The sequence below is a fragment of the Allofournierella massiliensis genome (assembly GCF_004345265.1).
Classification (GTDB): domain Bacteria; phylum Bacillota; class Clostridia; order Oscillospirales; family Ruminococcaceae; genus Allofournierella; species Allofournierella massiliensis.
Genome location: NZ_SLUM01000006.1, coordinates 1 through 115343, shown reverse-complemented (window position 1 = coordinate 115343; position 115343 = coordinate 1). Strand labels below are relative to the sequence as shown.

101 protein-coding genes and 1 tRNA gene (1 of these 102 running past the window's edge) are annotated in these 115343 nt (G+C 56.0%); 25 read left to right on the top strand and 77 right to left on the bottom strand.

The annotated features are described in order from the left end of the window. The 3 genes in view from EDD77_RS04855 to EDD77_RS04845 are tightly spaced (each overlapping or abutting the next) and all read right to left on the bottom strand, a layout consistent with a single transcriptional unit that may run on beyond the window. Positions 1 to 115 carry the 5' portion of a hypothetical protein gene (locus tag EDD77_RS04855; RefSeq protein WP_058966640.1) on the bottom strand. The gene continues 635 nt to the left of window position 1, outside the view, so only the first 115 of its 750 coding nucleotides appear in the window; the start codon lies at positions 113 to 115; the stop codon falls past the left edge of the window. Continuing rightward, complete coding sequence (locus EDD77_RS04850) at positions 112 to 1512, bottom strand: sensor histidine kinase (protein ID WP_058966643.1); 1401 nt, start codon at positions 1510 to 1512, stop codon at positions 112 to 114. The genes EDD77_RS04855 and EDD77_RS04850 overlap by 4 nt, the downstream gene beginning before the upstream one ends. After that, positions 1509 to 2168 carry a response regulator transcription factor gene (locus EDD77_RS04845; RefSeq protein ID WP_058966645.1) on the bottom strand — a complete coding sequence of 220 codons (660 nt, stop codon included), beginning with the start codon at positions 2166 to 2168 and terminating at the stop codon, positions 1509 to 1511. Before EDD77_RS04845 ends, EDD77_RS04850 begins: the two co-directional genes overlap by 4 nt. Positions 2169 to 2569: 401 nt before the next feature. On the opposite strand from EDD77_RS04845, the gene EDD77_RS04840 reads away from it, so the two are divergent. From EDD77_RS04840 to htpG, 4 genes are all read left to right on the top strand, one after another. After that, complete coding sequence (locus tag EDD77_RS04840) at positions 2570 to 2944, top strand: GntR family transcriptional regulator (RefSeq protein WP_058966647.1); 375 nt, start codon at positions 2570 to 2572, stop codon at positions 2942 to 2944. A gap of 4 nt (positions 2945 to 2948) precedes the next feature. Continuing rightward, positions 2949 to 3803, top strand: coding sequence for an ABC transporter ATP-binding protein (locus EDD77_RS04835; RefSeq protein ID WP_058966649.1), 855 nt, complete (start codon positions 2949 to 2951; stop codon positions 3801 to 3803). Further along, positions 3800 to 4456, top strand: coding sequence for an ABC-2 transporter permease (locus tag EDD77_RS04830; protein ID WP_058966651.1), 657 nt, complete (start codon positions 3800 to 3802; stop codon positions 4454 to 4456). The genes EDD77_RS04835 and EDD77_RS04830 overlap by 4 nt, the downstream gene beginning before the upstream one ends. 122 nt (positions 4457 to 4578) lie before the next feature. Next, positions 4579 to 6501 (top strand): molecular chaperone HtpG, encoded by a 1923-nt coding sequence (gene htpG, locus EDD77_RS04825; RefSeq protein WP_058966653.1) that lies wholly within the window; start codon positions 4579 to 4581, stop codon positions 6499 to 6501. Positions 6502 to 6762: 261 nt separating this feature from the next. On the opposite strand, the gene EDD77_RS04820 is transcribed toward htpG, so the two are convergent. The 12 genes from EDD77_RS04820 to EDD77_RS04765 form a co-directional block, all read right to left on the bottom strand. Beyond that, entirely contained in the window at positions 6763 to 8085 is a 1323-nt protein-coding gene (locus EDD77_RS04820) for a pyrimidine-nucleoside phosphorylase (protein WP_058966655.1), read from the bottom strand. Between the two features lie 18 nt (positions 8086 to 8103). Beyond that, on the bottom strand, positions 8104 to 9048 hold the full coding sequence (locus EDD77_RS04815; RefSeq protein WP_058966657.1) for an ABC transporter permease: 945 nt from the start codon (positions 9046 to 9048) through the stop codon (positions 8104 to 8106). Positions 9049 to 9051: 3 nt separating this feature from the next. Continuing rightward, complete coding sequence (locus tag EDD77_RS04810; protein ID WP_058966659.1) at positions 9052 to 10116, bottom strand: ABC transporter permease; 1065 nt, start codon at positions 10114 to 10116, stop codon at positions 9052 to 9054. After that, complete coding sequence (locus tag EDD77_RS04805; RefSeq protein ID WP_058967221.1) at positions 10109 to 11608, bottom strand: ABC transporter ATP-binding protein; 1500 nt, start codon at positions 11606 to 11608, stop codon at positions 10109 to 10111. Before EDD77_RS04805 ends, EDD77_RS04810 begins: the two co-directional genes overlap by 8 nt. Positions 11609 to 11813: 205 nt before the next feature. Continuing rightward, on the bottom strand, positions 11814 to 12656 hold the full coding sequence (locus EDD77_RS04800; protein WP_058966661.1) for a YjjW family glycine radical enzyme activase: 843 nt from the start codon (positions 12654 to 12656) through the stop codon (positions 11814 to 11816). Position 12657: 1 nt separating this feature from the next. Then, positions 12658 to 14184, bottom strand: a complete 1527-nt coding sequence (locus EDD77_RS04795; protein ID WP_341439675.1) for a YjjI family glycine radical enzyme — start codon at positions 14182 to 14184, stop codon at positions 12658 to 12660. Between the two features lie 293 nt (positions 14185 to 14477). After that, positions 14478 to 15551: a BMP family lipoprotein gene (locus EDD77_RS04790; protein ID WP_187120514.1), complete on the bottom strand. Its 1074-nt coding sequence runs from the start codon at positions 15549 to 15551 to the stop codon at positions 14478 to 14480. 192 nt (positions 15552 to 15743) lie between these two features. Then, the gene (locus EDD77_RS04785; RefSeq protein WP_058966667.1) at positions 15744 to 16157 is read right to left on the bottom strand and encodes a cytidine deaminase; all 414 of its coding nucleotides are present in this window, start codon (positions 16155 to 16157) and stop codon (positions 15744 to 15746) included. 2 nt (positions 16158 to 16159) lie between these two features. Next, on the bottom strand, positions 16160 to 16879 hold the full coding sequence (gene deoD, locus EDD77_RS04780; protein ID WP_058966669.1) for a purine-nucleoside phosphorylase: 720 nt from the start codon (positions 16877 to 16879) through the stop codon (positions 16160 to 16162). Between the two features lie 62 nt (positions 16880 to 16941). Then, entirely contained in the window at positions 16942 to 17730 is a 789-nt protein-coding gene (locus EDD77_RS04775) for a tyrosine-protein phosphatase (RefSeq protein WP_058966672.1), read from the bottom strand. Between the two features lie 33 nt (positions 17731 to 17763). After that, positions 17764 to 19746, bottom strand: coding sequence for a fructose-bisphosphatase class III (locus tag EDD77_RS04770; protein ID WP_058966674.1), 1983 nt, complete (start codon positions 19744 to 19746; stop codon positions 17764 to 17766). A 136-nt stretch (positions 19747 to 19882) separates the two neighbouring features. Next, a complete protein-coding gene (locus EDD77_RS04765; RefSeq protein WP_058966675.1) occupies positions 19883 to 20752 on the bottom strand; it encodes a DMT family transporter in 870 nt (289 codons plus the stop codon). A gap of 200 nt (positions 20753 to 20952) precedes the next feature. On the opposite strand from EDD77_RS04765, the gene EDD77_RS04760 reads away from it, so the two are divergent. Both EDD77_RS04760 and EDD77_RS04755 read left to right on the top strand, forming a co-directional pair. Further along, positions 20953 to 21846, top strand: coding sequence for a radical SAM protein (locus EDD77_RS04760; protein WP_082669681.1), 894 nt, complete (start codon positions 20953 to 20955; stop codon positions 21844 to 21846). Between the two features lies 1 nt (position 21847). After that, complete coding sequence (locus tag EDD77_RS04755; protein ID WP_058966681.1) at positions 21848 to 23758, top strand: hypothetical protein; 1911 nt, start codon at positions 21848 to 21850, stop codon at positions 23756 to 23758. 3 nt (positions 23759 to 23761) lie between these two features. Here EDD77_RS04755 and EDD77_RS04750 read toward each other — a convergent pair whose 3' ends face one another. The 37 genes from EDD77_RS04750 to spoIVB form a co-directional block, all read right to left on the bottom strand. After that, positions 23762 to 24058 carry a hypothetical protein gene (locus EDD77_RS04750; RefSeq protein ID WP_058966682.1) on the bottom strand — a complete coding sequence of 99 codons (297 nt, stop codon included), beginning with the start codon at positions 24056 to 24058 and terminating at the stop codon, positions 23762 to 23764. 105 nt (positions 24059 to 24163) lie between these two features. After that, positions 24164 to 25273, bottom strand: a complete 1110-nt coding sequence (locus EDD77_RS04745) for a THUMP domain-containing class I SAM-dependent RNA methyltransferase (protein ID WP_058966683.1) — start codon at positions 25271 to 25273, stop codon at positions 24164 to 24166. Between the two features lie 117 nt (positions 25274 to 25390). Beyond that, positions 25391 to 25870 (bottom strand): DUF1648 domain-containing protein, encoded by a 480-nt coding sequence (locus EDD77_RS04740; protein ID WP_058966685.1) that lies wholly within the window; start codon positions 25868 to 25870, stop codon positions 25391 to 25393. A gap of 1 nt (position 25871) precedes the next feature. Next, complete coding sequence (locus EDD77_RS04735) at positions 25872 to 26855, bottom strand: Gfo/Idh/MocA family protein (protein WP_197410510.1); 984 nt, start codon at positions 26853 to 26855, stop codon at positions 25872 to 25874. 193 nt (positions 26856 to 27048) lie between these two features. Then, positions 27049 to 28809 carry a DUF6020 family protein gene (locus EDD77_RS04730; protein ID WP_058966687.1) on the bottom strand — a complete coding sequence of 587 codons (1761 nt, stop codon included), beginning with the start codon at positions 28807 to 28809 and terminating at the stop codon, positions 27049 to 27051. Beyond that, positions 28799 to 29737 carry a glycosyltransferase family 2 protein gene (locus EDD77_RS04725; RefSeq protein ID WP_132587324.1) on the bottom strand — a complete coding sequence of 313 codons (939 nt, stop codon included), beginning with the start codon at positions 29735 to 29737 and terminating at the stop codon, positions 28799 to 28801. The genes EDD77_RS04730 and EDD77_RS04725 overlap by 11 nt, the downstream gene beginning before the upstream one ends. A gap of 82 nt (positions 29738 to 29819) precedes the next feature. Then, a complete protein-coding gene (locus EDD77_RS04720) occupies positions 29820 to 30572 on the bottom strand; it encodes a hypothetical protein (RefSeq protein ID WP_058966691.1) in 753 nt (250 codons plus the stop codon). Between the two features lie 26 nt (positions 30573 to 30598). Further along, a complete protein-coding gene (locus EDD77_RS04715) occupies positions 30599 to 32950 on the bottom strand; it encodes a glycosyltransferase (protein WP_058966693.1) in 2352 nt (783 codons plus the stop codon). A gap of 44 nt (positions 32951 to 32994) precedes the next feature. After that, entirely contained in the window at positions 32995 to 34185 is a 1191-nt protein-coding gene (locus tag EDD77_RS04710) for a glycosyltransferase (RefSeq protein ID WP_058966695.1), read from the bottom strand. Between the two features lie 4 nt (positions 34186 to 34189). Further along, the gene (locus tag EDD77_RS04705; RefSeq protein ID WP_058966696.1) at positions 34190 to 35329 is read right to left on the bottom strand and encodes a glycosyltransferase; all 1140 of its coding nucleotides are present in this window, start codon (positions 35327 to 35329) and stop codon (positions 34190 to 34192) included. A 15-nt stretch (positions 35330 to 35344) separates the two neighbouring features. After that, the gene (locus EDD77_RS04700) at positions 35345 to 36073 is read right to left on the bottom strand and encodes an ABC transporter ATP-binding protein (RefSeq protein ID WP_341439651.1); all 729 of its coding nucleotides are present in this window, start codon (positions 36071 to 36073) and stop codon (positions 35345 to 35347) included. A 17-nt stretch (positions 36074 to 36090) separates the two neighbouring features. Beyond that, positions 36091 to 36888 carry an ABC transporter permease gene (locus EDD77_RS04695; protein ID WP_242868478.1) on the bottom strand — a complete coding sequence of 266 codons (798 nt, stop codon included), beginning with the start codon at positions 36886 to 36888 and terminating at the stop codon, positions 36091 to 36093. Positions 36889 to 36895: 7 nt separating this feature from the next. Beyond that, positions 36896 to 38020, bottom strand: coding sequence for a glycosyltransferase family 1 protein (locus EDD77_RS04690; protein ID WP_058966698.1), 1125 nt, complete (start codon positions 38018 to 38020; stop codon positions 36896 to 36898). Positions 38021 to 38064: 44 nt separating this feature from the next. Further along, positions 38065 to 40809, bottom strand: coding sequence for an RICIN domain-containing protein (locus EDD77_RS04685; RefSeq protein ID WP_058966701.1), 2745 nt, complete (start codon positions 40807 to 40809; stop codon positions 38065 to 38067). Positions 40810 to 40856: 47 nt separating this feature from the next. Beyond that, positions 40857 to 41963, bottom strand: a complete 1107-nt coding sequence (gene glf, locus EDD77_RS04675; RefSeq protein ID WP_058966703.1) for a UDP-galactopyranose mutase — start codon at positions 41961 to 41963, stop codon at positions 40857 to 40859. Positions 41964 to 42761: 798 nt separating this feature from the next. Then, complete coding sequence (hpf, locus tag EDD77_RS04670) at positions 42762 to 43283, bottom strand: ribosome hibernation-promoting factor, HPF/YfiA family (protein ID WP_058966705.1); 522 nt, start codon at positions 43281 to 43283, stop codon at positions 42762 to 42764. A gap of 250 nt (positions 43284 to 43533) precedes the next feature. Then, positions 43534 to 44013: a S1 RNA-binding domain-containing protein gene (locus tag EDD77_RS04665; protein ID WP_058966707.1), complete on the bottom strand. Its 480-nt coding sequence runs from the start codon at positions 44011 to 44013 to the stop codon at positions 43534 to 43536. An 88-nt stretch (positions 44014 to 44101) separates the two neighbouring features. After that, complete coding sequence (locus EDD77_RS04660; RefSeq protein ID WP_058966709.1) at positions 44102 to 44401, bottom strand: FtsB family cell division protein; 300 nt, start codon at positions 44399 to 44401, stop codon at positions 44102 to 44104. Positions 44402 to 44444: 43 nt separating this feature from the next. After that, positions 44445 to 44930 carry a hypothetical protein gene (locus EDD77_RS04655; RefSeq protein ID WP_058966710.1) on the bottom strand — a complete coding sequence of 162 codons (486 nt, stop codon included), beginning with the start codon at positions 44928 to 44930 and terminating at the stop codon, positions 44445 to 44447. Between the two features lie 6 nt (positions 44931 to 44936). After that, the gene (locus tag EDD77_RS04650) at positions 44937 to 45236 is read right to left on the bottom strand and encodes a YabP/YqfC family sporulation protein (protein WP_058966712.1); all 300 of its coding nucleotides are present in this window, start codon (positions 45234 to 45236) and stop codon (positions 44937 to 44939) included. Between the two features lie 61 nt (positions 45237 to 45297). Then, positions 45298 to 45543, bottom strand: coding sequence for an RNA-binding S4 domain-containing protein (locus EDD77_RS04645; RefSeq protein WP_058966714.1), 246 nt, complete (start codon positions 45541 to 45543; stop codon positions 45298 to 45300). Positions 45544 to 45626: 83 nt separating this feature from the next. Next, the gene (locus EDD77_RS04640; protein WP_058966716.1) at positions 45627 to 45902 is read right to left on the bottom strand and encodes an HU family DNA-binding protein; all 276 of its coding nucleotides are present in this window, start codon (positions 45900 to 45902) and stop codon (positions 45627 to 45629) included. Positions 45903 to 45941: 39 nt separating this feature from the next. Then, positions 45942 to 46739, bottom strand: a complete 798-nt coding sequence (mazG, locus tag EDD77_RS04635) for a nucleoside triphosphate pyrophosphohydrolase (RefSeq protein WP_058966718.1) — start codon at positions 46737 to 46739, stop codon at positions 45942 to 45944. 308 nt (positions 46740 to 47047) lie between these two features. Continuing rightward, positions 47048 to 47449 (bottom strand): zinc ribbon domain-containing protein, encoded by a 402-nt coding sequence (locus EDD77_RS04630; protein ID WP_058966720.1) that lies wholly within the window; start codon positions 47447 to 47449, stop codon positions 47048 to 47050. Between the two features lie 96 nt (positions 47450 to 47545). Then, positions 47546 to 48472, bottom strand: a complete 927-nt coding sequence (locus EDD77_RS04625) for a uridine kinase family protein (RefSeq protein WP_058966722.1) — start codon at positions 48470 to 48472, stop codon at positions 47546 to 47548. After that, positions 48438 to 49889 carry a coproporphyrinogen dehydrogenase HemZ gene (hemZ, locus tag EDD77_RS04620; RefSeq protein WP_058966724.1) on the bottom strand — a complete coding sequence of 484 codons (1452 nt, stop codon included), beginning with the start codon at positions 49887 to 49889 and terminating at the stop codon, positions 48438 to 48440. The genes EDD77_RS04625 and hemZ overlap by 35 nt, the downstream gene beginning before the upstream one ends. 20 nt (positions 49890 to 49909) lie before the next feature. After that, the gene (locus EDD77_RS04615; protein ID WP_058966726.1) at positions 49910 to 50503 is read right to left on the bottom strand and encodes an MBL fold metallo-hydrolase; all 594 of its coding nucleotides are present in this window, start codon (positions 50501 to 50503) and stop codon (positions 49910 to 49912) included. Between the two features lie 28 nt (positions 50504 to 50531). Then, positions 50532 to 50981, bottom strand: coding sequence for a D-aminoacyl-tRNA deacylase (dtd, locus tag EDD77_RS04610; RefSeq protein WP_058966728.1), 450 nt, complete (start codon positions 50979 to 50981; stop codon positions 50532 to 50534). A gap of 25 nt (positions 50982 to 51006) precedes the next feature. After that, the gene (locus EDD77_RS04605; protein WP_058966730.1) at positions 51007 to 53181 is read right to left on the bottom strand and encodes a RelA/SpoT family protein; all 2175 of its coding nucleotides are present in this window, start codon (positions 53179 to 53181) and stop codon (positions 51007 to 51009) included. Between the two features lie 3 nt (positions 53182 to 53184). Continuing rightward, complete coding sequence (recJ, locus tag EDD77_RS04600) at positions 53185 to 55218, bottom strand: single-stranded-DNA-specific exonuclease RecJ (RefSeq protein ID WP_058966732.1); 2034 nt, start codon at positions 55216 to 55218, stop codon at positions 53185 to 53187. Beyond that, the gene (locus EDD77_RS04595) at positions 55215 to 56516 is read right to left on the bottom strand and encodes a hypothetical protein (RefSeq protein ID WP_132587323.1); all 1302 of its coding nucleotides are present in this window, start codon (positions 56514 to 56516) and stop codon (positions 55215 to 55217) included. The genes recJ and EDD77_RS04595 overlap by 4 nt, the downstream gene beginning before the upstream one ends. Positions 56517 to 56576: 60 nt before the next feature. Continuing rightward, the gene (locus EDD77_RS04590) at positions 56577 to 58169 is read right to left on the bottom strand and encodes an NAD(P)/FAD-dependent oxidoreductase (protein WP_058966736.1); all 1593 of its coding nucleotides are present in this window, start codon (positions 58167 to 58169) and stop codon (positions 56577 to 56579) included. A 9-nt stretch (positions 58170 to 58178) separates the two neighbouring features. Then, complete coding sequence (locus tag EDD77_RS04585) at positions 58179 to 59453, bottom strand: CdaR family protein (protein WP_058966738.1); 1275 nt, start codon at positions 59451 to 59453, stop codon at positions 58179 to 58181. After that, positions 59434 to 60315, bottom strand: coding sequence for a diadenylate cyclase CdaA (gene cdaA / locus EDD77_RS04580; RefSeq protein ID WP_242868479.1), 882 nt, complete (start codon positions 60313 to 60315; stop codon positions 59434 to 59436). The genes EDD77_RS04585 and cdaA overlap by 20 nt, the downstream gene beginning before the upstream one ends. A 246-nt stretch (positions 60316 to 60561) precedes the next feature. Beyond that, the gene (gene ispF, locus EDD77_RS04575) at positions 60562 to 61674 is read right to left on the bottom strand and encodes a 2-C-methyl-D-erythritol 2,4-cyclodiphosphate synthase (protein ID WP_058966740.1); all 1113 of its coding nucleotides are present in this window, start codon (positions 61672 to 61674) and stop codon (positions 60562 to 60564) included. A gap of 188 nt (positions 61675 to 61862) precedes the next feature. Further along, positions 61863 to 62612: a sporulation transcription factor Spo0A gene (gene spo0A, locus EDD77_RS04570; RefSeq protein WP_058966742.1), complete on the bottom strand. Its 750-nt coding sequence runs from the start codon at positions 62610 to 62612 to the stop codon at positions 61863 to 61865. Positions 62613 to 62817: 205 nt separating this feature from the next. Then, positions 62818 to 64047 carry a SpoIVB peptidase gene (gene spoIVB / locus EDD77_RS04565; protein ID WP_058966744.1) on the bottom strand — a complete coding sequence of 410 codons (1230 nt, stop codon included), beginning with the start codon at positions 64045 to 64047 and terminating at the stop codon, positions 62818 to 62820. Positions 64048 to 64192: 145 nt separating this feature from the next. On the opposite strand from spoIVB, the gene EDD77_RS04560 reads away from it, so the two are divergent. After that, positions 64193 to 64276: transfer RNA gene (locus tag EDD77_RS04560), tRNA-Leu, on the top strand. Positions 64277 to 64425: 149 nt separating this feature from the next. Here the strand turns inward: EDD77_RS04560 and EDD77_RS04555 are convergent. The 5 genes from EDD77_RS04555 to EDD77_RS04535 form a co-directional block, all read right to left on the bottom strand. Next, on the bottom strand, positions 64426 to 64707 hold the full coding sequence (locus tag EDD77_RS04555; RefSeq protein WP_058966745.1) for a hypothetical protein: 282 nt from the start codon (positions 64705 to 64707) through the stop codon (positions 64426 to 64428). 39 nt (positions 64708 to 64746) lie between these two features. Continuing rightward, the gene (locus tag EDD77_RS04550) at positions 64747 to 65022 is read right to left on the bottom strand and encodes a hypothetical protein (protein WP_058966748.1); all 276 of its coding nucleotides are present in this window, start codon (positions 65020 to 65022) and stop codon (positions 64747 to 64749) included. 186 nt (positions 65023 to 65208) lie between these two features. Continuing rightward, positions 65209 to 65505 carry a DUF2089 family protein gene (locus EDD77_RS04545; protein WP_058966750.1) on the bottom strand — a complete coding sequence of 99 codons (297 nt, stop codon included), beginning with the start codon at positions 65503 to 65505 and terminating at the stop codon, positions 65209 to 65211. 171 nt (positions 65506 to 65676) lie between these two features. Beyond that, the gene (locus EDD77_RS04540; protein ID WP_242868480.1) at positions 65677 to 66000 is read right to left on the bottom strand and encodes a DUF6442 family protein; all 324 of its coding nucleotides are present in this window, start codon (positions 65998 to 66000) and stop codon (positions 65677 to 65679) included. A gap of 455 nt (positions 66001 to 66455) precedes the next feature. Further along, positions 66456 to 66734, bottom strand: coding sequence for a hypothetical protein (locus EDD77_RS04535; RefSeq protein WP_058966751.1), 279 nt, complete (start codon positions 66732 to 66734; stop codon positions 66456 to 66458). A 210-nt stretch (positions 66735 to 66944) separates the two neighbouring features. Between EDD77_RS04535 and EDD77_RS04530 the strand changes: the two genes are divergently transcribed. Together EDD77_RS04530 and EDD77_RS04525 are read left to right on the top strand one after the other, a co-directional pair. Next, positions 66945 to 68327, top strand: coding sequence for a hypothetical protein (locus EDD77_RS04530; RefSeq protein ID WP_132587322.1), 1383 nt, complete (start codon positions 66945 to 66947; stop codon positions 68325 to 68327). 72 nt (positions 68328 to 68399) lie between these two features. Further along, complete coding sequence (locus EDD77_RS04525) at positions 68400 to 69674, top strand: MFS transporter (RefSeq protein WP_132587321.1); 1275 nt, start codon at positions 68400 to 68402, stop codon at positions 69672 to 69674. A gap of 68 nt (positions 69675 to 69742) precedes the next feature. On the opposite strand, the gene EDD77_RS04520 is transcribed toward EDD77_RS04525, so the two are convergent. From EDD77_RS04520 to hypB, 10 genes are all read right to left on the bottom strand, one after another. Beyond that, on the bottom strand, positions 69743 to 70606 hold the full coding sequence (locus tag EDD77_RS04520) for an HAD-IIA family hydrolase (protein WP_242868481.1): 864 nt from the start codon (positions 70604 to 70606) through the stop codon (positions 69743 to 69745). Positions 70607 to 70613: 7 nt separating this feature from the next. After that, on the bottom strand, positions 70614 to 71357 hold the full coding sequence (locus tag EDD77_RS04515; protein ID WP_058966758.1) for a glycerophosphodiester phosphodiesterase: 744 nt from the start codon (positions 71355 to 71357) through the stop codon (positions 70614 to 70616). An 89-nt stretch (positions 71358 to 71446) separates the two neighbouring features. Beyond that, positions 71447 to 72865: an ABC transporter substrate-binding protein gene (locus tag EDD77_RS04510; RefSeq protein ID WP_058966760.1), complete on the bottom strand. Its 1419-nt coding sequence runs from the start codon at positions 72863 to 72865 to the stop codon at positions 71447 to 71449. Positions 72866 to 72950: 85 nt separating this feature from the next. Further along, entirely contained in the window at positions 72951 to 73712 is a 762-nt protein-coding gene (locus EDD77_RS04505; RefSeq protein WP_455577865.1) for a carbohydrate ABC transporter permease, read from the bottom strand. 171 nt (positions 73713 to 73883) lie between these two features. Further along, positions 73884 to 74753, bottom strand: a complete 870-nt coding sequence (locus tag EDD77_RS04500; protein WP_058966762.1) for a carbohydrate ABC transporter permease — start codon at positions 74751 to 74753, stop codon at positions 73884 to 73886. Further along, a complete protein-coding gene (locus EDD77_RS04495) occupies positions 74750 to 75874 on the bottom strand; it encodes an ABC transporter ATP-binding protein (protein WP_058966764.1) in 1125 nt (374 codons plus the stop codon). The genes EDD77_RS04500 and EDD77_RS04495 overlap by 4 nt, the downstream gene beginning before the upstream one ends. A 314-nt stretch (positions 75875 to 76188) precedes the next feature. Next, positions 76189 to 77235, bottom strand: coding sequence for a DUF5692 family protein (locus EDD77_RS04490; protein ID WP_058966766.1), 1047 nt, complete (start codon positions 77233 to 77235; stop codon positions 76189 to 76191). Between the two features lie 181 nt (positions 77236 to 77416). Beyond that, positions 77417 to 77830 (bottom strand): hydrogenase maturation nickel metallochaperone HypA, encoded by a 414-nt coding sequence (locus EDD77_RS04485; protein WP_058966768.1) that lies wholly within the window; start codon positions 77828 to 77830, stop codon positions 77417 to 77419. A gap of 3 nt (positions 77831 to 77833) precedes the next feature. Beyond that, positions 77834 to 80602: an FAD-dependent oxidoreductase gene (locus EDD77_RS04480; RefSeq protein WP_082669683.1), complete on the bottom strand. Its 2769-nt coding sequence runs from the start codon at positions 80600 to 80602 to the stop codon at positions 77834 to 77836. Positions 80603 to 80627: 25 nt separating this feature from the next. Beyond that, positions 80628 to 81308 (bottom strand): hydrogenase nickel incorporation protein HypB, encoded by a 681-nt coding sequence (gene hypB / locus EDD77_RS04475; RefSeq protein WP_058966770.1) that lies wholly within the window; start codon positions 81306 to 81308, stop codon positions 80628 to 80630. A 233-nt stretch (positions 81309 to 81541) separates the two neighbouring features. On the opposite strand from hypB, the gene EDD77_RS04470 reads away from it, so the two are divergent. Continuing rightward, on the top strand, positions 81542 to 82252 hold the full coding sequence (locus EDD77_RS04470; protein WP_058966772.1) for a FadR/GntR family transcriptional regulator: 711 nt from the start codon (positions 81542 to 81544) through the stop codon (positions 82250 to 82252). Positions 82253 to 82387: 135 nt separating this feature from the next. Here EDD77_RS04470 and coaBC read toward each other — a convergent pair whose 3' ends face one another. Next, the gene (coaBC, locus tag EDD77_RS04465) at positions 82388 to 83587 is read right to left on the bottom strand and encodes a bifunctional phosphopantothenoylcysteine decarboxylase/phosphopantothenate--cysteine ligase CoaBC (RefSeq protein WP_058966774.1); all 1200 of its coding nucleotides are present in this window, start codon (positions 83585 to 83587) and stop codon (positions 82388 to 82390) included. A 211-nt stretch (positions 83588 to 83798) separates the two neighbouring features. Between coaBC and EDD77_RS04460 the strand changes: the two genes are divergently transcribed. Both EDD77_RS04460 and EDD77_RS04455 read left to right on the top strand, forming a co-directional pair. After that, complete coding sequence (locus EDD77_RS04460) at positions 83799 to 84446, top strand: ECF transporter S component (protein ID WP_058966776.1); 648 nt, start codon at positions 83799 to 83801, stop codon at positions 84444 to 84446. A gap of 29 nt (positions 84447 to 84475) precedes the next feature. After that, positions 84476 to 85249 (top strand): type III pantothenate kinase, encoded by a 774-nt coding sequence (locus tag EDD77_RS04455; protein ID WP_058966778.1) that lies wholly within the window; start codon positions 84476 to 84478, stop codon positions 85247 to 85249. 315 nt (positions 85250 to 85564) lie between these two features. Here the strand turns inward: EDD77_RS04455 and EDD77_RS04450 are convergent, their stop codons facing one another. After that, a complete protein-coding gene (locus EDD77_RS04450) occupies positions 85565 to 85885 on the bottom strand; it encodes a putative heavy metal-binding protein (protein WP_058966779.1) in 321 nt (106 codons plus the stop codon). A gap of 179 nt (positions 85886 to 86064) precedes the next feature. Here EDD77_RS04450 and EDD77_RS04445 point away from each other — a divergent pair, with 179 nt between their 5' ends. The 5 genes from EDD77_RS04445 (at position 86065) to EDD77_RS04425 (ending at position 91088) form a co-directional block, all read left to right on the top strand. Continuing rightward, positions 86065 to 86499, top strand: a complete 435-nt coding sequence (locus EDD77_RS04445) for an acyltransferase family protein (protein WP_132587320.1) — start codon at positions 86065 to 86067, stop codon at positions 86497 to 86499. Then, positions 86460 to 87071 carry a hypothetical protein gene (locus EDD77_RS04440; protein ID WP_058966783.1) on the top strand — a complete coding sequence of 204 codons (612 nt, stop codon included), beginning with the start codon at positions 86460 to 86462 and terminating at the stop codon, positions 87069 to 87071. Before EDD77_RS04445 ends, EDD77_RS04440 begins: the two co-directional genes overlap by 40 nt. Before the next feature lie 156 nt (positions 87072 to 87227). Then, the gene (locus tag EDD77_RS04435) at positions 87228 to 88208 is read left to right on the top strand and encodes a leucine-rich repeat protein (RefSeq protein WP_058966785.1); all 981 of its coding nucleotides are present in this window, start codon (positions 87228 to 87230) and stop codon (positions 88206 to 88208) included. Positions 88209 to 88216: 8 nt separating this feature from the next. Continuing rightward, positions 88217 to 89551 (top strand): vWA domain-containing protein, encoded by a 1335-nt coding sequence (locus tag EDD77_RS04430; protein ID WP_077138625.1) that lies wholly within the window; start codon positions 88217 to 88219, stop codon positions 89549 to 89551. 4 nt (positions 89552 to 89555) lie between these two features. Next, positions 89556 to 91088: an ATP-binding protein gene (locus EDD77_RS04425; protein WP_058966789.1), complete on the top strand. Its 1533-nt coding sequence runs from the start codon at positions 89556 to 89558 to the stop codon at positions 91086 to 91088. A gap of 70 nt (positions 91089 to 91158) precedes the next feature. On the opposite strand, the gene EDD77_RS04420 is transcribed toward EDD77_RS04425, so the two are convergent. Genes EDD77_RS04420 through EDD77_RS04410 form a run of 3 tightly spaced genes read right to left on the bottom strand, consistent with a single transcriptional unit; the run spans position 91159 to position 93274 of the window. Next, positions 91159 to 92556, bottom strand: a complete 1398-nt coding sequence (locus EDD77_RS04420) for an MATE family efflux transporter (RefSeq protein WP_058966791.1) — start codon at positions 92554 to 92556, stop codon at positions 91159 to 91161. Between the two features lie 4 nt (positions 92557 to 92560). Continuing rightward, positions 92561 to 93016, bottom strand: coding sequence for a MarR family winged helix-turn-helix transcriptional regulator (locus EDD77_RS04415; RefSeq protein WP_058966792.1), 456 nt, complete (start codon positions 93014 to 93016; stop codon positions 92561 to 92563). An 18-nt stretch (positions 93017 to 93034) separates the two neighbouring features. Further along, positions 93035 to 93274 (bottom strand): hypothetical protein, encoded by a 240-nt coding sequence (locus tag EDD77_RS04410; protein WP_132587319.1) that lies wholly within the window; start codon positions 93272 to 93274, stop codon positions 93035 to 93037. Between EDD77_RS04410 and EDD77_RS04405 the strand changes: the two genes are divergently transcribed. Genes EDD77_RS04405 through rlmD form a run of 3 tightly spaced genes read left to right on the top strand, consistent with a single transcriptional unit; the run spans position 93273 to position 96262 of the window. Beyond that, on the top strand, positions 93273 to 94607 hold the full coding sequence (locus EDD77_RS04405) for a sodium-dependent transporter (protein WP_058966794.1): 1335 nt from the start codon (positions 93273 to 93275) through the stop codon (positions 94605 to 94607). The genes EDD77_RS04410 and EDD77_RS04405 overlap by 2 nt on opposite strands. A gap of 30 nt (positions 94608 to 94637) precedes the next feature. Further along, the gene (locus EDD77_RS04400; protein WP_058966795.1) at positions 94638 to 95111 is read left to right on the top strand and encodes an LURP-one-related/scramblase family protein; all 474 of its coding nucleotides are present in this window, start codon (positions 94638 to 94640) and stop codon (positions 95109 to 95111) included. Between the two features lie 5 nt (positions 95112 to 95116). Beyond that, complete coding sequence (rlmD, locus tag EDD77_RS04395; protein ID WP_058966797.1) at positions 95117 to 96262, top strand: 23S rRNA (uracil(1939)-C(5))-methyltransferase RlmD; 1146 nt, start codon at positions 95117 to 95119, stop codon at positions 96260 to 96262. Positions 96263 to 96396: 134 nt separating this feature from the next. Here rlmD and EDD77_RS04390 read toward each other — a convergent pair whose 3' ends face one another. The 3 genes from EDD77_RS04390 to EDD77_RS04380 all read right to left on the bottom strand — a co-directional run bounded on the left by EDD77_RS04390 (position 96397) and on the right by EDD77_RS04380 (position 108922). Then, the gene (locus EDD77_RS04390; RefSeq protein ID WP_132587317.1) at positions 96397 to 97293 is read right to left on the bottom strand and encodes a hypothetical protein; all 897 of its coding nucleotides are present in this window, start codon (positions 97291 to 97293) and stop codon (positions 96397 to 96399) included. Between the two features lie 96 nt (positions 97294 to 97389). Then, on the bottom strand, positions 97390 to 104772 hold the full coding sequence (locus EDD77_RS04385; RefSeq protein WP_058966801.1) for a dockerin type I repeat-containing protein: 7383 nt from the start codon (positions 104770 to 104772) through the stop codon (positions 97390 to 97392). Positions 104773 to 104872: 100 nt separating this feature from the next. Beyond that, positions 104873 to 108922, bottom strand: a complete 4050-nt coding sequence (locus EDD77_RS04380) for a coiled-coil domain-containing protein (protein WP_132587316.1) — start codon at positions 108920 to 108922, stop codon at positions 104873 to 104875. A 216-nt stretch (positions 108923 to 109138) separates the two neighbouring features. On the opposite strand from EDD77_RS04380, the gene EDD77_RS04375 reads away from it, so the two are divergent. After that, positions 109139 to 110605 (top strand): helix-turn-helix domain-containing protein, encoded by a 1467-nt coding sequence (locus EDD77_RS04375; RefSeq protein ID WP_058966805.1) that lies wholly within the window; start codon positions 109139 to 109141, stop codon positions 110603 to 110605. A 91-nt stretch (positions 110606 to 110696) separates the two neighbouring features. On the opposite strand, the gene EDD77_RS04370 is transcribed toward EDD77_RS04375, so the two are convergent. After that, the gene (locus EDD77_RS04370; protein ID WP_058966807.1) at positions 110697 to 111065 is read right to left on the bottom strand and encodes a DUF2085 domain-containing protein; all 369 of its coding nucleotides are present in this window, start codon (positions 111063 to 111065) and stop codon (positions 110697 to 110699) included. Then, positions 111062 to 111355: a zinc-ribbon domain-containing protein gene (locus EDD77_RS04365; RefSeq protein ID WP_058966809.1), complete on the bottom strand. Its 294-nt coding sequence runs from the start codon at positions 111353 to 111355 to the stop codon at positions 111062 to 111064. The genes EDD77_RS04370 and EDD77_RS04365 overlap by 4 nt, the downstream gene beginning before the upstream one ends. Positions 111356 to 111606: 251 nt before the next feature. Here EDD77_RS04365 and EDD77_RS04360 point away from each other — a divergent pair, with 251 nt between their 5' ends. The 4 genes from EDD77_RS04360 to EDD77_RS04345 all read left to right on the top strand — a co-directional run bounded on the left by EDD77_RS04360 (position 111607) and on the right by EDD77_RS04345 (position 115231). Then, entirely contained in the window at positions 111607 to 112152 is a 546-nt protein-coding gene (locus EDD77_RS04360) for a cysteine hydrolase family protein (protein WP_058966810.1), read from the top strand. An 11-nt stretch (positions 112153 to 112163) separates the two neighbouring features. Continuing rightward, positions 112164 to 112877, top strand: a complete 714-nt coding sequence (gene tsaA / locus EDD77_RS04355; RefSeq protein WP_058966812.1) for a tRNA (N6-threonylcarbamoyladenosine(37)-N6)-methyltransferase TrmO — start codon at positions 112164 to 112166, stop codon at positions 112875 to 112877. 53 nt (positions 112878 to 112930) lie between these two features. Further along, on the top strand, positions 112931 to 113488 hold the full coding sequence (locus EDD77_RS04350; protein WP_058966814.1) for a DJ-1 family glyoxalase III: 558 nt from the start codon (positions 112931 to 112933) through the stop codon (positions 113486 to 113488). 150 nt (positions 113489 to 113638) lie between these two features. Then, a complete protein-coding gene (locus tag EDD77_RS04345) occupies positions 113639 to 115231 on the top strand; it encodes a potassium/proton antiporter (RefSeq protein WP_058966816.1) in 1593 nt (530 codons plus the stop codon). Positions 115232 to 115343: the final 112 nt, after the last annotated feature.

Below are 115343 nucleotides of genomic sequence, written 5' to 3'. Positions count from 1 at the left end.
GCAGCCTTCCCTGCTGCATGGCACAGAAGACAGAGGGCAGCGCCATACAGGCCAGCACCAGCAGCAATACACCGACACAGAAAAGACCCGTTTTGATTTGCTCTTTTCGTTTCATTCCCCCGCCTCCTTTATTGTAAATCGCACTGCGGTGCCTTCACCGGGCTGGCTCTCAAATTCCAGCTGTGTGCCGTGCAGCCGGGCAATGCGGTCACAGAGCGCAAGCCCGAAACCGCTGCCATTCTGAGCCCGGGCGCGGGATTTATCCACCATATAAAAGGGCTCGGTGATGCGTTCCAGCTCCGTTTGCGGGATGCCCCGGCCCCGGTCGCGCACCGTGATCTCCACCTGTCCGCTGTTTGCACAGGCGCTAATGTGCACCAGTCCGTCCTTCGGTTCGGCCCGCACGCCATTGCTGATCAGGTTTTCCAGCAGGGCGGTGAGCAGTTCCTCGTCCCCCAGAACACAGCCTGTTTCAAAGCCCTGCCAACACAGCTGCACCGGGCAGGTTTCAGGCAAAGTACGGGCAGCCTTTTCCGCCAGCACCGCCAGCGAAACCGGGCGCAGCTCCAGCGTTTTATGCTCCGGGTCCAGCGCTATAAAGGTCATCAGCTTGGCGCTCAGAGCTTCCAGCCGCTTTGTCTCGTGGTAAATGTAATTCGCCGCCCGCTGGCGTACCTCCGGTTTCACCTCAGCACTGCGCAGCAGATCCGCATAGCCCAGCATGCTGGTCATGGGGGTTTTCAGCTCATGGGTGAAGGCACTCACAAAATCCTCCCGCTGGCGCACCGCCAGATCCAGCTGCTGTGCCCGTTGCTCCACCGCCTCGGCCATGGCGTCAAAGCTGGCGGCAAGGCCCGCTACCTCATCGGTTCCGGTCATACCGGTACGCCGGTCGTATGCCCCTGCGGCAATGGCCTTGCTGGTCTCTTCCAGCGTTTTCAGCGGCCGGGTGAGGCGGCGGCTCACCGCCCATATTGCCAGCGTCACCCCGACGAAGGCGATCAGTTCCAATCGAACAAACCCGACCAGCTGCTGGTTTCGCAGCTGGAACACCTCGCTCACATCGCAGCTGCTCACCAGCCACAGGGTTCGCCCCTGCCACTGCACCGGGCTGGCGAACAGCTGCCAGACGTTTGTTCCTTCTTTGGCGTAGGTCATGCTGTCCGCCCCGGCGTCCACCGACCGCAGCACCGGCTGCCAGCCGTTTTTCATTCCGGTGCCGGAATAGAGGAAAGCGCCGTCTTCGCTGAGGATGGCCAGCCCCTCCCCCGCCTGCGCGGTACGCTGCTGCCCGTATCGGGTCACCAGAGCGGGCTGAGTCTCCAGCTCCGGGGTATCGATCATTTCTTTCTGCAGCTGATAGCACTCCGCCCGATGTGCGGCTGCGTTCTGCTGCGCCGCCGCCTGTAACTGAGCGGAAAATCCGCTGCCGATCAGCCAGGCCGCCCCCAGATTCAGCAGAAGCGCCAACAGCAGCAGGATGGCAAATGTCAACTTGGCTGCCAGTTTCACGTTTCCACCTCCAGTAAATAACCTACCTTATATACGGTTTTGATTTTCTCCGCCAGGCCCAGCTTCTTTCGAAGCCGCTGGATATGCAAATCCAGCGTACGGCTGCCCGCTTCCTCCTCGCCGCCCCATACCCGCTCGTACATCACGTCACGGTAGAGGGCAATGCCCTGGTTGCGCAAAAGCAGCACCAGCAGATCAAACTCCCGGGGCGTGAGGGCTACCGGCATGCCGTTCTTTTCCACCCGGCGGGCTGTCGGGTCCACCACCACGTCGAAGGCCCGCAACAGCCCACTGCCCCGGCCCGTCCGGCGCAGCACGCTTTCCACCCGGGCCAGCAGCTCCAGTGGCTCGAAGGGTTTTACCATGTAATCGTCCGCCCCCATGCGCAGGCCCCGCACCCGGTCCGCCAGCATGCCCTTGGCGGTCAGAAAGATCACCGGCGTTCCGGTGGGCTGAATGTATTCCATCAGCTCATAACCGCTGACGCCCGGCAGCATAATGTCCAGCAGGATCAGGTCGTAATGGCCGGCTTCGATTTTATCTGCCGCAGTATCGCCGTCCAGCGCGATTTCGCACTGGTAGCCCGCCTGCAACAGGGTCAGCTCGATCAGCTCGGCAATGAGGCGTTCATCGTCAACAATCAAAATGGGATTCATTGGGGTTCCTCTTTTCTCTGTTCCAGTGCGGATATCCGCCCTGTGATTTGATGATATCCGGGGTTCGTATCCAAATTGTATCATGTTCTTATCCAACCGGGTTGTTTTGGCGTTTTTTCAGATTTTTCTTTTCAAGCCTTGACAACCGTGTATATACGTGTATATACTGTATATGTCAGATATGTACAGTCTGGCAAAATCAAAGGGCAGCACCGCATCATTCCAGGTGGTGGAGCGCACCGGAAAATTTTTCGTGAGATGAACCAAAAAGCGCAGGCAATCCTTGGCTGGATTGGCGAGCATTTTTGGAAAATATCACGGAAAATTTTGGCGTGATACGCCGCCTGAGCCGCCAGGCGTGAATGGTACGGTGTTGCCCAAAGGGAAAGCGAGGAATACTGATGGAGATCTACATCAGCAATTCCAGCCCAAAGCCGATCTATGCCCAGATCACCGACCAGATCCGCGCCGCCATCTTCGACGGCCGGCTCAAGGAAGGCGAGGCGCTGCCCAGCATCCGGCTGCTGGCCAAGGAGCTGCGCATCAGCGTGATTACCACCAAACGAGCCTATGAAGATCTGGAAAAGGCCGGGTTCATCAACACGGTGCCCGGCAAGGGCTGCTTCGTTGCACCCCAGAATATGGAGCTGCACCGGGAGGAGACCCTGAAAAAGATGGAAGGATACCTGCAGCAGGCGGTGGACACCGCGCTGGCCGGGGGCATCAGCAAGGCGGAGGTGCTGGCAACATTGAATTTGTTGTTGGAAGGAGACTGATACTATGGAAAACGCGATCTGCATCCGCGGCTTGTGCAAGCATTACGAGGATTTTTCGCTGGAAAATCTGGACCTGACCGTGCCCACCGGCACCATCGTGGGCTTTGTGGGCGAAAACGGCGCAGGTAAAACCACCACGCTGAAGGCCATTTTCGGAGCCATCCGCACCGACGGGGGCAGCATTGAGGTGCTGGGCTGCACCGACCCCGACCGACTGGACAAATCCCAGATCGGCGTGGTGATGGAGGATTCCTTCTTTTACGAGACCCTCACCCCACGGCAGGTAAACAGCATTATGAAGAGTTTGCAGCCCGGCTGGGACAGCGCCGAATTCGCCCGTCTGCTGAACGACTACCAGCTGCCCGAGAAAAAGCTTATCAAGGATATGAGCAAGGGCATGCGGATGAAGTTCCGGCTGGCCACCGCTCTGGCGCATAAACCCAAGCTGCTGATTCTGGACGAAGCCACCAGCGGCCTGGATCCGGTGGTGCGCGGCGAGGTGCTGGACTACCTGCGGGACTACATTCAGGACGAAAGCCACAGCGTTCTGATGAGCAGCCACATCACCAGCGATCTGGAAAAGGTGGCGGATTCCATCGCCTACCTGCGCAAGGGGCGACTGCTGTTCCAGATGGATCGGGACGAGCTGCTGGAAAAGTACGGCGTTCTGCGGTGCAGCCCGGAACAGCTGGAAGTACTGGACAATCGGCTTAAAGTCGCCACACGCAAAACCGGCTTTACCTGCGAAACGCTGGTCAGCGATGCAGCGGCCGCCCGCCGGGCGCTGCCGGACGCGGTAATTGACCGGGCCAGCATCGAGGACATCATGCAGTTTTATACCGGGAGGGATGCACAATGATCGGCCTGCTGAAAAAGGACTTCTTCATTCTCTGGCACGCTTACCATAAAAATCTGGCCCTTGTTCTGGTGCTTTACAGCGTCATGGCTCTGGCGATGGATCTCACCTTTATGGTGTTCTTCTTTGCCTGGATCTCCGGCTTCTACATTCTGAGCGGGCTGACCATTGACAATTATTCCAAATGGGATCTGTACGCTGCCAGCCTGCCGGTGAGCAAGCGGCAGATCGTAGGCGCAAAGTTTATCCTCATCACCCTGGCGCTGCTCATCAGCTTTGTAATCGGAACCCTGCTGTGCGGTCTGCTGACCCTGCTGAAGGGCACTCCTTTTCTGGAAAACCTGCTGAGCCTGTTTGCGGTATCCTTTGTCTGCCTTGCCTACTTCGGCGTTTCTCTGGTGCTTTCCTATAAGTATGGCGTGGAGAAAGCCCGCACTGCGGTGCTGCTGGCCGCTGCGGCGGTGTTCGGCTGTCTGTTCGCGCTGGGCAAGCTGGATCTTTTGCAAAGCTTTGCCCTGCCCGGTCTGCTGCAAACGCTGTTTCTGGGGGATCTGGCCATTTGGGGCTGGGCTGTGGTGATGCCGGTGTGCTGCATTCTGGTGTATCTGCTCTGCTGGGCCATCGCCACCCGCATTTACAGCCGCAAGGAGTTTTAAACTTTTTGTGAACCCTCTTGCAGTTTTCTTCAAAAAGGTGTATATTAGATTAGCACTCAAACATAACGAGTGCTAATCTTTTTTGTTTTACAATACTTTTTCATAAAAGGGAGCGTTCAATCATGGCTGTAAAAGAATTTAAGGCCGAAAGCAAAAAGCTGCTGGACATGATGATCCATTCCATCTATTCCAACAAGGAGATTTTCCTGCGTGAGCTGATCTCCAACGCCAGTGACGCCATCGACAAGCTCTATTTCAAGAGCCTGACCGACCACAGCGTCACCACCAAAAAGGAGGATTATCAGATCCTGCTGGAGCTGGACAAGGAAAACCGCACCCTGACTCTGACCGATAACGGCATCGGCATGACCAGGGAAGAGCTGGAAGAGAACCTGGGCACCATCGCCCGCAGCGGCAGCTTGGACTTCAAGAAGGACAACAAAGCCGAGGACATCGACATCATCGGTCAGTTCGGCGTGGGCTTCTACTCCGCCTTCATGGTTGCCAGCCGCGTCACCGTGATCAGCCGCGCCTTCGGCAGCGACACTGCCTGGCAGTGGGAGAGCACCGGTGCTGAGGGTTACACCATCACCGAGGCTGACAAAGAGGACGTGGGCACCAAGATCATCATGGTGATCAAGGAAAACGCCGAGAACGAGAACTACGATGAGTTCCTGGACGAGTACAATCTGGTGCACATCGTGAAGAAGTACAGCGACTATGTGCGCTACCCCATCCGCATGGAGCGTGAAAAGACCCGTGCTAAGGAGCGCCCCGCCGACGCCGGTGAGGATTACAAGACCGAGTACGAGACCTACACTGAGCTGGAGACCCTGAACAGCATGGTTCCCCTGTGGAAGCGCAGCAAGAGTGACGTAACCGACGAGGAATATAATCAGTTCTACAAGGATAAGTTCTACGACTTCACCGATCCTGCCCGGGTAATTGTGAGCCGCACCGAGGGCACCGCCACCTACAATGCTCTGCTCTTCATCCCCGGCCATGCCCCCTTCAACTATTACAGCCGCGACTACGAAAAGGGCCTGCAGCTGTATGCTTCCGGCGTGCTGATCATGGACAAGTGCGCCGACCTTCTGCCCGATCATTTCAGCTTCGTGAAGGGCATTGTGGACAGCCAGGACCTGAGCCTGAACATCAGCCGTGAGATGCTGCAGAAGGACGGCCAGCTCAAGCTGATCCGCAACAGCCTGGAAAAGAAGATCAAGAACGAACTGAACGCCATGAAGAACAACGACCGTGAGAAATACGACGAGTTCTTCAAGAGCTTCGGCCGCCAGCTGAAATTCGGCTGCTACGAGAGTTACGGTGCCAACAGCGACCTGCTGAAGGATCTGCTGCTGTTCCACAGCGCCAAGGAAAACAAGCTGATCAGCCTGCAGGAATACGTGGATAAGATGCCCGAGGATCAGAAGTACATCTACTACGCTGCCGGTGATTCCACCGAGCGCCTGGCCAAACTGCCCGCCGCCGAGCTGGTGCTGGACAAGGGCTACGACCTGCTGCTGCTCACCGAGGATGTGGATGAATTCTGCCTGCAGGTGCTGCGCCACTACGGCGAGAAGGACAAGGAGAAGGAATTCAAGAACATTTCCAGCGGCGATCTGGGTCTGGAATCCGAAGAGGAAAAGAAGGCCGCCGAAGAAGCCAGCGAGGCAAACAAGGACCTGTTCGAGGCCATGAAAACCGCTCTGGACGGCAAGGTGACTGCTGTGCGCCTGTCCACCCGTTTGAAGAGCCATCCCGTTTGCATCGCCAGTGAAGGCCCCCTGAGCCTGGAGATGGAAAAAGTTTTGAATTCCATGCCCAACAGCGGCGACATGCCCGCCCCCAAGAGCGAAAAGGTTCTGGAGCTGAATGCTTCTCACCCGGTATTTGAGACTCTGAAGAAGCTTCAGGCAGACGGCGAGACCGAAAAGCTGGGCAAGTATGCGAACATCCTGTACAATCAGGCGCTGCTCATTGAGGGCATGCCCATCGAGGACCCCGTAGCTTACGCACAGGCAGTGTGCGAGCTGCTGAAATAAGCGCTCTCTGCCCTATCCCCCAAAAATGAGCAAGAACCACAAAAGCCGTCCGGCCCGCCAGCGTTTGCTGGCTAAGGCCGGGCGGCTCTTGTTTTTATTTTATGGGCCCCCATACGGTGGGCACCTCCTGCTGTTTTTCACGGCATCGGGTTCCTGTGTATGGCTTTGCAACATAGCAAGAACTGCAATTCCAAAAGACAAGGCCCGGCGGAAAATCCGCCGGGCCTTGTTTGTTGCTCTTGCTCCGAACGCGCAGAAACGTCAGAACCGCTCCACGCCTTCCTCAGTTACACGAGCCATGACCAGCGCGGGAACCGGCTCCGGAGCCGGGCCGAAGGTGAGCGCCGCACGGAACATTTCTTCCGCTGCGTCGAACTTCTCCTCATGATCCGCATACAGGGTGGCCAGGCATTCGCCCTTTTCCACCTTGTCTCCGGTCTTTTTGTGCAGCACAATGCCTGCCGCGAAGTCGATTACATCTTCCTTGGTAATACGCCCCGCACCCAGACCAACGCTGGCGTTGCCCACCATCTCGGTGTTCATGCGCACCAGATAACCGCTTTCACCGGCCAGCAGAGGACGGCTGAACTTCGCCTTCTGGAACTTGTCCGGATCGTCCAGCACAGACACATCGCCGCCCTGTGCAGCAAACATCTGCTTGAGCTTTTCGTAAGCCGCACCGCTGGCAACAGCTTCCTCCGCCATACGGCGGCACCCTTCCAGCGTGCCCTTGCCCGCCAGATACAGCATATTGGCAGCCAGCTGATAGCACACCTCGGTCAGATCTGCCGGGCCGTGGCCCTTGAGAACCTCCACCGACTCGATGACCTCCAGACTGTTGCCGATGTTATGGCCCAGCGGAGTGTCCATATCGGTAATGAGGGCAGCCACCTTGCGGCCGTTGTGCTGACCGATGCTCACCATGGCCTTGGCCAGCTCGATGGAATCGTCCAGCGTTTTCATGAAAGCACCGTTGCCGGTTTTCACATCCAGCAGGATACAGTCAGACCCGGCGGCCAGCTTCTTGCTCATGATGGAGGAAGCAATCAGAGGAACGCAGCCGATGGTGGCAGTCACATCCCGCAGGGCGTACATTTTCTTGTCCGCCGGGGCCAGATTGCCGCTCTGCCCGATCACACTGATGCCGATCTCGTTCACCTGCGCAAAGAAACGCTCCCGATCCACGGCGGTCTGGGTGCCGGGCACGGCCTCCATCTTATCCACCGTACCGCCGGTGTGGCCCAGACCTCGGCCGCTCATCTTGGCAATCTTCACGCCACAGGCAGCCACGATGGGCGCAATGACCAGAGTAGTCTTGTCGCCCACGCCGCCGGTGGAATGCTTGTCGGCCTTGATGCCGGAAATGGAGGAAAGATCCACCATATCGCCGGAATGGGCCATCACGTCGGTGAGCTGGGCAGTCTCCTTCTCGGTCATACCCTTCAGGTAGATTGCCATAAGCAGGGCGCTCATCTGGTAATCCGGTACCTGACCGTTCACAAAGCCCATCACCGCAAATTCCAGCTCTTCGCGGCTCAACACGCCGCCATCGCGCTTTTTCGCGATAATATCAAACATACGCATAGGGCCGCAGCCTCCTTGTTATTTTGCTTTCACATAGGGCTTGCCGTTGGCGGAAGGCACATGAGCCTTACCAACGAACAGGATCAGCACGATCACAGTGACCACATAGGGGATCATGGAGATCAGCTGCGCGGAAACCATCGCATTGCTGCCCACAACCACGCGGATACCGGAGCACATGCCGAACAGCAGGCAGCCGATCATGGCACCCTGCGGACGGAACTTACCGAAGATAACGGCCGCGATGGCAATGAAGCCCTGACCCACGATGGAGGTGGGGCGGAACTGGTTCATGGTGGCCATGGTCACGCAGGCGCCGCCCAGACCAGCCAGGAAACCGGAAATGCACACAGCGGAAAACCGCATGCGGATTACATTGATACCCAGGGTATCGCAGGTCTCGGGATGCTCACCACAGGCACGCAGACGCAGACCGTAACGGGTCTTGTAGAACACAAACCATACGATGATCAGCACAATGAATACCAGATAGGTGGTGGCATAGGTGGAGAATACGTTCTTCAGGAAGTTGTTCCACACGCCGCCGCCGGTAAAGGTATCGGCAAACAGGGTGGGAATCTTGCTGGTGGAATCCAGAGGCGCCGTATCGGAAGAGTTGAACAGCGCCTTGGCCATCAGCACAGCAACGCCGGGTGCCAGGAAGTTGATGGCAGTACCGGAAATGGTCTGGTCTGCGTTCAGCTTTACGGTAGCCAGTGCATGCAGCGCACCAAACAGCATACCGGCCAGACCGCCGCAGATAAAGGACAGCCAGGGATTGCCGGTATAATGGCCGGCAGCAGCGCCCACAAAGGCGCCGATGGTCATCATACCCTCAATGCCGATGTTCACCACGCCGCTCAGCTCAGAGAAGCAGGAACCCATGGCCGCGAACAGCAGCGGAGGGGTGAACAGCAGGGTGGCGTAAATAATGATGCCAAGGTTGTTGATGATCAGATCCATTGCTTATGCCTCCCCCTTCTTGCTCTTGCGTTTTTTCACAAAGCGGAACACATGGGAGATGGCGATGAAGAATACAACCGTACCCATGATGATGTTGATCACTTCGGACGGAGCACCGATCAGGTTCAGCTTGGAGCCGCCATACTTCAGTGCACCGTAGAACAGACCGGCGAAGAATACGCCGATGGGGTTGGAAGCACCGATCAGCGCAACACTGATGCCCTGGAAGCCGAAGCTCTCCTGTGCAGTAAAGATGCTGATACGGCTACCCATACCCAGCAGCTGGATGGCGCCGCCCATGCCGGCCAGCGCACCGGAGATTGCCATGGCAATGTAGATGGACTTGTTCACGCTGATGCCGCCGTATTCCGCAGCCGAACGGTTAAAGCCCACTGCCTTGAGCTGGTAGCCCAGGGTGGTCTTTTCAATGAGCACATAAATCAGAATCACAGCCAGCACAGCCAGCAGAATGCCCCAGTTGGAAGCGGGGCACAGAGCGTCCAGCCAGGCCTGGGGGAACAGGATGCGGGCAGCGTCCTGTACGTTCTTGGTGGCCTCCGCATTGCCCTCATTGTGGATCATGGGCAGATCCGCAATATAGTTGGACAGGTAGAAGGCAATCCAGTTGAACATGATCATGCTGAGCACCTCGTTGATGCCCCACTTAACCTTCAGGAACGCCACAATCAGACCCCACAGTGCGCCCACGGCCAAAGCAGCCAGGAAGCACAGCGGAACCAGAATGATGGAAGGTGCCGGCACCAGGATACCCACCACGCAGGCAGCCATGGAGCCCATGACGAACTGACCCTCAGCACCGATGTTGAACACGCCGGTACGGAACGAGAACGCCACCGCCAGACCGGTAAAGATCAGCGGAGTTGCATACACCACACTGTATGCCATGTTGCGCACGCTGCCGAACACACCATCGAACAGCTTGGCATAGGCCTCAATGGGGCTGATGCCCATGGGCAGCAGGAACAGCGCACCCACTACAAAGCCCAGCAAGATCGAGAACAGAGTTACCAGAAACTTGCTGTTCAGGAATTTTTCCAGTTTATTCATCCGCCTTACCTCCCGCCATCCACAGGCCAAGGGTATTTTCGTCCGCATCTTTTCCGGGCAGACTGCCGTTGATCCGCCCGTCAAAGATCACGTCGATCTCGTCTGAAAGGCTGATGATCTCGTCCAGCTCAAAGGACACCAGCAGCACGGCCTTTCCCTTGTTACGCTGCTCCACGATATATTTGTGCACATACTCGATGGCGCCCACGTCCAGACCGCGGGTGGGGTTCACCGCGATCAGCAGGTCCTTGTTGTTGGTGACCTCGCGGGCGATAATAACCTTCTGCTGGTTGCCGCCGGACAGAGTGCCCGCGGGCTTATTCAGACAGTCGCGGGGGCGAATGTCGAACTTTTCAATGGCTTCCTGGGTGAAGCTGTTCACGGCGTCCATATTGCGGATGCCGTGGCTGGAATATTTGTCCTCGGCAAAGTTCTGCAGGACCATGTTGTCGGCCACGCTGAACTCCAGCACCAGACCGTGCTTCTGACGGTCCGCCGGAATGCTGGACACCCCGTGCTCAAAACCGTAACGGGGCGGTTTGTTGAATACGTCGGTACCATTCACGGTGATGGCGCCCTTGGTGGCCTTGCGCAGACCGGTGATGCACTCCACCAGTTCGGTCTGGCCGTTGCCGTCGATGCCGGCAAGGCCCAGAATCTGGCCCTTGCGCACCTGCAGGTTCAGACCACGCAAAATCTCCACACCGCGGTAGTCCACTGCATGCAGATCCTTCACGTCCAGAACCACGTCGCCGGGCTCCTGCTCCTGCTTGTCCACCTTGAAGTTCACGTTGCGGCCCACCATCATGCTGGCCAGATCATCCTCGCTCACCTTGCTCACATCCACGGTGTCGATGTACTTACCCATACGAATGATGGTGCAGTAATCCGCCGAAGCCTTGATTTCCTTCAGCTTGTGGGTGATGAGAATGATGCTCTTGCCGTCCGCCGTGAGGCTGTGCATAATGTCGATCAGCTCGCTGATCTCCTGGGGGGTCAGCGAAGCAGTGGGCTCGTCCAGAATCAGGATCTCCGCGCCGCGGTACAGCGCTTTCAGAATTTCCACGCGCTGCTGCATACCCACGGAAATATCCTCGATCTTCGCGTCGGGGTCCACCGCCAGGCCGTATTTCTTGGAGATGGCTTCCACGTTTTTGCGCGCAGTGGCCATGTCCAGCATAATGCCCTTCTGAGGCTCCATGCCCAATACGATGTTCTGTGTAACGGTGAAAGGCTGCACCAGCATGAAGTGCTGGTGAACCATGCCGATGCCGGCGCTGATCGCCTTTTTGGGGCTGTCCATGTGGATCTTCTGCCCCTTGATATAAATTTCACCCGAGGTGGGCGGATACATGCCGTACAGCTGATTCATCAGCGTGCTTTTGCCGGCGCCGTTCTCGCCCAGAATGGCGTGGATCTCACCCTTGTGTACGGTGAGTTGGATGCCGTCGTTGGCGGTAAAGTCACCGAATTTTTTGGTGATGTTCCGCATGTCCACCACGACAGTGTTCAGGTCCAGATGTGGATTGTCCAAAAATAAGCCTCCTTTTCACCCTGCGCCCCACCCGCGTCATCGGCCTGCGTGCGGGGTGCAAAGCGGTTTCATATCCGGCAGGCGCTGCCCGGTCTGCGGGCAATACCCGTCGGTTCCGGGAAGCGCCTGTGCACTTCCCTGTTTTTCAGGAATACAGTGGCGATCAGGTGATCACCACATCGCGGATGCCCTGTGCGCGGGCCAGGTCGGCCAGCTGCTGCAGGTATTCCGCTGTGGGCTGCTGCAGGCGCTCTTTTTCGCTCTCCCGCACGCCCATGGGGCGGTAGCAGATAATCTTGTACCGCATGGGATGTTTGTCCTGCCAGGGGGCAGCAACGGCAGATGCCTCACGCACCGCAGTCTCGGCATCAAAGAGGCCGGGAACCACCACGGTACGCAGCTCTTCCAGCTTGCCGGCTCGGGCCAGAAATTCCAGATTGGCACGCACCTGGGTATTGTCCACCCCGGTGACGGCCTTGTGATCCTCGCTGGTCCAGGCCTTGATGTCCAGCATCACGCCATCGGTCACGGCCAGAAGTTCCGGATCCTGAGAAAAATCGTAGCTGCCGTTGCTGTCCAGCAAAGTGGACAGCCCCTCAGCCCTGGCGATGCCCAGCAGTTCCACCAGAAAATCCCTCCAGCGGGTACATTCCCCGCCGGACACCGTGATTCCCCGGATGAAGGGCACGTTTTTGCGAACCTCCACCATAACTTCCTCCGGGGTCATGGAACGAACCCGGGGTGAGGAGCTGTTGGGGCACTGCTTGAAGCAGGCATCGCAGAATACGCACTTGGTGTAGTCATAGCAGACCTTGCCGTCCTGCATGGAAAGCGCGCCCACCGGGCACACCTTCACGCACTGACCGCAATTCACGCACTGGTTGATGGTCTCCGGGTTGTGGCAGTAAAGACAGTTGAAGTTACATCCCTGAAGAAAGATCGCGGTTCGGTTGCCCGGCCCGTCCACCGAACTGAACGGGATGATCTTATTCACCAGCGCCTTCATATCAGCGCACCCGACGATCCTGAGCGTGGCAGTTGCGGGTGGCACCAAGGGCCAGGCCGGTGGTGTTCAGCAGCACGTTATGACCCTCGGCGAGCTTTTCGATCTCGGAACGCTTGGCCAGATAGCCGGTCACACGGATCACGTCGCTGTCGCTGCCGTAGAAGCTCAGGTAACGGATCTCCAGATCGAAGGAACCGCGGATCACATCCAGCAGGAACTTGTGGTTCTTGTGCACGGTCAGATCCACCGGGAAGATATCGCCGGCGCCGGAGATGAAGTACTTGTGGAACAGGTTGATGTTCTTCAGGTGGTCGATCAGCTCGGCAGGCTCCTCGCCAACAGGGATACGGGTGCCGGGGGTGCTGTTCTTATCGTAATCCATACCCACCTGCGCATGCAGCAGGTAGTGGCCACCGGTGGCCTCGCAGTAGGGGGCGGGATGCGCGTTGCAGAAGGCATTGATCTGCTCCATAATCTCCACACCCAGCTTGTCCGCAGCCTCGCTGTGGCCGAAGCGGCCTTCGATGCCTTCCTTGGCCAGCAGGTCGTTGACGCACTCGGCCATACCAACCAGGCCGAACATGGCGCTGAAACGATCGCGGCGGATCAGACCTTCCAGAGCCAGGAAATTGCTCTCGAAGAAACCGCTCTCCTCTACCAGGAAGCGAACGCGGGCATCCATGTAACGGGCCATCACGTCCATTACATGGGGAAGCTGATTTTCCTTGAAATCCTGAATGTTCTTGCTGCGCTTGGCAATGCCGGCCAGCAGCAGCCGGCACAGGGTGTAGGATCCGCCGCCCTTGTACAGGCCGTTGTAGCAGCTGGCGATGCAGTAATCATCGCCCAGCTCGCTGCGGAACATGCGATCGTTGGCGAAGCTGGGCTTCGCGCAGCGCAGCGCGCACTCGATGCCAGCCATCACGAACTCATCCGGGGTGTCCTTGCTGACACGCATGGTCAGGTTGGGTACGGCGTTCTGCAGCTCCGCTTCCACCTCCATCAGCAGCATGCCGGTACGAGTCATGGTGGGGCCGATGTTGGCATGGCAGAAGGAGTCCAGAATGGTGCGGTCCACACTGGTGAGGAACAGGCGCAGAGCCTTCTTCACGGTCTCGTCGTCAAGATCTTTCACAAAGGGCTCCAGCAGCAGATCCAGATCACCGATGTATACGGGGTAGTTGGTGATGCTGGGAACGTTGTGATACAGAATCTGCAGGTTGTTCAAAGCCTCAAACAGATCCTTCGGGGGATCCAGCTGCAGGAACGCGCTGCCCTCTTTCATGAATTTCGGATAGTCCGGGCAGATGTAACGGGGGCGATAGGGCGCATCGCCCTCAAACAGATTGCAGATGCAGCGATCCTCCTGTTCGCAGCGCATCAGCTCATCCAGACCTTCCGGCTCATCCAGCACGGTCAGGAAATTTTCCGCATGACGGGCCAGATAGGTAACTTTCTGCTCGTGGGTCGCGGTCTGATCCTTCAGAGTGGCCAGGATCTCGGCGCGCTTTGCCTCCACGGTCTCCATAGAAATGCTTCTCATAGTGAGCATACCCTCCCTTGGTTTCAGCTTTATTGCTTATCCAGAGTCGGCAAAAAAGCCAACTTTTTTTCAGTATTATTGTACCAAAAAGCCCGCCCTATTTCAACAACGATCACGTGTTTCCTACCAAACAGACTGAAATTAGCCAGTGCTTTTGTTCAAAAAACCGAAAGTAGTACTTTACACCTTTTTCAGTGCAAAGAACGCACGCAGTGTGCTCCCAAAAAAAGAGCCGCGCCTCGATTTTGAGGCGCGGCTCTTACAAGCCTGAATAATGCTTACTTCAGGGTGAACAGATCGCCGCCCAGCTCTTCGGGAGTGGAGGGAACCTGAACTTCGCCGGCAATGATCTTGGCCTTGGCATCCTCAACAGCGGTCAGCATCTCGTCGGTCAGCAGATCGCGGGTGGGAGACAGGTCAACACCGCCGTTCTCCAGGCTGTACAGGTGCACGCCGGGAGTGAAGGTGCCGTTGGCAACGGCCAGGGAGATGTCCTGAGCAGCGATGTCAACGCGCTTCATGGCAGAAGTGATCACGGTTTCGGGGGCCAGAGGAGCCTGGTCGGTGTCCACGCCGATGGCGTATACGCCGTTGGCCTTGCAGGCCTCGATCACACCGTTACCGGTAGCGCCGGCAGCGTGGAATACCACGTCAGCATCCTTGGTGATCATATCGGTAGCAGCGGTGTTACCGCCGGTGGGATCGCCGAAGTTGTTGGCGTTGAACTGCAGAACAGTGGCCTCGGGGTTCACGGACTTAACGCCGGCGATGAAGCCGCAGCCAAACTGGTTCATGGAATCGGAAACCATGCCCTGAACGTAACCAACGGTGTTGGTCTCGGTAGCCAGGCCGGCCACGATGCCCACCAGGTAGGAAGCCTCAGCCTGAGAGAACATCAGGCAGGCAACGTTGGGCAGATCGATGGAAGCGTCATCGATGATGGCGAACAGCTGATCGGGGTTGGCCTCGGCGGCAGCCTTGGTGGCCTCAGCCAGCATGTAGCCAACACAGATGATCAGGTCGGTACCCTCGCTCAGGTAGGTCTCGATGTTGGCGCTGTAGTCAGCGTCGGTCTTGGACTCCAGGTAGCTTACCTTGATGTTGGGGTTCTCCTCGGCCAGAGTCTGCAGACCCTCCCAGGAAGTCTGGTTGAAGGAACGGTCGTTTACGCCGCCCACGTCAGTGATCATACCAACGGAGATCTCCTTATCGGAGGTCGCTTCGCCGGAAGCAGCAGTGGAAGCAGCCCCGGAGGAAGCGCCGGTGGAAGTGGCAGTGGAAGAAGCACCGCCGCAGGCCACCATGGACACGGCCATGGCTGCTGCCAGTACGATCGAGATCAGTTTTTTCATGATTCAATCTCCTTTTTTCTGTTGTGGAATAACCGCGCCGCAAGCAGGCATCGGTTTCTGGGGAATTTCCCCATTAGCTATTTTATTATAGCCACCAGAGTGACAAATTTCAACCAGTTACTGCAAATACATGGCATTACAATTTGTTAACATTAACCAAAATAAGTCGTACTATACTGCCGTTTGCTCCGCTCAGGCCAGATCCCGCGGCCCGAAATTATAGGGCAGCAGCTCACCCAGCGTTACCTCGGTCCAGCTGTCCGGGCCGGTCACCAGCAAAATAGGCATCTCCAGCTCGCAGAACTCGTTCAGTGCCTGGCGGCACACCCCGCAGGGGCCGGTCACCGGGAAGGGCGGCTGCTGGCCGGCAGGCGCACCCACCACAGCCAGCATGGAAAACTCCCGTGCGCCCTCGCTCACTGCCTTGAACAGGGCGGTGCGTTCCGCACAGTTGGAGGGAGTGTAGGCAGCATTTTCAATGTTGCAGCCGGTAAACACCCGGCCATCCTTTGCCAGAAGTGCGGCGCCCACGTTGAAATGGGAGTAAGGGGTATACGCCATCTCCCGCGCCTGGATGGCCAGACGCGCCAGTTCAGCCTTTTCCATCCTTACACCTCCGCGCCCAGCGCGATCTTCATCATGTTGGTGAAGCTGAGCTGGCGCTCCTCGGCAGTGGTGGCCTCGCTGCTCACAAAGCTGTCGGAAATGGTGAGCAGGCAGGCAGCCCGCTTGCCCAGCACATTGGCATTGTGGAACAGAGCAAAGCTCTCCATCTCCACAGCTACACAGCCCTTTTCATCCCGCAGGCGCTCCCAGTATGTGGGGTTGGTGCGGTCATCGTGGCGGTAGAAAACATCGCTGGAATGGATTACGCCCTCCACCATGGGAATGCCCAGCTTGGCCGCACTGGCGCGCAGGGCATCACACAGCTCGGCGCTGGGGGTCAGGGTATCATCCTCGCAGCCATTCTGGGTGCGGGCATAACTGCTTTCGGAGTAAGCGCCGATGGCCAGAACCACGTCATAGATTTTGGCCTTGTCGGTGTAAGAGCCGGCGGATCCGATCCGGATGATGTTCTCCACACCATACTGGCTGTACAGCTCGTAGGAATAGATGCCGATGGAGGGCATGCCCATGCCGCTGCCCATCACGCTGACAGGGCGGCCCTGATAGGTGCCGGTGAAGCCCAGCATACCGCGCACGTCATTGAACAGCACCGGATTTTCCAAAAAAGTCTCTGCAATGAATTTTGCACGCAGAGGGTCACCGGGCATGAGAACAGTCTTTGCAATCTGGCCCATTTCGGCTTTGTTGTGAGGGGTAGGCATAGTGTGTCAACTCTCCTTTTGCTATTTGGTTGCTTTTTATTTGCGGCCGGGAACCCCCGGCCTTATTCCAGGCACCGGTCCCGCAGCAGCTGCAGCTGCTCGGGCCCCATGCCATATTCGGCGGCAAAAAAATCCTCCATGCAGGCATAGCGCCGGTCGATGGCATCGAATACCGCCTGCATGCTCTCCGGCCGCACCCCGCTGACCAGTTCCAGAATGGGGCGCACCTCCGGGCTCTGTTCCAGCATCTGCCGGTAAACATCCAGGCATTCCTGCACTGCACCGGGGCGGCAGGTATTGGTGGCCAGAAAATCTTCCATTACCGTTTCCCTGCTCGCGCCCAGCGCCAGCAGAATCAGGGCCGCGGCAACGCCGGTGCGGTCCTTGCCGGCGGAGCAGTGGAACAGCAGCGGCATCCGACCATCCAGCATTTCCCGGAAAATTTCCCGGTAGGCCGGGTTATCGAAAGGCAGCGCGGAATAGATATCCATCATTTCCTGCGCCAGATCCTTCAGCCCCTGCGCATCCAGATGCAGCGAATCGTTGGCATCGATGGGCTGTTCCCCGCCCTCGGCGTTTCGGATTGCTCCGATGTCATGGCGGATCACGCCGGCAAAATCCGGATCAGGTTCCCTGCCACGCTCCACCGCGGAGCGCAAATCACTCACCACACGGATTCCCAACTGTTCAAACCGCGCCTGATCGGCCGGAGTGCAGATCTGACACAGCGCACCGCTGCGCCAGATCAAACCGCGCTTTACCCTGCGGCCGTCCGCCGCAGGCCAGCCGCCCAGCTCACGGAAATTTTCCGCCGTTTCAAAGGGCGGCGGCTTGCCCGGAGTCCATTCCATAAGATTCACCTTTCCTGCAGCTGACCGGACCGGTCAGGTTTTTTCTTTGACCAGACCCATCTGGTAGGCCTGCACCAGCAGCTTCAGATCTTCCACATCGGCAGCAAGGCGCTGGCCATTGTCGGTATCGCCCACCAGGGTGCGCTTTTCACAGGTCTCGAACACCTCCACAGTGGAGGCAATATCCAGATTCTCCCGAATGGCTTTCTCGGCGCTTTCAAAGGGTTCGTGCTGCCGCAGCGACATCCCCCGGCTGTTGTATACCAGCGTATAGCCGGCAATGCCGGTTTTTTCGTGATAGGCACGGCAGAAGCCGCCATCGATTACAATCAGGCGCCCTTCCCCCTTCACCGGAGTTTCGCCCTTGGCTGCCCGCACCGGTACATGACCGTTTACAATGTGGCTGTGGGTCTGATCCAGCCCGAACTCCGCCAGAATGGCACGTGCCATCTTGGAATCGTTCACATGCCGGTAATAGGGATTCTTGGTCTCCGTATGGGTTTCCGGATCCTCCACGAAGAGGCGCTCGAAGGTGGTCATCTTATCGCGGCCATACAGCGGCGACAGTTTGCCGCACCACAGGTACCACAGGAAGTCCTCGCCGCTCTGACGCTCGGCGCTGCCTTCAGGGGCAAAATACCCCCGCCGGGCCCGCTCGTCGCAGTAGTCCATCAGCGCCCGGCCGGCATAGCCATGCTGCTCAAAGGTTTCCACCGCAAAGCTGCCGCTTTCGGTCAGGGGCACTGCACCGTGGAACATCAGGTTGCCGTTTTCAATGTGATACACACCGCCTTTGGCGAACAAAAAGCGCACATGCCGCTGCAGGCGCTCGCTTTCCATGAAGCTGCGCTGGAGAGCTTCCATGACCTCCTGCTCCTGGCGGGTGAGCCGGGCCGGGTCCGCCGGGTTCACGGTGGGGAAATCGTCATCCCGCAGAGGATAACATTTGCCCTCCACCTCCACGGTGCCCTCCCTATAATTGATGCGACGCAAAAAGTCCCGCCCTTCCAGCTCAAAATCCGGGTTGCGGTCGATGACCTGGCACTCCAGCTTGAACATGATGATGGCAATGGCCTTGTGCATCCGGGCGGTGCGAATCAGCTCGCTGCGGTGATAGGGTCCCCGGGCTTCGTCAGTGCGGGGATAGAAATGGTGCATATCGCAGTCCCGGTACTCGCTTTCCGCAAACAGAGCAAGCGGCCGCAGGTTGATGCCGTAGCCGTCCTCCAGCGCTTCCAGATTGTTGTAGGCAAGACTGGTGCGCAGCACGGTAGCGATGCAGATGGGGCTGCCGGCAGCAGCACCCATCCAGACCACGTCATGGTTGCCCCACTGGATATCCACCGAATGGTGGTTCAGCAGCTGCTCCATGATCTGATCCGGCCGGGGGCCCCGGTCGAAAATGTCGCCCACGATGTGCAGCTTGAACACCGCCAGATTCTTGATGAGCCCACACATGGCCTCGATAAAGTCGTCGGCCCGGCCCACATCAATGATGCTGGACAAAATCTGCCCGTAGTAAAACTCCTTGTCGTGATCCTCAAAATGGGCGTGGAGCAGCTCGTCCAGAATATAGGCGTAGTTCTTGGGCAGCCGCTTGCGCACAAAGCTTCGGGTATGCTTGGAGGAAACCACCCGGCACACGTCGATCAGCCGGTAGAGGGTCTGCCTGTACCAGGCGTTCAGGTCGGTCTGGCGATCCTTCAGCTCATCCAGTTTCTGGGCCGGGTAATAGATCAGGGTGGCGAACTCCGCCCGTTCCTGCTCCGGCACCCCGGGGCCCAGCACCCGGTCCACCTTTTCCTTGATGACGCCGGATGCGTTGTTCACGATATGGGTAAATGCCTCGGCTTCACCATGCAGATCGCTCATGAAATGCTCGGTGCCCTTGGGCAGTTTCAGAATGGCCTGTAAATTGATAATTTCGCTGCTGGCGGCGGCAATGTTCGGATATTCCCGGGCGAGCAGTGTGAGATATTTCAGATTTTTGCGCGCCCGGGCGGATGGATCCTGCACTGGCAGCGCCTCCTTTCAATGATGGTTTTATCCCGCCGTGCTGAAACTGCACCTGACGTGGACGATAAGTATCATCATTATAGCATGAAACACACCAAAATGGTAGGATGCAGCCAGAAAAAGCCGCCGATCTCTGTTATCGTCTGCCTGCCCGAAGAGAAGCCACAAAACTCACGCCCAGAATCAGTGTTCCGCCTGCCAGTTCCCGGCCGGTGGGCGCTTCTCCCAGCAGTACCAGCGCATACAGAATTCCATAAACTGTCTCCATACCGGACACCACCCCAGCCGCCTGGGAACTTACCCGACGCTGAGCTGCCACATACAGCGAATGGGCAAGGGCGGTACACACCACCCCCAGCACGCCGATGCTGCACAGCCCGACCATCGTCCACTCCCCGCGCCAGAGCAGAACCGCAGGCAGCAGTGCGACGGCCGCTGTGCCCTGTTCATACAGGCACACCACCCGGGCCGGATACCGGGCGGAAAGGTGCCGGTTTGCCAGCGAAAGCACCGCATAAGCCAGACCGGACAGCATGCCCCAGGCTGCCCCGGCTGCCGCACCACTGCCCAAGCCGTCGGGTGGAAGGGTGATCATTACACCTGCCAGCAACGCAATGGCCTCCAGTACACCCTCCAGCCGAAGCCGTTCCCGGAACACCAGCGGCTCCAGCACCGTAAGAAAGAGCGGAAAGGCAGAAAAAGTAATGGTTCCCATTGCCACCGAAGAAACCTGAATTGCCTGAAAAAAGGTGGTCCAGTGAAGGGCCAGTACCAGCCCCGCAAACACCGCCAGCCCCAGATCCCGTTTGTTTGCCAGCCGCAGCGACGTGCGGCTGAGCAGACTCAGCGCCAGCAGCACCGCCGCCGAGCAGATCACCCGTCCGCCCGCGATCACCACGGAAGGTGCCTGCACAAAGCGGCCGATCACCGCGGCCAGCCCAAACAGCATCACCGCAAGATTCAACGCCGCCACGCTCCGGGCCGTTCCGGTCTGTTCTGTTTTCATTCCATTTTCCCCACTCTCCCCGGCTTTGTTGTTCGGTGTGTACCGGTTTTCGTCAACTGGTTATTATACGGGAGACTGACAGGGTACGTCAACCGGAGTTTTGGTGGCACAGTGACAAGAAAATATGGTATAGTAAAGATTGTTCTATTTTACTTTATACAGGCGCGTTGAAAAGGCCGCCTGTTTTGGGAGGTTTTATCTTGCAGATTCCCGCATCCTGCACTCTCTGCCCCCGCCGCTGCAAAGCGGACCGGACCCGGCGCGCCGGGGTATGCGGTGCGGCCGACCAGCTGATGGTGGCCCGCGCAGCGCTGCATCACTGGGAAGAGCCGTGCATCAGCGGCACACAGGGCAGCGGCACCGTATTCTTCTCCGGATGCAGCCTGAAATGCTGCTATTGCCAGAACTATAAAATCAGTCAGGAAGGGCTGGGCAAAGCGATCGATGCAGCCCGTCTGGCCCAGATCTTTCTGGAGCTTCAGCAAAAAGGCGCTCACAACATCAATCTGGTCACCGCCACCCAGTGGCTGCCCTGGGTTCTGGAGGCTCTTGCGCAGGCGCGGGCACAGGGCCTGACCCTGCCCATCGTGTATAATACCGGCGGATATGAGACGCTGGAAACCGTGCAGCTTCTGGACGGCGTGGTGGACGTATGGCTGGCGGACGTGAAATATGTTTCGCCGGAGCTTTCTGCCCGCTACTCCGCTGCTCCGGATTATTTCGAGGTATGCAGCCGGGCGGTGCGGCAGATGATCCGGCAGACCGGCGCCCCCCGTTTTGACGAAAACGGTCTGCTGCAAAAGGGCGTTATTCTGCGGCATCTGGCCCTGCCCGGCGCACTGGCAGATTCCAAAGCAGTGCTGGACTTTATGGCCAGCCTTCCTACGGGCAGCTTTTTGCCCAGTCTGATGAGCCAGTATACCCCCTTCCACAAGGCGGTGCAGATGAAACCGCTGGATCGCCGCATTTCCACCTGGGAATACCGGCAGGTAGTCAATTACGCGGTCGACCTGGGATTGAGCGAGGGCTACATGCAGCAGAAGAGCAGCGCCAAAGAGGAGTATACCCCGCCTTTTGATCTGGAGGGTGTCTGATATGGGAATTTTATTCAGTATTTTATATCTGGCGGTCTTTCTGGCCGCCGGCTTTGTGCTGGCGCATCGGGTGCTGCCTGCTTCCAGGCCGGAAACGCAGCTGGTTTATACCGCTGCCTTCGGGCTGGTGCTGCTGATTGCACTGCCGGCACTGTTTGCACTGGCATTGGGTTTCACCCTGCCGGCCGCCCTGTTGGCGTTGGCCACTGCGGCAGGAATCTCACTTGCCGGATTTCTTTCCCGCCGTTCTGCTTCCGGCCGGGTATTTCGCAAGCAGAGCGCACAGGCGTCCAACGTCAGCCATTCCCCCAGCCTGATCCCAGCCTTCTGGGGCTGTGTGCTGCCGCTGCTTCTGTTTTCGATCTGGCTGCTGCACACGCACACCCTCTATTATAAGGAGGGCGCTTACTGGTGCGGACAGAGCACCTACGGCGACCTGCCCATGCACCTTTCCTTTATAAAAAGCATCGCAGAGCAGGGACTGTTTCCGCCGGAATTCCCCATGCTGGCCGGCCAGACGCTTTATGGCTATCCTTTTTTGTGTGAAAGCGTTTCCAGCGTATTTCTTCTGCTGGGCGCTCCGCTGAAATTCGCCTGCATTCTTCCCCAGGTGGTGGCGCTGGCGGCGGTGTTTGGCGGCGGCTGGCTTCTGGCCAAGCATCTGCTGCACAGCAATACCAAAGCCAGCCTTGCCTTCGTGCTGTTCTTTCTGGGCAGCGGCTTTGGGTTTGCTTACTTTCTGGAAGGCGGATTTGAAAACTTCACCCGTATTTTCACTGCCTACTATGAGACCCCCACCAATTATGTGGAGGAAAACATCCGTTGGGTAAACCCCATCGCAGATCTCCTGATTCCGCAGCGCGCCACCCTGTTCGGCTGGGCACTGCTCTTCCCCTGCCTTGCGCTTCTGGTTCGCTTTGCGCTGGAGGAAGAATACCGGCTCTGGCCTGCGCTTGTTTTACTGGCAGCATCTCTTCCACTGGTACAAACACACTCTGCTCTTGCTCTGGTGCTTATCTGCGGTGTGCTTTTCACCCGCTCTCTGGTCATGTACCGGACAAACTGGAAGGCGCTTCGCCCCTGGCTGTTGTTCGCTGCGGTAACAGCATTAATCTGGCTGCCGCTGATGCTCACGCAGATCCTGCCCCATACTCAGGAGGGCTCGGGCTTTTTGCGCTGGCATTTCAACTGGTCCAACGAGGGAGATAATTACTTCTGGTTCTATATCAAAAACATCGGCCTGGTCTATATTTTGCTGCTTCCCGCCTTCTTGTGGGCGGGCAAAAAGCTGCGCTGGGTCTATGGCGGCGGCCTGTTGATTCTGCTGCTCAGTGAATTTGTGGAGTTTCAGCCCAACGACTACGACAACAACAAGCTGCTGTTCATCTGGCACCTGCTGGGCTGCATACTGGTGGCAAATCTGATCGTGGATCTGCTGAAAAAAGTGGAGAAGCGAAGCGTGCAGACGGTGCTCTGCGCCATGCTGGTGTTCACCGGCACCTTCGGCAGCATCCTCACGCTGGGGCGCGAAGCTGTGAGCCAATACCAGCATTTTGACGCAGACGCCATCGCCGTGGCAGACTATGTGGAAGAAAACACCGATCCCATGGGTCGCTTTCTGTGCGGTACACAGCTGTTGAATCCGGTTCTCAGTCTTTCCGGGCGGCCCATCCTCTGTGCTTCCGGCACCTGGCTGTATTACCATGGCATGGATTATTCCGCGCAGGAAGCTGCGGTACGCCAGCTGCTGGAATCCCCCAGCAATGAGAGTCTGGACCAGTGGGGCATTGATTACGTGATGATCGGCCCCTCCGAGCGGGCAGATTATGCAGTGAACGAAAACTGGTTTGCCACCCACTGTACCCTGCTTTACGATCAGGGTGGATACAGCATTTATCAGGTCAACAACTGACGGTTATTGGGAGTTTGCAAACGGTATCACACTGCCCTGCACCAGTCCCACACGGGAAACGAACAGAACAAAGGCAGCAAATGCCAGCGCACATACAAGCATCGCCCATTTCCGGCTGTTCAGCACGGCGGCTGTCCTGTCGTAATAGCGCCCGATCAACCATACATTGGATGCGAAGAACAACACGAAGATCCATTCGGCGCTAAAGATCGTTGCCATGCTGCTCAGTGCATAGCTGATAATCCAGTAATTCACGGTTTCCACGCCGATTTCCACCGCCTTTGCCAGTTGCCTTTTCATAAAACCGCCCGCCTTTTTCTGTTTTTCTCATTGTAGCGTTCTTTCCAAACAAAAAGCAAGCCGTCTAATGCCGAAGCATTGGGCGGCTTGCTTTTGTTCTTCCAATCAATAGTACATGTACACCTGGCAGGGAATCATGCCATTGTACAGCTTGCGGCGGCGGCTGGCTTTTTTGCCGAAGTGCTTTTCCAGATCCGCATCCGCAGTGATGATGTAGGCACCGGTCACCGGATGCTCCTCCAGTGCCTTGCCCAGCACACCCGCCAGTCGGGCAGCGGTGGCCAGATCGCCCAGCCGCTCGCCATAGGGAGGGTTGGTCAGCACGATCATCTCCGGCCGGGGAGCAAAGTCCTTCACGTCCGCCAGCTCAAAATGACACCGGTCGCCCACGCCCGCCAGCTTGGCGTTCTGGGTGGCAAGTGCCACTGCCGCGGGGTCGATGTCATAGCCGAAGCCCTCAAAGGCCGCGTCCCGCCGAATCTCGGACAATGCTTTTTCCCGCTGCCGGGCCCAGATCTCGGGCGGGCAGAAGGTGTAGTGTTCGGCGGCAAAACGGCGGCGCAGGCCGGGGGCGATGTTCATCGCCTTCTGGGCAGCCTCGATCACCATGGTGCCGCTGCCGCAGAAGGGGTCGGCCACGATGGAATCCCTCCGTACACGGCCCAGGTCCGCGATGGCAGCCGCCAGTGTCTCCTTGATGGGGGCTCCGGTGGCGTTGCGACGGTAACCACGCTTGTGCAGACCGTCACCGGAGGTATCCAGCATCACTTCCACCACGTTTTTGCGGATGGAGAAGCGGATCTTGTACAGTGCGCCGGTCTCAGGCAGCATCAAAGTCTTGTGACCCTTCTTCAGCCGCTCCACCACCGCCTTTTTCACAATACTCTGGCAGGCGGGCACACTTGACAGAGTGCTGGACAGGCTGGAGCCCTTTACCGGGAACTGGGCGTCCGCCGGGATCAGCTCCTCCCAGGGAATGCTGGCCACACCATCAAACAGTTCGTCGAAGGTGGTGGCGGTGTAGGTTTTCAGCAGCACCAGCACCCGCTCCGCGCAGCGCAGATTCAGGTTTGCTGCGGCGATGATGTCCGCCGGCCCGGAAAAGGCGATGCGGCCGTCGGTCACCTTCACGTCCTCGGCGCCCAGGCGGCGCACCTCAAAGGCGGCAGTGCTCTCGGTGCCAAAGTAACAGGGGGCAATCAGATCAAATTTCATAATAAGGCAAACTCCTTTTGGATGCGGCCTGTTGCAGTGAATTCACAGGCCGGTGTGAATGGTCGCAGGGTCTATCATATCATGGGGAGACAGGCGGCGCAAGGCTTTTTTCTTCCATTAACGTTTCCGGTAAAGCTGAAGAAGGCAGAGTACGATGGGGCCGAACACCAGCAGCATGGTCAACGGCATAAACCAGCTTCCCAACGGCTGCGACCGGGCCGAGCAGACCGCCATCCATGCAAAAATCGCCGCAATCACAAGCCGTATGGTCACCAGCAGATTTTTCAAAATGCGGTACACCCGCACCCGGTTTTCCTCGGTCACCTGCACGCCGGTGTTCCAGATCATGGGAACCTGTTCAATTCCCCACATCATCAGCCACATCACCCCGCCGATTACCAGCAGAACCACACAGCTGCTTTTATTGCCCCATGCGTCCGGCTGGCCGCCAAACCTGTAATGGGTGGGGATTTTTTGCGGGATTGCCATCCAGTTGGCCCAGAGATAAAATGCAGCCGCTGCCAGAAATCCTCCGCTCAGCCAACCAGCCAGGCGGTCATACCGGCTTTTGGGAATGCTCCATTTGTTCTTGTTCATCTCACAGCTCCTCGCCGGGGTAACACACGCCCCATTCCTGCCGCAGAGCGGTCATGGTGCGCATCACATCCTGCGTCCAGTCCAGATGCAGAGCCGACACGTCGCCGGTACGCACTGCCTGTTCCATGGCGGCCACCTCATATTCCAGCGCCCGGGCCGTTTCACCCGCCCGGACCTCGGTCACCGCGCCGGTGGCTGCATCCACCACTCGGGCTATCTGAGCGCGGGGGTAATCATCGATCTCGATGTATGCGTTTTCACAGCCGATCACCGCCCGCTTGGGCAGCTTGGAACGCAGGCTCATGGTGATGGTGGCCATCTGGCTTTCCGGATTTTGCAGCAGGATGACCGCCTGTTCGTCCACCCCGGTAGGGGCCAGCTTTACCCGGCTGAGCACCTGATCCGGCGCGCTGGACAAAAAGCTGCGGGCGCAGCTGAGGGCATAGACCCCAATATCCAGCAAGGCGCCGCCCGCCAGTTCCGGATTAAAAAAACGGTTGGTCATGTCATAGGGCTTGAAGCTGCCAAAGTTCAGTTGCAGAAGCTGAACCCTACCCCATTCTCCCAATGTCAGCCGCTGCCGCAGTTCCTTGTACAGGGGCATGTGCCAGATGGTCATAGCTTCTGCCAGAATCCGTTTCTTTTCCCGGGCCAGTGCGACACACCGCTCCAACTCCCGACTGTTCAGGGTGATAGCTTTTTCGCACAGCACATGCTTGCCTGCGGCCAACGCCTGCTCGATCAAAGCTGCATGGGTATTGTGAGGAGTGGCGAGGTAGACAATATCTATCTCCGGGTCTGCAAAGGCCTGCTGCGTACTTTCATACAGCCTGTCCGCGCCGTACCGCTGTGCAAAAGCCCGTACCTTCTCTGGGCTGCGACCCGCTACGCCGAAGGGCCGGCGGTCCATGAATGCAAATGCCCGGGCCATCTCCTCAGCAATTCCGCCCGCACCTATGATTGCCCAGTTAAACGTTTTGTCCACTTCCAGCCCTCCTTTACCCGTCTGCCACTATTACTCCGCCCCGGCCTTTGCCCGTTGAGCAAAAGCCGGGGCGGATATGAAACTTAGTTTTTCTGAACACCCAACGGTCAGAGAACAGTACCTCGTAATGGTAGCAAATTCAACTCTTCGCTCTTTATCCCAGCACTGCACATCCAGACTCTTTTTTATTCGGTCATGTGCAATTTTTACACTTGATTGAATAAGCAACACTGGCAATCGCTATTGGCAAAACAGCCATAACCGGCAGCATATACCGAACGCAGTTGGCAACCGGCGACGCAATACATACCAGTACACTTATAAAGATTGGCGAAAGAACCACCAACTGTTCGTATTTTTTTTGAGAAAAGGCAACCCAAAGCAGCAAAACTGCGCTCCATGTGTAAGTCCCGGCCTGATATGCCAAATGAATCAACGGCACACCTTGTATATCATCTGCCCATTGCAGAATTTGTTCCCGAACAGATTCTAAGCTGCCAAATAAATACTGGTGATGAATATTCGCACTTGTATCGCTGTAAAAATAGTTCGCAAAATACGCATTATTCACACTTATCGAGTAGTAACCTGCCGAAGCATTAAAAAACGCCTGAAAATAGGTTTCCGGATGCTTGAAAAGCTGTTTTACCCAAACTTCAAAATACTCTTTCAAACTTCCATCCGCCTTGAACGTATCCTTTACCGGGTCCGATATCCAACTGGAATACCCTTCCGCCAAAGAATCATAATCCAAAACCGCATTAATTGCTTTTTGTTCTTCTTCGGTTACTTCGTCTCCGTGTTCTTTTACATACAATGCCGTTTGCTGAAATGGAATAGACAGCATTTCCCGGCTACTTCCTTTCATGACCCCCATGGCCGGCAAAACCACACTGCTGTAAATCTGCATCATCACAATCACTGCAGCCATACTGATTACCATATATTTTCGTTGTCGTTTACGCAAAACTATACAACCAGAAATCAGTACCGCAAGCGCAATGTAAACGCCATTGTTGCGAAGCAAACTCATCAAAAGCCCTGTGACGGTAAGGCGCCCCCAATTCTGCCTGCGACTAATAACAGCTTCGATCAGTTCAACCATGAAAAGTACTACCGACACCGTATAAACGCCGTCTTTAACAAGGAATTGTGCAAAACTGGGCCATACGGGGAGTAATGCAAAGTATAGCATAACCACAAAGCCAAAGCTGACCGAACAATTCCAACGCTTTATGCAACGATCGATAATCCATGCAAAGGCAAAAGCCATGGCAAAGTACTGAAAAACCGTGTACAGCCATAACCCAAACAGATCCGAACCCCAAAAGCGGCCGAAATTAAAGCATCCTCCCATCAGGAACGTTGAAAACGGCGGATGGTGACTGCTTAAATAGTACACACCAATGGTCTGTTCAATCTGATTGATTGCGTCATTGCTTAATGAACAAGGGAAGAAAATCAACCAATATGGAAGCCAGGCTACTGCAATTCCAATTGCACTGACAAGAAAAGGCTTTTCTTTGAATATCCGCGCTATCTTCGGCAATGCTTTCTCAGACCTGGAAGGGAGGCTGATATACCATGCGGCAACGCAAGAGACATGAAAAAAGGTGAGTGCCATTCCGATGGCCATGACTACTGTATGTACTTGAAAACTTTTTATCCATGGGATTTCTCGGTCCACGCCATAGCCGATTATTGAACAAACTCCAAATAACGCCGACAGCACCCCCAAAAACCAACATGCCCCGACGGACATTTTTTTCGTTTTTCCATGCCAAAGCAGCCACCCAAGCCCTAATGTCAACACAGAAACGGCAATTCCTTGCCATACCGTAAGTCCTGCATCGAAACGATAAATAACCCATGCAGTCGTCATAACAGGCAATTGAATCATCCGAATAAGGCGGTTCTTTTTTTCCATTCCAAACAGCATACGATCACTTTTCATTTTTCATGCGCCCTAACATGGAGAATACATTCAACTGCAATTCAAAATTTTGCCGATCCTTTTTAACTACAGTATCCAAAATCAGGCCACAAATCAACAGAAGCATTGCAAGAATTCCCGCCACACCAGAAACAATCAATGTGGGGAACCGCAACACTAATCCTGTCGACAAATATTCCATAAACACCGGAACAAAAAGCACTGCGGCCAACAGTAACATCACCAATGCCAGCAAGCCAAAGAACGGCAACGGCTTATAGTCCTTGTAAAGGCGGAAAATTGTTTTTAAAACCTTAAATCCATCCGAATATGTATTCAGCTTAGATTCGCTGCCTTCCGGCCGATCACGATATGTGACCGGAAGATTCTCCAACCGCAGATTTTTATCCAGTGCATGAATCGTCATCTCGGTTTCAATTTCAAACCCCTTGGAAAGCACCGGAAAGCTCTTCACAAACAGCGGGCCGAACGCGCGATAACCTGTCATAATATCCACTACATCGCCCTTAAAGAACTGGTTCACCAGGCGGCGTACCAGTACGTTGCCTAAGTTGTGGAAAGGGCGTTTATTCTCCGTGAAATAAGTGGAAGACAGGCGATCACCTACCACCATATCCGCATTTTTGTTCACAACAAGATCTACCATCTGCGGTGCAAATTCCGCCGGGTAGGTATCATCGCCATCTACCATCAAATAGCAATCCGCATCAATGTCCCTGAACATGCTCCGAATTACATTTCCCTTACCCTGGCGATATTCATAACGTACAATCGCACCTTCTGCACGAGCAATCTCGTCTGTTCCATCCTTGGAATTATTATCATATACATAGATATCCGCTTCTGGCAGCACTGCCTTAAAATCCCGGATTACCTTTGCAATGGTCTTACTTTCATTGTAGCATGGAATCAACACTGCAACCTTCATCTGCTTACTCCTCATTCCATATGGATTCCTTATCACATTCTTCGCACGAATCCGACAAGGCAAGGTTCCCCTTGCTTTTATTTTACTGGCTCTGCTTTTTCTGGCTCTTCCACCAGAACATCAGCATAAAATGAATTGTGAACTGGAGTGTGATCAGCGCTCCCACATACAGAATCGCCTTTTCCCACAGCGCCATCTGGATAAGGCCTCCCGTTCCTTCATAAATGACCCGACCCTCACTATCTGCTTTTGTGCAATCTACCTGTGCGGTAGTTCCATCTGCCCACTGGATTTCAGCCTGGCCATAGCCCTCACCACCGGCAAAAATCAACTGCGTGGAACGTGCTGCCGGCAGTTCTACCGTCAGGCGGCCAGTCTGCCCCTGTTCTGCCGCCACAAACACCATATCATCATATTCAGCATTGTAGGTCCAGTTCAGCGATTCGGTGAATCCCATGTCTGACAGCAGTTTCTCCTGACCATCCTGCACAATGCGGGCCAGGCATAAATTCTGATTTTGTCCCGCGGATTCACCCGCATAAATGGTAAGGGTTGTTTTCTGATATTCCGGAATCAGGTAATTTACAGAAAAAACTGATACAATCAGTGCCAGTGCCAGTGCCAGCAACTGATCCTTTACCGGGTTCGGGCGAACGGTTTTCTTGAACAGAATCTTTTTCAAAAAAGCCATTCCGACACACAGCGCAAGGAAATAACAGGCAACAAACACCACCTGCACGGTCGTATTCAAGGTAATTCGGTATACACTCCAGGTAAGGTATCCAGCTGCAAGCACCACTGCCAATGCACGAATCACTTGTTTGATATACTTCATTGTTTTGTTCCGTCTCGCCTTTCTTCTCAACACTCAAACAGTTCGTTGAGTTCTTTCTCTATCATTTCATTCGGATAATGATACTGCTGCAGATTTTCATGGAAGCGTTCGATTTCATTCTGGTTTTCCAAAATATGCACGATTGCATCCCGAATTCCTTTTTCGGTATTTGCTGCAAGCCAGCCATTCTTCCCCTGACTGATCTGTTCCGGAATGCCGCCCACTGCTGTAGCCAGCACAGGTACCCCCAGTACAAACGCTTCGTAGATGGTATTCGGCAAGCCTTCATAGGAAGAAAGCAGTGCAAAAACCTGCGCATTCTTCACATAGCGGAACGGGTTCCGATGCGCTCCGCGCAGTGTTACGCAATCTGTAAGATCCAGCTTTTGAATCTTTTCCACTGCATCGTTCCATTCCGGACCGTCTCCGATCCAATCCCAATGGAAACGATATCCTTCCTCCTTCAGTCCGTAGAGAATTTTTAACAGCCGCATCAGAGACTTCTCCTGACTGAGGCGCCCCACCGTGACAAAATGAACCGGCGGGAATGGTTTTTCCGAACGCATCTGCCCTTTTTGCAGAATCTCTTCCTGATCAATAAAATTGGGAAGCACCTTCGTTCGGGAGGCCAGTTGCGGATAAATCTGAATGAACCGGTTTCGGATCTGTTCGCTCAGCAATACGATCGTATCAAACTTTTGATAGATCTGCCCATCGTCCTTTGTAATATGTCTGGTCCAATCCGAAAAATTCTTCCACGCTGAATAATCTGTGTGGATCCACTGAATTTTCTTCTGCGCGCTGCAATTTGCCACATCTTCACGCCAGATCGAACCCTCTGACACAACACACACCGTTTTAAACTGGCCAAACAGCTTTTGTGCTTCGCCCATTACATATCTACGGAAAGTCTGCTGCTGTTTGTCCGCAGCAGGCCTAAAAGAACAGGTCAGCTTTTCCATTTTTTCCGTTGCAGTCCAGGAGCGATCCAGCAAAATAGCCAGAACCCGACTGTTGAACCAGCGGTTTTTCTGAATACTGTGCCACCCGTAAAAACGAACCTCGGGAAGACGCATCCGCAATTCCAGATTGGGTTCTGTGCCGGAAAAAACAGCTACCTTATGCCCGGCCCGTTGTAAGGCGTCCATTTGATGAAGTGCTGCCCCTTTGGCTCCACTGGGATAATTCACATCATCAAACACAAAAAGGATGTCCTTTTCCAAACCGGACAATTCCTCTTTACTCACCAGACGGCCAAAGCTTTCCACAATTTCTGTGGTATTGTCAAAATCGGTTAACGAATCCCGGATCTTCTGCCGCAGCTCTTCATTTGTGAGCAGAAGCTCTAGTTTGTCGGCAATATCCTCCGGAGTAAAATCCGTTAAAATACCGTTTTCCCCATGAACAATCTGCTCCAGTGCTCCGGCCGTGCGCGTTGCAATCACCGGAACCCGCAGTGTTTTCGCCTCGGTAATAACCATGGACCAGGACTCAAAATCCGACAGAACCGCCACTGCATCTGCGTAACGCATATAGCGATAGGGATTGCTCCTGCTTCCAAGCAGCAGAAAGTCCTTTTCCAGACCATACGCTTTCGCCTGTTCACGCACCTTTTCCACAAGCGGACCATACGCCAGAGAACCAATGTTCAACCAGGTAAAGTTTACTCCCCGCTGCTTCAGAATGCGCATTGCTTCCAGCTGACGCAAGTGCCCCTTTTCTGTGCGGATATTGGCAACCGTCAACACAATCGGACGCTTCGTTTCCAGCAAAACATCCTCTGTGGGCTCCTGTGCCATTTTCCGAAGTTCCGGAAGGTCCAGCGGGTTATAAATGACCGCCGCTTTTTCCTTCATAAGCGGATATGCTTCCACGCTGCTCTTCAGCGCGTTTTGGGAGACAAAAATGTAGGAATCCACTGCGTCATCATAGCGGAAATATTCCTTGGCATTAAAGTACGACGCCTTTGACAGATCGGTGTGAATCCAGGCTGCTTTGTGCACCGCGTTTACTTCACGGGCAACAAATACAGGCGTATACCACTCTCCAACATGAAACGCCCAGTCATACTGTTTGCCAAACACAAAATCCAGTGCCGGCCGGGGGAATTCGTCCTTTTGCGGAATGGTATACAAAAAGCGTCCTCGCGCACGCTTCGGCAAAGGGTAGTTCAGGTTTTCCTGGAAAACATCGCACAGACGGATCCAGGACGGTACCATGGGAATCAGCGATACCGCATTTTCTGCGGGCATCTGATTCATTACCAGGAAATCCACCTCGTATGCTTCTTTGTCCAGCAGCTTGAACAGGTTAAGCAGAGCACTCTCTGCTCCGCCTTTATAAAATTGTGAAATAACAAATAAAAGCTTCTTTTTCATGGAAACTTCCTTTCCCTCTGCAACGGCTTTTTCAAAGCTCCTTATCACACTGTCATAAACATTTGTTTAACTTCCTGAATCGCCCGGGCATACTCATCCCGTTCTGGTACCGGCTCAATTTCCAGATTATTTTCCAGAAACTCCTTAAGCACAGGAAACGCATCTTCCGCATTTCCATCAATCAGGCGGCCATTCACACCTTCTCTGATCTGTTCGGGGATTCCTCCAACCGCTGTTGCAATGACCGGGATCCCCAGAATCTTTGCTTCCTCAATCGTTACCGGCATTCCTTCATATCTGGAAAGCAGCACAAAAGCATCCGCTTTCTTCAGCAGCGGATAGGGATTTTCCATCTGACCTGTAAACAGAACCGTCTGTTCCAACCCCAATCGCCTGCATTGGCGCTCAAGCTCTTCTCTCTGCGGGCCGTCTCCAACAATAAACCAACGGAAATCGGCAATTCTTTTCAGCCTGGCACTCAGCTCCAGTAACTGATCCATCGCCTTTTCCTGCTCCAGGCGACCAATCGTAAGCAACCATTTCTGCTGCTTTGAAGGCAATTGCACCGTAAGGGGCTCCTCTGCTCGCGCTGTGATCTGTTCCACGGGCAAAACATTTTTCAGCACCACAGTTTTTCCCGCAAGCGTCGGCAGCTTGTCCACAAACCCTTTGCGGTTACACTCTGACAGGCATACGATCCGATCAAAATATGCGTACAGGTGTGCATCGTTACGAGTCACCTGACGCGTCCAGTCGCTGAACTGACTCCAAAGCGAGTAGTCCGTGTGGATCCACTGCACCTTCTTCGGGTGTTCAAGCCCCGCCACCATGGACCGCATTCTGGATGCCTCACTGACCACACAAACCACATCGAACGCTTCAAAGGACTTCGCAAACTGCACCTGAAGCGCTCTTTCCATGGCCGCGTCCTGCCGCCCGACTTTTCCCAACAGCGCAAACCAGATTCTGGCCACTTTCTGGGAAAAACTGCATTCTGGATTCTTCAGCACCTGGGAGGCAGGCGTGCCATAACAGGCAACCTTCGTTTGGGGCGGCACCGTAATCCACTCCACATTCCCAAACTGCTTTTTTGTTTCCGGCTTTGGCGAAGTCAGACTGAACACTGTAATGGAAAAATCCGATTGAATCGCCCGGATCTGCGCGGCAGTCACCATTTGTGCACCGCTGGGATAATTCACATCATCAAACACATACAGCAGACTTCGTTTTCCCATGCCATCATTCTCCTTTTAGCAGCTGCTCCAGCTCCATTAACGTGGTCTGCCGGGTCGAAAAGCCCTGCAGATTTCGGTGGATCTCCGATCTCATTTTTTCATCTTTCAGCAGTTGCTCCAATGCATCCGCAATGGCCTGCGCATCAAAATCACACAAAACGCCCGTTTCGCCATTGACGATTTGTTCCATCGCACCGGAGGTTCTGGTTGCAAGGACCGGAACCCCAAGCAATTTTGCTTCTGTAATCACCAGAGACCATGCCTCGAAGTCCGACAAAACCGCCACCAGATCTGCCCGCTTCATGTATTTATACGGATTGGGATCAGCCGGAAGCCGCAGAAAACTTGTTTCGAGGCCATATTTCTGGATTGCTTGATCCAGCTTCTGTCGAACCAGAAAATCGGCACTGCAGCCCACATTTACCCATGTAAACTCCACACCTCTGTCTCGAAGGATCTTCATCGCCTCCACCTGACGAAGGTGATTTTTTTCAGGCCGGAAATTGGCCACTGTCAGCACCACGGGGCGATCCGTTGGCCAGCTCTGCTCCAGTGGTTCCTGCGCCTGTTCACGAATCCCCTCATCCGCACACATATTATGTACCACAGCGGTGCGTCCTTTCAAAAACGGGAAACGTCTGGCCGCACTTTCCATCGACTGGCGGGAAACAAACAGGTATTTCTGATAATACGGATCAAATCCAAACAAAATCTGAGGATCCACATAAGGCGCTTTATCCACATCTGCGTGAATCCACACATATTTTTGCGCCGCATCCACCTTTTTTGCCACAAATTCCGGCGACATCCACTCTCCGTATGAAAAAGCTGCATCGTAATGTTTTCCCTTGACAAACCGATACGCTGCCGCACGATACATCTGGCGGCGGGTAAGCTTTTGCCAAACCTTAAACGCAACCTTTTTTACAATGGCAAAGCGCCCCTCCGCCTGAGCCGCATTGCATACGTTCACCCATGAGGGCAGCAGTGGCGTGAGCGATACGGCATTCGGCTGGTCGATCTGGTCAAACAGCAGAAAATCCACTTCGTATTCCTGGGGAGAAAGTGCGTGAAACAGATTCAGCAAAGCAGTTTCTGCTCCGCCTTTGTAAAACTGGTTAATCACAAACAACAGCTTTTTCACAACAACACCTGCTTTTTATTCCTGCGAGTATGCTGCGCATACTTCCTGCGCATCACCAAACATACGCACATGACCATGCTCCAGCCAAAGCGCCTTATTGCACATTTGCTGGACCTGCTGAATGGAATGGGAAACGAACAGCACCGTTGCACCGGAGTCAATGATGCTCTTCATGCGTGCAAAGCTCTTTTCCTGGAACTTAAAGTCACCCACCGCCAGCACCTCGTCGATAATAAGAATGTCCGGCACATTCATCGTGGCAATCGCAAAGCCAAGACGAGCCGTCATACCGGAAGAAAAGTTTTTCACCGGCACATCCACAAACTGTTCCAGCTCGGCAAACCGAATGATATCATCAAACCGTTCTTCCATATACTCATGGGTATATCCCAAAATCGCGCCATTCAGGAAGATATTTTCCCGTGCAGAAAGGTCTGCGTCAAAGCCTGCCCCCAGCTCGATCAGGGGTGCAACGTTTCCGTTGGTGATTACCGTTCCGCTGGTGGGCTTCAGAATACCCGACACAACCTTGAGAAGGGTGCTTTTTCCGGAGCCATTCAATCCGATTACGCCCAGGGAATCACCTTTTTCAATTTGAAATGACACATTTTTCAGCGCCCAGAATTCGTCAAACTGAAGCTGGCGCTTTGCCACACGAATCAGATATTCCTTAATGTTATCCACCCGTTCCTTGCTCAGGTTGAACAGCATGGAAACATCGTTCACGTCGATCATAACACTCATACACATTCTCCTCGCTTTTATACGTACAGCACAAAGCGATCCTGCTTGCGGTAGAACACCCACAAACCGATCAACAGCGTTACAGCCCCGATCAAAAAGCAGATCAGGTTCTCCTTCATTCCGGGGAAAGTACCGTACAGCACCACATCACGCATATAAGTAACATAGTGATACATCGGATTCAGCTGCATGATTTTCATTGCAAAGGAAGGAAGAATGGTGACCGGATAAAAAATCGGGGTGAAGTAAGTCCACGCAAGCACAAAAACGCCCCAAAAATGAGCGATATCGCGGAAATACACCGTTGCTGCCGCCAGAAGAAGACTCAGGCCGCTTGTAAACAGGAACACATAAAAAATCGGCAACGGCATAAGCAGCAAAGTTGCATGGAAGGGCGCACCGGTAACAATCATCACCACAAACATCGCAACCAGCGAAAAGCCCAGATTCACCAGAGCACTCAACACCTTGGAGATCGGGAACAGATATTTGGGAATGTAGACTTTCTTAATCAGAGACGCACTTCCGATGATGGAGTACAGGCCATTTGAAGTTGCCTCCGAATTGAAGGAAAATATCAGTGATCCTGCCAGATAATAAATCGGGAAGTTGGGGATATTCTGCCGAAACAACGTGGAAAACACAACAGTGATTACGCACATCATCAGCAACGGATTCAGCACCGTCCACAAAAGACCCAGAACCGATTTGCGATAACGAACCTTGATATCCCGCACCACCAGCTCATTCAGCAGGGTTTTATATTTCAGAAACACCTTGATTTTCTGTTTCAAAAGCTCTATTTTTTGTGCCAATCGTCAATCATCCTCTCTTTGCTTTTTGTTGATAAAGCTCTGCCAGCCATGCAGCTGCCTGTGTGCATTCAAAACCTGCATTGGCCACACAGGCTCCTGCCTGCGTTCGATCCTTCTTTTGCTGTGCCAGTTTATACAGACATTCTGCCCAGAATTCCGGCCCCTTTTCCAGGGGAATTCGCATTGCCTGATCGCTCACCAGCACCTCGCCTGTTACCGCTTCAGAAAACAGCACCGGTAACCCCGACGCCTGCGCTTCCAGCGCTACAACCGGCATACCTTCATAAAAGCTGGGCATGCAGAACACATCCATCGTACTGTAGTAAGGCGCCGGCTCCTGCTGCGGACCCGCCTGTACCACACTCTGTTCCAGATTCAAATGCTGCAAACACTCCTGTATCTGTTCTGCACATTCTCCTTCTCCCACCAGAAGCAGTTTTGCATCCGGGACCTTTTGAAGCAGGCAGGCAAATACATGCAGCAAAAACTCATGGTTTTTCGCATAAGTATAGCGTCCAACATGACCAACAACCAGGGTTTCTTCCGAAATTCCAAATTTCTGCCGAAGACTGCTGCGCTGTTTGGAATCAAAGATAAAGCGCCCGGTATCTATGGTATTGGGAACGATGATTACCCGACCGCTGTCCACCGCCTTCTTTCCGTACATCCAGAGAGCTGCCTTCTCTCCACAGGCAAACCAGTCTGTGGCCGCCATTCGGGTAAGGGGACGAAGAATATACTTCAGCAATGTTTTTTTCCATTCTCCCCAATGTGCGGTGGAATGATTATGGCAGATTCTAACTGGTATCCGCGCCCGCCACGCTGTAAAAAGCGGAAAGAAATTCATCGTGTTGATATGGCAGTGAATCACAGCATAGTTATTATGGCGCAGCAGCTCATACAGTCTTTTTTGCCATGCCCACATCCGTGAATAGGGCGGAAGGAAATAGATGCCTGCACCTGCTTTTTCCAGCTCTGCGCGCTGGGGAAACGCGGAATCCTCATCCACAAAAAAATCGAACTGAATCCTGGATTTATCGATGGCGCGGTAATAGTTCATTACCACGGACTCCACCCCGCCTCGATTCATTTTCCCCATGATCTGGGCGATCCGTATCGGCTCCTGCTGCATCTGTTTCTCACCTGCTCCCTTTTACATACGGATGTTCCTGTATATCAGCCCGCTACCAGCAAAAATTGCTGGGCGGTACTTCCATTTCCTGTGTAGCCTTGAATATTTGTACCATCCGCCGTGGAGGCCCAGTTAACGTCCAGGTACAACCCTGTACCTACAGAACGGATAAACCATTTTCCATTTTCTGCATTTTCCAGGTACCAACGTTGTGCACTGGTATCGTTTTTCTCCCACTGCTGTACATTAGTCCCTGGAACGGTAGATCCGTATGTAACATCCAAAGCTTTACCCGTACCAGCATTAACAATGTAATATTGGCCTCCTCCTGCAGAAACAAAGCGGAATTTCTGTGCAGTAGTTCCATTGGCTGTATACAACTGTACATTTGCTCCATTTTCCGCACTGGCACAATTGATATCCACTACTTTATTAGAATCCAATGCACTTACAATTGTGTACACACCTTCCGGAACCAGATCTCCCACTTTCTGCAAGTAAAACTGCTGTGCCGCAGAACGATTTCCAGTATACACCTGAATGTTCGTACCATTGGCTGTAGATGCGCAATTCACATCCAGATACAGCCCATTGCACTTCGAACGCAGAAAATAAGCGCCATTTTCACCTTTTTCAAAGTACCATTGCTGCGCTGCAGAATCATTGCTGGAATATTGCCATACATTGGTTCCCGGTGTTGAAGATCCGTATACTACATCCAATGCTTTTCCGGATCCCATATTGGTTATCTTATAGCTTCCATCTCCCTGTGCCGTGATGGCAAAGCGTTGTGCATAACTTCCGTTGCTCTGATAAAGCTGCAGATTTGCAGTATCTGCTGCGCTGCCTCCGACAATATCCAGCACTTTTGAGGTATCCAACATACTGGATATCACGTAAACACCTTCCTGGATCTGTACATTGGCATTAGCAGGCTGCAAGCGAAACTTTTGTGCACTGCTCTGGTTTTTCAAATAGACCTGAACATTTGTTCCATCTGCCGAAGAGGCACCATTAATATCCAGATACAGCCCGTTACATTTGGAACGAATGTAGTAATAACCATTTCCCGCATCTTCAAAACTCCAAAGTTGCGCTGCGCTGCCATTATACTCCCATTGCTGCACATTCGTTCCCGAAACAGCTGCTCCAAATTTGACATCCAGAACTTTTCCTGATGCAGAATTTTGTATCTTGTAATAATTATCGCCCACGGGGATAATCTTAAATTGCTGCGCTCCTGTTCCGTTTTTGGAATACAAATCTATGTTTGCTCCATTTTCATAGCTGCCCCATACCACATCCAAAACCTTGTTTTCATCCAAGGCACTAGCGATTGTGTAAGTACCTTCCGTAATCGGCACCCGTTCATCTCCGGGCAGGTCACCATACCAGTAGTTCATGTCGACAAACCCATTGATGCCGCTGATCTGGCCTTCGTCCGTATACTGCCACATTTCGTAGCGGCCATTGTAGCTGCAGGAGGAGCGCCATTCCGCTACCCAGCGGTACCAGTTTTCAAACACTGCATCCGTCAGGTAATGGTTCCACCAATTCAGGTTGGCGTAAACACCAACCTCGTATCCTTTGGAGCTTACAATATCGCAGAAAATCCGCGCCATCTCAGCCAGTCCGCTGTTGCCTACCACCAGCTGACGGTTTTCCTCCATATCATAAAAAACCGGAAGATCCGGATTATGCCCCTCCAGAAGGCGAACCGCATGGATCGCTTCCTCCACGGCCATATCCGCCGTCATTGCATACGAATAAAAATATACGCCATAGGGAATGCCCAGACGTTCGCACTCAGACACATTCCGGGACCACTGTTTATCATCCTGCTCCGGCAGATTCATGCCATAGCCACAGCGGATAATCGCAAAATCGATTCCGGCTGCCTTGACCGCTTCCCAGTCAATCACGCCCTGATGATGGCTCACATCGATTCCCCAGTATCCGCCGCCTACAGAAAAGGCACTCACTCCATCCGGAAGATCCATGGCAGCATCCATGGTATCGTATTCGACTGTCTCGCCGTTCTGGTAGCGCCAGCTGTTTTCCCGGCCGGTCTGCGGCAGCTGATCCAGTCGCCCTTCCCGCTTCGCCTCCCATGCAGCGCGCATATCCTCCATCGCAACACGGGCATTTTCCAGCTGATCCATCAGATCCGACAGTTCATCGTCTTCCTGACCGTTTTCCGCGATTGCCAGAGGCATCGATGCAAGGGCATCAATTTCCTCCAGTGCACGTTCCAGTTCATCCTCGCTCATCTGACCTGCCGAGGTGCTCTTTTCCAGAAGATCCCGAATTTGAGCCTTTTGCTCCTCCACAGTCGGCAACGGAACCTCCGTGGGCTCCGGTGTTGCACTGGGCTCAGGGGTCACTGTGGGTTCCGGAGTCGCACTGGGCTCGGGGGTCACTGTGGGTTCCGGAGTCGCACTGGGCTCGGGGGTCACTGTGGGTTCCGGAGTTGCACTGGGCTCAGGGGTTGCTGTGAACTCCGGTGTTTCAGTAGCCGCCGGGCTTGCGGCGGGTGCCGGCGTCATCACAGGTTCCTCACTTGCCGTAACCTCCGGAATGGCCGTTTCTTCCGGGCGCATAGCCGGAGTTTCACCTTTCTGCGACTGATCAGCCTCCGAATTATCCTGCTGAAGTTCCGAAACAATCTGTTCGACCAGAACTTCCCGATCATCCTGTGCAAATACGCCAACAGCGAAGGTATTCATCAGCAAAGACACTGCAAATACCACACTCAAAATCGCTGCAAGGTATTTTCTCTTCTGCTGCATGGTTCAGATTCTCCTGTGTATCTCGTCAATTTCCCAGATTTTGTATATCAGACCAGATCGGCGCGCACCTTATTCAATGCCACTTCCACGACCTTGTCCATATCATAGTACTGGTACTCGCCCAGACGGCCACCGAAGATTACATTTTTTTCGCCTTCGGCCAATTCCTTGTATTTTGCATACAGAGCGCCGTTTTTCTCGTCGTTCACCGGGTAGTAAGGCTCGTCCCCCAGCTTCCATTCTGCGCTGTATTCCCGGCTGATGACCGTTTTTTCCTGCGTGCCAAACTCAAAGTGCTTGTGTTCGATCACACGGGTATAGGGAGTTTCAGCGTCAGTATAGTTCACTACCGCATTGCCCTGATAGTTGGCCTCGTCCAGCACCTCGGTCTCAAAGCGCACGCTGCGGTACTCCAGAACGCCCAGCTTGTAGGCAAAGTAGGCATCAACGGGCCCGGTGTAAACCACCTTTTCCGCCAGCGCGTCCCAACCGGCCTTGTCCGCCAGATAGTCCTGCCCAAGGCGTACCTCCACATCCTCCAGCATCTTTGCCACCATGGCGGTGTAGCCTCCCACAGGGATGCCCTGATACAAAGCATTGAAGTAGTTGTTATCATAAGTAAGACGCACGGGCAGGCGCTTGATGATAAACGCAGGCAGCTCGGTGCAGGGGCGACCCCACTGTTTTTCCGTGTAGCCCTTGATCAGCTTCTCATAGATATCCACACCCACCAGGTTGATGGCCTGTTCTTCCAGATTTTTGGGGTTTTCGGTGTAGCTGGCCTTGCGCTGCTCCTCGATTTTGGCGGCAGCTTCCGCGGGAGTGATTACGCCCCACATTTTATTGAAGGTATTCATGTTAAAGGGCATGTTGTAGATCTCGCCCTTGTAGTTTGCAATCGGACTGTTGGTGTAACGGTTGAAGGTAGTAAACTGACTCAGGTAATCCCATACTTCCTTATTGTTGGTATGGAAAATATGTGCGCCATACTGATGCACCTGGATGCCCTCGATCTCGTGAGTATAGATGTTGCCGGCAATATGATCCCGCTTGTCAATCACGAGGCAGGTCTTGCCAGCCTTGGTCAGTTCTCTGGCAAATACCGCACCATACAAACCTGCACCTACGATCAGATAGTCATACGTTTTTTTCATCGTCGCTCTTCCTCTCTATGAATATAAACGAAACAAGTGCCACATTCATTATCACTTCTTACTCTGAAATTTCACCATTTCGAACAATGTACCCTTGCAACATATTTTTACCTTGCGGTTCTCAAAAATCTTTTTGAAAACCGGTCCATCCTTCATCGATTGAGTATATCAATTCTCCCAAATTTCTCTGTTCCATTCGTTCCTTGAAAATTGACCATACGAATTCATTATAATCATTCTTAATAATACTCCTTTACGTCGAATCATGCAACCAAAACGCAGAATTTGCTATCAAAAGTTTTCGTGATCCATTCGTGTTTTTTCTTATAAAGGCCGCATCTCTCCCCTAATACAGACATGAAAAATTTTTAAAAAGCGAAGATCATGTTTTCTCCGTCACACCGATCACACATGAATGCAATCTCAGGCCTTTCCTGTTTTTCTCCCGCCTTCGCCGGTTCACATCACATCTGCCAGACAATCCACCACCTGAATTCGCAACCGATTGGTACGGCATTTCATCGCACAGCATCCCCATGCTGTTGTAAACACCGGGCACAACCCGGTCAGCCGACCGGATGGGCATCCGGTCGGAAACCGATGTTTTCCTGTTTTGCCTGTCAAATAAGCACCCATTTTACAACAAAAAGCAGGAGCGGCAGCCCATCGTAACATGCCACCGCTTCCGCTTTTCAAATTTTCTTTCCACATTCGAAAAGTTTTTCTCAGTTTTCGAAAATTCCGCTTTGTTACAAAAAGAGGGGCGCTCCAGATGAGCGCCCCTCTTTTGATCGGGAATCAGTAATCTTCCGGAATCAGCACACCATAGGTGCCGTTTGCCCGGCGGTAAACCAGCTGAATCTGGCCATCGTCCATATTGCGGTACAGATAGAAGCTGTGGCCCAGCAGATTCATCTGCAGGATTGCTTCTTCTGTGGTGCAGGGTTTCACCACGAAACGCTTCTCGCGGATTACATCGTAGCTTTCCTCCGGTTCCGGCTCGGTGGGCCATTCCACGGCGGCCGAACGGGTGAGCTTATCGCCCAGGCGCTTGCGGTTCTTCACGAGGCGGCGGGTGAGCAGATCAACTGCATCGTCCAGGGCGTCTTCCATGCGTTCCTGCATTTTTTCCGCCCGGATCACAAGGCCCTTTTCCCGCACTGTAATCTCAACGGTCTGGCCGCTTTTCTCCACTGTCACCGTGACCTGCGCCTCGGCTTCGCCGGCAAAGAACTTGTCCAGCTTGTCCAGCTTTGCCTGCGCTTTCTCGATGAAACTGGGTTTCAGGGAAACTTTTCTGCCAGTGCATGTGACCTTCATAAAACCAATGCCTCCTTTGTGGCGAATATCCCGGACATATTTTGTGCTATCCGCTTTGATATACGCCTTTCTGATGGTTATATTGTATCACAATTGTACAAAAAGAAACAGAGTAAAACCGCACTAACTTGTAAACTTTTTGTGTTGCAACAGTGACAAAACGCTTTTGGTCAGAAAAACATGCAAAAAAGCCCGCGGTCACTGCTTTTCAGGCAGCAGACTGCGGGCTTGCTTTCGCTGTTTGAATCGATCAACCACGCCGGCGGGAGTAACCGCCGCCGCGCCGGTTTTCGGTAACGCGCTTCAGATCGGAAATCTTTTCCTCACTCTGGCTCTTGAACTTGGCCATCATATCCTCAAAGCTCAAATCGCCCTGGGGCTGCTGCGCCTTGGGCTGCCACACCCGGGGACCGTCGTTCCGGTTCTGACGGGGAGGACGGCCGCCGTTCGCACCACCCTGACGGGCGGGGCGGGCCGGACGGGGCTCCGGCGGCAGGGTGCGCTTGATGGAGAGGGCGATCTTGCCGTCCTCGCCGATGTTCATCACCTTTACCTTCACGGTCTGCCCCTCGGTGAGAACCGTGGAAAGGTCCTCAATAAAGCTGTTGGAAACCTCCGAAATGTGTACCATGCCGGTTTTGCCTTCCGGCAGCGCGACGAACGCGCCGAACTTTTTCACGCCAGTGATCTTGCCTTCCAGGATCGCTCCTACCTCTAACTGTAACGCCATGTAACCCCTGTTTCTCCTATTGTTTCAAAAATTATTTTATGTAAAAGGCCCGCAACGCCGGGACTCGCTCCCGGCCGCCCTTTGCATCTTATTTACCGGTCATATCCACAAAGACCCGCTCGTTGGGCTTTGCGTAGCCCAGCTGATCTCGCGCAACCCGCTCCACAATCTCTTCGTCGGTGCCGGACTGCAACACACGGCTAAGCTCGTCGTTCTGGGCCTGCTGGGCTTCCAGCTGCTGCTGCACCGCCTCCAGCTGCTGCCGTTTGGCGGCGATCTCCACCTGGTTGAACACCATGCCCACTACCAGATAAGCGGCCAGCGCCACAAGGCCCAGCCGCAGCACGAGGGAGGAAACGCCACCCTTCTTTTTTTCAATTCTGGTCATACCCGGCAGCCCCCCCTTTGCCGGCGTGCTTTTTTGATACGCCTTAAACCTGGTATTGATTAGAATTATACAACACCTTGGCCTTTTTTTGCAACTGTTTTGTTTGTCGTTTTACCATAGCGCTGTGCAGTTTTTCCCGGGTTCGTTCCAGCCTTCGGCCGCACAAACGCCCCACCGGGCGAACCGCTGTGATCCAGGTCAGACGCACCGGCAGCAGTACAAGCCACTCCGCCAGGCTTCGCAGCGTGCCAAGGCCCGGAGCCAGCACAAAGAAGTAGCCCCACAGGCCGGCCGCCGTTCCGACAACCATATACCAGCGCACAGCCCCGCTGTAACTGCGGCCTGCAGCAAAGCTGTGCAGCAACACCGCCGCGCAGGCGAATACAGTCAGATCCAGCACAAAGCACACCGGGCGGCTGCCGCCCAGCAGCCAGCGCGCAGCGTCATAGCCCACAGCCAGCAGCAACCCCAGCCCCAGGCAGCACAGCGCATCCGCCAGCACCAGCGCCTCCGGAACATGCGCCGCCATGCACGCTCAGCGTGCCAGGCGGCGCAAAAAGCCGCCCGGGCTTTTCACCGGCTCCGAATACTGCATGTATTCGATGGTGCCGTAGATCTTCAACTCGCCGGTCTGGATGGAAAGCTCGCTCACCTGAATGTTCCGCCCGCCAATGACCAGCGTGCCCTGCTGGGTCTCCAGCGTAGCGCCCTGTTCGTCGTAGCTCACGATCCGGGTCACACCGGTGGCGGTAAGGGTTCGCCGATCTTCCACGATCAGGTTGTGGGGCAGCTTGACCGGGTCCGGCGCGGGTTGCTCAAAACGTTTTTCCTGCATTCTTTCACCTGCTTTTGCCGCAACGGGCTTTTTGCACATTGTATGCAAAAGCAGCGGGGGATTATTCCTCGATGACCTGGTACATCTCCCGGGCCACGTCCTTGCCCATGGGAGCGTCGGTGGACAGTACCTTCACCTTGACGGGCTTGTTGCCGAAGGTGATCTCGATCACGTCGTCCACCTTGACCGCGTAGCTGGCTTTGGCAGGCTTGCCGTTTACCAGAATGCGGCCTGCGTCGGCCACTTCGTTGGCCACGGTACGCCGCTTGATCAGGCGGCTGACCTTCAGATATTTGTCAATGCGCATTGCTTGTTCCTTTCCTCGGATACGAAAAATCCCGCCGCCGGGGCCGTGAGGCCACCGGAAGCGGGCAGTGTATTCCAAAAAGCTTACTTCGCCACAGCGTCCTTCAGAGCCTTGCCAGCCTTGAAAGCGGGGGTGGTGGTAGCGGGGATGGTGATCTCCTCTTTGGTGCGGGGGTTGCGGCCCTTGCGAGCGGGACGCTCACGGGTCTCGAAGGTGCCAAAGCCGACCAGAGACACCTTGTCGCCCTCGGCCAGAGCCTTGGTGATGGCCTCTACAGTAGCATTCACAGCCTGCTCAGCGTCTTTTTTAGAAAGGCCGGCGTTCTCGGCGACCGCGGCGATCAGTTCAACTTTCGTCATGTTCATATACCTCCAAATGATTTATCAGTAACAAAGGCGTTACACCTTTGAGGACTGCTCCTCCTGTTTGGCCTGTTTCCAGAGGGCACGGCGCTCCTCGTCGCTCAGGCCTGCCAGAGCATCACTGCCGGCCAGTTCTTCACAGCGGATCACCCTGCTCTGATACCGGTCGGAAGCACCGGTGAGCACCTGCTCCGGGTCTGCCCCCAGCGCACGCGCCAGCCCGGCGGCAGCAAACAGCAGGTCGCCCGCCTCCTCGGCGGCATTTCCCTGCCCCTGCATCGCCTGCTCCAGTTCGGCCATCTCGTCCTTCACGTCGTTCAGGGCGTCCTCCGGCTTCTGATAGGCAAAGCCGTAGGCCCCGGCGCGCTTTTGCAGTTTTGCTGCGCGCATCAGCGCCGGAAAACTGCGGGGCACGCTCTCCAGCCGGTCCTTTGCGGTGGCGCGGCCCTTTTCTGCATTCTTCAGCGCCTCCCAGTTGGCAAGAGCCTGACCGGTGGTGGCAGCAGACGATTCCCCGAACACATGAGGGTGACGGTAGATCAGCTTTTTGCAGATGCCGTCGCACACGTCGTCAAAGCTGAACGTGCCCTTCTCGGCTTCCATCTGACTGTGCAGCGCCACCTGAAGCAGCACATCGCCAAGCTCCTCGCACAACAGGTGCGCGTCGTTCTGGTCGATGGCATCCACCGCTTCATAGGTCTCCTCGATGAAGTTCATCCGGATGGATGCATGGGTCTGCTCCCGATCCCAGGGGCAGCCCTGCGGCGCACGCAGCTGCGCAACGATGCGGATCAGATCCTGTGCATCGTACCGCTCTTTGGGTGTAAAGCCCACGGAAACCGCCCCCTCACCTTGTGACTTCTCATATTCTACCTTAGATAAAGCGCCATTTCAAGCCCTTTTCCCCTATTTTTGGCCCCTGCAGGCCGTTTTCATACCATGCGATAGAAATCCTTGCTTCTTTGCCCTTTTTTTATGGTAAAAACAAAGATTTTTCGACAATTTTCATGCCGTATTTCCCGCCAAAAAAGCCGGTCGGCAGGCGCTTTTGCGCCCACCGGCCGGCAAAGAATCAGTCGTTTTTCGCTTCTTTGGAGGGCAATGTAAAAACTACAGCCCTGCCTATGCCTGCGTCTCCGATCTTAAAGCTGTGCCCCACAGCAAGAACAAAACAGGGCATCCTCGTCGACCTCCGCGCCGCACTGGGGGCAGGTTTTCTTGCCCGGCTCCTGAGCGGGTGCAGTGTAGGTGTAGGTATAGCTGGTCTGGCCCTGGCTTTCCTGCTTTTTCAGCGTCTCGATTTCTTCCTCGATGGTGCTGATGGCATCCACATACTTTTTCACAAGCAGCTCGTTTTTCTCGCCGTTCTTTTCCAGACTGTACACCAAAGCGCCCAGCTGACGCTGCGCCTTGCTCAGGCGGGTCTGGGCATTCATCAGATCCACCTGCTTTTTGCCCTTCTGGGCCAGATCGGTTGCGGTCTTTTTCGCGCTGTCGGCCAGCTGCGCGCCGGTCTCCAGGATCTTATCCAAATCAATGTTCATTGCCTGACACCTCTTTCTTGGTACGGCGCAGCGCTGCGCCGGAAATGCATTGTCTGTTGTTTCATTATACTCTAAGGCTTTGACACATGCAACGGCTCAGCCCAAAAATTCCCGCAGCATGGAGTGCTCCGGTACCAGATCCAGACTCAGCGGCTCCACCAGCGAGAAGCACCCGGCCAGCGCATTCAGCCGCTCGGCATTGGGGTGATTCTCCGGCAGTTCACCCGCCAGCGGTGTCACAAAGGGAGCCAGCAGGCAGATTTCGTAACTGAACGAGGTATCCATCAGCAGGTCTGCTTCCTTTTTGAACACCTTGATGAATTTATCCTCGCCGGCACACACCCGATCCCACATATTCAGGGTTTTTTCCAGGCTGTGCCCGCGGAACTTGTAATCCCGCACCATGCGGCGGGCAAGGCGGATATCCCGGGTGGGCAGCACCCGCTGGCCCCGGTGGCTGTATTCCTCCCGCAGGCCTGCGTACACCTTATACACCTGATCTCTGGGCAGGCTGTCGGTAAGCTGTGGATTCAGCGCATGGATGCCCTCCACGATGCACACGCCGCCTTTCAGATCCAGCGGAATCCGATCCGGCTTGCGGTTTTCGGTGAGGAAATCAAATTCCGGCAGATCGGTGCGGCCGGTGGTGATCAGCTCGTTCAGGCAGCGCTGGATCTCGTCCACATCCAGCGCGGTGATGTTCTCGTAATCCTTGGTGCCATCCGGCAGACGGGGATATTCCTTCAGATCCTTGTAGAAATTATCCAGACTGACCACCTGAGAGGCAGTTCCCCGCAGCCGGAGCGCCTCGGCCAGCTTATGTGCCGTGGTGGTTTTGCCGGAAGCGGAGGGGCCGGTGAGCATAACCACCGAACAGCCGCTGCCAAGAATTTCGCTGGCTGCCGCGTGCACCCTGCCCTCGTATTCGTGTTCGCAGTGGCGGGCAAAGCTGGCCGCAATTTCGGCGGCGGTATTAATCAGACTGATTTCAACCAGTCGTTTCGGAATCCAGATAGCAGGCATAGAATGCACTCACTCCTTCTTTGCGGCGGAGAATTTCATCGAAACCATCGATGTATTCCGCCGGATATTTGTAGTTGAAGATCCGTTCGATGCGGCTGCCGCCCGGCTGGCACAGCTTGGTGCTGCCGCCTGCTCCGGCAGACAGGATGGAATGGATCTCCTCCATGATATAGATATTATAGTACCCTTCATAACCGGGCTTACACCAGCCGGTGTTTTCCAGGTTTTTCAGGGTATTTTTCTGCCGGTAAAGGTAATAGGGCCGATAACCGGCGGCAGCCAGCCGCTGATTGGCCAGCTCCACCATGGCGGCCACATCCGCGTAGGCCTCATCCCGGTTTTCGATCACCAGATTGGATGCCCGCTTCAGGGTGAGGGTGTGCACGGTGATGTTTTCCGGGTCCAGAGCAATGGCCTGCTCCAGGCTGGCGGCAAAGCTCTCCACCGTATCGCCGGGCAGACCGGCAATCAGATCCATGTTGATGTTCCCATGGCCGACCTGCCGCGCCTCGTCGAAGCAGCGCAGGATGTCCTGCGCGGAATGCTTTCGGCCAATGTTGGCCAGCACCTGATCGTTGAAGGTCTGGGGGTTGATGGAGATGCGGCTGGCGCCGTATTCCTTGATCACCGCCAGCTTCTCCGCATCGGTACAGTCCGGACGGCCAGCCTCCACGGTGTATTCCTCCAGCCGGGAAAGATCGAAGCATTCCCGCACGGTGCCCATCAGCTGGCGCAGCTGGTCAGCCGAAAGACTGGTGGGGGTGCCGCCGCCGATGTAGATGGTTTTCAGATTCAGCCCGCAGTGCTCAGCCTGCCGCTTCATCTCCCGCACTTCCTCGCACAGCTTATCCACATAGGGCTGCACCAGCTTCTGGTCCCGGCCGATGGTGCGGGACACAAAGCTGCAATAGCTGCACCGGGAGGGGCAGAAGGGGATGCCAATGTAAAGGCTGTAATCCAGCGGCTGCCGCCCGGCGATGATGGGCCGCTGCAGATCCGCGATCTGCAGCGCCAGAGAAAACCGCTCGGGGGTGCAGTCGTAACGGTCCACAAACAGGTCCCGGATGGCCTGCTCCGACCAGCCCGCGGCCCGCTTGTCGTGGATGATGCGCACCGGACGCACGCCGGTGAGCTTGCCCCAGGGCATGCGCAGGCCGGTGGCCTGGCCCAGCAGATCATACAGAAGGCTGCACAGGGCAAACTCCACGCTCTCGCCCTCCTGCGGCAGGGGCGCGGTGCGCACCAGGCACTGACCGCCCCGCCGCACACCCGCCGCCAGCCGGAACCGGCCCGCAGCGGCAAACACCAGATCCTCGCCGCGGACGTATTTGGCCGTCAGCGTGGCTCCGGGGAAAAACATGCGGGCGATGTTCTCCGGCTCGTAGCCGGAGACGCCGCCCTTGATATGAATCAGCATAAATGCTCCTTGTTCTGTATTCAGACAAACATCAGATAGGGGTTTTCGGTCTTTTCCTGACCCAGAGTGGTAAAATCGCCGTGGCCGGGCAGCACAGTGGTGTCATCCGGCAGGGGCAGGCCCTTGATCTTTTTCAGGCTGACCCGCTGCTCAGCGGGGCTGCCGCCCTCCAGGTCGGTGCGGCCCACACCGCCGGCAAACAGGGTATCGCCCGCAAAAAGCAGACCGGCGCACTCGATGATCCAGGAACCGGCGGTGTGCCCCGGGGTGTGCCAGGGGGTGAATTCCGCCTCGTCCACCTGAATGGGGGTGCCGTCCTCGTAGCAGGCGTCGCTTTTCGCCACCGGGTACAGCTCATTCCCCTTTGCGTCGGCCGGATCCAGCCAGACCGGGCAATTCCAGCGGCGGCGCAGCTCCTCCACACTATACACATGGTCGAAGTGGCCGTGGGTCAGAAAAATACGGGTCAGCTTTGCGTTTTTCTCGCCCAGCAGGCGGTCGATCTCATCCGCCGCCGGGGCCGGATCCACCGCTACGGCATTGCCCTGATCGGTGACAATCACAAAACTGTTGGTGTAGTAGGGCGCGGGGCCCCGCAGATGATATACGTTCATGGGGTCTCCTTCTTTCCGGGGGCAGCGATCACCACTCGTCGGTGTCGATCACAATGGTCACCGGGCCGTCGTTGGTCAGGCTCAGCTGCATGTCGGCGCCGAATTCGCCGTGCTGAACCTCCTTCAGGCCCTGTTCGTTCATTTTTTCCAGAAACAGCTCGTAAGCCTGCACCGAGAGCGGGGGCTTTGCGGCGGCAATGAAGCTGGGCCGCTTGCCCTTTTTCGTGTCCGCATAGAGGGTGAAGTTGCTCACCACCAGGGCGGAATAGGCCAGCTCCACGGCGCTCTTGTTCAATTTACCCGCCTCGTCGGAAAAAATGCGCAGGTGTGCACATTTTTCCGCCAGCTTGGGTACAATGGCCAGGGTGTCGGTATCCTTCACGCCCAGCAGAATCACCAGGCCGGGGCCGATGGGACGGGGCTCGCCCCCGTCCACAATCACGCTGGCGCCGGTTACACGCTGAATCACAGCTCGCATTGATGTTCTCCTTCCCTTTTGGGGGTCATACACGCATCACGCTGACCACGTCCTTCACGCGGCGCAGCTTAGCCAGCACGCTGTTCAGATGCTCGGTGCTGGCAATGCCGATGGTCAGCGACATGGAGGCACGGCCATTGTCCACTGCGCGGGCGCTCATGGCGTACACCGGAACCCGCAGATCGGTCAGGGCCATGGCCACATCGCCCACCAGACCGCTGCGATCCATGGCGGTGAGCTCCAGAGTGGCCTTGTAGTTTTCCTGCTTGGTATCCTCCCAGTAGGCACGCACCCAGCGGCCCTTGTTTTCCGGGTCGTTCATGCTGACCTGGGCGTTCTGGCAATCCTTTTTGTGGATGGACACGCCAAAGCCGCGGGTGATGAAGCCCACGATCTCGTCGCCGGGCAGAGGGCTGCAGCACTTGGCAAACTTCACGGGGCAGTTGTCGATGCCTTCCACCACAACGCCGTCGCTGCCCTTGTATTTCTTCAGGGGGATGTCTGCCAGCAGGTTGGCGGCCTTCTCATCGCCCGCCTTGAGCTTTGCGTATTCATCCTTGATCTTGCCCATCAGGCGGCTGATCTGCAAACCACCGTAGCCCAGGGCCGCATACATCTCGTCGGCACTGTTCAGGCGCTGACGGCGGGCGATCTCGGCCATGAAGTCATCCCACTTGTCATCCGGCACGGTAATCAGGTTGCGGCGCATTTCCCGTTCCAGTGCGGCACGGCCCTCCTGAATGTTCTCCTCTCTGCGTTCCTTCTTGAACCAGTTACGGATTTTATTGCGGGCCTCGCTGGTGGTAACGATCTTCAGCCAGTCGCGGCTGGGGCCCTTGTCCGCCGGGCCGGTGATGATCTCGATGATCTCGCCGGTGACCACCTTGTGGTCGATGGGCACAATACGGCTGTTCACCTTGGCGCCGACCATCCGGTTGCCCACCGCCGAATGGATGGCGTAGGCAAAGTCGATGGCGGTGGCCCCGGCAGGCAGGTTGATCACGTCGCCCTTGGGAGTGAAGGCAAACACCTCTTCGGGGAGCAGGTCGCCCTTGATATCCTGCAGCAGGCTGCCGGCGTCCTCGTTTTCCCGCTGGCTTTCCAGCAACTGGCGCACCCAGGCCAGACGCTCCTCCAGCCGGTCGCTTCCGCCGCTCTGGATACCGGCCTTGTATTTCCAGTGGGCCGCCACACCGTATTCCGCCATCTGGTCCATCTCGCGGGTGCGGATCTGCACCTCAAAGGGGATGCCCTCGTGGCCGATAACGGTGGTGTGCAGCGACTGGTAGCCGTTGGGCTTGGGGGTGGAGATATAATCCTTGAACCGGTTGGGCAGCGGATGGTACATGTCGTGAATCACGCCCAGAGCGTTGTAGCACTCGGCCACCGTATCCAGAATGATGCGCACTGCATACACATCGTAGATTTCCTCAAAGTCCCGGTTCTGCATGAACATCTTGCGGTAGATGCCGTAGACGCTCTTCACCCGGCTTTTCATGATGGCTTCCGGCATGCCGTTTTCCGCCAGCCGCTCCCGGATGACCTCGGCAATATTGGTTACAAATTCCCGGCCGCCGTTTTCCGCCAGCAGATCCTTGATATTCTGGTAGCCCACCGGGTCCAGATAGCGCAGGCTGCGGTCCTCCAGCTCTTCCTTGATGTTGCTGATGCCCAGTCGGTGGGCAATGGGCGCGTAGACCTCCATGGTCTCCAGCGCCTTATCCCGCCGTTTCTGCTCGGGCCAGGCGTCGCCGGTGCGCATGTTGTGCAGTCGGTCGCACAGCTTGATGATCATAACCCGAACATCCTGGCTCATAGCCATGAGCATCTTGCGCAGGTTCTCGGCCTGCTGCTCCTCCACCGAGGAGAACTTGATCTTGGTCAGCTTGGTCACGCCGTCCACCATGTGGGCCACATCCGCGCCGAACTGGCTTTCCAGCTCATCCAGCGTGACTGAGGTGTCCTCCACCACGTCGTGCATCAGGGCGGCGGCCAGGCTTTCGGTGTCCATGCCCAGATCCACCAGCAGCATGGCCACATGCAGCGGGTGGCAGATATAGGGCTCACCGGAGCGGCGGAACTGGCCGTCGTGGGCCCGCTCCGCCAGATGGTATGCCTTGTCCAGCATCTCCATATCGTAGGGGCGGCCCGACTCCAGGACCATTTGTTTTAAATCATCATATACTACATATCCAGCCATGGATCATGCCTCCAGTGCCTTGAGTATCGGGGCCGAAAACAGATCCTGTTTCTGGGCCACCGGTACCGGCGCATACTTTTTGGCCCCGCCGGTCTCGCAGATTTCCACAAGGCCCAGCTGGGTCAGGGCGGTCAAACCCGCCAGAATTCGCCCGGTGTTCTCCGGGCCAAGTTTTGCAAATACCGGCTGCAGATCCTGCGCCCACACCTCGCCCTTCTGAATCATGCGATAAAGCGTCACGATCAGGGCGCGCTGGGGCACAAGTTCCCGCCGCTGGGAATCCGGCAGCCTGCTGCCGTGTAAAAATGCTTCAAAGAGAGCCGCCTGCCGGGCCGTCTGAGCAGGCAGACCCGCCGGACGCAGTTCCCGAATGCGACCGGAGAGCTGGGGCCCGTTTTTGCCCTGATAGATGGACAGGGTAATGGCCGCGTCCACCCGGTCGCCGGTCTGGTAGGGCAGCTGGGCCACGCTCACGCCGAAATAGGCGGCGTACAGGCAGCCTGCGCCCTGGCGCAGCCGCAGCCGGCAATGCCGCCCGTCGCTCACCGGATAAACACCCTCGATCTGGGCATTTTCCAGCAGGAACAGCGGCGCGGGATTTCCGTTGCCGCAGGGAGCCAGATAGTCCAGGCCCTCCACCTCCTGCACGGTCAGCGCATCCAGCCGGACGGTCACATCCAGCTCCAGCGGCGGACTTTCCAGCACCGGATATTCCCGGGCGGCAAACTCATTCAGCGCCTTGCGCAGCGCCGGAATATTCTCTTCCTTCACCGAAAGACCGGCAGCCAGCGCATGGCCACCAAAGCGCAGCAGCAGGTCACCGCAGGCGCTGATGGCCTTGTGCAGATTAAATCCGGGCACACTGCGGCCGGAGCCCTTGCCCTCGCCGTTCTGCACGCTGATCACCATGACCGGCTTACCGTAGTGCTCCACCAGCCGGCTGGCCACAATGCCGATCACGCCGGGATGGTAGTCCTGGCCCCAGACCAGAATCACCCGGTCGTTCTGGCGGGCGGGGTCCGCCGCCAGCTGGGCCTCGGCTTCAGCCATAATGCGCTGTTCCGCCTCCTGCCGGGCGGTATTGCTGGCCACCAGCTGATCGGTGAGCTGCTGAGCCCTGCCCTCGTCCTCGCACAGAAGCAGCTGTAAGGCGCTCACCGCGGAATCCATCCGCCCGGCGGCATTCAGCCGGGGCGCGATGGCAAAGCTGATGCTCTCGCTGGTCACGGGCCTGTCGCCCAGACCACAGGCCTCCAAAAGTGCCAGAAGGCCGGGCCGTTCGCTGTTCTGCAGTGCATACAGGCCATGCTTTACAATGGTGCGGTTTTCTCCCTGCAGCACCATCACGTCCGCCACGGTGCCGATGGCCGCCAGATCTCCGCAGAAATCCAGCAGCATCTCCGGCTCGCAGCCATCCAGCGCGGCACACAGCTTGAACGCCACACCCGCACCGGAAAGGGTCTTACAGGGGCTTTCGTCATCTTTTCGGGCGGGATCCACAACCGCCACCGCATCCGGCAGCTCTTCGCCGGGCAGGTGATGGTCGGTGATGACCAGATCCACCCCCAGCTCCCGGGCGCGCCGGGCTTCGGGGATAGCGGTGATGCCGTTGTCCACCGTGATAATCAGCTTATAGCCCTTTTCAGCCAGCTGCTCCACAATGGCATTGGTGAGGCCGTAACCGTCCTCCTCACGGCTGGGCAGCTTGCAGCGCACATTGGCGCCCATACCCCGCAGGTGAGAATATAAAAGGGCGGTGGCAGTCACGCCGTCCACATCGTAATCGCCAAAGATCACAATGGGCTGCTCTTCGTCCACCGCCTGTAAAATCCGCTGGACCGCTTTGTCCATATCCCGCATCAGAAACGGGTCGGACAGAGGAGCATCCTGCTCCAGAAATTCCATGGCCTGCTCGGGGCTGCTCATGCCACGGGCCACCAGAATGCGCGCCAGAAGAAGCGGCGCGCCGATGGCATTTGCCAGCCGGGCGGCGGCCTGTTCATCGGGCTGCTTTACTTGCCAGGCTCGATAGGTCATTGGTTGTTTTGCTCCTTTGAGTAGAAAGTATCGTCCGTGGAAAGGCCATCCTGGGCCAGCATGGCCTGCATGGCGCTGATTTCGGTGGACACATCCAGCGCGGCATCGCTGAGCAGATCGTCGCGCAGGTTCTCGAAGGCACGGTTCACCGTGTGCAGGATGCCGGTGATCTCCAGCTTGATGTTTCCTGCCACATCGCCCTTCTGATCCTTCACATCATCGTAGGTTTTCAGCAGTTTCAGGGTGGTGGGCATATAATACCGCACCAGACGGCGCACCTTTCCGGCACTGTTCGGGTGATCTTCCACCCAGCCCAGAATTTCGCCGGTCTGGCTTTGCATGCGCACCAGCTCCTGCTGCAGATCCGGTTCATCCGCCGCCGCAGCAATGTGCTCACCCAGCACCTTCCGGAACTGAGCTCCCTGATCCAGCGTCGCCCGCAGCTCTGCCCCTGCAGGATCCTGTGCATCCGCCTGTTGGCGGGCCTGCTCTGCGCGGCGCTGCTCCTCCTGCTGGTGCTGCAGTTCCCGATATTCTGCCGCATTCAGGAAGAACCTGTTTTCTTCCTCATCCAGATAGGCATTGGGCAGCCAGCCTCTGCGGATCATGAGGGCCAGATCCTTTTTCACAAAGGGTACCGGCCGCTGCACAACCTCGCTGAGCCGTTCCAGCGGCACATTGGTCTGCTGACCCATCCCCACCAGATAGCGCTTGCGGCGGAAACGGCGGCCCGGCTGCAAAAACAGCCAGCGGGCACCCAATCCAACGGCGATGCAAAGCGCCAGCGAGAACAAACTGAGCACAACATCTGTTGCAATAACTTCCGGGATACCACTCATAAGGCCGCCCACGAAAATCAGTATTCCAAACAGCCCCAGCACCACTGCGCAGCCGGTGGCAACGGTGCCGCCCATCATGCAAAGGCCATTGGCCATTGTCTCTCCCAGCCGATCCACCGCCCGATCCACCCGGGCGGCCGCACGGTTTGCAGCAGCGTGTGTCTGCGGCGCCTTGTAACGGGGGGTACCAGTGGCAGAGGGCCGCACCGGTTGCGGCCGCTGCTGGCCCTGCTTGCCTGCTGCCTGGGCTTCGTTCAGGCTTTTCTGCACCTGATCCCAGCCCTCTTTCAGGCCGCGGCCCACCTCGGTGGCCACGGTAGCCCCCAGCTCATTCATGCTGCGGCACACCTCTTCCCAGGGATCCTGGCTTCCGGGAGCACGGCCACTGCCATTCTGGCTGCGCCGTTCCTGCCCCTGTCTGCCCCAGGCATCGTATTCATACGGTCTTTTTTCTGCCATGCTCTCTTCCCCATCCATTCCCTTCCGGCATTCGTGCTCCTGGTCGAATCGCCGTTTTTGTTATTCCTGCGGGCCGCCGGTTTCCATCAACGCCCGGGCACAGCGCAGGCCGTCCACTGCCGCGCTCACAATTCCGCCCGCGTAGCCCGCACCTTCGCCGCAGGGGTACAGCCCCGGCAGCGCAGTACATTGCAGGTTCTCCCCCCGCTCCAGCCGAACCGGGCTGGAGGTTCTGGTTTCCAGGCCGGTGAGCACCGCATCCGCCGCGGTATATCCCCGCAGTTTGCGCTCAAAGGCGGAAAGCCCGGTGCGAAGGGTTCCGGCCAGCTCTTCGGGCAGAAGACTGCCCAGATCAAAGGCGCGCACACCCCGATCGTAGGTGGGCTGTACCCGCCCCAGATCCAGCCGGCCCTTGCCCTGCAAAAAGCTTTGCACGGTCTCGGCGGGCGCTGTGTATCCGCCACCGCCCGCCGCATAGGCCGCCCGCTCCAGCTGCCGCTGGAAGGCGATAGCCTTTGCCGGGTTCTGGCCGAAATCCCGGCCGTCCACACTGACCACCACCGCCGCGTTGGCATTTTTGCCTGCACGGGCATGGTAACTCATACCATTGGTGAGCGCGCCGCCCTCCTCGCTGGCCGAGGCGACCACCTGGCCGCCGGGGCACATGCAGAAGGTATAGACACAGCGCTCGCCCACATGCTGGCTGAGCTGATATTCGCCCCGGGGCAAAGCCGGGTGACCCGCCGCCTGGTGATAAAGGCTTTTTTCAATCTCGGTTTGCAGGTGCTCCGCCCGGAAGCCCACCGAGAAAGGCTTGCAAACAAGGGGCAGGCCCTCCTCCTGCAGCATCTCGAAGGTATCCCGCGCCGAGTGGCCCACCGCCAGAATCAGCGCCGGAGTGGTGATGTCGCCGCCGGTGGTCTGTACGCCGCACAGCCGACCGTTTTCCCGGATCAGCCCTGTAAGCCGGGTATTGAACCGCACCTCGCCGCCCAGCTGCTGAATCTCGCCCCGGATAGACTGGATCACGCCCCGCAGCAAATCAGTACCCACATGGGGCTTCTGCCGATAGGCAATCTCTGCCGGCGCACCGTGGCGCAGCAGAGTCTGGGTCACAAAGCCGCACAGCTCGTCGTTGATGCGGGTGGTGAGCTTACCATCGGAAAAAGTTCCCGCACCGCCCTCACCGAACTGGATGTTGGCGTTCGGATCCAGCTGACCGGTGGCGGAAAAATGCTCCACCGCCCGGACACGCTCTTCCAGCGCAGGGCCACGTTCCAGCACAATGGGCCGATAGCCGGCCCGGGCCAGTGCCAGAGCAGCAAACAGACCCGCCGGGCCCAGACCGCACACCACCGGGCGGCCACCCAGCGGTGTTTTTGCAATAACCGGCCGAAATTCCACCTGCTTGGATATAGCAATGCAGGGCGCGGCCCCGGCCAAGGCCGGTTCCGCACCCTCGTTTTTCAAGGTGATGGCGATGGTATACACCAGCACGGGCTTGCCGTGCCGGGCATCCACCGAAAGTTTTGCCACCCCCGCGCTGGCCACCTGACTTTCAGGCAGGCGCAGGGTTTTTAAGGCCATGGCTTTGGCCTGCTGTTCGGGCTGGGGCACATTCAGCCCCACCCGAAGCCCTCGTATCAACAGCATCTTTTCTGATCAGCTCCCGGAATCTACTGTGATGGAACACTCTACCGAATAGCTGCCCACCGCAAAGATGGTGCTGGAAGAGGGTACCGAAATGGAGACCGACAGGCTCTCCGTGCCTTCAACCACCTGACTCTGGCTCATGTCCACCGTAGCCACCACGCTGCTGGGCGAAAGTTCTTCCAGCTCGTCCTCGGGGCCAATCAGGGTCACATTCGCCACCCGGGTGTCATTCACCTTTACGCTGTAACCATCCGGTGTGTTGATGGTGCGGATGTTCGCCACGTTCAGCGTCCGGCTGGCAAGGCCGGTGGTGTCAAAGCTCAGGGTTATGGTTTTCACATTATCCTTGCTTTCCACACCCTTGGGCAGGTTCACGTTCAGGCTGTAAGACTTATCCATCTCGAAGGTGGACAGGTCAAAATCGCTTACCGCCAGCTCGGTCAGGGACTCCAGGGCCTCGGGCTTGCCGCTCACCACCATGGTCTCCTGAGACAGGCTGTACTTCAGAGTGTTCAGATCAAAGCCCTCCGGCACGTTGATGAAGTTCACCACCAGCGGCAGTTCCTTGGTCTGGTAAATATTAATGGTCACATCCACCACCGTGGTGTCCATGGTGGTATATTGCAGGCTCAGGGCCTCACCTTCTGCGTCCTGTGCCTCCAGTGTGACTGTCTTGATCTTGCTTTCCGACATGTTTTTCAGATCGGAGCTGGGCTCCACCCGGGCAACAATCCGGTCAATCCGGTCCACCTCGCTGGCAGGGCCGCTTACCGTCACCATACTGGGAGAAGCCACCGTTCCCTGCAGCTTATAACCGTCGGCAATGGCCAGGTCGCTGGCCTGCACCTGGACGGTAAAGGTTTTTTCCTCCACAGAGTCGAACACAACGGTAACCCGTTCGTCCTTGTTCACGGAGGCCTTCACCTGGCTGGCGCTGTCCCGCACCAGAACCCGCAGGGGCAGGGTTACTTCACCGGGCCCGTTCACCGAGGAATAATCCGGGTAAACCACGAAATCCTCGGCCTTCAGGCCACTCAGATCGTAGCCGTTGCCCTCCAGTTTCAGGGAGACGTTTTTCTGGGGGTTGTTCACGATGTCCAGCCCCTTGCTGGTGTAGCTGGTGGAATTGTAGGTAAAATCCACCGGCACATTGTAAATCGTTGTGCTCTGGTTGGGATTGATCACCATGGTAACCACCATCCACAGTGCCACCGCCAGCAGAATGGACAGGGGGATGGAAAAACGCCGGTCGTCCAGCAGAGACTTATCTTTGTCCTTTTTCATTCTTTTTTCTCCAGAAAGAAGATTTTTTAGGAGTTTCCTGCTGCTCGGGCGGAACCAGCTCCTCCTGCAGCATATTGAACAGATTCTGGCGATCCAGCCGGCGGATCAGTACGCCGTTTCTTGCCAGCGAAATGATGCCGGTCTCCTCGCTGACCACCACCACCACGGCATCGGAGTTTTCGCTCATGCCCAGCGCGGCCCGGTGGCGGGTGCCCATATCCTTGCCGATCTCCAGATTATCCGAAAGAGGCAGCACGCAGCCCGCCGCCTTCAGCATACCGTCGCGCACCACCACTGCACCGTCGTGCAGGGGGGTTCCCTCATAGAAGATGGTGCCCAGCATCTCACGGTTCACATCACCGTTCAGTGGGGTACCGGTTCGGATGATTTCAGACAGATTGGTGTTGCGCTCCAGTACAATCAGCGCGCCGGTGTTTGTGTCGGACAATTGCTCCGCCGCGTCGCAGATGGCCAGGCAGGCATTCTGCCACTGGGCTCGCAGGCCCGGATCCATCCGACGGCTGCGCAGCAGCTTGGACGCCCACTTGTCTGTGCGGCCCATCTGCTCCAGCGCCCGGCGCAGTTCCGGCTGGAACAATACCACCAGCGCCAGAATGCCGACCTGCAGCACACTGTTCATGACCCACATCACGGTGCGCAGCCCCAGAATATAGGCCAGCGCATACACCGCGACCACAACCACTGCGCCCTTGGCCAGCTGAGCCGCCCGGGTCTTGCGGATCACCGCCAGCAGCTCATAGATCACAAAGGCGACGATGGCGATATCCAGAATATTCTGCGGCTGCAGCCAGATGGACATCAGATTGCCCACAAACTGGCTGATCTCAAACCCATTCGCCACAAAAAAACCTCCTGTGCATGCCGCCGCAGCTTTCCTTGCCCGGCGGCACAGCGTTTCGTAATTTCATGCTATCCTTTTTGCCGGCTTCAAAGCCTTCCACGGCTTTACAGGCAACCGGCAATGCTCCGTGAAAAGAGCGGGCTTCTTACAGATTTTCGCCCGCCCCGGTCACGCCATACTTCAGCATGATACCGTTTTTAGTATAGCACACGCCTGCAGGCTTGAAAACCTTTTTTTACCTGCCGCTCAGCGGGTGATCAGTGCCACCGCATGCACCGCGATGCCCTGCCCAGCTCCGGTAAAGCCCAGCTTTTCCTCGGTGGTGGCCTTCACACTCACCTGCTCCTCAGTGATACCAAACGCCTGTGCCAGATTGCGGCGCATGGCAGGAATATGGGGTGCCAGCTTGGGTGCCTGGCACAGGATGGTGGAGTCGATGTTTTCGATCTTCCAGCCCTGCTGGGCCATCAGCCGGGCCACATGACGGGCCAGCTCCAGGCTGTCCGCCCCTTTATAGGCAGGGTCGGTATCCGGGAAATGCTTGCCGATGTCACCCAGAGCGGCCGCACCCAGCACCGCATCCATCACCGCATGGGCCAGCACATCCGCGTCGGAATGGCCCAGCAGACCTTTTTCGTAGGGGATGTCCACCCCGCCCAGAATCAGCCGGCGGCCCTCTACCAGCTTATGTACGTCGTATCCATGACCAATGCGCATACTCGCCTCTCCTTTCAGATCCTCCGGTGTGGTGATTTTATAGTTGGCGTAGTCGCCTGCGGTCAGCACCACCGGTCGGCCGGCCTTCTCGAACAGCTGGCAGTCGTCGGTAATGGAATCGTCCGCCGCCTGTGCCAGCAGCTCCAGATACTGCGCCCGGTCAAAGCACTGGGGCGTTTGCACCGCGAACAGACTCTCGCGGGGAGGTGTGGATTTCACCCGGCCGTCCTCCGCCTGCTTGATCGTATCCTTCACCGGTACTGCCGGGGCTGCTGCACCGGTGGCAGCGGCCGCATGCAGCGCCTGGGTGATCACGGCCTCGCTCACAAAAGGGCGGGCTGCATCGTGGATGGCCACCAGCTCGCCGGTGGCAGCGTTCACCCCATTGCGCACACTGATGGCCCGGGTCTCTCCCCCGCGCACCAGAGTTACCGGCTTTTCACACCCCGCAGCTGCCTTTTGGGCGGGGCCATCGTTTTCACCGGTCACCAGCACGATGTCCTGCACCAGCGGGTGACGGTCGAAGGCCCGCAGGCTCAGCTCCAGCACGGTGCCGCCGGAAAGACGACAGGCCAGTTTGTCAAAGCCCATCCGGCGGGAAGAGCCGGCGGCCACGATCACAGCAGTTACGGTTTTGTTCATGCTCGGGTGCCTCCTGATGCAAAACCTTCCGCTCTGGCAGAAGATTCCGCTTTCATTCTTTGTAACAGATTCATTATATCGTATCCTGCTCCAAAAATCCACAAAATGTATACAGTGTGCGCACAAAAAGCAGCCGTTCCGGCGCTGCGCACCGGAACGGCCCCTGCTCGCTGTTCTTTTCTTTTCACTCAGGCCTGACGCTGCTTTTTGTCCAGCCGCATCCGGTCGCTGATCATGGCTACAAATTCCGAATTGGTGGGCTTGCCCCGCAGATTGTGGATGGTGTAGCCGAAATAGCTGTTCAATGTATCCACATCGCCCCGGTCCCAGGCCACCTCAATTGCATGGCGGATGGCCCGCTCCACCCGGCTGGCCGTGGTACCGTTCTGTTTGGCAATTTCCGGATAAAGCCGCTTGGTCACCGCGTTGATGTAGTCCTGATCCTCCATGGTCAGCAGAATGGCATCCCGCAAAAACTGGTAACCCTTGATGTGGGCAGGCACCCCAATCTGATGCAGGATCTCGCTGACCCGCACCTCGTCGCTGCCTGTGCCGATCTGCCGGTGCACCGGCGCTTTGCCCAGCGCCTTCAGCGCCCGGCCGGCCAGAATCTGCTCATCAAAGGGGCGCACATAGTAAAAGGCAAACCCGCTTTCCAGCAGCTCCTGCTCCGCCTCCTCGTTCTGGAACGGGCCGGTGGCGAAAAAGACCGCGGTGCCGCCCTGCGCTTCGTACCGCTGCTTCACGGCCAGCGCATCCAGGCCGGGCATGAATACCTCCAGCAGAACAGCACGGGGCCGGCATTCCAGCAGCTTTTCCAGCACCTGTGCGCCGTCCCGCGGGCAGACGGTCACTTCCAGGCCGCGGCTTTCCAGCGCTGAAACGCAGGCTGCGGTGGCTTCGCCCAGATCGGTCATCAAAAATTTCATAGTCTCCATTGTTGCTTCCTCCTGTTTTTACATCCGTTTTGCGGGTGGTTTCGCTGTGTTGTCTCAACAACGGGAATTTTACCATATATTTCCAGTCATTGCAATACTAAATTCCAGTTTTTACCATCTTTTGAAAAAGTTTTCCTTCTCCATTCCAGCAAATTTTGCTCCGGGTCTTTCAAAGCAGCCAAAAGATGACAGTAATCCTAACGGATCAGGCTGCATTGGATTTGCCTTGCGTCGCCAATATATCCGCTGTTTCCAGCATGGTCTGGGCAAAAATCCCATAGCCCCGGGTGGGGTCGTTCACCAGCACATGGGTTACTGCGCCCACCAGCTTGCCATCCTGTTCGATGGGGCTGCCGCTCATGCCCTGCACGATGCCGCCGGTACTGCTCAGCAGCTGAGGGTCGGTCACTCGAATTACCATGTTCCGGTTGGGATCCTCCTGACTGAGCGACACCCGCTCGATCTCCACATCATACCACCGGGGTGTCGTGCCCTCCAGCGTGGTGAGAATCCGGGCCGGGCCGCAGCGCACCTGCTGCGCCTGTGCCACGATCATATCCTGACCACTGTGCAGACCCCGGATGCTGCCGTAAACACCGGTGGCTCCATTGGCCAGAATATCGCCCATGGCGATCTGGCTGGTAAACCGGCCTTTCAGCTCGCCGGGCACGCCAGCCTCCCCTTTTTCATAGCCGGTAATGGTCACGGGGGCAATCTCGCCGCTGCGCAGCGCGATGCTCTGGCCGGTGTCCGCGTCGCTGATGGGGTGGCCCAGGCCGCCGTACATCCCGGTGGAATTGTCCACAAAGGTAAGGGTGCCGATGCCCGCCGAGGAATCCCTCACCCACATACCCGCTCGCCAGGTACCGCTTTCTTCGTCCTGCATCGGCTCCAACGTGGTGGTACACTGCTCTTCGCCCCGCTGGTAAATCACCTCCACCGGGCGTCCGGCGGCCTCCTGCAAAGCATCGGCCACATCCTGATTGCCATGGGTGGCGATTCCATCAATGGAAAGAATCCGATCGCCTATTTTGAGCCCGGCGCTTTTGGCCGGATTGGCACCCCCGCCCGGAGCCGGAAGATCGGTAAAGCCCACTACGGTTGCCCCTTCCGCAAACATCTTGATGCCGAAGGGAGTGCCGCACACGGTCACCGCACGCTGATCCACCGCCACCGCACGCACTGTTTTGACCGGAATGCGCCCCAGAATGCTCAGCGTAACATTATAACTGTCTCCTGCCGGCACAGAGCCGGCCTGGGCTGCACTGCTCTGCTGCAGGGGTTGAAGCCAGGGCATTTGGGCAAACCGCAGGGTCTGGCCCTGCTCCACCAGAAAGGTATCGGGCAGCTGCGTATACAAATATCCCCACCCGCACGCAAACAGCGCACCGGCTGCCAAAAGGGCAGCCAATCCGCGCCGAATCCAGCAAATCATACGCGCAAACGCTCCTTTGCAAAATGGTCTTATTGCTCAGTATGCGCAGATTTGGGCGATTTCATGTAAAACAATGCCACAGGGCAAACCGCACTGGCTTTTCATTGACAAGTTCCTCGGGATTTTGCTATAATATGGAACACATGCGGATATGGCGGAATTGGCAGACGCGCTGGTTTTAGGGTCCAGTGTCCACGACGTGCAGGTTCAAGTCCTGTTATCCGCACCACGTCGGAATGGACTACGCTCCATTCAAAAAGCCCCGGTCGGTTGACCGGGGCTTTTCTCTTTTATTTTGTCCTCTTTGTTTTCAGCAAATGGTTCACACTTTCAAACCCATTCGGATATGAGCCCGTGGAGGTGATGAACCATCCACGCTTATTCCATATCATCTTTCGCCTTCATCCCGGCAAGCTCCTTTTTCTTCGCGGCTTCGTGGCCTTCCGCCCACATTAAGAAAAAAGTCAGCGTGGGAAAAACAATGGTTTTCCAGTCCTCCGCCCAGCTTACCCTGCCCTGAAAGAATGCCACCGCCAAAAGAACGAGCCACCCCAGCGGGATAATTCCACCCACATACCAGTATCTGGGCGGGCGGCGGCTGGCCCAGTAATGAAAAACAAAAATTGCAAGAGCAATCACCAGCAAAATCGCCACTTTCATTGCGCTTTCCTCCTTACAGGTCTTTCGCTCTCATATACTCTATTTCTTTCTGCTGCATTTTCTGATTTTATCTCGCCCTGTTCCCCAGTCCCCAAAGAATACCGTATTCAGGATGACAAACGGAAAAACATACCGCAGTTCCAGAGGAACAGCACCGCTGGCAAAAACCCAGACCGATCCCGCAAGAATCAGGCCCGGAATAATCCCACCCCACAGGGGATTTTTCATCTTTGTACACAAAAGATACTCCGCCACCATCAAGACCAGAGCAATGGCACAGCCTGCAAGCAGTTCCAGAACCGTTCCGTCAATCATTTTTACCTCTTCCTTTCCTTACAGATCTTCTGTTTACAATCATTTCAATTTTTCTGCACATCTGTGCTCATATCGGCCTGTCAGCGAAAGTCAACCACCCAAGAATCAGTATCTGGCGGCGTCCCAATCTTCCATACACTTCAAAAGGCCGCTGTCAACGATCGTGAAAGCCCAATGTTGCATCCGTTATTCTCTTTTCTCCTGTTTATACTTATCAATGATGAGCTTTGCTGTTTCCAGATCAATTCGAGAATCTACCGCCAGACCTTTAATAAAGGTGGTGAAGGGTTCCTCTTCCTTTTGGTCACCCAATTCAATTTTCTGAATCAATTTATCCAGCCGAAGGCGAACGGTTGGATAAGATACCTCGTACAGCCGGGCAATTTCTTTCAGCGATCCGGATTTCAGAACAAAATTCTTCAAAAATGCAATGTCCTCCGGCTCCAGCGCAAGAATCCACTGTGGAATTTTATCAATCTCCATTTCAATTTCCCTTTCGCTTTGTATTTAACTATATTCAATATAACATAAATAATATTAAAGTCAATAGAAAATCATTTTTTCTTTTCTTTAAAACAGAAAGAGCAGGGAACCATCTTGTCCCCTGCTCTTCACAGCTCATCCAAATGCTAAGTAACCCATCCAGGTTTGGTACTATCCTGCAATTGCAAACCAGGCCAGCAGTGCAAGCCCAACCATTCCTGCGCCGATTGCAACCCAGAGATACGGCTTTTCTCCATGCTGGTCATATTTGTAAAACAGACTGGCCGCAGCCCCGACAAACAGCAGAGCCAGACTGCCCTTCCATGCCGGGTTTCCCTTAACAAGACACAGAATGGTCAGAATCTGGGTGGCGGCTGTCATAAATTCCAGCGCAGTGATTTTGGAACGGGCATCAACCTCCTGGTTCCACTGTTCCTTTATTGGGCAAGTGCTCTGCGGATTCTCACCGTTTTCCCTGTTCATTTCCGGATTCATCTCATTCGCTCCTCTCCAGAACCTTTTTCCTGTAGCTTACTCCATAGTATCACTGCCACATTTCAATTTCAATTCGCCTGTGGTAGAATAAAATCAATAAAAGGAGATGAGCTTTTGTGAACAGGCTTCTATTCCGGTTGATCCCCCGCAACATAAACAACCCAAATGTGGAATCTATTGGTACACCTGCTGCACCATTCAGCACCGTACCAACGTCTGTTTTGCGGCCATTTTTGCCCTGTGCTTTTCTGCCTTTCCGGCAGTGTACGCGCAGGGCTTTTCTGTTTTTTATCCTGTTGAGGCGTTGCGCAGGCCAGAAATGATTGTAACGAAGTTATGCCTGATTGATTTCATCATAGAGACTTATGCGAAAGTGGGACCTTCAAATGCCCGATTCCAAAGAGCCGCGCCGCAATTCCCCGGCACATCCCGTGGATACTTCTTCAAATCCAGAATCAGAAGCCTGTAACAGTAACGCGGTCTACCAGACAGCAAAACGGGCTGCCGCCCGCCGGTGCCGCTGGATCCCGCTGGCTTTGCTGGTTGCGCTTGTATTCTGTCTGGCCATGTTCAGCCAGACTGCCGAGTTCCGGTGGCTGCTCGGGGCCCTTACCTGCCCTCTCGTATTGATCGTCCTTCTGGTTATACTGCAATGGAGTGCCCTTCGCCGACACTGGGTTTGCCCACAGTGCGGGCATCCACTTCCTCTGCTTCGAGACGCTCTGCTCGTTCATATCAAATATACCGCCTGCTGTCCTCACTGCGGGTACAACCTGGAATCGGCTGCACCGGCGGGGCAGACACAGCCAGAAGAAGCCGCCGGAACCTCGCCTTCCCCTGCATCCGAAGGAACCTTCCACCCTGAACTGACCGTGATGTCTCTTCCCGTGCCGGCCAGCCCCTGGCCCACCCGAATCTGCGGCACAGCCGGTTTGGTGGCGGCCGTGCTGATTCTTCTTGCAAGCTGGAAAACCGGCAACATCGGTCCTTTTTTCTGGAAGCCAATTGCTGCCGTGGTCTGTCTGCTGATGGCCCTGATGCTGCTTTTCTGCCGTCCGCCCCGCCTGCCAGAATCCATTCATCCCACGGTGATGGTGCGGGAATGCCGCTGGGTGGTCTGGTTTGCTATTCCCATGTGGCTGATCGGTATCATCACCGTCCTTGCCGGAGCAGCAGCCCCGCAGCCGGATGGGAACACTGTCGCCCTCGTACTTCTTGTCGGTGTGTTATTCTCCCCTTTGGGAGTCTGGTGCCTTCTTGACCATCACAACCGCGCTCTGTATCTCTGGGAGGAAAATTCCGCAACCCGTTTGGCATACAGCGATCTTTTTGGCCGCCTGCGCTGCTTTGATGCCGGTCAGATTGTATCCGTTCGGCTGACTGTCAACAAGTCTGTTCACCTGCTGGACGCAAACGGCAACAAGCTGGCCGCCGTGGAAACCATGATGCCCGGTTTCAACAATCTGCAGAACTGGCTGAAGGAGCGGGGCCAGATGCCGGTACCGACGCCCGCCATGAAAAAGGCAACAGCAACCAGAAACCGCTCCGCACCGGAACCCCTTTGCTGGAAAGAAGAATACCGTACCCGCTGGCACAATCATCTGAATAAGATTCGCTTCGGGATGTGGGTCACCGTGGTCCTGCTTGGACTGGGCGGAATTCTTCCGGCCGCTCTGTATCTGAAAGGTGTTCTCTCTTTCATGCCCATGATCTGGCTGATCACTCTCGCCCCACTTCCCTTTTTCGTAATCTGTTTTCGTTTTTCTCCGGTGCTGCTGTTTGAGGAACGCGCCAAACCCGCTACGGACGAATGGCGCGCCATGCACATCAAGGCCCCCTTTGTTCTTCTGCTCTGGTTCACTTTGCCTTACATTGGGCAGGTTTATTTCCTCTGGTCTCGCTGGATTATGCAGGTGGCAGAGCCCGGTCTGGCGTGGGGCATTCAGAGTGTGCTTCTGGCCGCTCTGCTGATTGCCCTGTTCGCACGGCTCACCCCTCGCCGTTTGCGTCAGGAATCCGTCATGCTGGTGGGGCTCCTGCTTATCTTCTTTTCCACCACGTTTGTATACGGGGCCAATCTGATGCTCAGCGGGCCGGTTGTCCATTCCCCGTTGGTGATTCTGGGCAGCCACGCCGCAGACCCCACGGGCGGCGAAGACCTCTCCACCCTGACCGTACAGCTGGCAGACGGCAGCGAAACAACGCTGAATGTACTCGACAATACCTACAAGGCCGCGCTGTCCGGTGAAGAGCTGGTGCTCTGCCAGCGGAAAAGCCCGCTGGGAATCGTTTTTGTGGGGATTCATCGACCAGACACACACAGGTGACGGGTGTCCTCTTCCCCTTTGGCTGCGGGTATGGTAGAATGTTGAGAAATGCAAAAAGCAGGAGATTCAACTATGGAACCAAATGCAGCCAAAACCGGACGCAGACAGCACGCCCTTCTTCAGGTGCTTGCAAACAACAAGGGCAACCCCCGCACCCTGATTCTGATCGAGCCGCTGTGGGGGATCCCCTATAACCTGATCACGCCCTTTGCCACCCTTTATATGTATACCCTTGGCGTGACCGATGTGCAGATCGGACTGATTCTGTCGGTAACCATGGTGGTGCAGGTAATCATCGCCTTTCTGGGCGGCATTCTGACCGACAAGCTGGGCCGAAAATTCACCACCATGCTGGGGGACTTTTTCGGCTGGGCAATCGCCTGCCTCGTGTGGGCCGTATCGCAGAATTTCTGGATGTTTCTGGCTGCGGCGGTGCTCAACTGTTTTGAGCAGGTAAACCAGACGGCCTGGTTCTGCCTGCTTATCGAGGACGCCAACCCCGGCGATCTGGTGGAAATCTACACCTGGGTGACCATCGGCGGGCTGGTGGCAGTGTTTTTTGCCCCTCTTTCCGGCCTGTTCGTGAATGCCTACTCCATCGTACCGGTGGTGCGGGTGCTGTATTTCCTGTTTGCCCTCACCATGGTGGCCAAAACGCTGATTACCTTCCGTTTTTGCCATGAAACCGGGCAGGGCCGCATCCGGCGGGAACAGACACGGGGTGTTTCCGTACTGCAGATGCTGGGGGATTACCGCCAGCTGATCCCCAGCCTGCTGCGCAGCCCCGGTCTTGTAAAGGCGATGGCCGTTTCCGTGATTCTGTACATCACCACCATGATCAACAACAGCTTTTTCAGCCTGTATGTGACCCAGCGGTTGGGGCTTTCGGAAAACTTTCTGGCCCTGTTCCCCATTCTGAACGCCTCAGTGATGCTGATCTTCATGGTAGGCCTGCAGCATCGGCTTCACTTTGAGCGGTTCCGGATGCCGCTTTGGATCGGGCTGACCCTTTACGGCGCGGGCGCATTGGTGCTGATTCTTGCACCATTGGGCAGTTTAACTGCGGTTCTTCTGTATGTATTTCTTACCGCCGTGGGCGCCGCACTGGTGAACCCGCGCAAGGATGCACTGCTCCAGCTGAATCTGGATGCGCAGGAACGGGCCCGGATGAACGCCCTGATCATTGCTTCCACGGTGGCGCTCTCCTCCCCCTTCGGCTATCTGGCAGGGCTGCTTTCCAGCCTGGACCGTCGCCTGCCCTTCGTGTTCAGCTTTCTGCTGTTCGCCGCCGCCATGCTGGTGGTGGCCCGTATCCGGGAGCCACAGGTCACCGAACAGCCGGAATAAGCCTTCGATTACAACACAAAAAAGCTGTTTCCTCAAGCGCAGAGGAAACAGCTTTTTGTTTGTATGGTTCATCCGGCACAGGCTTCTGCCGTACCGGTCTGCACAACGGCTTTCATCGCAGGCGCATTGCTCCGGGTGGGAACAATAGCCTCCGCCAGCTCCTTCACCGAAGGGAACAGAAACCGGGGCGGGTGAGCAAAGGCTGCCGCATCCTGCAGGGTAGCCTCACCGCTCAGTACCAGAGCGGTATCCACCCCCGCATTCACACCGCACAGAATATCGGTATACAGCCGGTCGCCCACCACCAGAGTTTCCTCCGGGGTGCAGCCGGTGCGCTGCAGGGCGTATTCCACCATGGCCGGCTCCGGTTTGCCGATGAAGCGGGGCCGCTTATCGGTTGCAGTTTCGATCATGTTGCAGATGGCGCCGCAGTCCGGCAGATAGCCGAATTCCACCGGACAGACCAGATCCGGGTTGGTGGCAATGTATTCCGGTTCGCCCTCGGTGAGCAGCCGGCACACATCCTTGATCTTCTCATAATTAAGCTGGTTGTCATACGACACCAGCACGCAGTCGATACCGGGCTGCAGGCTGGTGGTGATATGAATGCCGTTTTCCCGGCACTCCTGCAAAAAGGAGTCGGTGGCGAGGCCATAAATCAGCCTGCCCGCACAGTGTTCTTTCAGATACTGGATGGTAGCATAAGCGGCTGTGATGTACTGATCCGGGCTGGTCTCCACCCCGAGTTGTCGGAAAAAGCGGATATAATCCCGAGTACTGCGGGTGGCGTTGTTGGTGATGAAGATAAACTGCCCGCCGCGCTGACGAATGGCTTCCAGAAAGGCGCCCGCCCCGTCGATCAGGCCATCGCCCTTGCAGATGGTCCCATCAATATCCAGCAGAAAGAGTTTTTTCTGACGCAGCTGTTCCACCGGCGGCTTACTCCTTTTCCCCCAGCTCTGCGCGCACCTGCAGCGCCAGCCTGGGGTCGTTGGTGATCACTGCATCCACCCCGCGCTCCATCAACAGGCGCATATCCTCCGGGCGGTTCACAGTCCATACCCGCACAGCAAGGCCACTCTGCAGATAGTCGGTGAGGAAATCCGCCATTTTCACATGCCACAGGGCAGGATGCAGTCCCTTCACTCCGTGACGGGCAGCATATTTTTCCACCTCAAAAATCACATCACTGAACAGATACGCAGTCTCAGCAGCGGGATCCAGACGGCGCACTTCTTCGATGCTGTAATGGTTGAAGGAGGAGTAGATCACCCGATCCTGCATGCCCAGCTCCTTCACCAGCTCCAGCGTCTTTTTCTCGATGCCCTCGTACCACAGAATGCCGGTTTTCAGTTCAATGTTCACCTGCATCTTGCCGGGGCGCACCAGTTCCAGCACCTGACGCAGGGTGGGAATGCGGGCCGCTTCATAGCCTTCCATGTGATTGTCCGCCCGAAGAGCCTGCAGCTGAGCCAGTGTGTGATCCTTCACAAGGCCCTTGCCGTTGGTGGTGCGTTCCAGCTTCTCGTCATGGATGACCACCAGCTCCCCGTCCGCGCTCAGATGCACATCCAGCTCGATGCCCTCGGCCCCCTGCTCCATGGCAAGGCGGAAGGCCTCCAGCGTATTTTCGGGCGCGTACTCACTGGCCCCCCGGTGAGCAAATACTTTGGTCTGTTTCATGGGTTCATACTCTCCTTTTTCGTACATTCAAGCCGAAAGACCGGGAAAAGAGGAATCTTTTCCCGGTCGTGCTTCCGGCGATGGGAAGATCAGCCGTTGATCAGGTTATAGGTCTCGATGGTTTCGTTCATCTGATCTGCAATGGACTGTACAGCCTCCTCGGGAGTCTGGCCGCCACTCAGCATCTCCTCAATCTCGGTCTCCACGATCTGGCGGGACTCGGGGAACACGCTCAGCAGAGCGCCCGCATACTGGGGAGCGGAATCATGCAGCTGGTCGATGGCGGTCTGGAACTGAGGATACTGCTCCATGTTCTGCTTGTAGGTATCCTGCTCGGCAGCAGCGGTGGTTACAGGGAAGTAACCGGTCTGGGCATTCCAGTAAGCCTGAGACTCGGGCGAAATCAGGAACTCGATAAAGCGCCAGGTGGCCGCGGCCCTAGTCTCGTCGTTGTTGTTCAGGGCCCACAGAGAGCCGCCGCCAATGGACACGCCGCCCTCATCAGAATCATTGACCTTGGGGAAGTAGGCGGTGCCTACCTCAAAGGAATCGCCGCTGTCCTGCAGAACCTGCTTCAGAGAAGCGGTGCTGCCGAACATCATGGCAGCCTTGCCGGAGGTGAAGTCGGTGGTGGCAGTGTCGCTGCCGGAGCGGCCCACATTGGGGGCAATGCCCGCATCGTACAGCTCCTTCCAGCCATTCAGAATGTTCAAAGCGCCGCCGTTGGAATCGAACACCACACTGGTGGCGGCCGCGTCACGGCCGTTGCCGTTGTCCACCAGATCCAGGCCCTGCTTGCCCATGAACTGCTCGAACCACCAGCCATACACACTGATGGCAATGGGCTCGGTACAGCCGGCCTCCTTCAGCTTTTCGCCGGCCTCGGCAATCTCGGAGAAGCTGGTGGGAACCTGTTCAATGCCGGCGGCCTCGAACATATCCTTGTTGTAGTACAGCAGAGGGGTGGAGGAGTTGAAGGGCATGGAGTACAGGCCGTCGCCGGTGGTGTAGTAGGCGGCGATGTTGGGCTCGATCTGGGAAATGTCATAACCGGAAGCATCGATCATCTCCTGCATGGGGATGACCCAGCCGGAATCGATCATGAAGCGGGTACCGATGTCGTAGATCTGCACCAGATCCGCGCCCATGTTGCCGATCTGGGCGCTCTTGAGCTTGTTGATGGCATCGTCATAACTGCCCTGATACACGGCCTCCACGGTGATGCCGTACTCGTTTTCGGCGTTGAACTTGTCCACCAGATAGGTCATGGCCTCGCCGTTCACGCCGCCCATGGAATGCCAGAAGGTGATCTTGGTTCCATTGGTGTCCACATTGGCAAAATTCTCGCTGATCAGGCCGGAGGTCTGGGCCGTGGTCTGCGCAGCGGTGGTCTCGGCGGTGCCGGCGGCCACGGAGGAATCGCCTGCGGCGCCCGCACCACAGCCGGCCAGAGTGGTCATTGCCATTGCGGCGGCCAGAACGCCCGCCAGGATCTTCTTTTTCTGCATTTCTTTTCTCTCCTCAAAACTTATTATACTTCGTTGCTTATCCTTTTTCTATTTACAAACGGCATTTTGCCGGTTGCATCGCTTGTCAGCCCTTCACTGCACCGGAGAACATGCCCCGGATCAGCTGCTTCTGGCCCACCACAAAGATGATCATACTGGGGATGATCACCGAAACCACACCGGCCATCATCAGAGTAATGGACTGGGCATCGGTGTTGTCCAGCATGCTGATACCGATCTGCACGGTGCGCATCTCCTGAGAACCGGTAACCAGCAGGGGCCACATGTACATGTTCCAGGCGTTGATGAAGGTGTAAACGGACATTGCCCCGATGGCGGATTTGGTAAGGGGCAGCAGAATTCGCACGATGAAGCGCAGGTTGCTGCAACCATCCAGCTTGGCGGATTCGTACAGCGAGATGGGGAAGGTCATATAGAACTGGCGGAACAGGAAAATCCCCATGGCGGAGGTGAGTGAGGGCACAATCAGCACGATATAGGTATCCAGAATGCCCAGCTGGCTCACGGTCAGGTAGTTGGAAATGATGGTGGCTTCGCCGGGTACCATCATGGTGGCCATCACCAGCATGAACAGCAGGTTTTTGCCCTTGAAGTTCAAAAACGAGAAGGCAAAGGCTGCCAGCGAGCAGGTGATGATCTGGCCCAGCGTAATGCAGCCGGCCACAATGAAAGAGTTCAGGATAAAGCGCAGCAGGGGCACCTGAGCCCAGGCGCGCAGGTAGTTTTCCAGCGTGGGGGCGCTGGGGATCAGGTTCATATCCATGGTGAACAGCTCGCTGCCGGTCATCAGGGAAACGCTGACCGCATACAGCAGCGGGAACAGCATGAACAGGGCAACCACTACATTCAGAGTCACCAGCACGCCGGTTTTGATCCGGCGGCGGCGCAGCGCGGCAGCACTCATCCGGCGATGCAGCGCCGCCAGCTGCTCTTCGGTATACTGGCCCCGGCGCAGCACGCCGCTCATCGGGGCCTTCTGGTTCACAGGCATATCCATTTAATACTTGACTCCCTTCTTTTCCACTTTGAACATGACCAGTGTCAGCGCCATGATGATCAGGAACAGGATGACGGACTGGGCGGCCGCGCTGCCGAACTTGTAATTGAAGAAGGCGTCGCGATAGATGGAATATACAATCAGATTGGTGGATTCACCGGGGCCGCCCTGGGTCAGGATCTTCACCTGACCGAAGGACTGGAACGCCTGAATGATGTTGACCACCAACGTGTAGAAGATGATGGGGCTCAGGCCCGGCAGGGTGAGCCGGAAGAATTTCTGAACACTGTTGGCACCATCCACCGATGCACGCTCGTAGATGGACTCATCAATGTTGCCAAGGCCTGCGGAGAAATAAAGGAAATTGATGCCGCTGTTCAGCCAGGCGGTGAGCACTGCCACACAGATCAGGGCATAGCGGGGATCGCTGATCCAGTTGATGTCCAGCCCGGTGAGTTTGTTGAACACACCAATGGTGGGGTTCAGGATCACCTTGAAGATCATGGCCGCGCCGCTGGAGGCAATGGCCATGGGCAGCGCATAAGCGGTGCTGAAGGCCCGGATGCCCGGAAAGGTCTTGCTGCACAGCACCGCGGTGGCAAGGCCCAGCAGCATGCTGCCGAACACCACGATCACCACAAAAATCAGGGTGACCAGAATGCTGTTGTAATAGCTCTCGGAGGTGAGCAGATCGGTGTAGTTTTCCAGCCCCACGAAGATCTTGGCTCTGCCCAGCTTATCGGTGAGGAACAGGCTCAGATAGATGGTCTTGAAAAACGGGTAAAACAGGAACATGCCGAACACGGCAAAGCAGGGGATCAGGTAACAATAGGGGCTCACGCCGGTGAGCCGTTGACGTAACTGGTTCATTCGCAATCGCTCCACTGATAAAAAAGATTCTGTTCGGTCTCACCATCGAAGAAGTGGACCTTTTCCATATCCAGCCAAAGGGTGGCGTTTTCTCCCGCACGGGCTCCGGTGCGTTCCTTCACCCGGGCTGCAAACTCGCCGTCGGCGGTTTCCAGATGCAGAATGGTCTCGTGGCCCAGGCCCTCGCAGGCGGTAAGGCAGCCATCCATACGGCCCATCACCCGGTTTTCCGCCCGCGTGGGCAGAATATCCTCCGGGCGAATGCCCAGCACCACTTCCCTGTTCCGGCACCGGGGCCACAGGCCCGCCGCCTGGTCAAAGGTCAGCGGCAGACGCATCCCCTGGCTTGTGCAAAACTCGATGCAGCCATCGCCTTCCTCCACGGTACCGCGGAGGAAGTTCATGGCCGGCGAGCCGATGAAGCCCGCCACAAACAGATTGGTGGGGCGGCTGTACAGCTCGGCAGGGCTGGCCACCTGCTGGATGCGCCCCTCTTTCATCACCACGATCCGATCGGCCAGAGTCATGGCCTCGGTCTGGTCGTGGGTCACATAGATCATGGTTGCGCCCAGCTTCTGGTGCAGTGCCGCCAGTTCCACCCGCATGTGGGCCCGCAGCTTTGCATCCAGATTGGACAGCGGTTCGTCCATCAGAAAGGCCCGGGGCTCGCGCATGATGGCGCTGCCGATGGCCACCCGCTGCTTCTGCCCGCCGGACAGCTGGCCCGGGCGCCGATTCAGCAGATGCTTGATGTCCAACATTTCGGCGGCTTTGTCCACCCGCCGGGCAATCTGCTCCTTCGGCACCTTGCGCACCGACAGGGAAAACGCCATATTGTCATATACACTCATCTGCGGATACAGGGCATAGTTCTGGAACACCATGGAAAGGTCCCGCTCACCGGGTTCGGCATAGTTGCACAGCTCATCGCCAATCCACAGCTCGCCTTCGGAGATTTCCTCCAGACCGGCAATCATGCGCAGTGTGGTGGATTTGCCGCAGCCGGAGGGACCCACGAACACGATGAATTCCCCATCCCGGATGTGCAGCGAGAAATTATCCACTGCACGCTGGCCCTTATCGTAAACTTTGCTGATATTCTTCAAAACGATCTCTGCCATATTGCTTTTCTCTTCCCCCTTGTCTGCACCGGGTCGCCCTCACTTCTTCCGGGGCGCACCGCTCGGTACACTGGGTATGATACCGGATTCTTTTTTCCGTTTCCGCCACTTTCCGGTAAATCGTTTGTAAAAAGCCGGAAAAGCAAATTCTTCCAGAAATCTCCAAAAATCATCACAAGTTCCACCTGCCAAACATGGCAAAAACAAGGCCCCGGCAGCGCAGAGGGGGAATTCTGCGCCGCCGGGGCAAGGAAAGAGGAGAATGGATTGGTTGTGTTAAATTTTGTTAAGCCTTTGCAAGTTTTTTCAGCAGTTTATCGGATAGCCTCCGCCCGGGCCATGGCCTGACGGTAATCACGATGATCGGTGAAAATCTCGTTCTTGTAGGGATTTTTCTTCTGCTCCACCGACCGTTTGATGATGATGGCCAGCACGATTACATTGGCTGCCAGCGCCAGAATGGCGATCACGCCCTGCATGGTGGGATTCGCGGTTGCGGGGCGCACGGAGGCATCCATCACACCGTCGGAATAGATCACCGGCAAGGTGCTGAACACGCTGTAATCCTGGAAGGCGGGGAACACCTGGGCAAACATGCACCACAGCGCCAGCGTGTTGGCCCGGTTCTGAATCCAGCCGCCCTTGTTCCACAGCGCGTTGGCAAAGGTGGGGGCCAGCAGCAGGGCCAGACCGCAGTACCAGGCATGGGTGGGCAGGTTATTGTAGGTGTACTCGAAGTTCCACAGGTCGTAAGCGATGATGAAGTAAATGGTCATATCCGGCCAGAGCATGTCGTCGTGCTTTTTGGAAGAATAGATGCCCCACCAGCCGGTCATGCACAGGATGTTCAGGATACCGGCAATGCCGTTGACCCAGTTCCACCAGCCGCCGTACAGCCACACATTCTCGCTGGACAGCCACCACCGGTCACCGGTAGCCGCCAGAGCCATGGCGCCCCGGATACCGGATTCGAAATCGCTGCATACGGCGATCAGAATGTTGATGGCCACGATGGCAAAGGGGAACACCCTGAACCAGGGCTGCTTGCCGATGCCCCACTTATACTTGATCATCATGAAGCCGATGCAGCCTGCGGTGGCCGCATACAGCTTGGCATAGTGAAACCAGCTGTTCATGTGCACATAAGTGGGATTATTCAACGCCCACTCGGCCCCCATGGCCGCGCCCACATAGATGGACACGAAATACACGGTGAGCGCCGCGGGCAGAATCAGAAAGAAAAACACCCCTCCCTGTTTGGTGCGGCGGGAAAGCTCGTTCAGCACCACCAGGCCCGCAAAGACCAGCACCCAGCCCAACAGCTGGAAGCCGGCATTTTCTCCATAAATCTGGAACAACATGATAATTTTCCTCCTTTTGCCGGTGCGTTTTGTGCACCGGCTTTTTCCAATTGTGGCAACACCGCATAATTCACGGCAAATGCCTCAGGCGGTGTATCACGCCAAAATTTCCCGTGCTATTTTCCAAAAAATTTTCCGGCGCGCTCCACCACCTGGAATTGTGCGGTATTGCCTTGGCTTTTCAGGCCCGGCCGCAAACCGGGCACTGGAGTTCCCCCTCCCCTTCCGGTTCGGAGGGAACGTCGTTTTCTTCGGGCACCTCGATCTCCTTGATCAGCATCTCGCTGCCCTGCAGCAGGTGGGTCTGCTGCGAACCGCAGGCCGGGCAGGTTTTGCCGTGGGCCACGGTGGGGTAAATCTCGCCGCAGCTCTCGCACAGGGTCTGGGCGGGGATGGTCTCCACCCGCAGCTGCGCGCCTTTCAGCAGCTCGCAACGATCTGCCGCCCAGCGCCAGCAGTCCTGCAAATAGTGCTCCACCACACCGGACACCTCGCCCAGCTGCAGGGTCACTGCACTGACTCGCTTCACCCGGTTTTTGCGGCCCACCTCTTCCACACCGCGGATGATGTGGAACACAATGCCCAGTTCATGCATGGCTCATTTCTCCTTTTTGCCGAAGCGGATCTTCATTTCCCGCTTGAGCATATAAGGCAGGATGGCCTTGAACTTGTCCTCACTGCGCACCATGTTGCTGCAATCGGGCAGCTCGCGGGAAAGGTGAATCGCGTCGAACTCGCACTTGGTGGTGCAGAGGCCGCAGCCGATGCACTTGTTGGGGTCCACCACCGATGCGCCGCAGCCAAGGCAGCGGGCGGTCTCGGTTTTCACCTGCTCCTCGGTGAAGGTGCCGTGGGCATCCCGGAAGGAACGGGTGTGGTCAATGCGACCGTCCATGGCGGGATACTGGCGGGCGGCGGTGTCGTAGCCGGTGAGGACCGCGTTGTCCTTGTCCAGCTCAATAAACTGGCGGCGATCCCGGCCGATGGTCATGCTGGTGTTGGGCTGCACGAACCGATGAATGGACACTGCGCCCTGCTTGCCCGCGGCAATGGCGTCGATGGCAAAGCTGGGCCCGGTGTACACGTCGCCGCCCACGAACACATCCGGCTGGGCGGTCTGATAGGTCAGCGGGTCTGCCTGTGCCCGTCTGCCGCCACCCAGCTGCACGGTGCTGCCGGTGAGCAGCCCGCCCCACTGGATGCTCTGGCCGATGCTCATAAACACCTGATCACAGGGCACCGTCATGGTGTCGTTCTCGTCGTAAACCGGGGCGAAGCGGCCGTTTGCATCGGTGACCGATACGCAGCGCTTGAACTCCACGCCGGTAACCTTGCCGTTTTCCTGCAAAATGCGGCTGGGGCCCCATCCACAATGGATGACCGCACCCTCCTGCCGGGCCTCGGCGATCTCCTCCGGGGAGGCAGGCATCTGATTTTCCTGCTCCAGGCAGTACATGGCCACCGCATCCGCACCGCAGCGCAGGCAGGAGCGGGCCACGTCGATGGCCACGTTGCCGCCGCCGATCACCACCGCCCGGCCCCTGACCGGGGTGGTCTCGTCTTCACTGACCCGATGGAGGAACTCCACCGCGGTGGTCACGCCCTCGGCATCCTCACCGGGGATGCCTGCCATCCGGCCGCCCTGGCAGCCGATGGACAGATAGAAGGCCTTGTAGCCCTGGGCGCGCAGCTCGTCCAGCGTCACGTCCCGGCCGACCTCCACATTGCAGCGGATCTCCACGCCCATCTGGCGCAGCACCTCGATCTCCGCGTCCACCACATCCTTCTCCAGCTTGTAGGAGGGAATGCCGTAGACCAGCATGCCGCCGGGGCGGGCATTTTTCTCAAACACGGTGGGCTTATACCCCTTCTTCGCCAGGAAGAAGGCACAGGACAGGCCCGCCGGGCCAGCACCCACGATGGCAATCTTATCATCGAAGCCGCCCCGGTTGGAGGGGGGCTGGATGGGCGGCACATAACGGGTGGCCGCGTCCAGATCCTTCTGGGCGATGAACTTTTTCACCTCGTCGATGGCCACCGCCTGATCGATCTTGCCGCGGGTGCAGGCGTCCTCACAGCGGCGATTGCACACCCGGCCGCACACCGCCGGGAAGGGGTTCTCCTGCTTGATCAGGGCCAGTGCCTCGGCGTAGCGGCCCTGCGCCGCCATTTTCAGATAGCCCTGCACCGCGATGTGCGCGGGGCAGGCGGTCTTGCAGGGGGCGGTGCCGGTGTCGTGGCAGTTGGTGCGGTTGGTATCCCGGTAGTTGATGTCCCACTTTTCCGGGCCCCATTTTACCCGATCCGGCAGCTCCTGCCGGGGGTATTCCACCGGGCCGTCCTTGGTGCAGAGCTTCTGCCCCAGACGCACCGCGCCCGCCGGGCAGTATTCCACGCAGCGGCCACAGGCCACACAGTTTTCGGTGGTCACGCTGGCCACATAGGCCGATCGGCTCATGTTGGGGGTATTGAACAGCTGACTGGTACGCAGGGCATTGCAGATGTTCACATTGCAGTTGCAGATGGCGAAGATTTTATTCTCGCCGTCAATGTTGGTGATCTGGTGCACAAAACCGTTGTCCTCGGCGCGCTTTAAGATGCGCAGCACCTCGTCCCGGTCCACATAGTGGCCTTTGTTGGTCTCCACCAGATAGTCCGCCATATCGCCCACGCCGATGCACCAGTCCTCCGGGTCATCGCCGCAGCCCTCGCCCAGTTTGGCGCGGGACATACGGCAGGAGCAGGGGCTGGCGGCGTACTTGCCGTCGTATTTATCCAGCCAGTGGGAGATGTGCTCGATATCCACCGAGCGGTTCTCGGTCTGGATGGCCTGCTCCACCGGGATCACATGCATGCCGATGCCCGCACCGCCGGGCGGCACCATGGCGGTGATGTGCTCCAGCGGCAGGAAGGTCATGCGCTCGAAAAAAGCGGTGACCTCCGGGTGCTCGTCGATCTGCTGCTGCTTCATATTGAAGAACTCGGCGCTGCCGGGCACGAACATGGGCAGCACATACTGCTTTTCCCGCCGCTCGTTTTCCCAGTTGTATTCCAGCAGGCCCACATTGCTCATTTCCTGCAAAAGGGGCTCCAGCTCCTGGGCAGGCTTACCGGTGACCTTCACCAGCTGCGGCAGAGTCATGGGCTTGCGCACCTTCATCTTCAGGGCCACGTCCGCCATCTCATCGGTAACGATACCCGCAAGGCCCCAGTATTCCGGGTCCTCGGCGGTGAGCGGGCGTAATTTTGCGGGCACCCGGTCAGTGATCTTCTGGCCCAGCTTTAAAATCTTCTCCCTCGGCTTTTCGTCCTTCGGGATGGAAAAGGGCAGCTTTTCTTCATCCAACGGAAAATGGGTTTGGCTCATATCCTTTTGTCCTTTCCTTTGTCTCTCAGCTCTTCCAGTCCTTCACCTGGGTGCGCAGCCAGTCGGCCCAGGCCTCGATGCCTTCGCCGGTTTTGGCGCAGATGGGAATGACCACCGCGTTCGGGTTACGCATGCGGATGTACTCCCTGCATTTTTCCAGATCAAAATCGAAATAGGGCATTACGTCCATCTTGTTGATGAGTACCACGTCGCACACCGAGAACATCAGCGGGTATTTCAGGGGCTTGTCGTGGCCTTCCGGCACCGACAGGATCATCGCGTTCTTCACCGCGCCGGTATCAAATTCTGCCGGGCAAACCAGATTGCCCACATTCTCCAGAATGGCCAGATCCACATCCCCGGTGCCCAGTGCCTCCAATCCCTGACGGGTCATATCCGCATCCAGATGGCACATGCCGCCGGTGTGCAGCTGGATGGCCTTCACACCGGTCTCTGCCATGGCCCTGGCATCCACATCCGAGTCGATGTCCGCTTCCATCACACCGATGCGCATTTCCCCTGCCAGCGCCTTCACCGTCTGTTTCAGGGTGGTGGTTTTGCCCGCGCCCGGCGAGGACATCAGGTTCAGAAGAAACACGCCCTTTTCCTTCAGTTCTCTGCGCAGGATGCCGGCCTGTTCGTCGTTGGATGCGAACACGCTCTGCTTGATTTCGATCACACGCACCTTGCTGTTTGTATCCGCCATGGGTCCCCCTCCTTGTTGTTGCGGCGATGTACTCTGGCCAGACCAGAGTACATCGCTTTCGTTTCTTCCCGCCGTCCAGCTGTTAATAGCTTAACATTCCCATGATATCGCGTCAATCAAATCCCAGTTTTTCAGAGAACAGCCCAAAAGAATGGCTTTTCCTTAAGCGAATTGCATGGTAAAATAGACTTGTGGTATGTGGTATAGCCACAACAAAAGATGAGGTGATTTGCATGCCCTTTGAAAAACTGAATTCCCCCAGTCTGAAACAACTGTTCGTGCGTCAGCTGCAGGGGATGATTCTTTCCGGTGAACTGCCCATGGGCAGCCAGCTTCCCCCGGAACGGGAGCTGGCCCGCCAGATGCAGGTGAGCCGGGCGGTGGTGAACGGCGGTCTGGCCGAGCTGGCCCAGCAGGGTTTTCTGGAGGTGCGCCCCCGGCAGGGCACCTGTGTGGCGGACTACCGCCGCAAGGGCAACCTTTCCACCCTGATTGCCATCATGGAATATCGGGACGGCATACTGGGCAAGGATGAGATCCGTTCGCTGCTGGAGGTGCGTCAGGCGCTGGAGCATCTGGCGGTGACCTCTGCCATCCGCCATGCATCGGACGAGGCGCTGGACAGCCTGGGCGACCAGCTGGCCCGCATCGCGCAGGCACAGGACCCGGCGCAGGCCGCCGAAGAGGCGTTTCAGTTCCAGCACGAGCTGGCGCTGGTGGGCGGCAACAGCATCGTGCCGCTGATCTACTATTCCTTCAAAGCCCCGGTCATCACCCTCTGGATGCGCTTTTGCCGGCTGTACGGCATCGAGGCACTGCTGCGCAACACCGAGCGCCTGTATGACTGCATCCGCGCAAGGGATGAGCAGGCCGCGGCGGAATGGATCGACCGGTATCTGGGGCAGGCCATTCAGGGCAGCCAGCAGATTTACAGCGAGCGCTGAGTGCTTGCTCCCCCACTCCCTTCCCCATAACAGAGCACACAAAAAGAGTGCGCCGCCCTCCGTTCAGGGCAACGCACTCTTTTTGTTCTTCGTAATTAATATACATTTAAGTGGAATCAGCCGAAGCAGCCAAACTCACTTTGCTGCCCGCATGGCCAGAATCTTGTCCACAATGCAGCCGGCCACCTGGGCCTTGTCCATCTGGGGCTGGGGCTCTGCGCCTTCCTTTGTGATGAAGGTGATCACATTGGTGCCCGCACCGAAGCCCGAGCCGGCCACCTTCACGTTGTTGCCCACCACCAGATCCAGATTCTTGGTCTCCAGCTTTTTGCGGGCGTTCTCCTCCAGATTCTGGGTCTCCATGGCAAAGCCGCACAGAAACTGCCCCGCGGGCTTTGCTTCGCCCAGACTGCGCAGGATATCCTGCGTGCGCTCCAGCGGAATGGCAAAGCCGCCCTCCGCCTTCTTGATCTTTTCGCTGGCCACGGTGGCCGGGCGGTAATCCGCCACGGCGGCAGCCTTGATGATGATATCCTGCTCCGCGGCACGGCTGGTCACCGCTTCATACATTTCCTGGGCGCTCACCACCGGAATCACCTTTACGAAGGGGGGCGGGGTCAGGGCGGTGCGGCCGGTGACCAGTGTGACCTCAGCGCCCCGCAGCATGCAGTTGCGGGCCAGCTGATAGCCCATGGTGCCGGTGGAATGGTTGGTGATATAACGCACCGGGTCGATGGCCTCCTGAGTAGGCCCGGCGGTGACCAGCACCTTCAGGCCCTGCATGTCCTTTTCCAGCGCCAGATCCCGCAGGATGTACTGGAGCATCACCTCCGGCTCCACCATCTTGCCCATACCGCTGTCGCCGCAGGCCAGATGGCCGGCCACCGGCTGGATCAGCTCCATGCCGTAGTGCTCCAGCTTTTTCAGATTGTCCTGCACGATGGGGTTTTCGTACATTTGGGTATTCATGGCCGGCGCCACCAGCTTTTTGCACTTGCAGGCCAGCAGGGTGGTGGTGAGCATATCGTCCGCCAGACCATTGGCCAGCTTACCGATCACGTTGGCGGTGGCAGGGGCTACCAGAGCAATGTCCGCCTGCTTTGCCACCGACACATGCTCCACATTGAACTCAAAGTTCCGGTCGAAGGTATCCACCAGACATTTGTGGCCGGTGAGGGTCTCGAAGGTGATGGGGTTGATGAAGTTGGTGGCGTTTTGGGTCATCAGCACCTGAACGTCCGCGTGCTGCTTCACCAGCAGGCTTGCCATGGTGGCCATTTTATATGCCGCGATGCCGCCGGTGACCGCCAGCACCACATGTTTTCCCTTGAGCATGTTGCCGTTTCTCCTTTTTCGGGGCTGCAAAAGCCCGGTTTTGTCTGTTTTCTATTATAACACAAAAATGCACCTGCGGAAGGTGTTGGCCCAAAGCCGCTGCCGGGCAAAAAAGTTCCATTCTTTTCTTGTTTTGCTTCGGGTTTGGTGCTATACTGAACAGCGTATTGTATCCCGATTTCGGGAATAATAACAAGGAGGACAATTGAATATGTACAAAAACGGAACTGCGCACAACTCGCGCGGGCTGGTGCAGCTCGCCCTTTTTTCGGCCATTATCATTGCTATGGCCATGGTACCCTTTCTGGGCTACATCCCGCTTGGCTTCATGCGGGCAACCATCATCCACATCCCGGTAATTCTGGGCTCGGTGCTTCTCGGCCCCCGCAAGGGTGCAGTGCTGGGCGGCGTGTTCGGCCTCACCAGTTTGGTGAACAACACGGTGGCCCCCAACGTAACCTCGTTCGTGTTCACCCCCTTTTACAGCCTGGGCGACGTGCACGGCAACTGGGCCAGCCTTCTGATCTGCCTTGTGCCCCGCATTCTGGTGGGTGTGCTTCCGTATTTTGTATTTATCGGCCTGAAGCGGCTGCTGGGTTCTACACCCGGCAAGCTCACCATGAGCCTGGGCGTAGCCGGCTTTGTTGGCTCCATGACCAACACCCTGCTGGTGATGAACCTGATCTTCGTGTTCTTCGGCGAAAGCTATGGCGCGGCCAAGGGCATTGCGGCAGATGCAGTGTACCCCTTCATCCTGTCCATCATCGGGCTGCAGGGCGTTCCTGAAGCCATTGTCGCCACCATCATCGTGGCGCTGGTGGGCCGGCCGCTGCTGCGCTTTGCCAGCACCAAGGCCTGATTTTTTCATAGATCGAGGAGTTTTGATATATGATCCTTGCACTGGACATCGGCAATACTAACATCGTAATCGGCTACCTGGAATCGGAGGAAAATATTGTTTTTGTGGAACGGCTTTCCACCGATCTGGGAAAAACCTCGCTGGAATACGCAATCAGCATCAAAAACGTGCTGGAACTTTACAACGTGAATATGGACACTTTGGAAGGCGTGATCATCTCGTCGGTGGTGCCGCCCATCACCAATCTGATCTGCCAGGCGGTGCGCACCGTCACCGGCCATGAGGCCATGGTGGTGGGCCCCGGCGTGAAGAACGGGCTGCACATCAAGATGGACAACCCCGCCCAGCTGGGCAGCGACCGTGTGGTATGCGCCGTGGCGGGCATCCGGGATTATCCGGTACCGCTGGTGATCGTGGATCTGGGCACCGCCACCACCGTGGAGGTGCTGGATGCGGAGAAAAGCTACATCGGCGGCATGATTCTGCCGGGCGTGAACGCCTCGCTGGAGGCGCTGGTGCGCCACACCTCCCAGCTGCCGAAAATCAGCCTGGATTCTCCCCGCCGCCTGATCGGCAAAAACACCATCGAGTGCATGAAGAGCGGCATCATCCACGGCAACGCCGCCTGCCTGGACGGTCTGATCGACCGTATTCAAGAGGAACTGGGTGAGCCGGTGACCGTGGTTGCCACCGGCGGTCTTGCCAATGTGATCGTGCCCCACTGCCGCCACAAGATCATCATTGATGACGCGCTGCTTTTGAAGGGCCTGCTGCTCATTTACCAGAAAAACCAGCAGAAATAACCCAGACAAAAACACCCGGAGAACGACTTCTCCGGGTGTTTTATTTATATAAACCGCCGCCCGCCGTTTTTGCTGGGGCCGGCAGCGGATTGTATTTTGTCTGCCCTTTTACTAGGTTGAGAGCAGTGAACCTTACGCTTTGTATTGTACCGGCCATTTTTTAACTGCAGCTGAATAAATCGTGTGATGCCTGTGAAAGATCGCCCCACTTTATGAAGATGCTGTGATATTGTGTTTTCATGGCGTACAAAAGGGCCCGCCCCGGGGAAACCTTCCCGAGGCGGGCCCTTTTCTTTTTTTGCCGTTCAATGCAGATCAATCCAGAACTACCGCAGTACCGGATACGTTCACCATCAGCATACCGTTGTCGCTGCCCAGTACCTCGTAGTCCACGTCCACGCCAACCACTGCATCTGCGCCAAGGCGGGCCGCACGGGCACTCATCTCCTCCAGCGCCTGGTTGCGGGCATTCTGCAGTTCTTCCTCATATCCGGCACTGCGCCCACCGAAGATATTGCTCAGCCCGGCGCCGAAATCCCGGAAAATATTCACGCCGGAAATAACCTCGCCGAATACAACACCCTTGTATTCCTGAATGGTACGTCCCTCCACCGAGGGGGTAGTGGTGATAATCATCAACAACATCTCCTTTTTTGCGCGCCAGAGCCCGCTTTTTTCCATTTTAGCATCCCGCTGTGAAAAAGGCAACAGAACCGTCAAAAAGCCCTTTGCATTGCCCGGCAGAATGTGCTACAATCGGTAGCGGTCGCGCCCGAAAAAAGGTGCGGAACCAATTGAAAAAGAAGGCATCTTTTATGGCAATTTCTCAGCGGGACGCCCGGTTTGACAATCTGAAGGGCATCCTGATTTTTCTGGTGGTATTCGGTCATTTGCTGGAGCTGGTGGGCGGCCCTGCCGCCGCCTGGCTGTACCGGCTGATTTACTCCTTCCACATGCCGGCGTTCGTGTTCTGCTCCGGCTGGTTTGCCCGGTTCGATGCGGAACGGTTTTTCCGGCGGCTGCTCTACCCCTATCTGGTGTATCAGACACTGTATCTGCTGTTTGACCGGCTGGTGCTGCATGGCAAGGCTCCGCTGCAATATACCACCCCCTACTGGCTGCTGTGGTATCTGTTTTCCATGATGCTCTGGACACTGCTTCTTCCCCTGATCGACGGTGTCAAAAATTCCCGGGCTGCCTGGCAGCGGCCATGGCCGCTGGGTTTGACCCGACCATCGGCTACGGCATGAGCCTTTCCCGCACGCTGGTGCTGCTGCCTTTTTTCGCTGCCGGCCACCTTGCGGCGGGCGGTGAACTGAAAAGCCTGCGCAGCCGGCTGGCGCAGATTTCCAATTTCAGACTGTTCCCGGTACTGGGCGGCTGGATTCTGATTTCCGGTGTAATGCTCTGGCTGCGACGGGCGGCGGTGCGCAGCGTCTGGTTCTATGCCAGCTGCTCTTACAAGGGCGCGCATTATGATCTGGAACTGCGGGTTATCCTGCTGGCCACCGGCGCCGCGTGGATTCTTCTGCTTTTGCGCATCGTGCCCAAACACCCGCTGCCCTTCCTTGCGTCCCTTGGGCAACACACGCTGCCGGTGTTTCTTCTGCACGGGTTCTTTGTTCGGTCGATGGGCGCGCTTCATCCCGGGCCAGGTTCCGCGGAGGGAATTGTTTTGGCTGCATGTACAGCACTGTTTCTCTGCGCTGCACTGGGCAACCGGTTTACGGCCGCACTGTTTGCCCCTACCCTCTGTGCCCCCCGACTGAACCTCCTTTTCCTTTCGCGGAAGGGCCTTCCGTCAAGTCGCCCCGCACGCTGATTTTTATTTTCCCCCGCATCCATCGGTCGTCCAAGCCGGATGCGGGGCTTTTTTGCGCCCATGCCGTTGTCTTTCTCCACCAATGTGGTATAATATAAACAACCATTTCCCGAGTGGTTTGCCCGGGATGAATCTGAAACAAAGGAGTCTGTATCCATGCGTTCTGTGCCCGCTGAATGCGACGCGCTGCTCACCTGCTGCCGGGAGGCGGGCGGCGTTGCCCTGCTGCGCTGCGAAACCAGCGCTCCCCAGCTGCTTTTGCCGGATGAGCTGGACGGCCTGCCCATCATCCGCCTGGGGGATTACGTTTTCAGTGCCAGAGAACCAAAGCAGCTGCCGGAGGGAGCTTTTACGCTGCGCCTGACCAGCGGCGGTGAGGAACTTCCCGCCCATGATGCGGCGGCCCTGCGGATGGTACGCCTGCCCCAAAAGGCCCTCTCTCTGGGCAACTATGCCTTTTACGGCTGCACCGGGCTGGAGGCGCTGGAGATCGGCGGCCATTTGCAGACCGTAGGCACCGACGCTTTCATGAACTGCTTTTCGTTGCGGCGGATGACCCTGACCGCACCGGCGGAGGAATGCCGCTGCCTGCGGGGACTGCTGCAGGAGTATTCCGGCGAGCTGGAGCTGTGCTTTGCCCCCGCCGCCGGGCCGGAGTGCCGGCTGTTTTTCCCCGCCTACGACGAGGACTACGAGGAGATGGCCGCCCCCCACATCTTCCATTACAACATCCGGGGCGTGGGTTACCTGTGCCGCCAGAGCTTTGATGGTCACTGTTTCCGTTATGACCAGTACGACGCTTCGCTGGATCTTTTGCTGCGCACCCACGAATTTTCGCTGGCGGTGCGCATGGCGATGGACCGGCTGCGCTTTCCGGTGCAGCTGAGCGAAACTGCCCGCACGGCCTATCTTTCCTGTTTGGAACAGCACACCGAACAGGTGCTGGAGCTGGTGCTGACCGAGGCGGACACCGCTCCCCTCTCCTTTTTGCTGAGTCTGGATCTGCTGGGCCGGCCGGCGCTGGCCGAGGGCTGCGAGATGGCCCGCACCGCCCGCCGCACCGAGGCTCTGGGCCTTCTGCTGGAATACCAGAACCGGCGGTTCGGCGCGCCCCGTGCCCGATCCTTTGACCTGTGAGGCACTTTATGATGCAACAAGAACAACGACATGACCCCTGGCCGGAGATTGGCCAGAAAATTCTGATCGCAGCCCGCAGCGAGCTGTATCTGAACCTGCCCTTTCTGGATGCGGCGCTTTGCAGCCTGCCGCTGAGCACCCGCGAACCCACCCAGAGCCTTGCCACCGATGGCACCGGTCTTTATTACAACGGAGCCTGGCTGGCCCAGCGGTACGAGCGGGCCCGCAGCCTGGTCTGCCGGGCTTATCTGCACAGCCTGCTGCACTGCATGCTGCGTCACCCGCCCAAAAAGGCCGGGCGGGACGGCGAACTGTGGGATCTTGCCTGCGACATCGCGGTGGAGTCCATTCTGGACTCCCTGCCCCAGCGCTGCCTGACCCCGGCCACACCCCGGCCCCGCCGGGCCCACTGGTACGGTCTTTTGCAGGCGGAGATGAAGGTGATCACCGCTGAGGCCGTCTACCGGTACTTCCGCCGCCATCCGCTGGACGAAATGGACAGAGCCACCCTTGCACGGGAGTTTCTGGAGGATGATCACCGGCTGTGGGAGCGGGCGCAGAACGACGAGCAGGAGCAGAACGCATCCAGCCAGTGGCAGAACATTGCCGAGCGCATCCAGACCCAGCTGGAAACCATGTACACCGAGGCGGGCGCAGGCGGCGACGCGGTATTGGAACGGCTGCGGGTGGAAAACCGCCCCACCGCCAACTATAAGGCCTTTCTGCACCGGTTCGCGGTGCTGGGCGAAGAGATGAGCGTGGATGTGGATTCCTTCGACTACGGCTACTACACCTACGGCCTGCGCCGCTACGGCAACATGCCGCTGATCGAACCGCTGGAAACCCGGGAGGCACGGCGGATTGAGGATCTGGTGATCGCCATTGATACCTCCATGTCCACCTCCGGCGCGCTGGTGCGCAGCTTTCTTTCCTATACCTACGCTATTTTGAAAAATACTGAGAGCTTCTTCCGCCGCTTTCAGCTGCGCATTCTCCAATGCGACGACCAGCTGCGGGCAGACAAAATCATCACCAGCGCCGAGGAGCTGGCGGATTATATGGAGCATTTTGAGCTGATCGGCCAAAGCGCCACCGACTTCCGCCCGGTATTCGCGCATGTGAACAAGCTGCGGGAGGAGGGCGCCTTCCGCCACCTGAAAGGAATTTTGTATTTCACCGACGGTCTGGGCGTTTACCCCGCCAAACGTCCGCCCTACGACGCGGTGTTCGTGATGCTGGCAGGCCAGGGGAACCCGGAACGGGTGCCACCCTGGGGCATCCGCCTGCTGATCGACGAGGACGAGCTCACCGAAGCCACCATCCAGCCCACACAAGGAGCATAATGCTATGAACATCAAACGAGCCAAACAGGAAATCATCAACACGGTGCGCGCCTACCTGGCCAAGGACGAATTCGGCGCCTATCGCATTCCCGCCGTGCGCCAGCGGCCCATTCTGCTGATGGGCCCTCCGGGCATCGGCAAAACCCAGATCATGGAACAGATCGCGAATGAGCTGGACATTGATCTGGTGGCCTACACCATCACCCACCACACCCGCCAGAGCGCGCTGGGCCTGCCCTTCATCGAGCACCGCAACTTCGGCGGGAAGGAATACGCCGTAACCGAGTACACCATGAGCGAGATTCTGGCGGCGGTATGGCAGGCCATGGAGCGAAGCGGCCGCAGGGAGGGCATCCTCTTTCTGGACGAGGTGAACTGCATCTCGGAAACGCTGGCCCCCATGATGCTGCAATTTTTGCAGTGCAAAACCTTCGGCAACCAGCGGCTGCCGGAAGGCTGGATCATCGCCGCCGCGGGCAACCCGCCGGAGTATAACAAATCGGTGCGGGAGTTCGACGTGGTAACACTGGACCGGGTCAAGCGCATTGACGTGAAGGAAGACTATGCCGCATGGAAGGAATACGCCCTGCGCCGGGGCATTCATGGGGCCATTCTCTCCTATCTGGACATCCGCAAGGACCACTTCTACAAAGTGGAAGCCGGGCCGGAGGGCATGCAGTTCGTCACCGCCCGCGGCTGGGAGGATCTTTCCGAAATTCTGCATACTTATGAAGCCCTGGGTCTTACCGCTGACCGGGAGGTGGTTGGCCAGTATCTGCAGATGCCCGCCATCGCCAAGGACTTTGCCAACTATCTGGAGCTGTACGCCAAATACCGCCGGGTCTACCGGGTGGAGGAGATTCTGAACAGCAGCTGGGAGCCCCTGCGAGCCCGAGAGCTGGCCGCCGCGCCTTTTGACGAAAAACTCAGCGTGCTGGGGCTGGTACTCTCCCGCCTGAACGAAAGTGCCCGCACTGCCTGGCAGCTGGATCAGCTGGCGGGCCTGCTGCATGAAAGCCTGCTGCGGGTAAAAGCCGCGCTGGGTCAGACTCCCGCCGTCCAGATTCTGACCAACGAGCTGGCGGGGCTGGATCGGCAGATCGCCGCCAAAAAGGAAGCGGGAAGCGCCGACCGGCAGGGCATGCAGCTGCTGAATCAGGCAGCCCGCACACTGGAAGGCTACCTGCACACGCTGGAGCTGGAGGCCCCCGCCGAGCCCTTCGACCGGCTGAAGGAGCTGTTTGCCGAAACGCTGAACCAGCGGGCTGCTGCTGCCGATGAGACCGGGAGCTATCTGGCGAACGCTTTCGCCTTTCTGGACGAAAGCCTGCCCGGCAGCCAGGAGCTGGTGATCTTCGCCACCGAGCTCACCGCGGGCTTCTACACCTCCTGGTACATCGAAACCTTTGGCTGCGAAGCCTACTTTGCCCACAACAAGGACCTGCTCTTCGCAGACACCGAGAATGCCCTGCTGGGCGAAATCGCCGCCGCCCGTGTCGCCCGGAACGATGTATCCGGTGAAGCACTGGAGCTGTAACCCAAACAAAAAAAGCCGCTGCCCTTCCTTTTTCGGAGGAAAGGCAGCGGCTTTTTTACTAATACAGGGATCAGGAATTGCCCTGCGTCGCCTGCTGCTCCAGCTGGCGAATGTGGTTCATTTCCCGGCGAATCAGGATGGTGGTGGTCACAAAAGCCACACCATCCGCAATGGGGCCGGCAAACAGAATGCCGTCAATGCCCATGAACAGGGGCATAATCAGCAGAAGAGGTACCAGGAAGAACACCTGCCGGGTAAGCGACAGAATCACACCCTTGATGGGCTTTCCAATGGCCGCAAAGAAGTTGGAGGAGATCAGCTGCACACCGTTTACCAGCACCATAAACAGGAAGATACGCATGAAACGAACGGCAAACTCAAAATACAATACGTCACCGGTACCGAAAATGGAGATGATCTGCCGCGGGAATACCTGAAACAGCACAAATCCGATGGCGGATACCACCAGATTGCAGCTGATGGCCAGCTTGTAAATACCACGTACCCGGGCATACTGCTTTGCGCCGTAGTTAAAGCCCACAATGGGCTGGGAGCCCTGGGAGATACCGATGATGATGGACAGCAGAATTGCGTTGGTCTTGATCACGATGCCGCAGGCCGCCAGCGGGATGGAGCTGCCGTATTCCGACTGTGCCCCGTAGAAGGTGAGCGAGTTGTTCAGCACAATCTGCACAAAGGTGATGGCCACCTGGTTCAGACTGTTGCTCATACCCAGACTTGCAATCTGGCCCCACTCCCGCAAACGGTAGCCGAAGTGATGGGGCTGCAGATGGATGTGGCGGAAGCACCGGGCGTAATTGAGGGCCATCAGGAAGGAAAGAAGCTGGCCAATCACGGTAGCCCAGGCCGCGCCTGCCACACCCATCCGGAACACAAAGATGAAGATTGGATCCAGAATGGTGTTGGTGATGGCGCCCACCAGCATACAGGTCATGGAATATTTGGGGCTGCCATCCGCCCGGGCCAGATTGCTCATGGCATTGGTCACAATCAACAGCGGCATGCCAAGAGCAGTAATGCGGGTGTAGCTTTCCGCATAGGGCATCACCTCTGTGGTGGCGCCAAAGGCCCGCAGCAGCGGATGCAGAAACAACTGGATAATCACTACATATACGATGCCCAGGGTGAACATCATGGTGATGGCGGTTCCCACTGCCTTTTCCGCGTTTTCCCTGTGCCCGGCTCCCAGCTCCAGCGAGAAACGGGAGGCACTTCCGATACCAATCAGAAGCGCGATGGACAGACAGATGGTGGTGAGCGGATAGGCCACATTGGTGGCTGCATTGCCCAGATAGCCCACACCCTGACCAATAAAGATCTGATCCACAATATTATAAAGCGAGCTCACCAGCATGGCGATCACGCTGGGGATCGCATAACCCCGCAACAGCTTAGGCAGCGGTTCATAGCCCAGAGGATTTGCCCCCTGTTCCGGTTTTTGTGCCATTGCTTTATTCCTCCTTTGCACTGTTCAGCTCTTCCAGCTCCAGCCGGTTCTGCTCCACCGCAGCTTCACCCACCTTTTCCAGCAGACGCATAAACTGGGCGCGCTCCTCCTCGGTGAGCCCGCCGGTGATGCGTCGGTTCCAGTCCTCGCAGATCTGGCGCAGGGGCTGATAGGCCGCCTTCGCCTTTTCGGTGGGATACAGGCAGCAGGTTCGCTTATCCTTCTCGTTGGGCCGCCGCTCCAGATAGCCCATCTTTTCCAGCGCGGCCACCGAGCGGGTGATGTTGCTGGGATTGATGTAAAACAGGCTGTTGAACTGATCCTGGGTGATGCCCGGCACCTCGCAGATACGCAGCACATACATGTGCTGGCTGCTGTTCAGCCCAAAGGGGGCGAGCATCCGGTCCAGATGGATCTTGTTGTACCGGTCGGTGACCGAGATCCATTTAATGAGCTTCATGGTGCTTTTTCGCTCCTTTTATCTGATTTTCTCAAATAATATTATACGTCGAACTGTTTGCGTGCGCAAGAATTTTAGCTGCCCGCCGGAAGATTCCACCGCTTTGCCTGTTTTTCCCCACTGTGTGAGGATATTTTCCGTCGAATTTGCGCACATGGTTTTCACAAAACCCGCTGCTGTGCTGGATTCTGGCGCGCCAATATGATACAATAAAGCCCAGTATCCCCGGCCATCCGGCCGGAAAGTGAGGTCAATCATGCGTCAAAACAACTCCCCCCGCCATAAAAACGGGGGCTTCAGTTCTTCCATCGGCTTTGTGATCGCCTGCGTGGGCTCCGCAGTGGGCCTGGGCAACATCTGGATGTTCCCCTATCGGGTGGGGCAGTACGGCGGCGCCGCCTTTCTGATCCCCTACCTGCTGTTCACCTTCCTGTTCGGCTGGGTGGGTCTTTCCGCTGAGTTCGGCGTGGGCCGTCTGGCCCGCACCGGCACCATCGGCGCATACGAATACTGCTTCGGTTCCCGGGGCAAAAAGACGGTCGGCTCTGTCCTCAGCTGGATTCCCCTGCTGGGTTCGCTGGGCATTGCCATCGGCTACGCGGTTATTCTGGGCTGGGTGCTGCGCAGTCTGGCCGGTTCGGTTACCGGCACTCTACTTACCTGTGACCCGGAAACCTTTTTCCATCAGGCCACCGGCAGCTTCGGCAGCGTGGGCTGGCATGCAGCTATCGTGCTTCTGGTTTCGGTGGTAATGCTGCTGGGCGTGGCCCGGGGTATTGAAAAGGTGAGCAAGGTGCTCATGCCCCTGTTTTTCGTACTCTTCCTTGCACTAGCCATCTGGGTGGCCTTCCTGCCCGGCGCTGCCGAGGGCTACCGCTTTCTGTTTGTTCCCAAGTGGGAGGCCCTGCTGAACGTGGACACCTGGGTCATGGCCATGGGCCAGGCCTTCTTCTCGCTGTCCATCACCGGATCCGGCATGATCGTGTACGGCGCATATCTGGGCAAGGAGGCAGACATTCCCCAAGCCTCGCTGCGCACCGCTTTTTTTGATACCATTGCTGCCCTGCTCAGCGGTCTTGCCATCATGCCCGCAGTGTTTGCTTTCGGGGTGGATGTGACCCGTGGTCCTTCGCTGATGTTCATCGCCCTGCCCACCGTGTTCCAGCGCATGCCGCTGGGCCGTGTGTTTGCCGTGTTCTTCTTCATTTCGGTGGCCTTCGCAGGCATCACCTCGCTGATCAACATGTTCGAAGCGGTGATTGAAAGCTGGCAGAACCGTTTTCAGCTGGATCGCCGCATCGCGGTGGCCCTGTGCGGGGGACTCACCTTCGGCGTAGGCGTTTTTCTGGAAGCCGAACCGGTGGTGGGCAGCTGGCTGGATTTCGTGACCATCGTGATCGTACCCATCGGCGCGGTGCTGGGCGCTATCTCCATCTACTATGTGCTGGGCTGGCCCCGCATCCGACAGGAGCTGGAGACCGGCCGCGGCAAGCCCCTGCCCGAGATCTTCGGCAAGGTGGCCAAGTTTGTATACGTTCCTCTCACCGTGCTGGTGCTGCTGCTGGGCTTTGCATACGGCGGCATCGGCTGATCCAAACACAAGAAGGAGGGATCGCCCGTTATGAAACTGCTCTTCAAACAGCGCCTGTTCTCCTGGCTGGACAGCTACGATATCTACAACGAATATGGCGAGACCGCCTTTACCGTGGAGGGCAAGCTGGCCTGGGGCCACAAACTGGAAGTCCTGGACCCTTCCGGCCGCCATCTGGGCACCGTAAAAGAGGAGGTGCTCACCTTCCTGCCCCGGTTCGCGCTGTATCTGGGTGAGGAGTACATCGGCCAGATCAAAAAGGAACTCACCTTTTTCAAACCCAGATTCACGCTGGACTGCCGGGACTGGCAGGTGAGCGGCGACTGGCTGGAATGGGACTATCAGGTAACCGACGGCCAGGGCCGCACCGTGATGACCGCCAGCAAGGAGCTGTTCCACTGGACCGATACCTATGTAATGGACATTGAGCGGGACGAGGACGCCCTGCTGTGCCTGATGATCGTGCTGGCCATTGATGCGGCCAAGTGCTCCGGAGGAGATTGAACACCATGAAAAACACCTGTTCCTGCCGCAAAAAGGGCTGTGGCGGCTGCCCGCTGCTTGGTTTGCCCTACGCGGAGCAGCTGGCAAAAAAGCAGAAGGATACGGAAAAACTGCTGGGCAAGTTCGGAACCGTCCGGCCCATTCTGGGCATGGAGGACCCCTGGCACTACCGGAACAAGGCGGTGTCCACCTTCTGCACCGGCCCGAGCCGCAGCCTGCAAAGCGGCATCTATGCCCAGGGCACCCACCGGGTGATTCCGGTGGAGGAATGCCTGCTGCACAACCCTGCACTGGACGAGGCCATTGCAGCGGTGCGTGCCGCTGCTGCCGCCTGTCGTTACGAACCCTTCAACGAGGATCGTCGTACCGGCCTGATCCGCCATGTACTGGTGCGCCACAGCCGCGCCACCGGTCAGGTGCTGGTCTGCCTGGTCACCGCTCAGACGGCTCTGCCCGGTTCCAAAGCCTTTGTAACCAAGCTGCGCCAGCTGTGCCCGGCGGTGAGCACCGTGGTGCAGAACATCAACCCCCGCCATTCCAGCGCGGTGCTGGGCAGCGTCGAAAAGCTGCTGTACGGCAAGGGGTACATTGAAGATACCCTGTGTGGGGTAACATTCCGGCTTTCCGCCGCCAGCTTCTATCAGGTAAATCCGGTACAGACCGAGCGGCTATACCAGACGGCCATCGAAGCCGCCGGGTTAAACGGCAGTCAGACCGTGCTGGACGCCTACTGCGGCGTGGGCACCATCGGCCTTTCCTGCGCTGGTAAGGCAAAGTCGGTGCTGGGCGTGGAGCTGAACCGCAGCGCAGTGAACTGCGCCGTTCAGAACGCTAGGGCCAACGGCATTGCCAACGCCCGCTTCCTCTGCGCGGACGCCACCAGCGCCATCCAGCGCATGGCCCAGCAGGGCGAGCGGATGGATGTGGTCATTCTGGACCCGCCCCGTGCAGGCAGTACCCCGGAGTTTTTGCAGGCGGTCTGTCAGCTGGCCCCCGAGCGGGTGGTATACATCTCCTGCAACCCGGAAACGCAGCGCCGGGATCTGGAATACCTGACCGCCCGCGGCTGGAAAGCAACCTTCATCCAGCCTGTGGACCTGTTCCCCCACACAGAGCATTGTGAATCCATCGCTTTGCTGCAATTGCGGTAAATCAATGCACACCAATTTATCCTCATCAGATGCTCCCTTCATTCTCTTTTCTGAAAACTCTATATAAAATGAAACAGGGTGCTGCCATAGATGGCGGCACCCTGTTTTATTATTGTTTTACAGACCAGCCAAAATCACCTGCGTTTTTTTCTCCAAACAAAAACGCCAGCACCCACACAAGCCGTAACAACACCCGCAACTGCCACATATCCCCACGGTATCTTTGCCTGAGGTTTCATTTCTTCAGCGTTCTGCGGTGCGGTAGCAGGTTTTCCACCCAAGACCTGCTCGGTAATATCGTTTACCTCTTGGGACGTACCATCCGTGATCACCTGCACTCGGTTTCCGTTTGCATCGGTAATGATTTCCGCTTTTTCCTCGTTGGGTTCAGATTGTTGGGAAGAAGCTGCCGGAGTTTCCCCCTTCAAAGCCTCTTCCACCGTGGCCACTTCAGAAGAACCAGTTGCCCCCTGAAGCAGGTCGTCCTTTTGTTCCCCCTCTTCCATTGCACTGGGAGGAGCTTCCGGCAAGGAGACCGCACTTCCCTCCACGGAAACCTTCGCAACCTCAAGTGTTCCGGCCTGAGAAATCACGTCTCCACCTACCGTTACTGCGCTTGCATCCACCTCCATACACACCAGCGGCGCTCCTTCATCAGCCTCTCTTGCCGCAAGTGTGATTACTGCAAGCTCTTCTCCTCCCTGCAAACCACCTTCTCCTCCCTGGTCATCCAAATACATTAGTATCAGTTCACTGCCCGAAGAGCTGTAAGAGAATTCCGATCGTTCGATTCCTTCGCCAGGTTTCACATCCTGCAATACATAATTTTCCGGAATTTCCAAGGTGAACAACACACCGGCAGTAGGTGTATCTGTTGTTATACAGGATATTACCACATCAAACCCTTCGCCAGTTGCCACTTTTAGAGGGCCTGTTGCAGAAAATTGGGCAGTGGATTCTGCAGCACTTGCGCCTATACCGCACCAGAGTGCCGCCAGCGCAATCACCGCGCATACAAAAACTTTTTTCATAAGCTCCCCTTTCTGCGAAAAGAGGCCCGGCAAACTATTCGCCGGGCCTCCTGCCGTTTTATTCGGCTGCTTTTACACAACTAATCGGTCAGAGCATTAGAAAACGCTTGTCGTCAGACCCAGTATGTATCTGCGCAGGCGAACCATATCCGACAACTGCGGGGCAGAATCATTTTTGCTAGCCGGAGTCGCAGCTTCCAAATATGCGCCTTCCAGAGTTTTCATACCTATCACACCTCTGCGTATGGCAACAAGGTCCGCCATATTGATCAAACCATTACCATCCACATCGCCGTGTACAACCGCTGTGATCTGACCGACTTTACCGTCGCCCAAGCCAATGGTATAACCGGTGGCAATCGTGGCGTTTTCACCAACCCTTTCACCGGACTGGTTCAGCACTGTCAGGGTACCGCCCGTCAGATGAGACAGGACTTCGGCAATCGTTGCTTTTTCAGGCAGACGGCTGAGCATATTATCAACCAGCTGATATGCGTCGTCTCCCAGCATAATCTTCAGGAAACCGGAAATGTCTTCTTTCAGTTCTTCATCGGTCAGAATATAGCTCGAGCAATGATCAATGTCCAGCTGATAGAAGTATACACCATCTTCCACCGTCACCTCAAGCGTTTTGTCCATCTTTTCCAGCTTGCCAGTTTCGGTATTCAGATAGTAAACCTTGAAGCCCTCCAGGCTGTTGCCATGGGTCAAGTAATATTCCATTAGGCTTTCGTTCATACGAACCTTTACGGTAGCCGTTCCGGGCAACGGACCACTGTGGCTGAAGCACATGGCCTGATAGGCGATGCTCTCCATGGTTTCCGAGATGTACTCGCCTGTCACAGGGTCCTTCTCTGTGCTTTCGGTAGACTTTTTCACGATATTGTTGACCATATCGTACTCAAAATCAGTGAAAGTAAATGCCACGCCCAGATTTACACTGGAACCGTCGTAGTCTTCCCGCAGTTCATTATCATCAAAAGTCCAGATGATGTCGGTTTCGCCGCTGGTGCTCTTAACCGTCACTTCCATGGACTTGACCGCGTCAGAATCACGCAGCTCCTCGAACTTGCTGCCGCTCAACTGAAGCGAGCTGTCTGCTGTGTTGGGATCGGAGCTGCCCTGAGCCCCCACAAGGGTCAGCGAGCTGTTTCCGTTCTCATCCACAACATCTTCCAGAGACTCATCGGTCTCTACCCCGTCAAAGTTCTCCGATACATAGTACGGGCTATAGAGTACCGGGCCCTTGACCATTGCTGCCGTCGGCTGCTCTGTTACTGTACCTTCAGCATCGGTGTATTTGACATAGTTGTAGGTAAAGTTTGCAGTTGCGCCGTTGCTGGCGTTATTCACAATCATATACTGCCCTTCATCCAGGTAGAATACGTTGCGATTCATCCGCCCTCTCGACGTTACACAATCATACGCCAGCGAATATTCGCCATCAATCACGCAGCCCGAATCGAATTCCACTGCAACATCATTGTTGATAAAACGGCAGCCATTGAGCGTGGTATACCATTCTTTGTTCAGGAAGCGAATGGCAGTGCCGTTATTTTCAAACGTATCACTCATAATGCTGTAGGAAGAATAGGAACTATTCTGCCGGGGATCCATCGCCACTGCCGTCTGATAACCACTGAAACTGCAGAGTCCAATATTGTGCGCTGCGTAAAGGCCGATTTCCTGTCCACTTCCAACAAAGTGAATTTGAGAAACCGTGACGGGCGAGGCAAGGCATTTCATGGTACCCACCAGATTGACCTGATTGGAATTACCACTGATCGTGCAGGGAACCTCACAGACAAAGTCACCTTCGTAATCGCCAGTTTCCAGGCGGATCATAGTGCCCGGCAGCAGAGTAGCGCTATTCAACACCTGATTCAGCTCCTGGGCATTTTTCACCGTCACCTGATTACCAGCAGGAGCCTCAATCACATTGATCGTGTAAACAGCCTCACAGGTTGCTCCATTCGTCAATGTTGCTGTTGCAAAAATTTTGGCCTCCACATACTGGCTCAGATCAACCTGATACTCGAAGAAGGTCATTCCGTTTTCAAGGCCCTGACGCAGGATCGTCACCGAATCGCTGCCCGACGTGATCTTCATGGATTCAACCAGCTCATTGGTTTCCGAAACATTTTCGCCGCTATCCTTGTAGAACACATAAAGCTTGCCGGTATAGACGCCCTCTCTCTTCTGGTACGTACTTCCAGTCCAGCTATCGTAGGCGCCATCTTCTCCCTTGCTACCGAAACAGATCCGAGAATCATCGGGCAGCTTTCCAGGATTATATTGACTCTGATAGTTGACTACCGTGTACGCCGAGGTTTGTGTTCCATCCGCTCGGGTAACAGTTGCATAGAAGTACACATCATTGTATGCCGTCGAGTGATTCATGGTCAATGTGACCACACCCGGATTGTTGGGATCTGCAGTCCAGGACAGCGAATCGGTCACATTTGCTCCATATTCAACCGTCTTGATATCGGTATCGCTAAGCTGCAGCGTCGTCGAATCTCCAGGTGCCATACGAACCTCAGTAACCACCGATCCATCCTCGGACTCGAAGTTGATTCGGTTGCCCTGAGTTACAATTGTACCATACGACAGCGAAATACTCGTGCTCCGCTCAATTCCATTTTCATCCAGATAGACCATTTCCATCATCGCATAGGCCCCCTGGTCGGAATTGCGTGTCTTCACCGGAACAATCACAATGCTTCCGTCTGCGTATACCTCTTCCACACGATAATAAGTTTCGTCCAGAATCTCTGCGTATTTCAGCGTATAGCCCCGATCTTTCAGGGTCATTCCATCCACCAGCGGATAGACTCGATACTGCTTGCCAACAATCCAAACACTGCTTCCCATCCGAACAAAGGAAGGCGAATCATACATCAGCAGTTCACCATCGATGTTGCACTCGATTGTAATATGTGTTTGAATTTGACTTCCATCCTTCATCGATGCCGTCAGCACAATATTGTCGGTTCCCTTGACGCCATTCCAGGAAACTACAATACCACTTGCTGTTTTTTCTGCCGTACCAAGCGTGAGACCTGAGATCTGCAGATCGGCAACCTCACTGTTATCGACCGGAGTAATCGTCGTTTTGGCCTCTTTGCTCTGCAAAGGAATATAAACTCTGTCCCCGTCTTCGTACTGGTTGTCATCACCATAGATTGCTGCATCCGTCGTCTCCAGCCGGTAGGCAAACCCTGGGACCTCACTGCCAGTCTCTGCAATTTCGATGGTGCTGGTGTGATTAAACTGATATTTCCCGCCATCTACTGTGCCAATGATATTCAGTTTATAGGCACCAGTTTTCGCATCCGGAGCTACTGTCAGCTGAAGCGCACCCTCTTCCGTAACTTCAACGGATATGGGCTCCTTCTCTACCGACATGCCAGATTCTGTGGTTACCTTATACAAAACATCGGGATCGATCTGGTATTCACGGGATACACAAACCCGCTTTGTACCCAGAGCCATTCGCTGGGGAATGTTCAGCGAGAGGTATGCACGGAACAGTTCCGCATAAATCGATACCGACCCCTGCGTTTCCGGGGTCATAACTTCTGTCAGACTGTAACGGAGCTCTCCCCCATTTTCAGTGCGAATGGGCAGATTGCTATCCTTCCAGATGAGCGTCAGGGTACTGGTCTTCACGTCATACTGACATTCCACATACGGAGAAACATCCATACCATTGGATGCCTCGATCTCCAAACCAAGCAGATCAGGCCCAATCACATCACTGAGTTTCTGCTGTGTCTGGTTGTCCAGCACACGATAGCTTTTTTGCAAACCAGGTGTGCCGATGGGTATGTTATAGGTATTCTCTCCTGTGCTCAGGTCAATCAGCCGGAGGTTATAGTACTTGGAAGAAGAATCCGTTCGGTAAGTAATCTGGTCTTCTGCCTTATAAACATCATCCTGATACAGAACCTTGATTCCATATCCATAGTTCTTTGGAGGCGCCTTTTTCACTTCCACACGGAGCATATGATTCTGGATCGATGCATTGAAGTACTGACTTTCCTGCAAAGGCACTTCCAGATTATCTTCCACCGCTACAATCGTGTAGTTGGCATCACTCAGTTTGCTGTCCGGCACCAGTACGCCCCTGCTGTTCTTTGCAATGATCCGGAACTGGGTTTTCTCTTCATTGAAATCGTAGCTGTATCCACCTACCGACTCGCCGCCGTTCAAGTCATAGAACGACAAATTCAAATTCTGCAAGCCCGCACTCCAAGAAGAGCTGAAATAGGTGGTATCTCCCAAATAACCCTGCAGCTGCACATTTCCGGAAACACCCTCCAGATCACGCTTCAGCGTGTAGGTCATGGTCATCTTTTCCAGATCCAAGCGAATCTCGTAGTCCGCCGCAGCAACCATCTTTCCATCCAAATAGAAAGTATTGGTTGTCACTTTCCAGTTTATACCGACTTCAGAAAGGTCCACACTGTTACCATTCTGTTCCGCTTTCAGTGCATAGGTGTACTCTCCCTGCTTGATCGGTAAGGTATCCACCAACGTGCTGCCATCTTTCAAAAGAATCAGCTGTACTGGATTCCAGCCCGTTTCAAAATGGACTCCGCTGTACTCGGAAACCGTAAAATCATTGTTGACCGAACGGATTCCCAGCAGATACTTGTACTCCTGCTCATTTTCATAATCATAGAGCGGGGGCATTTTATCAATAGAAATCCGGATTTTGCCATTGGTCTGCGTCAGAGTGATGTAATCAGCGGCATCAATAAATTCTTCCGAAGGATAGTTGCCGTCTGCCTTATTGCCACGATAAATCACTGCCTCATATTTCAGGCCAAGAGAATCCAGACCTTGATAGTTGCCCAGGCTGGTTGTACCAACTTCCAGCTCATATTCCTCTCCTTCGCGAAGCTCCAGAGAATATGCATGTCCACCATTCTGCCTGAATTCAAGATCAAGTTCAGGTATTCCCACAGAGAACGATGTGCTGAAACGCTCGGTTGCAGATTCGGCATTCACTTTAATGGAAGCGTTTTGCGAACATTCCAGATCCTTCAATACTTCCGCAGTCAACTTTCCGGTAGAAGGCTCCAGCGTTACATTCACATAATCACTGATCTGTTCCCCACTGGCCAGCGTGATTCCGCTTCCGGAAATGGTAACATTCCAAGCGAGCTCAGACTGCATCGGGAAATATTTCCCGCTTTCATCATACACCTCAATCGTTCCAGCCATCTTACTGCCTGCTGTTGTACCCAGGCTTAGCAATCCGCTGTCTGGAACAATCCGAACTGTCCGGTAAGATTGTTGAATTTGACTTTGCACACGGATCTCATAGCCTTCGTATGGCATGGTGATTGCAAGGTTCCAATACCCCGACATATCTTCCGGCAACTGTGCCAGCTTGAGCACAACGCGGTCAGCCGCTTCGTCATAATAAGCAGTGAGCAGATCCGAATAATCCGTGCTCTCACCACCGTTCGACTGGGTAAGCGTTACAATCGGCTCCCCCGTGATGGTGCCCATGTTAGACCAGCCATCCACGTTGCTGGGGGAATTATAACAATATACATTCACCTGAACGCCTTCACTGGAGAGCAGTTGATTCCACTCCGGAGAACCACCTTCCCAATATGCAGTGGGGGCACCAATGCTGCCGCTCATCGCATAGGTGTATGCAAAATCGCCTTCTACTGTCAGGTTGAATGTGCTGTTGGTGGAATAGAGTTTCAGATCTTTCAGTACTGTAACCGTGACCTTGCCGGTATTGCCATCAAACGATGCCGCAAGATAGTCATCTACGGTTTCTTCTGCATCCATCGACAAACCGTAGCACTGCAAAGATGCTCTATAGCCCTCTCCCGGCGTAAACGGAATATCAAACTGATAGTTTTCCTCATTCTGCTGGAACACCTTACCAGTCAGGGTGGAGCCTTGCTTCAAACCCAAACTCAATGCATCCCAGTGAATTTCTGTATACAGTTGTTCTTTTTGCGGATAAGTTCCCAAACGCAGGGTATAACCCTCTTCACAGGGTACCAATACCTCCAGGTACCACTGATCTACGTTTGTCTGCGGCATCTCCGTGCTCTTAACGATTACCTTATCCTGCTGCGCATCGTAGGTTGCCGTAACCGGCTCCACCAACGACTCCCCATTGTTGTTCATCAGTTTTGCAGTAATCTGGTCGGGGATAACCGTTCCCATATTGGACCAGCCGGTAATAGATTGACCCATATCGTTCAAGGTCGGTGTAATCGCACTTCCCTCTTCGCTGAGCAATCCACGCCAGTACAGTGTGGTCTCCGAATTGACGTTTACCTGTTCTCCCGGTTGGAGATTCAGTTCCCATGGTCTTGTGTAGATATTACCGTCCGCATCTGCCGCATAGAACCACAGTCTGGCAGGTGTAGATTCATTCGGAAGAACATACTGGATTCCGGAGGGGAACCGGAACGTAAATTCACCATTTTCATTGGGCTGCTGTGTCACCTGCACGCCGCCCTCGCCGCTCACATACAGCAGGCTTGCTCCGGCTGTATCCAGGGAAATCGTTCCGCTGTAATCCGTATCATATTTTGTGAGCTTCGAAATGTTGGTCTTAATAGTACTGGAAACAAAGCCGTTGGAGGTTTGCATAACCGGAGGCAGTTCATCCGGTTGACCGATGCACACAGCCGCAGGCACCGATACTGTTTGATCCATTCCCTCTTCAGCTGTCGCCCAAACATCCCGATAGGTAATTTCGGCCGGTTCAAACGCATTGTTGGCATGGACAAAGAGCCAATACTCCCCATCGATCACCACCACATTGGTTTTCGTTAAGATGACATGAAACCCGTCCGCTTGTATGAATTCAAAGTTTTCTGCGAGTTTGCTGCCACCAGGATTCTTTGCAACAGGAACTTTGCCGTAATACCATCCCGGCTCCGAAGCCTCATAGAAAATCGCCGTGGTCTCCGGGTCCAATTCACTGTCATCCAAGACAACTGCCGCATTTGGAGCAGTCTCTGCCTCCACCGGTTCAGATGTAGGCTCCGCAGTTGCGACAGGCTCTTCCGGCTCAGCCGTGGGCTCCGCAGTCGCGGCAGGCTCTTCCGGCTCGGCCGTGGGCTCCGCAGTCGCGACAGCTTCCTCCGGCTCGGCCGTGGGCTCCGCAGTTGCGGCAGGCTCTTCCGGCTCGACCGTGGGCTCCGCAGTTGCGACAGACTCCTCCGGCTCGGCCGTGGGCTCCGCAGTTGCGGCAGGCTCCTCCGGCTCGGCCGTGGGCTCCGCAGTTGCGACAGGCTCCTCCGGCTCAACCGTAGGCTCCACAGTCACGGCAGGCTCTTCCGCTTCTCCCGAAACCGCAGCCAATTCATCCTCAGTGAGCTGAACGATTCCAGCGGAATTCTGAGGAACCGATTCAGCCGCGTAGATCATAGGTGCAAATACGTTTGTGAGCATCGCAAACGCTAGCACCAGCGACAAAACATGTTTCATCCTCTGATTTCCTCCTTCAACATTTTTAAAAAAGGGAGAGAAGTTCCCTCTGCATTCCACATCTGGTCTCTTCTCTCCCTTTTATAAAGTACTGTTTCGCTTAATCTTCCCGGCGCCGGATGCCAATTTTCAATACGATCCAGCCAATTGCCGCCGTCATAAAGACACCGGCCATTGCCAACAGATTAAACGAGTCGCCTGTGGACGGCGAGGTTCCCTGTGCCGCAGCCGGAGCCTGTGTACTCTGAGGTTCAGCCCCGCCGTTTGCCGTCTGGCCGCCACTCGGTTCCTGCGAATCAGGCTTTTCCTCCTTCAGATCTTCCAGTTTGGACACTGCGTTTTTATAAGTGGTGTATGCTGTGCCCAATTCCGTCTCAAGCACTTTATTCGTCAAACCATATTCCTTGATCAGCTTATCAAGCAGATTCGTGATTGCCGCAACATCTTTGCTCTGATCCAGCGTGATATCTTTGGGCAGATCGTTGATTTCCTGCTTTGCCTCATCCAGAAGTTTCTTAACCTCCGCATTCCGATCCTGACTCTCCGAGTACTGTGCAAACACAGCCTTCTTCTGATCGCCCGTCATCTGATACTTCTGAGCCGCCGCATCCATCTTCACACGAATCGCATCAAACGCGGATTCGTTGTTGTAGCTCCAATGGTCCAGCGCATCTTCCATATCCTGGTTCAAATCCGCCAATTCCTTCTTCATTGCAGAAATCGCTGCAACAAAAACAGCGTAGTGATCAAGTGCTTCTTTGCCAACGGTATTTTCATCAATGGGACAGCCTCTCGCCTGCAGCGCCACTTTTTCCTGATCGATGGAGGCCAGCAAGGAAATATCGCTGTAAATCACTTCCCCATCCACGGCTTTCATTCTGGCAGCCAGTGCCTCCAGGCGCTCGTCCAGATCCTTCAGACCAGCCTGTGCAGCTTCCACCTTAGCCTTCTCTTCCGCGGTGAAGGTATCGCCCAAAGCCTCCAACTCATTCATCTCGTGAATCAGCTGTTCCAGCTTTACATTGTCGGTGTACAGGATCTCATCTCTTCCGGGCAGGGAATCCAGAGCCTTATGGGCATCGCTGCTGCGCTCTTTCAGCTGTTCCAAAGCTTTCTCCGCATTGGTCAGTACCAGCAGTTCTTCCTGCGTAAACTCCGCTTTCCTTGCTTCCAAAGCTTTCACACGCTCGCGCAAAGCCTCGATGCGCTCCACATCCTCCCGTTTCAAGGTAACGGGTAGCTCTGCGTTCGCGATATCCTGAACCAGCTGCTCCCGTTCAGCCTTCAGTTCGGTCAGACCCTCCTGAGCAGCTGCCAGCGGAGCCAATTCCTTTTCAGTCAGCACATCAGCCCCATATTTTTCCTGCAGGGCCTTCACTGCCTTTGCCGCATTTTCAATGTTTGCTTCATCCGTGAAACAAACATTTTCTTTGTCAGGCAGCGCATTCACCTGATCCCGCACTGCCTGAATTTCAGCCAAAATGCCTTCCAGGGCATCTGCCGCGGCCTGGTACTTCTCGTACCCCTTGATTACGTCGGTGGGCACCTTACGTTCTGCAAGAGCCGAAATAGCATGCTGGATCTGCAAAATCACATTGAGCTGATCGGGAGTAACTTCATCGGGCAAAGCTTCAATATCGCTTTCCACCTGAGCAATTCCGTCCAGAATATCCTGGTAGCCAGCCTGTGCCGCAGCCAGTTTCGCCTGCTCTTCTTCGGTAAAGGTATCCTTGCCTTCCAGGTCCTTCACCATTTTTTGAGCTGCATCAATGGCCGCCTTATCGGTGTAGAGTACCTCGTCCTGCGCAGGCAGTTTTGCCAGAGCCGCGTGCGCTTCCTCACTCTGCTTCAGCAGCTCGGCCATTGCCTTTTCCGCATCCACCAGGTTCTTCAGCTCATCAGCGGTAAAGGTGGTTTCAAGCGCCTCCAGTTCGGTTACTTTATCGCGCAGCGCCTGGATCGCATCCTGATCCTTCTGGGCAGTGGTGATGCTCAGCTGCGCATTGGCGATTTCCTCTACCAGAGCCTTGCGGGCATCATTCAATTCACTCAGTTTGGCCTGTGCTGCCGCCAGAGGAGCAAGGTCCTCGGCCGACAGAACTTTCTCGCCATATTTGGCCTGCAGATTTTTTGCAGCCTTTTCTGCACCATTGATTGCAGCAGCATCTGCAAAATTCACATCCTCCGCTGCAGGCAGCGCCTTGATCTGGTCCCGTACAGCCTGGATCTCAGCCAAAATGCTTTCCAGCGCATCTGCCGCAGCCTGATATTTATCATAGCCCTCAATTTCAGCGACGGGAACCGCACGCTTGGTCAAACGGGCAATCGCCTGCTGCAATTCTGCAATCTGGGATGCCATATCAGGGGTAACTTCATCAGGCAAGGCCGCAATATCGCTTTCCACCTGAGCAATTCCGTCCAGAATATCCTGGTAGCCAGCCTGTGCCGCAGCCAGTTTCGCCTGCTCTTCTTCGGTAAAGGTATCCTTGCCTTCCAGGTCCTTCACCATTTTCTGAGCTGCATCAATGGCCGCCTTATCGGTGTAGAGTACCTCGTCCTGCGCAGGCAGTTTTGCCAGAGCCGCGTGCGCTTCCTCACTCTGCTTCAGCAGCTCGGCCATTGCCTTTTCCGCATCCACCAGATTTTTCAGCTCATCAGCTGTAAAGGTGGTCTCAAGCGCCTCCAGTTCGGTTACTTTATCGCGCAGCGCCTGGATCGCGTCCTGATCCTTCTGGGCAGTGGTGATGTTCAGCTGCGTATTTGCGATTTCCTCTACCAGAGCCTTGCGGGCATCATTCAATTCACTCAGTTTGGCCTGTGCTGCCACCAGAGGAGCAAGATCCTCGGCCGACAGGACTTCCTCGCCATATTTGGCCTGCAGATCTTTTGCAGCCTTTTCTGCACCATTGATTGCGGCAGCATCTGCAAAGTTCACATCCTCCGCTGCGGGCAGCTCCTTGATCTGGTCCCGTACAGCCTGGATCTCAGCCAATGCACCTGCCAGATTCTCCACGGCGGCACTGTATACGGAATAATTTGCAATATCCGAAGTCTCAACGCCCAATTCTTTCAGTTCGTCAATCTTCTGTTGAATCTCATCCAGTTTCGCTGCATCCGAAGGCTTTACATCGGCAGGCAATGCAGCAATCAGATTTTCAACCGCGGTAACCTGCTCATCAATTGCATTCCATTTTCCCAGTGCATCCTGAACCTTCTGCTTCTGTGCAGCCAATTTTGCAGAAGCCGCAGAATCTGTCACTGCTTCGATTGCCTTCTGCGCCGCCTGGATCAGAGAAATGGATTTGTAATCTATGGTTTCCGGAATTTGTTCAACTGCGGCAATCGCCTGATTGAAAGCTGCCGCATCAATGATTACCTGGACGGTTGCGGAATTGCCACGGGCATCGGTCGCGCATAATGTTCCGCCCTCGGTGAGAGACTGTCCACTCCAAGGTTTACCATCCAGCGCCAGTGTAGTCGAGCTGTCATCTGTCACGCTTACCGCTACCGGCTGATAATAAAAAACCGCTTCGCCCGAAGCAGGAGTGCCTTCCAGCTGAATCACAGGCACTATTGTATCAACCAACGCAGAATCCGAAACCAGATTGGCCACCGCATCCACATACGTCTCCGTATCAAAGTCGCCGAATAGGATATTATCTGCATCCAGTTGCAAACCGATCTCCGTTTCACCCGCTTTAGCCGGGGCAGGGTCAGCAACTTGCAGCTGGCAGGTTGCAACAACTATTTTTTCATCAGTCAACGCCGGGGCCTCCCCGGAAGAAAAAAACAACTGATATTCTCCGGTCGCGGAGTTTTCCATGGGTGCATAGTTTTCGAACGTACTACCAACTGTGTAAATCTGGTCCCTCGCATTTTTTACCCACGAGAACAGTTGCTCATCAAACTTCAATCCAAACTGCATACCGAGCAGTTCTGAACCGCTATCCGGGTTAGACCACCCCGCATTGGCAATCGAGATCGTCACGTCTACGATATCACCCGGGTCAAAATAGCCATCCTCCAGATCCGCTCCGGCGAGGTCCACAACCAAATCGCATTGATATGGCTCCTCCGCAAACGCCGGAAACGGAATGCTCGCCGCCAGCATTGCCGAAGCAAGCACCGATGCTACCAATCGTTTTTTCATAGCGTTCTCCCCATTTTTGTTGACATTTTAGTTCTTTTTTGGTATTGATAATTTTGTACTTTTTGTGTATGTTTTGTGAAAATTATCATGAGGTCATTATACACAGCAAAAAATTTTGTGACAAGATGTGGCAAACAGTGTGGCACAAGGAAGCTTTTATGCCACACTTTTGTCGGGAACGCCCTCTCAATCACACAAAGGAAGGAAAATCCGCCAATGAAAGAGCTGCACGATCGTCTGAAATCGCTGATTCAGGAACATTCTGGATCCATATCTATGGCCGAAATTGCCCGCAAAGCAAACATTGACCGTTCAACTCTTTACAAAATCCTGCGCGGAGAACGCAAACCAACCGCTTCTCAGCTTAGTGCATTGCTGGATGTGCTAAACGTCTCACCAGAACAATATCACTCCATGCTCTTTCTGTTCGACGCTTCGCATTCCAGTCAGAGTGAAAAAGACTGCAATTCTCAGATTTATTCGCTGCTGCGTTCTATTTGTATGGTTCAAAGCAGCATTCTAGCTCCTTACAGCACCCCTCCTTTATTTCATGATTCTGAACAAATCGTTCCCCCTTTTACCATTCAGGGGCTGACCGCTTTAAAAAACTGGCTGCGCAGGATTTTGTACCGCTATGCCACTTCAAACAGTGCGCTCCCTTTGTATCTTTCCCCTACCACAAGCAAGCTTGTGACTGATTGTCTTGTGGAAGTTTTTTCGCTTCCGGAAGCAACCAATCACACCGTAAAACAGCTTTGCCTCTTTGCGAAAAACACAAATGCAGAACTTGATTTTATGCAAAATCTGCGCACTTTATCCAACTCTGTTCCCTTCCTGTTTCTGGAAAAGATGCAGTATCAGGCGCGTTTGTGCAACAGCAGCACCTCCATTCCAACACCCGGTATCCTGATGCCAATTTATTTGCTGTTTCCTGCCGCTGCCCTTTTTATTGATATCTCTGAGCAAAAAGCCATTTATATTCAAGATAGCAACGCAGTGGAATTTCTTCGTCAACAATTCAGTCAGCAATATTTGAATACTCAAAAAGCACTTTTTCTAGATGCACAACCCTGCAGTTGTGAGCAAGCAATGCGCCAAACCAACAGTCTTGCACGAACTGGCGGACCGGCATGCTGGCTCCGCTATGATCCTCCTTTGCTGCGCTGCATCGACAGTAACCTGGCTATGCGCTTAATTCTTCCGGAATCAATTTCTGCTCAGGCCGGTATCCAGTCCCTGCTCGATCGGCTTGAGGATATCATCAACCTTGCACCATCCTGCTATTTCAGTGAGGACGGATTGCTCGACTTTGTCAGCCACGGGAAGCTTGGCGATGTTCCCGATGATCTTTACCACCCTCTAAGTCCCTCCATTCGGCGGCTTCTTCTGGAACGTCTGAAAGAGCTGTGCATCACCTCGCCCACCCCTGTTCGACTGGTTGATTCAAAGCTCCTCCCACTTGCTCCCAACGTTATCATCGATGTATACGAATCCACTGGGATACAGATGTTCCAGAAGCTCGTCCATAAAAATGAGTCCTCTTTCCGCAGCTGCCATATACATGAAGATTCCATTACGAGCGCACTCATTAACTATTTGGTTCATTTTGAAACAAACGGATTTGTACGTTCAAAGCAGTATACCGTTGATTTTATTGACTATTGCATCCGAAAACTCGTTTAATTTGGGTCCACCAGCTCCACAAAAAAGCTCGAATCCATTTGTGCCATGCCAGGCCAAACGGACTCGAGCTTTTCTTTTCAGATATTCTTTTTCAGGTGATGGACAGCCCCATTCCCAACTGCAAGCCCCAGCGGAACGCCAATGCTGTGCTGGTGAAAAACATGGACAGCAATCCGCAGCCAAACAGCAGACCAGTTGCGAACCGGCGGGTATTTGTGCTTTCGTAGGGAGTCAGGGCTTGAACACCGCCGTCCAGTACCATGGGAATCATCAGAACAGCCGCCCAGAGGGCACTTACACGAACCCATGGATAGCACAGCGCTGCGGCCAGAATCCCCACAAGTTCCCCCGTGCAGCGGGCGCAAACCGGAAACCGCCGCCCATGATAATGGAACGATCGGTCATCCCGGCAATGGCAGCCGCAGAACCGGGGCAGCCAGACATAAAGCCAGGAGATCATTGCATCATGGCCAGACCCACACCGGCAGCGACCACGACCACATAGTAGATTACAATGCAGATCACACCAACCAGCGCGCCGATGCCCGCTTTCTTTGCGGTATTGGGCTTCTGATCCTTCCATACCAGGAACAGGATCAGACCAACCAGAGGAATGCAGCAGCCCAGAACAGCCCATCCGATATTGCCGCTGTCCACCACTGCGGGCTTATCCTGCTGCGATACACCGCATGCCGGGCATACTACAGCCTTATCATCGATTTCTTTTCCGCAGTTTTTACAATATGCCATAGCTAATTCCTCCTTTGTGTCCACCGGTCTGAGCCCGCGAACTTTGTTTGAGTAAAGCATACCATGTTTCGTTATAATGTGCAATAATTTTTTCACAATTTAATTATAAAATCAACTATTATGCTTCATTTCCTTGCTATTTCACATCCTTTTCAGGAATCCGGACATTGCAAATCTTCTCTTTTGCGGCGCTGGTGCCTCCGGCCTTTTTTGTGCTATAATAAAACAGTGCAGACAAGGAGGAAAACGCTATGAAGTACGATGCCCTGATCGTAATCGATATGCAAACCGCTCTGGTAAACGCACATCCGTACAACGAAGCAGGTGTACTAGCCGGGATTCGCTCGCTGCTGGAGCGCTGCCGTGCTTCGGGCGTGCCCGTGATCTATGTTTGTCACGACGGCGGCCCTGGCGATGAACTGGAGCTTGGCAGCCCCGGCTGGCAGGTCGCCACACCGATTGCGCCGGAACCGGGAGAAAAGCGTTTTGACAAGCATTTCAACAGTGCATTCCGCCAGACCGGCCTTCATGAGTACCTCCAGCAGATGAACGCAAAACAGCTGATTCTTTGCGGCATGCAAACGGAGTACTGCTTTGATGTTTCCTGTAAGGTGGCCTTTGAACTCGGCTATGAAGCGACCATCGCCAGAGGCACAACCACCACCTTCGACAACGATTTTGCCACCGCCCGGGATCTGACCCGCTATTATGAGGAAAAGATCTGGGCCAATCGATACGCCCAGGTTCTTGAACTGAACGAAGTTCTATCCCGGCTGAAGGGCAACGAATCTTCCTGAAAGGATCTTTTATGACCGAAACCATTCCCATGCGGGTGATTGCCCGCATCCACAGCGATTTTACCAGCAAATTCGGTATTCCCCGCCAGAGCGGTCTGGTGGAAAGTTTACAGGCCGTGATTGTATTTGAGCCGGAATACCGGGATCCCAACGCTTTGCGCGGCTTGGAGGATTTTTCTCACCTGTGGCTCATCTGGCAGTTTTCTCAGGCGGTGCGCTCCACCTGGTCGCCCACGGTTCGCCCGCCCCGGCTGGGCGGCAACACCCGAATGGGTGTGTTCGCCACCCGCTCCCCCTTCCGGCCCAACGCCATCGGCCTTTCCTGCGTGAAGCTGGATCGGGTGGAGCTTCACCCGGAGCTGGGGCCGGTGATCCATGTGCTGGGAGCCGACCTGCTGGACGGCACCCCCATCTTTGACATCAAGCCCTACCTGCCCGCGGCGGACTGCCGGCCCGAAGCCCTGAGCGGCTTTGCGGGCCCGGTGCGGGACTATCACCTGGAGGTGGTCTTTCCTCCGGAATGGCTGGTAAGGGTACCGGAAGAGAAACGCAGTGCTCTGGAAGGAGTACTGGCCCAGGACCCCCGCCCCTCCTATCAGGATGACCCGGAGCGGGTCTACGGCCTGACCTTTGCCGGGCTGGAGATCAAATTTACCGTAAGCGACGGCGTGCTTACCGTCTGCCGGGTTACCCCGGCGAACGGTGTCCCCCACACCGGACGCTGACCATACACAAAGCATCAGGCCCCAGACGGGCCCGGGAAAGCGAGGTTTTTACAATGAAACGTGCCTGTGTATTTATGGCAAACGGAACCGAGGAATGCGAAGCCCTGCTCACGGTTGACATTCTGCGCCGTGCCGGGGTAGAGGTGGTTACCGCCTCCGTAAACCAGAAGCCGGAGATTCTTTCCAGCCACAACGTGCGCATGGACACCGACGCTGTTGCGTCTGACATTCAGGCGGCTGATTTCGACCTGATCGTGCTGCCCGGCGGCATGCCCGGCACCCTCAATCTGAAGGGCAACGAATTCGTGAAGGCAGTCTGCCAGCAGGCAGCGGCTTCCGGCAAACTGGTAGCCGCCATCTGCGCTGCTCCCAGCGCGCTGGCCGCTTTTGACCTGCTGGAAGGCAAAAAGGCCACTGCCTATCCCTCTTTCACCGACCAGCTGGCCGGCGCCACTGTGGTCAAGGAACCCGTTGTGGAGGACGGCGACATCATTACCGGCTGGGGCCTGGGCGCGTCTATCCCCTTCTCTCTGGCGCTGGTGCGGCGGCTCTGCGGCGCGGATGCCGCCGCAGCGGTGCGTCAGGCCATTGGTTACCCCTACGGCTTCTGATTACAGCATACGGCTTTTTGGGCGGGCCAGCCACACGGCCCGCGCTTTTTCTTCACTTGGCCTGTTTTTCGCGGCTCTTTCCGCCCGCCTGTGCATAAATTATCTCATGGCGCCGGCTTTGTTTCCTGCATCTGAAAAGGAGGTATGCCCTTGAACGGAATTCTTCTGCTGACCGGGGTGGTAATCCTGGCCTGCATCCTGGCTCATCGCTTTACTGAAAAGCTGCCCATCCCCACTCTATTGGTATTCATCGGCCTGGGTATGCTGTTCGGAGAGAACGGGTTGTTTCGCATCCGATTCAACAACTATTCCCTGGCTGAAACCGTCTGCTCGGTGTGCCTGATCTTCATCATGTATTACGGCGGCTTCGGCACCAACTGGAGGGCCGCCCGGCCGGTGGCGGTGCAGTCGGTTCTGCTGTCCACCCTGGGCGTGCTGCTCACCGCCGGGCTTACCGGCTCGTTCATCCATCTGGTGCTGCAGCTTTCCTGGCTGGAGAGCCTGCTCATCGGCTCGGTGATTGCCTCCACCGACGCAGCCTCGGTGTTCAATATTCTGCGTTCCCGCAGCCTGAACCTGAAATTCAACACGGCCAGCCTGCTGGAACTGGAATCCGGCTCCAACGACCCCATGTCCTACATGCTCACGGTGGTACTGGTAACCCTGATGACCGGCGGCGACATCTCGGTACCGCTGGTGCTGGCAAAGCAGCTGGTGTTCGGCATCCTGTTCGGCGTGTGCATCGGTTTTGCGGCCGCTTTTCTTCTGCGGCGTACCCATGCCACCATGGCCCAGGGCGACACCATCTTCGTGTTTGCCGCTGCCCTCATCGCTTATGCACTGCCCTCCATGCTGGGCGGCAACGGTTACCTGAGCGTGTATCTGTGCGGCATTCTGATGGGCAACGCGCCCATTGCCCAGAAGCGGGATCTGGTGCGCTTTTTTGACGCGGTCACCGGCATCACCCAGATGATGATCTTCTTTCTGCTGGGTCTTCTGGTCACCCCGGCCCAGCTGCCCCGGGTCTTTGTGCCTGCGCTGTGCATCCTGGCCTTTCTCACCCTGGTGGGGCGGCCGGTGGCAGTGGCGGCACTGCTGGCCCCCTTCCGGCCCAAAGCCGGGCAGATTGCGCTGGTCTCCTGGGCGGGTCTGCGCGGTGCAGCCTCCATCGTGTTCGCCATCTACGCGGTGCTGCACAACGCACCGCTCACCTACGACCTGTTTGATCTGGTGTTCTGCATCGTACTGCTTTCCATGGGTATTCAGGGCACCCTGCTGCCCCACATGGCCCACCACGTTTCCATGATTGACGACAACGCGGACGTGCGGCGTACCTTCAACGACTACCAAGAGGAAAGCGACATCTGCTTCATCAAGCTCCATCTGGACGAAGGCCACCCCTGGGCGGGTAAGCTTCTGCGGGAGATCGTGACCCCGCCGGACTTTTTGGTCAGCCTGATCATCCGCCGGGGTGAGGGCGTTCTGGTGCCCAGCGGCTCCTCCCGGATGCTGGCGGGGGATCTTCTGGTCATTGCCGCCCGGGAATTTGAGAACCGGGCAAACCTGACTCTGCAGGAGGTAAGCATCGACGCCTCTCACAAGCTGTGCGGCAAGCAATTGCGGGACGCACCTCCTGCCCCCGGTACGCTTGTGGTAATGGTGCAGCGGGATGGCCAGACCATCATCCCCACCGGTGACACCGGCGTACAGGCGGGCGACACCCTGGTGGTGGCCCGTTATTGAGCCACATTTTCTCTCGGAGTCAAAACCACCGGCTGAGCCGGTGGCTTGAGTAAGCCCTAGAAGGGCATAATACTAGCAAAGCCCCTTAAGGGGCCACGAATGGGTCTGCCAA

Excerpts from the sequence above, each read along its gene's own strand:
- EDD77_RS04535 (WP_058966751.1), bottom strand. The coding sequence starts at position 66,734 with ATGAACGAGCAGAGCGTCTCGAAGCAGAGGAAGTGGATGCCCGCACTG.
- EDD77_RS04710 (WP_058966695.1), bottom strand. The coding sequence starts at position 34,185 with ATGGGAAAACGAAGTCTGCTGTATGTGTTTGATGATGTGAATTATCCC.
- EDD77_RS04425 (WP_058966789.1), top strand. The coding sequence starts at position 89,556 with ATGAACATCAAACGAGCCAAACAGGAAATCATCAACACGGTGCGCGCC.
- EDD77_RS04595 (WP_132587323.1), bottom strand. The coding sequence starts at position 56,516 with ATGGCAGAAAAAAGACCGTATGAATACGATGCCTGGGGCAGACAGGGG.
- EDD77_RS04640 (WP_058966716.1), bottom strand. The coding sequence starts at position 45,902 with ATGACGAAAGTTGAACTGATCGCCGCGGTCGCCGAGAACGCCGGCCTT.
- EDD77_RS04730 (WP_058966687.1), bottom strand. The coding sequence starts at position 28,809 with ATGAAAAGTGATCGTATGCTGTTTGGAATGGAAAAAAAGAACCGCCTT.
- tsaA (WP_058966812.1), top strand. The coding sequence starts at position 112,164 with ATGACCGAAACCATTCCCATGCGGGTGATTGCCCGCATCCACAGCGAT.
- EDD77_RS04440 (WP_058966783.1), top strand. The coding sequence starts at position 86,460 with ATGGCCGCTGGGTTTGACCCGACCATCGGCTACGGCATGAGCCTTTCC.
- EDD77_RS04815 (WP_058966657.1), bottom strand. The coding sequence starts at position 9,048 with ATGGATCTGATCATCAACAACCTTGGCATCATTATTTACGCCACCCTG.
- EDD77_RS04435 (WP_058966785.1), top strand. The coding sequence starts at position 87,228 with ATGCGTTCTGTGCCCGCTGAATGCGACGCGCTGCTCACCTGCTGCCGG.
- dtd (WP_058966728.1), bottom strand. The coding sequence starts at position 50,981 with ATGCGAGCTGTGATTCAGCGTGTAACCGGCGCCAGCGTGATTGTGGAC.
- EDD77_RS04555 (WP_058966745.1), bottom strand. The coding sequence starts at position 64,707 with ATGAAAGTGGCGATTTTGCTGGTGATTGCTCTTGCAATTTTTGTTTTT.
- EDD77_RS04685 (WP_058966701.1), bottom strand. The coding sequence starts at position 40,809 with ATGCAGCAGAAGAGAAAATACCTTGCAGCGATTTTGAGTGTGGTATTT.
- ispF (WP_058966740.1), bottom strand. The coding sequence starts at position 61,674 with ATGAACAAAACCGTAACTGCTGTGATCGTGGCCGCCGGCTCTTCCCGC.
- rlmD (WP_058966797.1), top strand. The coding sequence starts at position 95,117 with ATGAAAAACACCTGTTCCTGCCGCAAAAAGGGCTGTGGCGGCTGCCCG.
- EDD77_RS04430 (WP_077138625.1), top strand. The coding sequence starts at position 88,217 with ATGATGCAACAAGAACAACGACATGACCCCTGGCCGGAGATTGGCCAG.
- EDD77_RS04450 (WP_058966779.1), bottom strand. The coding sequence starts at position 85,885 with ATGATTATCACCACTACCCCCTCGGTGGAGGGACGTACCATTCAGGAA.
- EDD77_RS04405 (WP_058966794.1), top strand. The coding sequence starts at position 93,273 with ATGCGTCAAAACAACTCCCCCCGCCATAAAAACGGGGGCTTCAGTTCT.
- EDD77_RS04845 (WP_058966645.1), bottom strand. The coding sequence starts at position 2,168 with ATGAATCCCATTTTGATTGTTGACGATGAACGCCTCATTGCCGAGCTG.
- EDD77_RS04400 (WP_058966795.1), top strand. The coding sequence starts at position 94,638 with ATGAAACTGCTCTTCAAACAGCGCCTGTTCTCCTGGCTGGACAGCTAC.
- htpG (WP_058966653.1), top strand. The coding sequence starts at position 4,579 with ATGGCTGTAAAAGAATTTAAGGCCGAAAGCAAAAAGCTGCTGGACATG.
- EDD77_RS04795 (WP_341439675.1), bottom strand. The coding sequence starts at position 14,184 with ATGGAGACCGTGGAGGCAAAGCGCGCCGAGATCCTGGCCACTCTGAAG.
- hypB (WP_058966770.1), bottom strand. The coding sequence starts at position 81,308 with ATGGCGGATACAAACAGCAAGGTGCGTGTGATCGAAATCAAGCAGAGC.
- EDD77_RS04800 (WP_058966661.1), bottom strand. The coding sequence starts at position 12,656 with ATGAAGGCGCTGGTGAATAAGATCATCCCGTTCAGTTCGGTGGACGGG.
- EDD77_RS04665 (WP_058966707.1), bottom strand. The coding sequence starts at position 44,013 with ATGGCGTTACAGTTAGAGGTAGGAGCGATCCTGGAAGGCAAGATCACT.
- EDD77_RS04525 (WP_132587321.1), top strand. The coding sequence starts at position 68,400 with ATGGAACCAAATGCAGCCAAAACCGGACGCAGACAGCACGCCCTTCTT.
- EDD77_RS04820 (WP_058966655.1), bottom strand. The coding sequence starts at position 8,085 with ATGCGTATGTTTGATATTATCGCGAAAAAGCGCGATGGCGGCGTGTTG.
- EDD77_RS04660 (WP_058966709.1), bottom strand. The coding sequence starts at position 44,401 with ATGACCAGAATTGAAAAAAAGAAGGGTGGCGTTTCCTCCCTCGTGCTG.
- EDD77_RS04385 (WP_058966801.1), bottom strand. The coding sequence starts at position 104,772 with ATGAAACATGTTTTGTCGCTGGTGCTAGCGTTTGCGATGCTCACAAAC.
- EDD77_RS04455 (WP_058966778.1), top strand. The coding sequence starts at position 84,476 with ATGATCCTTGCACTGGACATCGGCAATACTAACATCGTAATCGGCTAC.
- EDD77_RS04540 (WP_242868480.1), bottom strand. The coding sequence starts at position 66,000 with ATGAATCCGGAAATGAACAGGGAAAACGGTGAGAATCCGCAGAGCACT.
- EDD77_RS04745 (WP_058966683.1), bottom strand. The coding sequence starts at position 25,273 with ATGAAATTTGATCTGATTGCCCCCTGTTACTTTGGCACCGAGAGCACT.
- EDD77_RS04370 (WP_058966807.1), bottom strand. The coding sequence starts at position 111,065 with ATGATCTCCTGGCTTTATGTCTGGCTGCCCCGGTTCTGCGGCTGCCAT.
- EDD77_RS04445 (WP_132587320.1), top strand. The coding sequence starts at position 86,065 with ATGGCAATTTCTCAGCGGGACGCCCGGTTTGACAATCTGAAGGGCATC.
- EDD77_RS04470 (WP_058966772.1), top strand. The coding sequence starts at position 81,542 with ATGCCCTTTGAAAAACTGAATTCCCCCAGTCTGAAACAACTGTTCGTG.
- EDD77_RS04380 (WP_132587316.1), bottom strand. The coding sequence starts at position 108,922 with ATGAAAAAACGATTGGTAGCATCGGTGCTTGCTTCGGCAATGCTGGCG.
- EDD77_RS04505 (WP_455577865.1), bottom strand. The coding sequence starts at position 73,712 with ATGCTGTTCCCGCTGCTGTATGCGGTCAGCGTTTCCCTGATGACCGGC.
- coaBC (WP_058966774.1), bottom strand. The coding sequence starts at position 83,587 with ATGCTCAAGGGAAAACATGTGGTGCTGGCGGTCACCGGCGGCATCGCG.
- EDD77_RS04415 (WP_058966792.1), bottom strand. The coding sequence starts at position 93,016 with ATGAAGCTCATTAAATGGATCTCGGTCACCGACCGGTACAACAAGATC.
- EDD77_RS04715 (WP_058966693.1), bottom strand. The coding sequence starts at position 32,950 with ATGAAAAAGAAGCTTTTATTTGTTATTTCACAATTTTATAAAGGCGGA.
- EDD77_RS04495 (WP_058966764.1), bottom strand. The coding sequence starts at position 75,874 with ATGGCAGAGATCGTTTTGAAGAATATCAGCAAAGTTTACGATAAGGGC.
- EDD77_RS04365 (WP_058966809.1), bottom strand. The coding sequence starts at position 111,355 with ATGGCATATTGTAAAAACTGCGGAAAAGAAATCGATGATAAGGCTGTA.
- EDD77_RS04790 (WP_187120514.1), bottom strand. The coding sequence starts at position 15,551 with ATGAAAAAACTGATCTCGATCGTACTGGCAGCAGCCATGGCCGTGTCC.
- hpf (WP_058966705.1), bottom strand. The coding sequence starts at position 43,283 with ATGAAGGTCACATGCACTGGCAGAAAAGTTTCCCTGAAACCCAGTTTC.
- spoIVB (WP_058966744.1), bottom strand. The coding sequence starts at position 64,047 with ATGATTTGCTGGATTCGGCGCGGATTGGCTGCCCTTTTGGCAGCCGGT.
- EDD77_RS04410 (WP_132587319.1), bottom strand. The coding sequence starts at position 93,274 with ATGATTGACCTCACTTTCCGGCCGGATGGCCGGGGATACTGGGCTTTA.
- spo0A (WP_058966742.1), bottom strand. The coding sequence starts at position 62,612 with ATGGAGACTATGAAATTTTTGATGACCGATCTGGGCGAAGCCACCGCA.
- EDD77_RS04585 (WP_058966738.1), bottom strand. The coding sequence starts at position 59,453 with ATGAAAAAGGACAAAGATAAGTCTCTGCTGGACGACCGGCGTTTTTCC.
- EDD77_RS04830 (WP_058966651.1), top strand. The coding sequence starts at position 3,800 with ATGATCGGCCTGCTGAAAAAGGACTTCTTCATTCTCTGGCACGCTTAC.
- EDD77_RS04605 (WP_058966730.1), bottom strand. The coding sequence starts at position 53,181 with ATGGCTGGATATGTAGTATATGATGATTTAAAACAAATGGTCCTGGAG.
- EDD77_RS04645 (WP_058966714.1), bottom strand. The coding sequence starts at position 45,543 with ATGCGCATTGACAAATATCTGAAGGTCAGCCGCCTGATCAAGCGGCGT.
- EDD77_RS04485 (WP_058966768.1), bottom strand. The coding sequence starts at position 77,830 with ATGCATGAACTGGGCATTGTGTTCCACATCATCCGCGGTGTGGAAGAG.
- EDD77_RS04690 (WP_058966698.1), bottom strand. The coding sequence starts at position 38,020 with ATGCAGCAGGAGCCGATACGGATCGCCCAGATCATGGGGAAAATGAAT.
- EDD77_RS04630 (WP_058966720.1), bottom strand. The coding sequence starts at position 47,449 with ATGAACATTGATTTGGATAAGATCCTGGAGACCGGCGCGCAGCTGGCC.
- EDD77_RS04810 (WP_058966659.1), bottom strand. The coding sequence starts at position 10,116 with ATGAATAAACTGGAAAAATTCCTGAACAGCAAGTTTCTGGTAACTCTG.
- EDD77_RS04500 (WP_058966762.1), bottom strand. The coding sequence starts at position 74,753 with ATGAACCAGTTACGTCAACGGCTCACCGGCGTGAGCCCCTATTGTTAC.
- EDD77_RS04840 (WP_058966647.1), top strand. The coding sequence starts at position 2,570 with ATGGAGATCTACATCAGCAATTCCAGCCCAAAGCCGATCTATGCCCAG.
- EDD77_RS04625 (WP_058966722.1), bottom strand. The coding sequence starts at position 48,472 with ATGCCTGCTATCTGGATTCCGAAACGACTGGTTGAAATCAGTCTGATT.
- EDD77_RS04515 (WP_058966758.1), bottom strand. The coding sequence starts at position 71,357 with ATGAAACAGACCAAAGTATTTGCTCACCGGGGGGCCAGTGAGTACGCG.
- deoD (WP_058966669.1), bottom strand. The coding sequence starts at position 16,879 with ATGCCTACCCCTCACAACAAAGCCGAAATGGGCCAGATTGCAAAGACT.
- EDD77_RS04765 (WP_058966675.1), bottom strand. The coding sequence starts at position 20,752 with ATGAAAACAGAACAGACCGGAACGGCCCGGAGCGTGGCGGCGTTGAAT.
- EDD77_RS04740 (WP_058966685.1), bottom strand. The coding sequence starts at position 25,870 with ATGAACAAGAACAAATGGAGCATTCCCAAAAGCCGGTATGACCGCCTG.
- EDD77_RS04460 (WP_058966776.1), top strand. The coding sequence starts at position 83,799 with ATGTACAAAAACGGAACTGCGCACAACTCGCGCGGGCTGGTGCAGCTC.
- EDD77_RS04615 (WP_058966726.1), bottom strand. The coding sequence starts at position 50,503 with ATGAACGTATATCATCTGCGGGGCCCCGCGCCCTACTACACCAACAGT.
- EDD77_RS04375 (WP_058966805.1), top strand. The coding sequence starts at position 109,139 with ATGAAAGAGCTGCACGATCGTCTGAAATCGCTGATTCAGGAACATTCT.
- EDD77_RS04490 (WP_058966766.1), bottom strand. The coding sequence starts at position 77,235 with ATGTTGTTCCAGATTTATGGAGAAAATGCCGGCTTCCAGCTGTTGGGC.
- EDD77_RS04550 (WP_058966748.1), bottom strand. The coding sequence starts at position 65,022 with ATGATTGACGGAACGGTTCTGGAACTGCTTGCAGGCTGTGCCATTGCT.
- EDD77_RS04350 (WP_058966814.1), top strand. The coding sequence starts at position 112,931 with ATGAAACGTGCCTGTGTATTTATGGCAAACGGAACCGAGGAATGCGAA.
- EDD77_RS04590 (WP_058966736.1), bottom strand. The coding sequence starts at position 58,169 with ATGCTGTTGATACGAGGGCTTCGGGTGGGGCTGAATGTGCCCCAGCCC.
- EDD77_RS04390 (WP_132587317.1), bottom strand. The coding sequence starts at position 97,293 with ATGAAAAAAGTTTTTGTATGCGCGGTGATTGCGCTGGCGGCACTCTGG.
- EDD77_RS04545 (WP_058966750.1), bottom strand. The coding sequence starts at position 65,505 with ATGGAGATTGATAAAATTCCACAGTGGATTCTTGCGCTGGAGCCGGAG.
- EDD77_RS04360 (WP_058966810.1), top strand. The coding sequence starts at position 111,607 with ATGAAGTACGATGCCCTGATCGTAATCGATATGCAAACCGCTCTGGTA.
- EDD77_RS04510 (WP_058966760.1), bottom strand. The coding sequence starts at position 72,865 with ATGCAGAAAAAGAAGATCCTGGCGGGCGTTCTGGCCGCCGCAATGGCA.
- EDD77_RS04805 (WP_058967221.1), bottom strand. The coding sequence starts at position 11,608 with ATGCGGAACATCACCAAAAAATTCGGTGACTTTACCGCCAACGACGGC.
- EDD77_RS04725 (WP_132587324.1), bottom strand. The coding sequence starts at position 29,737 with ATGAAGGTTGCAGTGTTGATTCCATGCTACAATGAAAGTAAGACCATT.
- EDD77_RS04700 (WP_341439651.1), bottom strand. The coding sequence starts at position 36,073 with ATGAGTGTTATGATCGACGTGAACGATGTTTCCATGCTGTTCAACCTG.
- EDD77_RS04655 (WP_058966710.1), bottom strand. The coding sequence starts at position 44,930 with ATGGCGGCGCATGTTCCGGAGGCGCTGGTGCTGGCGGATGCGCTGTGC.
- EDD77_RS04775 (WP_058966672.1), bottom strand. The coding sequence starts at position 17,730 with ATGGAATGGACTCCGGGCAAGCCGCCGCCCTTTGAAACGGCGGAAAAT.
- recJ (WP_058966732.1), bottom strand. The coding sequence starts at position 55,218 with ATGACCTATCGAGCCTGGCAAGTAAAGCAGCCCGATGAACAGGCCGCC.
- EDD77_RS04835 (WP_058966649.1), top strand. The coding sequence starts at position 2,949 with ATGGAAAACGCGATCTGCATCCGCGGCTTGTGCAAGCATTACGAGGAT.
- EDD77_RS04420 (WP_058966791.1), bottom strand. The coding sequence starts at position 92,556 with ATGGCACAAAAACCGGAACAGGGGGCAAATCCTCTGGGCTATGAACCG.
- glf (WP_058966703.1), bottom strand. The coding sequence starts at position 41,963 with ATGAAAAAAACGTATGACTATCTGATCGTAGGTGCAGGTTTGTATGGT.
- EDD77_RS04650 (WP_058966712.1), bottom strand. The coding sequence starts at position 45,236 with ATGCAGGAAAAACGTTTTGAGCAACCCGCGCCGGACCCGGTCAAGCTG.
- EDD77_RS04750 (WP_058966682.1), bottom strand. The coding sequence starts at position 24,058 with ATGAAAAGGCAACTGGCAAAGGCGGTGGAAATCGGCGTGGAAACCGTG.
- hemZ (WP_058966724.1), bottom strand. The coding sequence starts at position 49,889 with ATGCTGATTCATATCAAGGGCGGCGTCTCCGGCTACGAGCCGGAGAAC.
- EDD77_RS04720 (WP_058966691.1), bottom strand. The coding sequence starts at position 30,572 with ATGAAGTATATCAAACAAGTGATTCGTGCATTGGCAGTGGTGCTTGCA.
- EDD77_RS04785 (WP_058966667.1), bottom strand. The coding sequence starts at position 16,157 with ATGGAAAAGGCTGAACTGGCGCGTCTGGCCATCCAGGCGCGGGAGATG.
- EDD77_RS04480 (WP_082669683.1), bottom strand. The coding sequence starts at position 80,602 with ATGAGCCAAACCCATTTTCCGTTGGATGAAGAAAAGCTGCCCTTTTCC.
- EDD77_RS04755 (WP_058966681.1), top strand. The coding sequence starts at position 21,848 with ATGGGAATTTTATTCAGTATTTTATATCTGGCGGTCTTTCTGGCCGCC.